We start from the raw sequence: 112,532 nt of genomic DNA, 5'->3' as shown, positions 1-112,532 counted from the left end.
CGATGCCGATCCCGCCAACAACGCGGCAAGCTGGCAATGGGTGGCGGGCTCGGGAGCCGACGCTTCACCCTTCTTCCGCATCTTCAATCCGATGCTGCAGGGCGAGACTTTCGATCCCGACGGCGACTATGTCAGAGCTCATGTGCCGGAACTTCAACGGCTCGGGGTAAAATACATTCACCGGCCGTTCGAGGCGCCGAAGAGCGCGCTCGACGAGGCCGGCATCATCCTCGGGCAGACCTATCCGAAACCGATCGTCGACCATGCCAGCGCCCGCGACCGAGCGCTCGCCGCTTACAAAGCCACAAAGGACGCCGCATGAACGCGCATTTCCGCCCCGCCTCGCGCCGGCTGAAGATCGCCGTCATCGGCTCCGGCATCTCCGGCGCCTCGGCGGCCTGGGCGCTCGACCCCGTGCACGACGTAACGCTCTACGAGAGCCAGGCGCGGGCGGGCGGCCATACGGCGACGGTCGACGTCGATTATGACGGTGTTCGGATTGCGGTCGATACCGGCTTCATCGTCTATAACGAACCGAATTATCCGAACCTGACGGCCCTCTTTGCCGAACTCGGCATCGCCACCCATGCAAGCGACATGAGTTTTTCGCTCTCGCTCGACCGCGGCAGGCTGGAATGGAGCGGCGGCGGGCTGTCCTCGATCTTCGCGCAGAAGCGCAACCTGCTGCGGCCGTCGTTCCTGTGGATGATCCGCGAGATCCTGCGCTTCAACCGCACCTGCCTCGAAGACCGGGCCGCCGGTCACCTCGCCTCGCGCTCGATCGGCAATTATCTCGACTGGCGCGGCTTCTCGCCCGGCTTTACCAACAATTATCTCGTGCCGATGGCGGCGGCGATCTGGTCGACACCGTCGGCCCGCATGCTGCAGTTCCCGGCCGAATATTTCGTCAATTTCTTCGACAATCACCGGCTGATCTATCACCGCCAGCACCAATGGCGGACGGTGACCGGCGGCAGCCGCAGCTATCTCGACCGGCTGCTGCAGCCGCTCGGCGGACGGGTGAAACTGTCCTGCGGCATACGCGGGGTGATCCGTTCGGAGAACGGCGTCACGCTTATCGACGAGACCGGCAGCCAGCGTGCCTTCGACAAGGTGATCCTTGCCTGCCACAGCGATCAGACGGCACGCCTGCTCATCGATGCCACCGACCGGGAACGGCTGCTGCTTGCCGCCATTCCCTACCAGCCGAACCGCGTCGTCCTGCACCGCGACCAAAGGCTGATGCCGCAGCGGCGCAAGGTCTGGGCCTCGTGGAACTATCTGCGCTCCAGCCGGGAGGATGGCAAGGCGGGTGTCGCCGTCACCTATTGGATGAACCGGCTGCAGGGCATCGACGATGGTTTGCCGTTGTTCGTCACGCTCAATCCCGACCGCGAGCCGGATCCCCGCATGGTATTTGCGGAATTCACCTATGAGCATCCGCAATTTTCGGCTGATGCCATGGCGGCGCAGCGGGCGCTCGCCGCCATCCAGGGTGAGAACCATTGCCATTTCGCCGGCGCCTGGATGGGATATGGATTTCATGAGGATGGCCTGGTTTCCGGCCTGGCGGCAGCCGAGGCGCTGGGTGGCATCATTCCCTGGCGAACGGCGCGAAGCCGGCAACCGCAACCGGATGCAGCGGCATGAGCGGACGAGGCAAAAAGCGCGGCGTCAGCATGAGCGGCAACGGCGCTGCGCCGGATGCGGCGGCCGCGCTCTATGTCGGCGACATCATGCATCAACGCCTGAAACCCTTCGGTCATCGTTTCCGCTACCGCGTCTTCTCCCTGCTCGTCGATCTCGATCGGCTTGAAGCAGCCGATCGGCTGTCGGCGCTGTTTTCCGTCAACGGTCGCAATCTCGTCTCGTTTCATGAAAATGACCATGCCGACACGGCGAACACGCCGCTGCGCGCCTATGCCGACCGGCTGCTCGCTGAGGCCGGGCTCGATCGCGCGGCAAGGATATTGCTTGTCTGCTATCCCCGCATTCTCGGCTATGTCTTCAACCCGATCTCCGTCTATCACGCCTATGATGGCGGCGGCGCCCTCGTCGCGATGATCTACGAGGTGCGCAACACTTTCGGCGAGCGACACAGTTACGTCTGTCCCCTCAGTGATGGTGAAATGTCGGACGGCGGGCTCCGTCAGAGCTGCGACAAGCTCTTCCACGTCTCGCCCTTCATCGGCATAGCGGCGCGCTATCACTTCCGCATGCTGCCGCCTGGCGCGGAAATCCGCTGGCGCATCCTCGAAACCGACGGCGAAGGGCCGCTGCTTGCGGCGACATTCTCAGGACGGCGGCTGCAGTTGACAAGCGCCGCGCTGCTTCGGCTGACGGCGCTCATCCCTTTCCTCCCCTTCAAGATCGTGGCCGGCATCCATTGGGAAGCGCTGAAACTGTGGCTGAAGGGCGCGCGTTATATCAGCCGTCCGGCGCCTCCGCCTGCCGTCAGCATTCACCGGCCCCGGCCGCTTGCGGACACCGCGGAATGACCTTGCAGCGCCGGGCGTTCCGACACGACGCGCAAAAGCGCTGCAGCGCTTTGAACGGCTGCATAATTTTTCCTTAATTCGATTTCCGATTGAGGAAATTATGCAGTAGCCTTGCCGAATAATGGCCGGAGGCCGCCCGAACATCGTCACGGATGTATCGTCGTCCCTAACCGGCAAGAAAATGCTGGAGGAGGAAAGATGAGCAAGGCGCAGGATTGGAATGTACTGGCCCGTGACGCGGTGACGCTGACGGCCGAAAATATATCCCGTCTGGTGAAGGGGCTGCCGTTCAAGGCGAAGCTGGCGCTGCGCGGACTTCTGCGCATGCAGCACGGCTCGCTTGCAGTCACCCTGCCCGACGGCCGCAGGCTGCTGATCGAGGGCAAGCAGGCCGGGCCGAAGGCGGCTCTCAGCCTCAACAACTGGAACCTTGCCTATCGGGCCCTGACGAGTGGCACGATCGGGGTTGCCGAAACCTATATGGACGGCGACTGGGACAGCCCCGACATCGCCGCCTTCCTCGAACTTTTCCTCGTCAACGGCGAAGCCGTCTACAGCTATGCCAATGGCAAGGGCGGCATTGGCCGCCTCGTCGAGCGCGTCCGCCATTGGATGAACACCAATACCAAGACGGGATCGAAGCGTAACATTTCCGCCCATTACGATCTCGGCAACGATTTCTACAGGCAGTGGCTCGATCCGAGCATGACCTATTCCTCCGCGCTCTATTCGACAGGGGCCAACGACCTGCAATCGGCGCAGAATGCCAAATACCGCGCGCTTGCCGAGGCGACCGGCATCAGGCCCGGCGATCACGTGCTGGAGATCGGCTGCGGCTGGGGCGGGTTTGCCGAATTTGCAGCAGGCGAACTGAACTGCAAGGTGACCGGGCTGACGATCAGCCGCGAGCAGTTGGCCTTTGCCGAGGAGCGCATCCGCAAGGCCGGTCTCGGCGACCGTGTCGAATTCCGTTTCCAGGATTACCGCGACGAGACCGGGCTTTACGACCGGATCGTCTCGATCGAGATGTTCGAAGCGGTCGGCGAGAAATACTGGCCGTCCTATTTCTCCAAGCTCCGGCAATGTCTGAAGCCGGGCGGCAAGGCCGGCCTGCAGATCATCACGATCCGGCCGGAGGCCTTCGACCAGTATCGCAGCAACCCCGACTTCATACAGAAATATGTCTTTCCCGGCGGCATGCTGCCGACGCGCAACCATCTGGCGGAACTTGCCGGCAAGGTCGACTTGTCACTGGTCAGGGACTTCGGCTTCGGGCTCGACTATGCCCGCACGCTTGCCGAATGGCGCGAACGCTTCTGGTCGGTCTGGGAGCGCATCCGCCCGATGGGCTTCGACGAGCGTTTCAAGCGGCTCTGGGAATTCTATCTGTTCTATTGCGAGGCCGGCTTCCGCGCCCGCAATATCGATGTGCGCCAAGTGGTGTTCTCGCGCAGCTGATCATTCCGCCGGATGCGGTGTCGCCGGATGGTGACCAGCCGATGACGGCCGCTCGCGCCAGCCGGTCACGCGGTTCACCAGCATGAAATAGACGCTGTAGGGAAGCATGCGCGCAAGCTTCAGCATCATGGTGAAGCGCCTGGGGAAGGAGATCTCGAAGGCCTGCGATTTCAGCCCGGCGGCAATCTGCCGGGCGGCTTCGTCGGTCGACACCAGGGACGGCATGGGAAAGGCGTTCTTCCGCGTCGCCGGTGTGTCGACGAAGCCCGGGCAGATGAGCTGGATGCGGATGCCCATCTTGTCGAGATCGAATTTCAGGCTTTCGGCCATATTGATCAGCGCCGCTTTGGTGGCACCGTAGGCAGCGCCCGTCGGCAGGCCGCCATAGCCGGTGACGGAGGAGACGATGGCGATCTGTCCCTGCCCTTTCGCCTTCATATGGCGGACTGCCGGCAACAGACAGTTGACGACGCCGGAGAGATTGACGGCGAAGCTCTTTTCGAAATCGGCGCGGTTCAGGTCCTCAGCATGAACAGGCAGATAGACGCCGGCATTGAGGATCGCCATGCCGAGCGTGCCGTGCTCATATTCGATGGAGGCCATGATATGCTCCATGTCCTCGGCATCGGTGACGTCGCCATCGAGAACGACGATGCTGCCCGCAAGGCCGCTGGCCTCGGCCTGCAGTTCGACCAGCTTTTCATGGCTTCGGGCGGTGACGGCGACCTTGTATCCTTCGTCGGCAAGCTTCAGTGCAAGCGCGCGGCCGATGCCGGAACTCGCACCCGAGATCCAGACGAGTCCATCTTCGGGACGGGCGGTGAAATCACGCATGACATGTTCCTCCGGTTCTGCCTGACCAACCGAAAACAGGTCCGGAAAGTTCCCTTCTCTTCCCGGATTTACGGCTCTATCACACCATTGTGGCTGCTTTCAGCCGATCAGGTCGCCGATCATCTGACGAAGGGATCCGGTGAGCTTCACCGGCCCGTCCGAAACGGCAAAGGCGATGCAGGGCCTATCCTTTTCGGCGACCGGCCGATGGTCGACCGTCTCGTCGGCAATGGAGATGTCGCCGGGGCCGAAACGGCCGCGTTCATCGTTGAAGGCGCCGTCTAGGATGAGGATCAGTTCCATGCCTTTGTGGGTGTGCGCCGGCAAAGCGCGGCCCGGGCGGATCCACATCAGGTTGACCTCGCAGCCGTCGAATTCGAGGGAATATTCCTTGAAACCCGGCAACCGCTTGCGCCACGGCACGTCCTCGACCTCGAAGCCGACGAAATCGCGCAGCGCTTGTGGAAAGAGCGCATTTTCCGGCCGTTTGGCCGCCTGCTGCGCTGCGACCGGAGCGGCAGAGGAAAAGATTGCCTGAAGCTGCCGGTCGCGGTCGGCAATGGCGGTTTCACCAGCGCTTTCCAGCGCCTCCCCAGCCAGCAATTCGAGGCTGTCCACCAGGCTGTGATTGTCGGGCTTCATTTCGAGATGGGATCGTACCAGCACCCGCGCCGGCTCGGGCAAGGAACCGGCGACATAATGCGCCATCAATGCATCGATCGTGTCGATCTGCTCGTGAATCATACCGGTTTCGGTCACGCCCTGTTGCCGCGCTCCGTTTTCGCTTTGTCGTCATCCGTACGGGGAAAGTCAATCTTCGGATCACCCCACGCATGGCGGGATTGCGGGCCATTCATCATTTCGGGGGAGGAAGGCCAAATTTTATCGTGCCCGACAGGGGCGTGGAATAGCATTTCTTGCCAACGCAGCCTTGTGAAGGGAAAAGACCGTTCCTAAAGTAAGAGTTCGAATAGAGGCAGATTCCATGACCTTCCACCCTTCCGTCCTCGAAGCCATCGGCAATACGCCCCTGATCAAACTCAAGGGCGCGTCGGTGGCGACCGGCTGCACCATTCTCGGCAAGGCGGAGTTCCTGAACCCCGGCCAGTCAGTGAAGGATCGTGCCGCGCTCTACATCATCCGCGACGCGGAACGGAAAGGGTTGCTTCGGCCCGGCGGCCTCATCGTCGAAGGCACGGCCGGCAATACCGGCATCGGGCTGACGCTGGTCGCCAAGGCGCTCGGCTACCGCACCGTCATCGTCATTCCGGAAACGCAGAGCCAGGAAAAGAAGGATGCGCTGAAACTGCTCGGCGCTGAACTCGTCGAAGTGCCCGCCGTTCCCTACAAGAACCCGAACAACTACGTGAAGGTCTCGGGGCGGCTCGCCGAGCAGCTGGCGAAAACAGAGCCGAACGGGGCGATCTGGGCGAACCAATTCGACAATGTCGCCAACCGCCAGGCGCATATCGAAACCACCGCTCGGGAAATCTGGAACGATACCGACGGCAAGGTCGACGGCTTCATCTGCTCCGTTGGTTCCGGCGGCACGCTGGCCGGCGTCGCTGCCGGCCTCAAGGCTTTCAATGCGGACGTCAAGATCGGCATTGCCGATCCCGACGGCGCTGCTCTTTATGAGTTCTATCAGAACGGTGCGCTGAAATCCGAGGGCTCTTCGATCACCGAGGGCATCGGCCAGGGCCGCATCACCGCCAATCTCGAAGGCTTCACGCCTGATTTCTCTTATCGGGTCTCCGATGCCGAAGCGCTGCCCTATCTCTTCGACCTCGTCGAAAACGAAGGCCTGTGCCTCGGTGGCTCGACGGCGATCAACATTGCCGGCGCGGTCAAGCTCGCCCGGGATCTCGGACCCGGCCACACGGTGGTGACGATCCTCTGCGACTACGGCAACCGCTACCAGTCGAAGCTCTTCAATCCGGATTTCCTGACCTCGAAGGGACTGCCCGTTCCGGGCTGGATGGCCAACTCGCCCGATATAAACGTTCCCTACGAGCCCGCGTGAGACCCCATGCCCGTCAATGCCCTCTATCGTGACGACTTCTATCTCTCGACATGCGAGGCGGTCGTCACCGCCGTCCACGAAGACGGGGGCATCGAACTCGACCAGACCTGCTTCTATGCGACATCAGGCGGCCAGCCGGGTGATACGGGCGAGCTTGAACGCGCCGACGGCACCAAGATCGTGTTGGGCCAGACGAAGCACGGCCCGAGCAAGGACATCGTCATCCACGTGCCGCTCGAAAACGAGCCGAGGCCTCTGGTTGGCGAGACGCTGGTGCTGCACGTCGACTGGCAGCGCCGTTACAGGCTGATGCGCATGCACACGGCCTGCCATCTGCTGTCCGTCGTCTGCTCGTATCCGATCACCGGCGCTGCCGTCGGCGAGGAGGAAAGCCGTGTCGACTTCGACATGGCCGAGACGATCGACAAGGACGAAGTGACGGCCAAGCTGATGGAACTGGTCGGCGAGAACCATCCGGTCTATCTGCAATGGATTACCGACGAGGAGCTTGCAGCCACTCCCGACATCGTCAAATCGAAGAATGTGCGCCCGCCGATCGGGCTCGGGCGCGTCAGCCTCGTCTGCATCGGCGAGAACTCCTCGATTGACAGCCAGCCCTGCGGCGGCACACATGTTTCGGAAACACAGGAAGTCGGCCAGATCCATATCGCCAAGATCGAAAAGAAGGGCAAAGAAAATCGGCGCTTCCGCATCCGATTCGGCACGCCCGGCGACGAAGCCTGACCATCAAGGGAGAGCATCATGAGTGAGACCAAAAGCCGTTTCGTCGTATCGGCCGACTGGCTGCAGGCCGAACTCGGCAAGCCGGATCTGCGCGTCGTGGACGCCTCCTTCTATCTGCCGGCGCAGAAACGCGATGCCGATGCCGAATATGCGGCCGGCCATATTCCCGGCGCCATCCGCTTCGACCAGGACAAGATCGCCGACCATTCGACGTCACTGCCGCACACGATCCCCTCGGCCGATTATTTTGCCGCCGAAGTCGGCCGGCTCGGCATCAGCGAGAACGATCGCATCGTCGTCTATGACGGCATCGGCCTGTTCGCCTCGCCGCGCGTCTGGTGGCTGTTCCGGGTGATGGGCGCAAAGAACGTCTTCGTGCTCGATGGCGGTCTCGACGGCTGGAAGGCCGAGGGCCGCCCGCTCGAAACCACCCTGCCCAGCTATTCGTCGGCGCGTTTCACGCCCGATTTCGACGAGAGCCGCGTGGTGACGCTCGATACGATGCGCGACATCGTCTCCAGCGGCGCGATGCAGATCGCCGATGCCCGCAGCGCCGGCCGCTTTGCAGCCGCCGAACCCGAACCGCGTGCCGGCATGCGCTCCGGCCATATGCCCGGCGCTCGCAGCCTGCCATCCAGCGTCTTCGCCAACCAGGGCCGGTTAAAGTCGCTGCCCGAACTCAGGCAGACGATCGAGGACGCCGGCATTGATCTTTCAAAGCCTGTCGTCACGTCCTGCGGCTCGGGAATCACCGCCGCCATCATCACGCTGGCGCTGGAATCGCTCGGCCATCACGACAACAAGCTTTATGACGGCTCGTGGAGCGAATGGGGAAGCCGTGACGATACGCCCATCGTCACCGGTCCGCCGACGCCGGTCAAAGTCTGATCGCCATGGGAAAGGCATCCGCTTCGCTGAAAGCTCACATCACCCGGCTCGAAATGACGGCGCCGCCAAAGGCAAGCATGCCGGTGCCCGTCAACATCCAGACGGCGATCATGCGCGCTCCCGAGATCCCATTGCCCTTCTACCGCTATCTCTACCGGCAGGTGGGTGCGCGTTGGCAATGGGTGGACCGGTTGCGCATGAGCGACGAGCAGCTTGCCGAGACGCTGAACGACAAGCGCAACAATATCAGCGTTCTCTATGTGAACGGCGCACCCGCCGGCTTCTACGAATATTTCTGCGAAGACGAGGATATGATCGAGCTCAGCCATTTCGGCCTGATCGAACATGCGCTCGGTCTCGGCATCGGCAAATGGTTCCTGCTGCAGGCGCTCTATGCCATCTGGTCGCTCAATCCGAAGCGGGTCACCACCACCACCAACAATCTCGACCATCCGCGTGCGCTGCAGCTCTACCAGATGTACGGCTTCTCCCCCGTTTCGACCGGTACCGGCATCGTCCGGCCGCTCAGCGACAAGGAGCTTCTGGAGCTTGCGCGGAAAAGCTGACGGATGCTTTCCTGACGTAGGCAGAACTGGTTAACGCTGCGTCAGGCTGTTCGGGCGGCGCGGGTCGTTGCGGCGCTCGAAATCGAGCGTGCGGCCCGACTGTTCCTTCAGTTCCGCCACTTCCCGCCGCAGGGCTCTCAGCTCTTCCAGTATTTCTGCATTCTGTTGCGCCAGCAGCGCCAGATCGACGTCGGCCAAGGCCTTCTCCTTTCGCCTGACAACGTACGTCCAGAAGATACTCCGCTTTTCACTCTCCGGCGATCTCTTATGCAGACGCAGGCAAGAATCGGGTGGCTTGCCCGCTCGTACAGGTGCATTTCATGGCGATCACAAAGGAGATCTGCCATGACCGCCATTCGTTTTGTTGCCATGCCGACGACCGACGCCGAACGCCTCTGGAACGGCGGCCGCGACGCCTATGACAGGCTGCCCGAGACGATCGTCTCCGATGGTCCCGGCCATCCCTGCCGCCATTGCCTTCAGAATATCGATGCGGGCCAGGCGTTGCTGGTCTTTGCCTACCGGCCCTTCCCCGAGCTGCAGCCCTATGCCGAAACCGGCCCTGTCTTCCTGCACAAGCAGCCTTGCGCACGTTATGCCGCCGAAGAGATCATGCCGCCGATGCTGACGACGAGCCGTGACTTCATCGTCCGCGGCTACAGCGAGAACGACCGCATCGTCTACGGTACCGGCGCGGTGACTGAGATCGGCGATATTCCGGCCTATGGCAAAGAGCTGCTGGGACGATCTGATATCGCCTATGTGCATGTGCGTTCCGCGCGCAACAACTGCTTCCAATGCCGGATCGATAAGGTAAAGGCGCCGGTCCTGGCGGAAACCGGCGCCTGATAGGCGGAGGGCGAAGCGCAACAGGAAGTCGTCAACTCGCCCGCGCGCTCCTTCTGCCGTGATCGCCGAGGCGGTTTCTGTTTCCCCTGACGAATGCTGTCGGGATCGCGCACCCTCGAATCCTATTAAACGCCACGCAAGGCAATGATCCGCGAACCTGCGGCCGCCTGCCGTTGGTGTGCGAGCGGCGCATATTCGGGCGATGCAAAGAGACCACGGATGGCATCCATATCGTGAAACTCGATGATCAGCATATTCGTCGCCTGCCAGCCTTCGAGTTCGAGCGGCGCGTCATCGAGCGCAATGAGGCGGCCGCCGGCCTTTGCCACCAGAGGCAGGGCCTTGGAGCGGTAATCGGCAATGGCTTCGGGGTCGTGGATATCGAGATCGACAACGAGATAGGCGGACATGTTCATATCCTTTCAATCAATGTGAAGTTTAGGGATGTTTTTTTGCGTGCAGCGGCGCGCTTTATGGCAAGTGCCGCCACTTGACCATGCGCTTCCGGAGATCGAGTGTGCTGCCATCCACGGTGAAGCTGCCGTCACCGCGATGATGCATGGTCCGTCGTTCCTTGCGGCTCTCGTCAATCCGGATCCTCTTTGCTTCGAGGATGAAGAGATTGTATCGCTCGACGAAGCTCGGATCGGCAACACGGCATTCGATATTGGCAAGGCAGTCCACCAGCAACGGCGCCGCGACATCCTTTGCTGGACGAGTCCTCAGGCTGAACCGCTCGAACTTGTCCACCGTGTCACCGGAGCAATTACCGATGTCCACCACGGTTTCGGCAAGATCGACGGCTGGAATCGCGATCACGCATTCGCCGGTCTTTTTCAAGGTCTGGTGGCTGAAGTCCCAAGGGCCGATGACGCAACCGATCAGCGGCGGTGCATGCTGGATCATCATGTGAAAACCCATCGTCATCACATTGGGCGTTCCCTCAAGGCTCGTCGTCACAAGAACGATCGGACCGGGTTAGAGCAGGCGATAGGTCTGGGAAGCGGAAATCTCATTCATCGTCCGGCTCCTTCGCGAGTCTCTTCCCCGCATGTATGCGGGGAAGCTGAAAGACCTTCTGGTGTGGTTACCAGCCCTGTTCGACCGGCAGAACGAAGAGTTCCGCGACATTCACATGGGCAGGCGCCTGCGCCGCGAAGACGATGGTGTCGCCGATATCTGCGCCCTGCAGGAACGTCATCTGCTTGGCAAGGTCGTCCATCTGCTTGATATAGCCAGGCTCCGTGATGTGATCATACAGCTCGGTCGCCACGGCGCCTGGCTGGATGCAAGTCACCCGAATGTTGTGCTTCTGGCCCACTTCCATGCGCAGGCCATCGGAGAACGCGGCCACCGCATGTTTGGTGGCGCAATAAACCGACAGGCCTTTGAAGACCTTGCGGCCAGCAATCGACGACATGTTGAAGATGTGGCCCGAATGTTGATTGATCATCTGCGGCAGAACTGCAGCAGTGGTGTTCAGCAGGCCTTTCACATTGACGTCGACCATCCGGTGCCATTCGTCGACTTTGAACTGATCCACATCCGAAAGCGGCATCAGGCCAGCATTGTTGACGAGAATGTCGATCGAACCATAGGCACCCACCAGCTTTTTGACGCCGGCTTCGACGGAGGCTGGATCGACCACGTCCATTTCGATGACGAGGGCTTCACCGCCCCCAGAAGCGATCTCCTTTTGGAGGCCTTCAAGTTTGTCGGTGCGACGGGCGGCGATACCGACCTTTGCGCCGGCCTCGGCGAGCTTCAACGCGGTAGCGGCACCGATGCCGCTCGAGGCGCCGGTGACCAGCGCGATTTTTCCATTGATATTCGTCATGGTTTATCTCCTTGACTAGGCGCCCTTCCAACCGAAAGGACGGTCATGTTCGACAAGGAGGAACATAAAGAGGAGTGATCGATCCCTCTCTCGGGACCTTGCGAGACCTGTCGGGATCTTGCTCAAATCCGCAAGGACCAAGCTGAAATGCTAAAGCATGTCGCACAAAAGTGTGCAGCGGTTTTGCGACAACGACATGCGTAGAAACTGAGACCTAAAGCGCAATGAGCGAATCTGAAAAAGATCGCGACGCGCTTTAGCTGCGACGGTAGTCGCTGGGGGAGACGCCAGCCTCCCGGCGGAAAATCTGAGCAAAATGGCTAGGGCTCGAATACCCCACGGACATGCCGATCTCGATGATGCTGGTGCTGGTTTCCTGCAGAAGTTGCTGGGCTTTGGCTATGCGTTGGCGAATGAAATAATGGGATGGAGAGAGGCCGGTGGCCTTCTTGAAGAGGCGGCTGAAGTGAAAAGCGCTCATGCCGGCCGTTTGCGCCAGACGTGCGAGATCAAACGGCTCTTCAAGGTTGGCTTCCATGAATGCGATCGCCCGCCGTAGCTTGGCGCCCGGGAGGGCATTTGACGGCCGTGCCTCTGCGTCGAATGTTGCATATTGTCGGATAAGGTGAACAGCGAGCGTCTGCGCCAATCCCTGCACGAAGAGCCGACTTCCCTGCCCTTCTGCCGTCAGTTCAGCATGGATCAGTTCCAGCATGCTGGAGAGATGTTGGTCGCGGCCACCCGATATGTCGCGCAGGCGCATGGCGCTGGCAGCCTTGCCGAGAACCCCTTCCGCCACCCGGTCAAACAACGGAACGGAGAGATAGAGATGCATTACCTGGAAAGGTTCGTCTCCCTCGGCGTGCCAGCGCATTTCGTATGGCGTAGGCGACCGCGTCAGAAAAAAGTCCCCGACTCTGACTGTATTGGCCTCCCACTCCCCGCCCAGATCGCGTTCCTCGACACATGCCTGACCTGAGATCACCCAAACAACGAGAGGCTCGGCGACCGCTGGGACAAGAAAGGGATGTTGCACCTTCAGGCGGGAAAACACCTGCACGAATATATCAGTCCAGGCTGGTCCATCCCCGCTGACAAGTGTCCTGCCGGCAATATATGTTTCGAGGCCGATAGGTGATGTTCGAAGCGGAACCGGCGATGTTTGCTCTCGACTATCAACCGTCATTGCTGCTCCGTTTGGATGGCGACTGCCCATCGGCATGATACGATGGCAACTGATCGGGCGGGACACAACTCGTCGCGCTGCGTGACGAGGAAAAGCATAGCCCCAACGCCGCCAACGGTCGCGGTTCGATTACAGGTGCGCCGTCATACAAAGAAGGCGGCATCCCTTCGGATACCGCCCTGCCGGCCGAAAATAGCGCAGTAAGTCGTCACCTAGAGTCAGCTAGCTTACGCTACGTTCAGCACGCTCTCCGGCGCAAAGGCTTCGTAGCCAAGTGCGTCGGCGACCGGCTTGTTGGTGATGCGGCCCTTGTGGACGTTGAGGCCGTTCCTCAGATGCTTGTCTTCGGCGACGGCACGCAGGCCGCGATCGGCAAGCGCCAGGCCGTGGACGAGCGTGGCATTGTTCAGCGCATGCGCCGAGGTGACGGGAACAGCACCCGGCATGTTGGCGACGCAATAATGCACCACGCCATCGACCTCATAGGTCGGGTCGGAATGGGTGGTTGCATGTGAGGTCTCGAAGCAGCCGCCCTGGTCGATGGCGACGTCAACAATGACGGAGCCTTTCTTCATGCCGGACAGCATCTCGCGAGTGACGAGCTTCGGCGCAGCCGCACCGGGGATCAGCACGGCGCCGATGATGAGATCGGCCGAGAAGACCTCCTCCTCCAATGCCTGGATGCTGGAATAACGGGTGTGAACGCGGCCTGAGAAGATGTCGTCGAGCTGGCGAAGGCGCGGCAGCGACCTGTCGAGGATGCTGACATCGGCGCCGAGGCCGGCGGCCATCCTGGCGGCATGCAGACCGACGACGCCGCCTCCGATAACCGCGACCTTGCCCGGCAGCACGCCCGGCACGCCGCCGAGCAGGACGCCGAGGCCGCCATTGGCTTTCTGCAGGGCGGTCGCGCCCGCCTGGATCGACAGGCGACCGGCGACCTCCGACATCGGTGCCAGCAGCGGCAGGCCGCCGCGCTCGTCGGTAACCGTTTCATAGGCGATTGCGGTGACGCCGGAGGCGATCAGACCCTTGGTCTGTTCAGGATCGGGCGCCAGATGCAGATAGGTATAGAGAAGCTGACCGTCGCGCAGCTGCGCCCATTCTGAGGGTTGCGGCTCCTTCACCTTGACGATCATGTCGCATTTTTCGAAGATATCCTTGGCGGAGGCGGCAATCTTCGCGCCAGCCGCGGCATAGGCGGCGTCATCGGCGCCGATCCCGGCGCCCGCCTTGGTTTCCACCCAGACCTCGTGGCCATGGGCGACGTATTCGCGCACCGAAGCCGGCGTCAGGCCGACGCGATATTCATGATTCTTGATTTCCTTCGGGCAACCGACACGCATTGGCGTTCCTCTCCTGTCATCCCGCAACCGCGGATCTCCTCGGATGATGAATCCAACCACCAAGGCGATGAAATGTCCTTGCAAAGACGATTTGCCGAAACGCGATTTTTCGGAGATTATTGCGTTGTCATCGTTATTTTTCGAAAGTTCTTCGAATGGCCGATCTCGATACCATCGATCTTGCGATTCTTAAGGTGCTGCAGGCCAATGCACGCATCACCAACGCCGAGCTTGCCGAAAAGATCGGACTGTCGCCTTCGGCCTGTTCGCGCCGGCTCGACATTCTGGAGAGAAGCGGCGTCATCGGCGGCTATCACGCGCGGCTTTCGCATAAGGCGCTCGACTATAAGATGATCGCCATCGTGCATATCTCGCTCTCCGGCCAGTTCGCCAAGACCCTGGCGGAATTCGAGGCGGCGGTGAAGCTCTGCCCCAACGTGCTCGTCTGCTACCTGATGTCGGGCGAATATGATTATATCCTCAGGGTCGCCGCCCGCGATCTCGAGGATTATGAGCGCATCCATCGCGACTGGCTGTCGGCCCTTCCCCATGTGGTCAAAATCAATTCGAGCTTTGCACTCAGAGAAATCATCGACAGGCCGAATGTCGGGCTTTGAGACCTTGCATCTTCGCTGAAAGCCTGACCAGACTCTCGGTGTTTCCCGCTCAACGGCATGTCATGACATCGAAGACCCACGGTTATATTTTCGCTCTGCTGGCGATTACCATCTTCTCTCTCCAGGACGCCATCTCGAAACATCTGGCGTCTGCTTACCCGCCGATCTTCGTGACGATGATCCGCTACTGGGCCTTTGCGCTGTTCACGATCATCCTCGCTTCGAAGATGCGCGGCGGCCTCAAGGCAACGGCCCACACCAAACGCCCGCTTCTTCAGGTGGTGCGCGGCGTGCTGCTTGCGGTCCAGGTGGTTCTGGCCATCACTTGTTTTGCCATAATCGGCCTTGCCCGTTCACAAGCGATCTTCTCAGCGACGCCGATCCTCATCGCGCTGCTGTCAATGCCGATCCTTGGCGAGCGGGTCGGCTGGCGGCGGTGGGTGGCGATCGGCGCCGGACTTTTCGGGGTGCTGCTGATCCTGAAGCCGGAAGGCGAGTTTTTCGATGTGAAACTGCTTCTGGCTATCACTTCCTGCTTCAACTTCGCCTTCTATGTCATCGCGACCCGTCTCGTCAGCCGCGACGATTCGGCGATGACCAGCTTCTTCTATACCGGCGTCATCGGCGGCATCACCATGACCATCATCGGCCCGTTCTACTGGAGCTGGATGTCGCCCGGAGACTGGGGCTGGATGGCGCTCGTCTGCATGACCAGCATTTCCAGCCACTATTTCCTGATCCGCGCCTATGATCTTCTCGATGCCGCTGCCGTCCAGCCGCTGACGTATCTGTCACTGGTCTACGCCTCGATCATCGGCGTGACGATCTATGACGAAACGCTCAGCCTCAACACGATTATCGGCTCGATCGTCGTCGTTGCCGCCGGCATCTTCACCGTCTGGCGCGAGCATGTCGTGGGGCGCAGAGCCGCCATGGCCAACTGAAGTTTCATTGCAATTTTAGCCAAGCCACTAAAACCATTTCAATTTTCGGGCGCTATGCTCCCCTGACGTATCCAAGGGAGACCGTATGACCCGCAACTTGAAAATCACGGCGCGAAAAGCCGACCGGCAAAACTGCCGGGTCTTCGGCAGCGTCAAACATCTGAACAGTGAAGTGGATGCCCGCATTCTCAATCTGTCGGTGACCGGCGCTGCCCTGGAGACGAAGACGCCGCTCCATGCAGCCTCCGGCAGCAAGGTGCGCATCGAAGCTGAAAACCTCGGTCTGCTCGAAGGCATCATCCGCTGGAAGCACAACGGCCGTGTCGGCATCCAGTTCGACGTGAATTCGAATGCGCGGGCACAGGTCTCCTCCTATTTCCGCTTTTTCCATAAGGAAATTCGGCCGGTCCTGGCGGTGCGTCAGCTTAGAGCCGCGACCAACGCCGACCGCCCACCTCACTTGGCAACGTCGACGCCGAAACCGTTACGCTGAACCGCCTTCGCGCCGAAGATCCGGCTGAGATCGTCCAGTCGCAGCGGCCGACGTTGACGTCCAGATTGACCGCGCCCTGGCTGCGGCAGTTGGCTGCGGCAGTCAGGCGCTGAGCCTATAATTGATCCTGTCCCCGTCGGCCCCGTCTGCACCATAAATTGCATTTCAAAACCACATCGCCCTTGCTACTCATTGTTTTGCCGTCCTGTCATTTTTGCAGTGTACTCCTCGCCAAATCGTCCTAATTCTGACGGGCCGGACGATGCATGATCCTTCAAGGAGAGTTTCGATGTCTTCCATTTTCGATGTCGGCGTGATGAGCCGCCGTTCCCTGCTTGGCGGCCTTGCCGCCACCTCCGCCCTGGTGCTGCTGCATCCCTTCAGCGCGCGAGCCAGCGCCAACCAGGCGCATCTCCGGCTGATGGAAACGACGGATATTCACGTCAACGTCTTTCCCTATGATTATTATGCCGACAAGCCGAACGACACGATGGGGCTTTCCCGCACCGGCACGATCATCGACAAGATCCGCGCCGAGGCCGTCAACTCGCTGCTGATCGATAATGGCGACGTGCTGCAGGGCAATCCGATGGGCGATTACATGGCCTATCAGCACGGCATGAAGGACGGCGACGTCCATCCCGTGATCAAGGCGATGAACACGCTCGGCTACACGGTAGGAACGCTCGGCAATCACGAGTTCAATTACGGGCTCGACTTCATGTTCAAAGTGCTGTCAGGCGCGAACTTTCCCTTCGTCTGCGCCAATCTGACCAAAGGCCAGCTCGCCTCGGACCCGAAGCAGGACGATCTGTTCTTCAAGCCCTACATGATCGTGGAAAAACAGATCAAAGACGGCGCCGGCAATGAGAGCCCGGTCAAGATCGGCTTCATCGGCTTCGTGCCGCCGCAGATCATGCTCTGGGACATCAAGAACCTCGAAGGCAAGGCGCAGACGCGTGATATCGTCGAGGCCGCCAAGGCCTGGGTTCCGGCCATGAAGGAAGCCGGCGCCGATATCGTCATCGCGCTTTCCCATTCCGGCATCGACGGAGCCGCGCCGTCCGAAAAGATGGAAAACGCCTCGCTGCATCTCGCCGCCGTCGAGGGGATCGACGCCATCTTCACCGGCCATCAGCATCTCGTCTTCCCCGGGCCGAAGAGCTGGGACGGCATCGCCAATGCCGATCCGGTCAAGGGCACGCTGCATGGCAAACCTGCCGTGATGGCAGGATTCTGGGGCTCGCATCTCGGCCTTATTGACCTGCTCCTCGAAAAGGACGGCAACAGCTGGAAGATCGTTGATTTCACCTCGGAAGCACGGCCGATCTATCATCGCGACGACAAGAAGAAGGTGGTTGCCGATTACGCCGACAAGAAGGACGTGGTCGAAGCCGCCAAGGCCGAACACGAGGCCACCCTTGCCTATGTCCGCACCCCCGTCGGCAAGACGTCGGCACCGCTCTACTCCTACTTCGCGCTCGTCGCCGACGATCCCTCCGTGCAGGTCGTCAGCCAGGCCCAGACCTGGTACATCAAGCAGATGCTGGCCGATACCAAGTACAAGGATCTGCCGGTGCTTTCGGCGGCGGCCCCCTTCAAGGCCGGCGGCCGTGGCGGCGCCGATTACTATACCGACGTCCCGGCCGGCGATATCGCCATCAAGAATGTCGCCGACCTCTATCTCTACCCGAATACGGTGCAGGCCGTTGCCATCACCGGCGCCCAGGTGAAAAACTGGCTGGAAATGTCGGCCGGCATGTTCAATCACATCGACGCCGGCGCGAAGGATGCGCCGCTGCTCAACAACGATTTCCCGTCCTATAATTTCGACGTCATCGACGGCGTGACCTACCAGATCGACCTGTCGCAGCCGCCGAAATATGATTCCTCCGGCAAGGCGATCAATCCGGATGCCAACCGCATCCAGAACCTCGCCTTCGACGGCAAGCCGATCGATCCCGCCCAGAAATTCGTCGTCGTCACCAACAACTACCGCGCCGGCGGCGGCGGCAGTTTCCCGGAGATCGCCACTGATAAGGTGATCTTCCAGGCGCCGGACACCAACCGCGATGTCATTGTCCGCTATGTCCACGACCAGGGCACGATCAATCCGTCGGCCGATGCGAACTGGACCTTCAAGCCGCTGCCGGGCACGACGGCAACCTTCGAGAGCGGCCCGAAGGCAAAGCAGTTCCTCGCTGCGGTCAAGAGCGTCAAGATCGAGGATGCCGGCGACGGTGCGGACGGCTTCTCGAAGTTCAGGCTGGTTCTCTAACCAAAAGAAATACGAAGGCGCGTCGGCTGCGCCTTCCCTATTCGGCCGCGAGCGGGATTGCGGGTTCACGCAGTTCCGCGATCTGGGCGTGGAAATCCGCCTGGCTCGGGCAATGGGTAAGCCGGGTGCGGAACGCGTCGATCATCCAGGTGGCGGCAGGTCCGGGCGGGTTGGCGAGCCGGCGCATCGAATAGATGGGATACTCCCCCTGTTCGTAGGCATCGAGATCGAGATGGATGAGCACGCCGCTCAGGAGATCGTCATGGATGAGCGATGCCGGAAGTCCGCCCCAGCCAAGGCCGGCCTTGATCAGCTGATGCTTCGTCGAAATATCGCTGACGCGCCATGTTTTGTAGGACAAAACGTTGAAATCGCGCCCCTTCGTCAGGCCCGACGCATCGGTGACGACGAGCTGCACCTCATCGCGCACGTCGCCGAGCGTCAGCGGCCGGTCGAGCCCGGCAAGCGGGTGGTTAGGCGCGGCGACAGGCATCATGAAGGAGTGACCGATCCGTTCGGTGACGACCGAATCGTCCTGCTTCAGAACTGCTCCGCCGATGCCGATCGTCGCCTTGCCGCCCATGACCAGATCCATGACCATTCCGAGCTCGCCGACGTTGAGGTTCAGCGAAACCGATGGGAACATCTCGCGGAATTCGTGGAGCACATCAACCACGGCCTTTGAGGGCACCATGACGCTAATGGCAACGGAAACCTCCGCTTCGAGCCCTTCCTTCAGGCTCTTGACGCGCGCCCGCATGACCTGCAGGTCGCCGAGGATACGGCGCGCATCCTCCAGCATCGCCCTGCCCGCCTCCGTCAGCTTTGGCTGGCGGGCGCCGGAGCGCTCGAAAAGCGGCACTTCAAGCTGCGCCTCGAGATTGGCGATCGTATAGCTGACGACCGACTGAGCCCGGTTCAGCGCCCGCGACGCAGCCGAGAAGCTGCCGGTCTCGGCAACGGTCAAAAACACCTGCAATTGGTCCAGGGTCGGGTTCGGAAGCATATCCATCCATTCCATCGATAGTTTCGATCGACATTATCACCGTTTTTTCGATATCAAGCCAGACCTATTTTCCGCTTCGAGACTGCGGCTCACCTCCCAAAACGGGCCGACAAATCCAATTCGAAAGGAAATGCACCATGTCGTCCATCCTTCTTCTGACGTCCAGCCCGCGTGCCGAATCGCTCTCGACGCCGATCGCCGTTGAACTCGCCGAGAAGCTGAAGAACCAGAATCCAGGCAGCGTCCTCGTTCGCCGCGACCTTGCCGCCAGCCCGCTGCCGCATATCGACGACCTCTTCACCGGCGCGATCCGCAAGCCGGCCGAGGCCCGCACTGCCGAGGAAGTCGCCGCCGTCAAGACGTCTGACGAACTCGTCAACGAACTCTTTGCCGCCGACACGATCGTCATCAGCACCGGCCTCATCAACTTCAACATCTACTCCTCGCTGAAGACCTGGATCGACAACGTCGCCCGTGCCGGCCTGACGTTCAAGTACACGGAAAGCGGCCCGGTCGGCCTGCTCACCGGTAAGAAGGTTTACGTGGTGCTTACCTCGGGCGGCGTCTACTCGCAGGGACCGGCTGCCCCCTTGAACCACGCCGTGCCGTATCTGAAGTCGGTTCTCGGCTTCCTCGGCATCACCGACATCGAGACCATCTACGTCGAAGGCCTCGCCTTCGGTCCTGAAGCTGCCGAAAAGGCCATCGACGCTGCCAAGACGCGCGTCCAGGAAATCGCGCTGGCCGCTTAATCGGCTCTTCAACGCTTACCATAGTGCAGCGGCCGGCATTCGCCGGCCGTTTGTCATTTGTCGATAGCAGCGACAAAATCCCGGACCGTCTCGAGAATTTCGGCCGACAGAGCCTCATCGGAGGAAATCCTGGCAAGGCCGACGCCGCCGGCCATCATCGCGAAGGCGATGACCGCCTTGCGCCGTCTTTCCGCGTCGGCTCCCGACGCCTTGCTCGCCAAAGCCTCGAAATTAAGCCGGAGCCGTTCCGTCGCAATCCCCCGCGCCTTGTCGTCGCCACGGGAGATATCGGAGGTCAGGGCGGCGAAGGGGCAGCCCTCGCCGGGATTGTCGCGATGATAGGCGCTCAGATAGCGGTCGGCAACATCGGCGGCCGTCATCTTCGCCGGGTCTATCCCGTCGGCCTCCAGCTTGCGTCCCCATGAATCGAAAGCCGACTGGATCGCCTCGGCGACAAGATCGTCGCGGGAGGCGAAGTGCTTGTAGAAGCCGCCAACGGTCAATCCGGCCTCCTTCATCAGGTCGGCGACGCCGACACCTTCCAGCCCCTCCTCTCGCAGCCGCCTCGACGCAGTCTCCACGATCTTTTCGTGCGTCTTCTGTTTTTCCAGCTGCGAACGACCCATCCGAATCTCCCCGTATCAATTTCGAACGAGCATGATGTCGGTCGAAAACCGCTTATACTTTTCGGCATCATGCTGCTTGACTCATGTAGATTACAATCATAATCCTTGTAGATAACGATCATAATCCAGATCGTTGCCATTTCCAAGAGGAGCATGAATCATGCGTCTAAGAAACAAGGTCGCGCTGATCACCGGCGGCAACAGTGGTATCGGTCTTGCGACCGCCAAGGTCTTCATCGACGAGGGTGCAAAGGTCGTCATCACCGGCCGCAATCCCGAAACGCTCGCCGCCGCCGAAAAGGCGCTTGGGGCCGGCGTCGTCGCGCTGAAGGTCGATGTCACCGATGCCGCCGCCACCGAGAAGGCCTTTGCGGAAGCCGCCGCAAAGGTCGGCAAGTTCGACATCGTCTTCGCCAATGCCGGCATCGGCGGCGCGACACCGCTCGGTGACACGTCGCCGGAGCAATTCAATTAGATCATCAGCACCAATCTCACGGCCGTCTTCTTCACCGTGCAATCGGCGCTGCCGCATCTCAGCGACGGCGGTTCGGTCATTCTCAACGGTTCGGTGCACGCCGTGCTCGGCGCTCCCGGCTGGTCGGCCTATGCGGCGACCAAGGCCGCGGTCCGGGCGATGACGCGCAATATGGCCTCCGAACTCGCGCCGCGCGGCATCCGCGTCAATCAGGTGACACCCGGCGGCACGAAGACGCCGATCTGGTCGCCGATGGCCCAGACGGAAGATGCGATGTCGGCGCTCGAGGCGCGCATCGGCGGCATGAGCCCGCTCGGCCGCATGAGCGAGGCCGACGAAATCGCCAAGGCGGCGCTCTACCTGGCTTCGGATGATTCTGCCAATGTCACCGGCATCGAGATCACCGTCGACGGCGGCATGACGAGTGCCCCCTCCGGCGCCAAGATCTTCCGCGCCGCATGAGCCAGCGAGGGTCGGGCAAATCGGACTTGCCCGCCCTCGATCAGCGGTTCCTTGCGCGGTCGACCACACGAAGCAGGACGATTGCCAGATTGGCGACGGCAAGCAGCAGCAGGACATGGAGCATGGCCTGGATCCCGGAGGAAACGATGAGGTTGCCGGCGATCAGCGGAAAGCCGAAGACGCCGATGAAATAGGACAGCGAGAACAAGAGAAGCGATTGCGGCATGAGACCTGCGGGCGCTTCATTTGCTGCCAGTCCGTTGATGACGGAATAGGTCAGCCCATAGCCCAGGCCCAGCATTGCCGCGGCTCCGAGATAGGCCAGCTGACTTGATGTCACCACCAGGAACAGCAGGATGGATGCCAGCGTCACGCTCGTCAGCACCAGAAGCGAATAGAATGGATCCCTCTTCACCACATATCCCGCCACGAACAGCCGGCTCAGGATGGCGGCGGACATGAAGCCGATGAAGAACAGCGAATAATCGAAACCGTGCGCCTTGGCGTAGCTTGTCTGAAAGCTGGAGAGCCCGCCGAAAATCGCCCCGCCGATGCCGACCATGGCGATGGAATAGATCGCCCGCGAACCTATCACCTGACGCGCTGCGGCAAAGGAGATCTTGTTGACATGCGGCAAAATCTTGCCGGCATTGGTCAGCCTGAGATGCAGCAGGAAATAAAGCGCGCCGCCGGCGAGACTGGAGAGGAAAGCAAAGGCGAAGGCCGTTTCGATCGGAAGGGCCCAGCCGGTGGCAATACGGCCGATGATCGGTCCGGCGCCGATGCCCGACATCATCGATCCCGACAGCAGGGCGAAGAACCTGATCCGGTGCTCGGGTTCGGTGATCGCCGCCACCAGAATAGGCCCGAGCGCATAGAAAGTGCCCCAGCCGATGCCGAGGACGAAACCGACGGTCATCAGGCTAAGCCCGGCTGCCGGGACCGTGGCAAATCCCAACCCGGATGCCGCCAGAAAGAGCGCTGAAACCGCCACCGCCCGCGCCGAGCCGATGGCATCGGCGATGTGGCCGGACAGGATCACGAGAATGACGGTGCTGACGGTCGCGGCCGAAATGATCAGGCCGGCGAGCGCCTCGTTGCCGCCGCGCTGACCGACCAGCACCGGGATCAGAAAGGTCACGCCATAGGCGATCGACAGAAGAAACCCGCCGATGCACAAAACGGCAAATTCGCCGCCATCGACCTTCCTTCGCACAGCTGCATCACTCATATCTCCAAGCCCCTTGCAGGAAAGCTGATCCGTTGCGGCAATGGAGATCACGTTTGCATTGTGCTAACAAGCCGTTTTTATTGTTATTATAACCCATTGAAAAGGCATGATATCGCTGTCAGGCGTTTCGGTTTATGCAACATCACAAACACCGGCAGCGGACGCACTGCGTTTGATCGGGTCAACCGAGTTGCACGACACCGGAACGGCCGACGACACAGTTGCGGCCGCTCTTCTTTGCCGCGTAGAGCCTGCCGTCGGCAGCCGTCAGCACGGCGGTAAAATCGACGCCGTCCTCGTCGGCGGTCGCAACACCGATGCTGACCGTGACCGGCTTGTCATCCGGCGTCTTGACGCTGGTGGCGATCGTCCAGCGCAGGCGTTCGGCAAGCAGCAAAGCTTCCTCGTGATCGGTGCCGGGGCAGACGGCGACGAATTCCTCGCCGCCGAAGCGGAAGATGCGGTCGCTCGAGCGCAGCGTCGTACCGAGGCGGGCGGCGATCGCCTTCAGCACCTCGTCACCCTGGAGATGCCCATAGCCGTCGTTGACATCCTTGAAGTGATCGGCATCGATAATCAGGACCGTGGCGTAGAGACCCTGTCTCAGCGCCTCACGCATCATCAGCGGCGCCTCCACCTCCATGCGCGTCCGGTCATAGACGCCGGTCAGCATGTCGCGACCGGTACGCTCCAGAAGATCGTTGTAGCGCTCGCGGAACGTCAGGTCGCCGAACACGTCGCTGATCGAACGCGCGGAGCCGGCCTTGCCGCCGCGGCGAATACGATATTCATAGATTGCAAACATTGCCGCATAGAGGCAGACGGCAAGCATTTTCGCCTTCCAACCTGCCCAGAATGCGGCGATCGGCACATCCAGGAAATAATTCAGCGCTGCAAAAAAGCCGATCTGGTCGAAGGTCAGCAGCACGAAGCCCGAAATCAGGAAACGCAGGACGACGCGCCGGCGGAAGAAATCGCCGAGTTTTTCGTAAAGCAGAATGATGCCGAGCGAATCGACATAAAGCAGCGCCGTGCCCCAGACCATCAGCCAGCCCATCTCCTGGAGGAAATCGACATCCGGCGTGTGGGCGGGCGACATCTGCAGCGGCAGGTGCAGTTGCAGCACCCAGGCAATGCCGACGGTGAGCAGGTTGCCGAGGAACAGGCCATAGATCGGCTGGCGCACCGTCGCGGCATCTTCCTGTAGGTAAAGCATCAGGATCATCATCAGCTTGCCGGAGAAGAAGACCGACGAGCCCGGCGACACATCCCCGAACGGCAGCGAGACATAGAAGACCGCCGCCAGGTAGGTTTCCATGAAATGCATGACGCCGAGCGCCGTCAGGAAAACCCCGAGACCGAGCCGATGACGGAAGTGCAGAAGCGTCACCATCAGCACGAAATAGGCGACGGCTTCGACGACGAAAAGGGCGAGGTTGAGCGTCTCCATCACCATACCCCGGCTTCAGGCCGGCGCCCTGGACGGAACGCGGGCGCAACGGTCGCGACAGCGGATCCTTTGGTCGATTGTCCGAAAAAGTCAAACACGAGGGCGGCCCTGCACATGCTGCAGGCGACACCTTTGACTGCAACCCTTTAAGATTGCGTGAGCGAGATGCCGATCCGCGACGGTGTCGCCGCGTCACAGGATTGAAAAAGAAGAATAATTGCGGCCACGCATGGATGCGACGGATATCCCGGTCTCAGACCTGACGAAGCTTCTCACCGTCACCAAAGAGTGACGAACCGTGCTGATCGATAATCTGCTGCGCCTTGCGCACCGTGCATTCGAGCGCATCGTCGGAGGACGAGAACAGATCGGCGCGGATAAAATTGCGCACCAGAACCTCGTCGCCGACCTTCTTTTCGATGCGACCGGCAAGGCGATATTGGCTGCCTTCCCTGCGCGGCTCCGCGTAGATCGTGCAATCGTTATAAAGCTGCGGCTCGCCGGAAGGGCCTGCCGCCTCGGAAGCCGGTTTGCCGCCGCCGGAGAACATCGAAAAGAGATTTGAAAGGAACGAAGCCATGATCCGCCTTTAGCACGATGGCATTGCTGTCGCCAAGTCAAATGATCAGGTTGGCGAGGATCTCGTTTTCGGTGATATCCTCGTAACCCATGCCGGCGGCTTCGAAATTTCCGATCAGCCGGGCGAAATTCTCCGGCGCCTTGGTTTCGATGCCGATCAGGATCGAGCCGAAATTGCGCGCCGATTTCTTCAGATATTCGAAGCGGGCAATATCGTCGTCAGGGCCGAGCAGATTGAGGAAATCCCGAAGCGCGCCGGGGCGCTGGGCGAGCCTGAGGATGAAATATTTCTTCAGCCCTGCGTAACGCATGGCTCTTTCCTTCACGTCAGGCAGGCGCTCGAAATCGAAATTGCCGCCGGAGACGACGGCAACGATGGTCTTGCCGCGGATCGCCTGAGCGTCCATCGCAGCGATCGCCGTCAGCGACAGAGCGCCTGCCGGCTCCAGCACGACGCCTTCGACATTCAGCATCTCCTGGATGGTGACGCAGATGGCGTTCTCCGGCATCAGCTGCACTTGGCTTGCCGGGAAATCGCGCAGCGCGGCGAAATTCAGGTCGCCGATGCGGGCGACGGCAGCGCCGTCGACGAAGTTGTCGACCTTGGCAAGCGTCGTCACCTCACCTGCCTCGATGCTGCGCCTCAGACTCGGTGCGCCGGCGGGCTCGGTGAAGACGAAGGCCGATTTCGGCACGATGCCGTCAAGATAACCGGTGATGCCGGCGGCAAGCCCGCCGCCGCCGACCGGCAGCACGACCATATCGGGGACCGTTCCCTCAGGCAGCTGCTGCATGATCTCGGCGGCGACCGTCGCTTGCCCTTCGATAATATCGGCATGGTCGAAGGGCGGCACCATGACGCCGCCGACCGCTTCGACATGGTCGCGCGCGGCCTGGTAGCACTGGTCGAAGAAGTCCCCGAACAGCCGGATGGTAATGAATTCGGCGCCGAACATGCGGGTCTTGTCGATCTTCTGCTGCGGTGTCGTTACCGGCATGAAGACGACGCCCGGCACGCCGAAATGGCGGCAGACGAAGGCGAAGCCCTGGGCGTGATTGCCGGCCGAGGCGCAGACGAAGGTCTTGCCGGCAGCACCCTGCCCGATCGCCTTGCGGAAGAAGTTGAAGGCGCCGCGGATCTTGTAGGAGCGCACCGGCGATAGATCCTCGCGCTTCAGCCAGATATCGGCCCCGTAACGCGCCGAGAGATGATCGTTGAGCTGCAGCGGCGTTGCCGGAAAAAGGCTGCGCATTGCCTCTTCGGCGCTTTCGACATCAAGTCTCGTCACGGGCGTGATCCATTCTCATAATGATACCGCCGCTATGGCACAGGCCGGCCGGCATAGGAAAGGCCGCTTCGGCCGTTTACGGTTCGGTCCAAGCCCTGTTTGCGAAAGCTTTTCTTAAGCCCACCGCGAAATAGCCGGCACATGAACTGATTTTAACTGTCAATGAAAAGACGAGCCACTAAATATGAAGCCATGATCATGTTCAAATTCGCAAGGCCGCTCGCCTGGCTGCTGCTCGCCTTAATCATCTTTGTGACGGTTTCGCCGATCGGGCTGAGGCCGGAGACCGTTACGACTGTCGATACCGACCGCGCGAGCGCCTATATTCTTGTCGGCCTCGCCTTTGCGCTCGCCTATCCGAAACAGTGGAAATTGGTGGCCGTGCTGCTGATCGCTGGTACCGTCGCCATCGAATATCTGCAGTACCTCTCGCCGACGCGCCATCCGCGCCTGCATGATGCCGGCATCAAGGCCATGGGCGCCGCCATCGGACTGCTGGCCGGCTGGGTGATCAACAGGTGGCGCGAGACGCTGATTATCTCCGGTTAAAAACCGCGAAACTCCACGGCCCAGAAGAACAGCGGTATTGCAGCAATCGCGGTTCCCAGAACAAGCGCGATACTGGTCTTGAATATCCGGATGCGCCGAACCCTGGCACCAGTCCAATCGTAAACCATCGCCTTACTCCCACAAGACAACACTTACTCAACCGCCGCGGCGCAATCCTTACACCGAAAACGCTCTTGTCAAGCAATAACACGCTTATATCCACAATATACATGTATATTCAACCGGTATTAAGCAGGTGCGTGGGCAAGCAGAACCGAACCCCGCATTACCAGGGCCGATAGACTGTCGCTGAGATCCGTTACACTTGATCGGCGCTGGGGACGACTATGATCCCATCAGTGCAGCGCCGGATTGGTGCTCGGCGGCGAGGAGGTCAAATGCCCCTCGCCGTCTCTCGCGCCTGTGCACGAATTCCTAAGATCGCAATCCGGAACGCAACGGCGCTATGGCGCCAATCATTCAACCCTAGCCGTCATAATGGCCAGAGAATGCCGCTTCCGCTGACTTGACCGTGACAGCCACATTCACGCCCTTTGTCACCGTCGCGCCGGTGGCGCGAAGATCGGTCACGACTTTCAGGCCGCCCGCCTTCGGGACCGGGAGCGGCAGTACTGTGCCGGCGTCCAGATCAGCGACCCATAGCCCGTCTTGACCATCAACACTAATAACAACAACTGTAGCCATGTTTTTGCCCTCTCTAACGATTGATGTTTAAAATCCAGCTTTCTTCAGGCCTTCACGATAAAGATCTTTATGCCATTGCTCTTTACTTGGTACTGCGGACAACCACTTGTCCACATCGAAGTCCGGATTGCCTTCACGAAACCTTCGTACGAAGATCCGCGCCTTGTCCTGATGACCCAACATGGCCCAATTTGCAGCGGACAACCTATCCGCTAAATGAGGATCGGCCATCTGCCCGATATAGTCCAGCGAAGCTTCGAATTCGCCGAGGGCATAGTTTGCTCCCGCAGCAGTCCAGAAATAGGTGTCGGGACCGAGCGGGTTCAGCTCGATTGCCCGCTCGATCTTTCGCAAGGCCATGGCCGGGAGCGAACAATGAACCAGCGTGTCCGCGTAGTCGGCAATCACGTCGGCGTAGTGCGGGGCGAGGCTTTCCGCCACTTCCATGGCTTCGGCGCTTTCATCGAAGGCACCCTGCAACAACTTGGCGACACCGAGCTCGCGATAGCCATCGGCGAAGTCCGAACGCATCTCGGTGACCTGCTTGGCGAAGGTCTCCGCCAACTGCAAAAGATCGATATCTCCCCGAGCCGTCAGCAACCATTCCTTGGAGTAGGTCCGCGCCATCGAACTTAGCGCCGGTGCGAAATCGGGGCTGACGCTGAGTGCGGCTTTCATCTCCTTGCGGACGCGCCGCAGGTTCGGAAGCGTCAACCGCGCCAGATGCCGCCTGCCGACAAGATATCTGTGGTAGGCAACCGGGTTCAGATCTTCGCGCAACGCCTCATGACGCTCGATTTCGCTGGATACGGAGAGAGCGATCTGCCGGGCAACAACTCGCCTGTCTCTGGCGAGATCCATACGATCGAGGCTGAACCTTTCGGCCCAGACGATCTGATTCTGATCGAAAAAGATCAGTTGGGCAAAGAGCGTCACCTCATCGCCCATATTGCTGATCCGGGTGTCGAGGATATAGTTGACGCAATGGCGTTCGAAGAAAGCCTTCTGCGTCTCCACCTGGTGGCCGATTTGAACCGCCGAATACGGGGCTATGACCTCCAGGCTGTTGAAGACACAAAATCCGATCGTTATATCCTCCACCAAAGACGCAGCTAAAAAACCGGCTTGCGGCCGAGCGGATTGATTTTTAGGGGGAAGCAGCACCAGGCGGGGAATGGAAATCCGGATATCTTCGGGCTCCAGGGGAAGAGAAGCCTCAAGTTTCGCCTTTGACGACGCGGATGGCGGGCGCAGGTATTTCGTGTCACCGTCGTCGGATCCGGTACGCGCGGAACTGCCTCTCGATGTCGCACTGCGCCGCTGTTCGAAATAGCTCCGAAGTAATTCGACTTCCCCTTCCGCCTTGAGGATCTTTATGAGCAGTTGCAGCGTCTCGGGATCCTTCGGCTCGGTCCGAAACAAGATAACCGCCGCCTTCCTCAGGAGTTCGGCGTTCTTTCGCGACGGGGCCAGCTGCGACGCCGTTCTCAAAGTATTGGCGAGAAGCTCGTTATGGTAATTTTCACGTTCGGCGAGCCAATACTGAAACTGGCGGCTCTGGCTGTGAACCGGCTCGAGAAAAGGCTGGTTCATCAGCGTCACCAGCTGTCTCAGCCGGGAGAACGGCTCAACCTCTTCCTCCTTGTCGGCCAGGAGCATGTCAGACGATAGTGCCCCCCGGTCGAGAGTGAGCACGTTGCCCTGAGATGAAAGGATGTTTACCCCAAGATCGATTTGACGGGCCTTAATTCTCGAAATCACCTTCCGCAAAGTCGACAGTGCAACCTCCCGGTCGGCCTCGCCCCAAAGGAAGCGAGCCAAGGTCGTTCGATCCGCCGAACCTTGATCGGTTGTAAACAAATAGGCGAGAAGCAGCAGGCCTTTCTCGGGAAACGCGACAGCGTTCCCCTCCTCGTCGACGAGCTGCAACCTCCCGAAGGTCTTCAGAACAAAAGCCATTTTGCCTTTTAAGTCACCACATGTCCCGGCGCTCACAATGAAAAGTGAAGTGCACGTATTGCAACAGTAAAAATCGCGAACTCTACCCCAGCCAGCACTTTGTCCCAATGTCCTGCGAAATTCAACAAGCTTCTGTCGCAGGGGTTGTGTTAAGTTTTCTACGCTGACTGGCATGAAATTTCGCAATCGACTGTCGCGCCCGGCATGGGGACAGCGTCAATTTAAAACTTCCTAATGTTCAGTTGCTTGTCGGAGCTTTGATCGGCGCACCGGATTGTCGCTTTACTGCCGAATGCAGCCGGACATTCGAGCGACCGGGTATGGAGGGCTTCCAGCGTTTGAAACGGAATCGCACCTCGCCACTGAATATCGGTTGAGAATGCCGCCTCTCTTTGTTAGCAGGGAGAACCACGCGGACGTGGTGGAATCGGTAGACACAAGGGACTTAAAGCAAAATTGAGTGCACTGGCGGAAACGCCTGATGTAGAACTGCTCAAAGTCGGGGAAACCTGTCAGATGGCAATCCCGAGCCAAGCCCCGCAAGGGGAAGGTGTAGAGACTAGACGGGCAGCACCTAAGGCAGACGCTAGGGTGAAGGTATAGTCCAGACCACAAACGCCGGAAGGCGGCGGCGAAAGCCGTAGCGGTAAGAAAATCCCTCGGCCTTAGGCTATGCGGGTTCGACCCCCGCCGTCCGCACCATATGCCATACAAATCAGGCCACCCATGAGAAGATGGGCGTCACCGCAGCCCTGCGGGTTTCATTGCGAGGGAAAACCGTTGAACCGGTACAGTTCCCACCCAAATCCGTCTTTCAGCAACAAAGTCGATTCCGGCAACATTCGCGATATGGTTATTTGCGCCAACCCAAACTTGGCGGCGCCAACGCGTTCGGCCAACAATTCCTGTTTCTCCGTCACCCGGATAAAGTACCGGATGTTGTTACGTTTGACGAAGGCGTCCACATCATTTTCGGAGTCGGGAAATATATAAGGGGGCAGCAACCATCCCCTATCTCTGCCTCCCGTGTAGGCGGCCGCAAATAAAATGCTGCCCGTGTCGAACGGTTGAAATACAGTCCTCAAATCATTTGCCGCAACATAGCGATAAATGATGTAACCTTCACGCTGGGCCCCAAGAAAGCCATCGAGTTTTTGCCGGCCGATCAGGACTTCCATGACTCCCTGCTCCATCCAGGAATAGGGTTGGCGGCTGGGCCGATAAACGAATTTGACTGCAGGAAGACAGAACACCACAAGAGCGATAACCACCACTGCAAGCGTAAACAAATGGCCATTGATGGCCCTACGTCCTGCCAGCAGGCGTGCAGACATGTCGAACACAAAGCCGCCCGGTTGAGCGGTTTTGCTGACTGCAATTTTTTCCACGATCAGACTCGCGCCAATATAAGCGGTCGAAAAATATAGCAAATAGGCCGGCGTCGCCCATCGGATATGGTTGAACATGACGGCGTACCAGATGATGAACATCGCAGCAGTTGTCGCTACAAGCACAAATATCCTTCTGAACGACGCGAGCAATGCGCCGATGATCAGGATGAGAGCGACGATCGCATATCGCCGGCGATCCAGAAACCAATCATGCAAGATAAAGAAGAAGTCGTGCCAACCCTGGCGGGTCGTAAGATCGGTCACGAAAACCCGGTTTGCCGGATCGAAAGCACGGCCGAGCTCAAGTCTGTAGTCCGCCATCCACTGATCCGAAAGTCCGGGATGCCCAAAAATGAAAGGATAGATAGGGTTACCGAGCACGATGAGATTTTTGATGTACCAGTAGCCCGCAAGGGATAGAAACGCGGCCAGGCAGGTCAAAAAAAGCGAAAATGGCATTTTGCCGCGATAGATCGACGGCAAGAGCGCCAAACCGATCAAGCCAACCATCTGAAGCTCGGTGTATTTGCCGCCGACTGCGCCACCCACGAGCAAAGCACAAGAGACGATCTCAGAGGGCCTGCCGGTCTCAAGATAGCGCCAGAGATAAAGGACGGCGGCAACCGAAAAACAGGATCTGGGAAGATCAGTTAAAGGGACTGCCACGCCTGGCGTAAAAAAGGGCTGAAACACGATCAGGAAGAAAACCAGCAACAATCCAGCCGCCCGCCAGCGGTGTGTGAGCAATAACAAAAATCCGAGGAAAATCGCCGCGTTCATCAGGCCCGCCCCGAGCCAGTGATCGACGAATAGCAATGTGCTGGCAAAAAGCACATTGAAGAAAAGCGGTATGTTTCCGTAAAAATTGCTGCCTATCTGCGGCGTGACAAACCCACCATGGGAAACGATGCTTTGCGCGAGCGGAATCTGAAATGCCCAAACATCCGCCGATCCTGCCGGGAAGAGCGCTGTTACCGAAATCACCCCAATCAAGACAATAAATGCGCCCGATGCCAAAAGAGGAAAGGGATTGCCGTTGGCAGTCGCCCGCACGCCCACCCCCGCCAGATTGCGCAAATCAACAAAAGTCGCCAGAACATCATTCCGTCGCCAGATCATCAAAATCGCGGCAAGAGGCAACACGATTTCTATGCGCAACAGATGAATGACTCCGAGGGCCGTTGCCAAACCACCGACGAGAGCAATCCCCGGCAAGATACCGCTCAAGAGCAGATCCGTGCCGTCACGAACAGGCGGATGAAAGCCGCGGTTTAGCCAAAGCACAAGAGCGCGATTGAGGGTCAGGCCAAACAGTAAAATCGCGGCAACGACAAGCCACACCGCAAGGACAGTCATGATCTTATGTTCCTCTCCCCCACTGCGATTGCTTACTGCGAAGACAGCGTAGATTCCGGCGCGCGAACTGCCGGATCGTGTGCAAATCTGGAAGGCAGCGATCCATCGCCAGGTAGGGAAATGCTGAAAAGGTTTGGGGGCTTTGCACTTCGATCTAATTGCCTTGTCGCCGACAGACCCGCCATAGCTTGTAAACCGTTTGCCTGCAATCCGAGAGACGCAGTGATTACCTGGGAACTATAGCTCGTCGGCGTCTAGCGCTTTCGCCACGCCCGCTGGAGGTGCCGTGGAGCGAGCCGCACTTGAATTCTTCGTTGTTTTAGTTTCGGTAAAAGTGACGCATCGGCGAGTGTTTGCAAAGCGGCCGAAGGGCGCTACCTATTCACCAGCCTCACATCACGGAACATCCCATGAGCCACGCCACCGTTGTTACCGCCGCCATGCTCGCCATTGGCGACGAACTTCTTTCCGGCCGCACCAAGGACAAAAATATCGGCCACCTCGCCGATCTGCTCACGCTTTCCGGTATCGATCTCAAGGAGGTGCGCATCGTCGCTGACGATGAGGAGGCGATCGTCGAGGCGTTGAACGCGCTTCGCGGCAAATATGATTACGTCTTCACATCAGGGGGCATCGGGCCGACGCATGACGACATCACCGCCGATGCCATCGCCAAGGCCTTCGGGGTGCCGTGCGAATATGACGAAACGGCGATGACGCTGCTGGCCGATATGTACCGTCGCCGCGAGATGGAATTCACCGAGGCGCGCCAGCGCATGGCGCGCATGCCGCGCGGATCTGTCCATATTGCCAATCCGGTGTCGACGGCGCCGGGTTTCATCATCGGCAACGTCCACGTGATGGCTGGCGTGCCGCAGGTCTTCCAGGCGATGGTCGACAATGTGCTGCCGATGCTTCGAACCGGAACGCCGGTGCTCTCGCTCGCCATCGCTTGCCCTTACGGCGAAGGCGAGATCGGTACGCCCCTGACGGCGATCCAGAAAGCCCATCCGGAAACCAGCATCGGCTCCTACCCCCGCTATATCGGCCAGAAATTCTCGACCGAGATCGTCGTGCGTGGCCGCGCGCAGGCAGCAATCGATGCGGCCGGCGCCGCGGTGCAAGACATGATCGACGTCATCCGCCAGAGGAAGGACATCGCCGATAACCATTCCGCCGAGGCTTGAGGGCATAACCGGAACCGGGGATCAGGCTTAATCCCCGTCAAGGAACGGAAGAACGGTCCGGTGCATTCCTTCCCTCGCGCACGCCATTTCAGCGCAAGGAGAATTGATATGTCTTACAAAACCATTCTCGCCATTCTCGATACAGCAGACAATAGCGCCGCCGTCGCCGATTTCGCCTTTGCCATTGCCGCCGAAAGCGGCGCCCATGTGATCGGCCTGCATGCCGAAAACATCTCCGCCGTACCGCTGGTGGCGCCGATGGAAATCCCCGATCCCGTCGCCGTGCAGGCGCTGCAGGATATGGCGCATGGCGAAACGATCGCGGTAGAGCGGATTTTTCGCGCCAAGGCTGAGGCCTCAGGCGGTTCCTCGGAGTGGCGCAGCTTTGCCACCTCCATCGGCTACGGCTCCGCACCGCTGATCGAAAGCGCCCGCAGCGCCGATCTGCTGATCGCCTCGCAGGCCGATCCGGCCAAATCCTCCGACAGCCATGTCGACGTCGACAGCTTTCTCTTCGAAACCGGCCGGCCGGTGCTGATAATCCCCTACATCATCCGTCAGCCAAAGCCGATCAAGCGCGTGCTGATCGCCTGGAACGGCTCGAAGGAGGCAGCGCGCGCGACCTTCGACGCGCTGCCTATCCTGAAGGCGGCCGACGCGGTGGAGATCTTGTCGGTCGATCCGGCCGACACCGCACTGCAGTCGCCGCTGACGGCAGGCACCGATATCGCCGCCACGCTCGCCCGCCACGGCGTGAAGACGACGCTTTCGACGGCTCGAAGCGTGGATAAAAACACCTCGCACGTCATCGAGAACCGGCTTTCGGACAACAGCATCGATCTTCTCGTGATGGGCGCCTATACCCATTCCTGGCTCTGGCAGATGATCTTCGGCGGCACGACGAGGACCTTGCTGCAATCGATGACGGCGCTGACGCTTCTGTCGCGTTGATCGGCTGCTCTTGCCTTTTGCCGGCAAATTCCGTTAATTGCGCCGACCGATGACGGCTTCGGGCCTCGGCACAACTCGCGCAGTGCAGCGCGCGATCTCGCGCAGTTCCGGCTCGCGCGATTTCTTGTTTTGCCGATCGCCGCCTCAAGCCCCTCCGGTCGCCGGCAAACGGCGTGTTGATTTTTCATGCCGCGGAGCAGCCCGATGTCCCTTCCCGATAAAGCCTTTCCCGTCTCCTGGGATCAGTTCCACCGCGATGCGCGCGCCCTTGCCTGGCGGCTTGCCGGCCTCGATCAAACGTTCAAGGCGATCGTCTGCATCACCCGCGGCGGCCTCGTTCCGGCCGCGATCATCTCGCGCGAACTGAACATCCGGCTGATCGAGACCGTCTGCGTCGCCTCCTATCATGACTACGTCAACCAGGGCGACATGACGCTGCTCAAGGGAATAGCGCCCGAGCTCGCCGAAAACGGCGGCGAAGGCGTGCTCGTCGTCGACGATCTGACGGACACCGGCAAGACCGCCGACCAGGTGCGCACCATGCTGCCGCGGGCGCATTTCGCTTGCGTCTATGCAAAGCCGAAGGGTGTTCCGACGGTCGATACCTTCATCACCGAGGTGAGCCAGGATACGTGGATCTACTTCCCTTGGGACATGGGCTTCACCTACCAGGAGCCGATCGCCAAGGGGCCGCGCTGAGCCCATAGGTCGCAGCGCGCACCCCTCGTATTTACCACTTGAAATTGTTCCAGTTTTTGTCGGCGAGGTTTCCTGAATCCGCTATCGGGATCTGCACATCTATTTTAACTTATTCGCATAAACTCGGCAGCTGCGAATCGTATCAAACTGCGCTTAAAGCGTGCAGCAAACGATGCGGTAGAAGGAAACGACGATGGCGCGGTGGGGACATGTTGCGGTGGTTGCCGTCGGGCTGGCGGCATGTCTGCTTCCCCTCACGCCTGCCCGCGCCGAGCCTGCCTATGTTCCCCTGGTGCGCGACTATGTCGAGACGCGGATCCGGCCGATGGTGGAAACGCCGTTGGTGCTGAAAGCCATCGCCGAGCAGAATGCCAAATTCACCGATGTCAGCGAAATCGACATGCGGGTCCTCGATGAGACCTATCGGTCGGAGGTCGATCGGCACCATCTGCAGATGGTCCAGCTGCTGCTCGACAAATCCGTGTCGAACTACCTGAAAACCAGGCAGGACGCCTCGCAGGGGGCGATCGTCGAATTTTTCGTCACCGACAGTCATGGACTGAATGTGGGGCAAAGCACCATCACCGCCGACTACTGGCAGGGCGACGAGGAGAAATACCTCAGAACCTTCGCCGACGGCTCGCGAGAGATCTTCATCGACCGGGCGGAACGCAACCAATCCACCCAGATGCTCGAAACGCAGGCGAGCTTCGTCGTCATTGACGAAGAGGACAAGGCGATCGGCGTCGCCACCGTCACCATCGCCATCGACGCGCTCTGAAGAGGGCTGAATTCGGCGCCGAATCGGCATGCGCATTTGCACGGGAAATGCCATCACAAGATTTGCCGCAGGACGCTTTTTTGTGGTTCCGGCATTTTCCTTGGCCGGCAGCGCCTGCAAGCCATTGTAATTTCAGGGCTCCCCGGCTTTCCCCAATCTCCACAGGCGCATCCACAAGATGTTGTGGTTAGCAATCAATTAACGGCCAGCCCTTGACGGAATCACCCGTTTCAAACTTACTGTCCCTGATGTTGCGGCGGCGACAGGACCGGAGGTAACGAGCCCGGTTCCCTATTGAAAATTAGGACGCGGAATCAGGGCGACTGGCCGGGAACGGTGTCAGGCCTGACAGGATCTCTGCGCGATTTTCAGCCTCCAAAAAAAGTGACGTCGGGACTGGCGATAATAAGCTGTTAATACTATATTTAGCGTTTGCAGCCACCATCACCACAAGATACAGGAAGGACATCTCCGGATGACACCCCTGTGACAATACGGAAACGAGACTGGCTGCACGACGACAATGTGCCGCCGGATAGGAATTTTGCGCCCCGGTCGTGGGGACTGGGCGCCAACACGAGGTCAAGACCATGCGCATCGAACGTCGTTTCACGAAGGCCGGCCAAGGCGCCTATGCGGATATCGAATTCCGCAAGGCGACCAGCGAGATCAAGAACCCCGATGGTTCGATCGTGTTCCGCCTCGAGAATATCGACGTTCCCGCCCAGTTCTCCCAGGTCGCGACCGATGTTCTGGCGCAGAAGTATTTCCGCAAGGCCGGCGTCCCCACCCGGCTGAAGAAGGTGGAGGAAAACGACGTTCCTTCCTTCCTGTGGCGCTCCGTTCCCGACGATGCGGCGCTGAAGACCCTGTCCAAGGATGAGCAGACCGGCTCCGAGATCGATGCGCGCCAGGTCTTCGACCGCCTTGCCGGCACCTGGACCTATTGGGGTTGGAAGGGCGGCTATTTCTCGTCCGAAGAAGATGCGGCGGCCTTCAAGGACGAGCTTGCCTATATGCTCGCCACCCAGCGCGTTGCGCCGAACTCGCCGCAGTGGTTCAACACCGGCCTGCATTGGGCCTACGGCATTGACGGTCCCGGCCAGGGCCATTTCTATGTCGACCCCTTCACCGGCAAGCTGACCAAGTCCAAGTCGGCCTACGAACATCCGCAGCCCCATGCCTGCTTCATCCAGTCGGTCGAGGACGATCTCGTCAACGAAGGCGGTATCATGGATCTGTGGGTGCGTGAGGCGCGCCTGTTCAAATACGGCTCCGGCACCGGCTCCAACTTCTCGATGCTGCGCGGCGAAGGCGAAAAGCTTTCCGGCGGCGGCCGCTCCTCCGGCCTGATGAGCTTCCTGAAGATCGGCGACCGCGCCGCCGGCGCCATCAAATCGGGCGGCACGACGCGCCGCGCCGCCAAGATGGTGGTCGTCGATATCGACCATCCCGATATCGAGGAATACATCAACTGGAAGGTCAAGGAAGAACAGAAGGTCGCAGCCCTCGTCACCGGCTCGAAGGTCGTCGCCCGGCACCTGAAGACGATCATGAAAGCCTGCTTCAATTGCGAAGGTGGCGACAACGGCGACTGCTTCGATCCGGCCAAGAACCCTGCCCTGAAGCGCGAAATCCGCGCCGCCAAGAAGGACCAGGTTCCGGAGAACTACGTCCAGCGCGTCATCCAGTTCGCCCGCCAGGGCTACAAGGATCTTCAATTCAAGACCTACGACACGGATTGGGATTCGGAAGCCTATCTCACGGTCTCCGGCCAGAACTCCAACAACTCCGTCTCGATCAAGGACGACTTCCTGCGCGCCGTGGAAAATGACGGCGAATGGAAGCTGACCGCCCGCAAGGACGGCCGGGTGATGAAGACGCTGAAGGCGCGCGATCTCTGGGAAACGATTTCCTACGCCGCCTGGGCCTCGGCCGATCCTGGCATCCACTTCAACACGACGATGAACGACTGGCACACCTCGCCCGCCGGCGGCCCGATCCGCGGCTCGAACCCGTGCTCGGAATACATGTTCCTCGACGACACCGCCTGCAACCTTGCCTCGCTGAACCTGCTGCAGTTCAAGGATAAGGCCACCAAGCGCATCAATATCGCCGATTACGAACACGCCGTTCGCCTGTGGACTGTCGTGCTCGAAGTCTCGGTCATGATGGCGCAGTTCCCGTCGAAGCGCATTGCCGAACTCTCCTATGAATACCGCACGCTCGGGCTCGGCTACGCCAATATCGGCGGCCTGCTGATGTCGTCGGGCATTCCCTATGACTCCACTGAGGCCCGCGCCATTGCCGGTTCGCTGACCGCGATCATGACCGGCATATGCTATGCGACCTCGGCCGAAATGGCTGCCGAGCTCGGCCCCTTCCCGAACTTCGCGCCGAACCGCGACAGCATGCTCAGGGTCATTCGCAACCATCGCCGCGCCGCTTACGGCGAAACCTCCGGCTATGAGGCGCTGTCGATCGACCCGGTCGCGCTGATCCATTCGGAAAACCCGGATCAGGATCTTGCCGCCCACGCCAAATCGGCCTGGGACAAGGCGCTCGCGCTCGGCGAACAGCATGGCTACCGCAATGCCCAGGTCTCGGTCATCGCCCCCACAGGCACGATCGGTCTCGTCATGGATTGCGACACGACAGGCATCGAGCCCGACTTCGCCCTCGTCAAGTTCAAGAAGCTCGCCGGCGGCGGCTACTTCAAGATCATCAACCGCGCCGTGCCCGACGCGCTGCGTACGCTCGGCTATTCCGAGAGCCAGATCGCCGAAATCGAGGCCTATGCCGTCGGCCACGGCAACCTGAACCAAGCACCGGCGATCAACCCGTCGACGCTGAAGGCCAAGGGCTTGACCGACGAGAAGGTGGAAGCCGTCAATGCGGCGCTGAAGAGCGCCTTCGACATCAAGTTCGTCTTCAACCAGTGGACGCTCGGCGCCGACTTCCTCAAGGAGAAGCTGAAGGTTTCCGACGAACAGCTCGCCGACATGAGCTTCAACCTGCTCGACCATATGGGCTTCTCGAAGAAGGACATCGAAGCCGCCAACATCCATGTCTGCGGCGCGATGACGCTGGAAGGCGCGCCCTTCCTGAAGGCCGAGCATCTGCCGGTCTTCGATTGCGCCAATCCCTGCGGCAAAATCGGCAAGCGCTACCTCTCGGTGGAAAGCCATATCCGGATGATGGCTGCTGCCCAGCCCTTCATCTCGGGTGCGATTTCCAAGACGATCAACATGCCGAATGAGGCGACCGTCGAGGATTGCAAGAACGCCTATCTGCTCTCCTGGAAACTCGGCCTCAAGGCGAACGCGCTCTATCGCGACGGCTCGAAGCTGTCGCAGCCGCTCAATGCCTCGCTGATCGAGGACGAGGACGACGAGGATGCGCTGGAGGACCTGCTGCAGGCGCCCGTCGCCGCCCAGGCCGTCACCATCACCGAAAAGATCATCGAGCGGGTGATCGAACGCGTTTCGCGTGAACGCGAGAAGCTGCCGAACCGCCGCCAGGGCTATACCCAGAAGGCCGCCGTCGGCGGACACAAGGTCTATCTGCGCACCGGTGAATTCGGCGACGGCCGCCTCGGCGAGATCTTCATCGACATGCACAAGGAAGGCGCTGCCTTCCGGGCGATGATGAACAATTTCGCCATCGCCATCTCGCTCGGCCTGCAATATGGCGTGCCGCTCGAAGAATATGTCGAGGCCTTCACCTTCACCAAGTTCGAGCCGGCCGGCATGGTCATCGGCAACGACGCGATCAAGAACGCTACCTCGATCCTCGACTATGTCTTCCGCGAGCTTGCCGTCTCCTATCTCGGCCGTCATGACCTCGCCCATGTCGATACGTCGGATTTCTCCAACACCGCACTCGGCAAGGGCATCCAGGAAGGCAAGACCAACCTGCTGTCGACCGGCTGGACCCGCGGCTACAAGCCGACGCTGGTGTCCGGCACCGGCGGCGAACGCCAGGCCGGCGAACCCAAGGGTGCTGCCACTGCAGCCCCTGCCCGCGCCGCTTCCACCGGCACGGTCACCGCCTTTGCCGGCAGTGCTGCCCGCAAACTGGAACCGACCGCAGCCATCTCCACTTCCGAAATCGTCGCCTTCAAGCGCGACTACGAGGAGCGCGCCAAGGAATTGGCCGAAGAGATCGCCGAAGAGGTAACTGAGGAAATCACCAGCGACGCCACCGCCCTTTTCTCCGACAAGGCGGCAGCGGACGCGGCAACGGCGAAGACCGAAGCCAAAAAGGTGGAAGCCGAACGCCGCCAGCGCTCGATTATGCAGGGTTATACCGGCAACATGTGCTCGGAGTGCCAGAACTTCACGATGGTGCGGAATGGGACCTGCGAGAAGTGCGACACGTGCGGTGCGACGAGCGGGTGCAGCTGAAGACTCTCGGAGTTCCTCTGGCGCGACAAGCGTTATGACATAGCGCCACTTTTATGACACAGAATCCATCGGTCTAGATTGCGATCTGGACCGATGGATTTTTTACGAGGGCGCAGCGGACGGGACTTTTTTACGAGTGATCTTAGAGGAAGTAGCCCCACAATCTCCTCCCAGACTTCGGTCATTGCCTGAATGAAAGCTGGACTTCCACACATGTCCGGATGACCGAAGAACCTCAAATCCGCCTCAGGCGACTCCGATTCCGCACCTGCTATGGCGATGCGTGATTGCATCCCAAGCAGTTCCTGAAGGGTCATCTCGTGAAGATCGCGATAGATCGGGCTTGCATGCCGCGTTGAAAACACTAGGGACTGTCGGCTTGCCTCGGCGCGTATATAAGCTACGGCAAACATAAGGAGAGCAAGCAGGTTACCGTAGCCTACTGACGGATCCGCGTTTAGCCAGGAACAAATATCCGGGCGAAAGCCGTTCAGAACAGCAATGGCGTGGCAGGCGACATCAGTGTCGACGCGATATCATCGCCGCAACTTCTACCTGGCTCGATCGAATTCCGCGGTCGTATCTTACTGTAACCTACTTCAAGAACGCGGCTGTGGGGGGTAGTTATCCTGATCGGAGATCAGCGGCACGCATCGTTATATGAAACGGCGATACGCTAGCGAGGGTGACGAAAATGATACCTGACCGGCGCGCGGTGGACGACGCGGGATTTCAGGGCCTAGTCTGGGTGGCCGGCCATACCTTCACCATGGGTTCGGACAAGCATTATGTGGAGGAGGCTCCTGCCCATCCGGTGACGGTCGACGGCTTCTGGATCGACGCCACCCCCGTCACCAACCGCCAGTTCGCCTCATTCGTCAAAGCCACCGGACATGTGACCGTCGCCGAAAGGGCGCCCCGTGCCGAGGACTATGCTGGAGCGCTCTCCAAAATGCTGCGAGCCGGATCGCTGGTGTTCACGCCGCCGAAAACCGTCGTCGGTCCCGACATTACGCAGTGGTGGTCGTTCAAGTTCGGAGCGGACTGGCGACACCCCTACGGTGGTCGCACGGACATCCGCGGCAAGCTCGATCATCCCGTCGTTCATATCGCCTATAGCGACGCCAAGGCTTATGCGGCTTGGGCGGGAAAAGATCTGCCGACCGAGGCCGAGTGGGAACTGGCGGCGCGCGGCGGCCTTGATGATGCCGAATTTGCCTGGGGCGACGAGTTGATCCCGGAAGGAAAGCTGATGGCCAACACCTGGCAGGGCACCTTCCCTACGCAGAGCACCAAGCCCGCCGGTGCAGATAGAACGTCCCCTGTCGGATCCTTTCCATCAAACGGCTACGGCATCTACGACATGATCGGCAACGTCTGGGAATGGACCTCTGACTTCTGGTCGGCACGCCATCCCGAGCCTGCCAGCCATTCATGCTGCATCCCCATCAATCCCCGCGGAGGCGACGCCGACGCCAGCTATGATCCGGGGATGCCAGACATCAGGATCCCCCGGCGCGTGCTCAAGGGCGGATCCCACCTCTGCGCGCCGAACTACTGCAGGCGCTATCGTCCCGCCGCCAGACATGCCGAGCCTGAGGACACGTCGACAAGTCATGTCGGATTTCGCTGCGTCAAGCGCACGTGAGGGCCGCGTGATAACCAAAGGGCGCCTCGGCGGAACGAAGCCGCCGATTGCGGGTCCGCAACTCAGTCTGCAATGTGACTGTAGGAGCGAACGCGGATCGACAGTGCATACTGTATGTTACTGGCGCGTGCGCGGTACTGGCCATACCCTCCCCGAATAAAACGGTCAGCATCATGCGGGATCGATTGCCGGGGGACCGAGATGAAAAGCAGTATCCTGACTTTGGCTGCCCTCTTAGGCGGTACGGCGCTTACACTTTTTTCCATCGGCGGGACGAGTGCGCCAGCGCAAGTCATCAATGGAACAGCCGGCGCGCCCAGTGCGACAACCACAATCGACGGCCGACAGATCCCGCCGCCACCAGGCGAGTTCGGCGGCACGACAAATCTCGACGCGCTTCAGTCGACGCCATATTGGCAGCCGCAAGTGGTACCGCCCAAGGGGGCGCCCAACGTCTTGCTGATCTTGACCGATGACGTTGGATTTGCGGCCCCGAGCACCTTCGGTGGCGTCATTCCGACGCCAACGCTCGACCGGATTGCCAACATAGGCCTGCGCTACACCAACTTCCATACGACATCGCTGTGTTCCCCCACACGCGCCGCTCTGATCACGGGCCGGAATCATCATTCAGTGGGATTCGGTGTGATCAGCGAGGCGTCGACCGGTTATCCGGGCTACGACAGTGTCATTACCGCGGACAAGGACACGATCGGCACAATCCTCAAGGCGAATGGTTATGCAACATCTTGGTTCGGCAAGAACCACAACACGCCAGCTTTCCAAACCAGTCAGGCGGGTCCCTTCGATCAATGGCCCATCGGAATGGGATTTGAGTATTTCTATGGTTTTGTCAGCGGCGAGACCAACCAGTGGCAACCGGACCTCTACCGCAATACCACGCGTGTCTATCCCTATCTGAATAACCCAACCTACAACCTGACGACTGATATGGCGGACGACGCCATCAACTATCTCAACCAACTCAACCAGCTCGATCCCAAGAAGCCATTCTTCCTCTACTATGCACCGGGCGGGACGCATGCGCCTCATCACCCGACCCCCGAGTGGATCAAAAAGATCAGCGACTTGCATCTCTTCGACAAGGGATGGAATGCGCTGCGCGACCAAATCTTCGCCAACCAGAAGAGACTTGGCGTTGTTCCGCAGGATGCCCAACTTACGCCTTGGCCCGATAAGCTTATCAAGCCGTGGGACGGCCTTTCTGCTGATGAGAAGAAGCTTTTCATCCGCCAGGCCGACGTCTACGGAGCCTACCTCGCCTATACCGACAACGAAATCGGCCGGGTCGTCAAAGCGGTCGAGGACATGGGCAAGCTCGATGACACGCTGATCATCTTTATCAGCGGCGACAATGGCGCGAGCGCGGAAGGCTCCCCGGCTGGAACGCCAAACGAGATGACTTTCTTCAACGGCGTCGACGTGCCCGTCCAGGACCAGCTCAAATTCTACGACGCCTGGGGGTCGGCAGCGACCTATCCGCACTATTCAGTCGGCTGGGCATGGGCTTTCGATACGCCCTTCAAGTGGACCAAGCAGGTCGCTTCCTATTTCGGCGGCATTCGCAACGGCATGGCCATCGCATGGCCGGGTCACATCAAAGATCCGGGTGGGGTGCGCAACCAGTTCCACCATGTCATCGACATCGTCCCGACGATCTTGGAAGTGACAGGCGTCCGCGCGCCCGAGATGGTCAATGGTATCACCCAGACGCCGATCGAAGGCGTGAGCCTGGCCGACACCTTCGACAAGGCAAACGCCGACGCGCCATCGAAACATTCGACCCAATATTTCGAGATGTTCGGCAATCGCGCGATCTATCACGATGGGTGGATCGCCTCCACATTGCCCTATCGGGAACCTTGGAACGGAACGGCTCCGATCCCGAAAGACATCGTCAACGGCGTGACCTGGGAGTTGTTCGACCTGTCCAAGGATTGGACGCAAAACAATGATCTGGCGGCCGCCAATCCCGGCAAGCTGAAGGAGTTGCAGGATTTGTTCTGGATCGAGGCCGCAAAGTATCAGGTCCTGCCGTTGGATGCCTCGGCCTTGACGCGCTTCATTCTCCCGCGACCGAGCATCGTCGCTGGACGCAATGACTTCATCTATACGAAACCGATCGTCGGCGTCCCCCTCGGGACGGCACCGAGCATCCTCAACAAGTCCTTCACGATCACGGCCGATATCGATGTGCCCGCTGGCGGCGGCAACGGCATGCTTGCGACTGCGGGCGGGCGCTTCGGGGGATGGGGCTTCTACCTGCTCAACGGGAAGCCAATCTTTGTCTATGACCTGTTGGACCTCGCCAGGCCAAGGGTGGAGGGTGCAATGGCATTGACGCCTGGAAAGCACAATCTCGTGTTCTCCTTCAAGTCCGACGGGCCGGGCCTCGGCAAAGGTGGGACGGGGACAATCACCATCGACGGAGCCCAGGCGGCAAGCGGGACCTTCCCTCATACCATTCCCTTTGCTCTCGAAGCGAGTGAAACCTTTGATGTCGGCTCCGACACGGGAACCGGTGTCGACGATAACGACTATCAGGCACCGTTCGCTTTCGACGGAAAGCTGAACAACTTGAAGATAGAACTTCAGCCGCAACCTTGAGGCAGGAGGTCCAGCGCAGAGCGCCCCGTCGCCAAGGCGACACATGCCGAAAGTGGACGCTGACCTGGGCACGGGGATTCTGCGCCATGAACACAGCGCACCGACGCATGCTTCTGACTCTGTTCGCTATCGCCGAAGGTGCGACGGGACTGGGGCTTGTCGTGGCGCCGTCGATCCTCTTCGTTCTGCTGTTTGAGACAAAGCAGGTCGCTTCGGAGGCACCACTGGTTGGGCGGATCTGCGGCGCGGCGCTGCTCGCTCTTGCCGCAGCAAGCTGGGGTGCGGGTGGCGCCGAAGACAGGCAAGGCAGACTGGGGCTCCTCGTCGGAGTGACGCTCTACAATTTCCTGACCATGGCCGTCTTGACCTATTCCGCCCTCGTTCTGCAGATGGTCGGCATCCTGCTGTGGCCGGCGATCCTCTATCACGCGGCGACTTCCCTATGGGGCTTGCTCGCTATTCGGCGGGCGCAGTAGATCGTGTCATCGTGCTTCCTTGGGTGGTCATTTACGGCTTTGGCCGCCTCGGGTCGCGGGCTGCTACGAGGCGACGACGACGCAATGTCCGCTTCTCCGGTTGGACGAGGATCAGTTTCTGCGGTAGGTTACAAAAGAGATAGTTAATAAAATCTCCGGTAGTCACGTCCCTCAAGAGCGGGTGAGGAGCAAGTCGTGCAGGATACATTGCCATCAAGGCGCGATATCGCGCCGGATTCGACGCGGCCACCTCCGACCCACGATGATGTTCGGGCTCAGCTTAATCAAATCGTTACCAGCCCGCAATTTCCGCATATCGGTCGGAGTGCCGCATTTCTTACCTATGCCGTGGAGGAGACGCTTGCAGGCCGCGCAGCCCGGATCAAGGGGTATTCTGTCGCCGTCGAAGTCTTCAAGCGCCCCAACGATTTCACGCAGGATGATCCGGTGGTGCGGATCGAGGCCGGAAGGCTGAGGCAGGTGCTTGAGCGCTACTATCTTACGGCAGGTCGACACGATCCGATCCGAATAGACATTCCGAAAGGCGGTTACGTGCCGACCTTTGCCTGGACTTGTTCGAGTGCTGACAATTCTGATGCTGAAGACCAAAGTTTGCCGTTGGAGCGCGCCGAGTACCCTTTTACCAGCTTAAGACGGCATATGTGGGCAGTGGCCCTTGGATTGATCGTGATCGTGGGCGGCGCTGTAGCCCTGGCTGGATTGACCTCCATTCGATTTGGCTCCATCTGGCCCTTCGCGACTGCCGACATAACCGGAACCGATGGACCGACATTGGTGATCGCTCCATTTGCTAATCTGGGTGACGGTCCTCAGGCGCAACTCTACGCGAAGGGCCTGACTGAGGAGCTTCTCGCTGCCCTTCCCCGCTTCAAGGAGATCAAGGTTTTCGGTCGCGAGACGTCCAGATCCTTGCCTCCAGAGGTGGGGACATCGCAGATTCGCGGGGAACTTGGTGCGCGCTTCCTGCTGGCAGGCGGTGTCCGCGTCTCCGGAAGCCGAGTGCGTGTGACGGCACGTCTGCTCGACACGCAGACCGATGCGATCCTCTGGTCGCAGACCTACGACGACGACATCGGCGTCCGCGACCTGTTCACCATTCAGTCCGACGTCGCCAACAAGGTTGCGAGCGCCGTGGCGCAGCCCTATGGCATCATGGCGCAGGCCGATGTCTCCAAACCGCCGCCTGATGATCTTGGCATCTACGGCTGTACGCTGAGCTTTTATGCTTACCGTGCCGAGTTGAGCATCGAGCGGCACGGAGAGGTTCGTAACTGCCTCGAAAGTGCGGTCGCCCGCTATCCATCCTTTGCGACGGCCTGGGCGATGTTGTCCATCGTCTATCTCGATGAGGATCGCTTCAGGTTCAACCGGAAGCCCATTTCATCCGCGCCGATAGATCGCAGCTTTCAGGCCGCCCGCCGCGCCGTTCAACTGGATCCCGCTAACACCCGCGCCCTTCAGGCGCTGATGACGACGTTGTTTTTCAGCCAGCGGGTTCCGGAGGCACTTCAGATAGGCGAACGGGCACTGGCGACCAATCCGAACGACACCGAATTGCTAGGAGAGTTTGGTACCCGGCTGGCGATGAGCGGGGAGTGGCAGCGGGGGGCAGCACTGTTGGATCGCGCCATTGCTCTCAACCCTGCCGGCGGCGGCTACTATCGCGGAACGCGCGCACTCGCAGCCTACATGTTGCACGACGACAAGACCGCTGTCATCGAGATCAGGCAGGCTGACCTGCAGAAGTTCCCGCTGTTCCATGCGGTGGCTGCCGTCATCTATGTCGACGCAGGAATGGTCGAGGACGCCCGCAGCGAGGCTTCGCAGTTCAACGAAATGAGACCCGACTTCATTGCGAACATCGTGGCCGAACTCAAGATGCGGAATTTCCAACCACAGGACAGGGCGCGGATGATTGCCGATCTGCGAACGGCCGGACTTCCTGCGATGGACGAGGTGCAGGCGACCATGTCGCTGCCGATCGACGGTTCCAATGTCCTTCAGCCACGATAACGCCACGGTCAGGACAACTGGCACAGAACATACCCGATGTTACACGCGCGCGCTGTCGTCACCATGTAGGTTGTGGTCGCTGATAATCGTTTCTTTTGATACTCGAGAGCCAGCTAGCGACCTCAGTCGTCCGACAAACCATTTAGAAGGGATTCGTCGATGACCAAAGCACTCCAGCGAACCTTGCACCCTGCCGTGGCGGCGGTGTCTTCCGCGGCACTCGGCTTGATGATCATCGTGGGATCTGGATCGGCTGCAAGCGCTGCAGACGCAGACGCCAAGAAGCTCGTGAAAACAATGTCCGACTACATGGCCGCAGAAAAGGCGATCTCATTTTCGTATGACACCAACCTGGAGGTCGTCACCGGCGACCATCAGAAGATTCTGCTGGCAAGTTCCGGCAAGATCGAAATGGGCCGGCCGGATAAACTCCGGGTTACCCGGTTTGGTGGGTTCGCCAACGTTGAAGTCACATTCGACGGCAAGACGCTTTCGCTGCTTGGCAAGGACGCCAACCTCTATGCCCAGGCAGAAGTTCCAGGCACCATCAATCACCTAATCGATGAATTGCGGGACAAGCTGCATAGACCCGTTCCGGGTGCCGATCTTCTGCTCCCGGATGCCTATGACGAACTGATGCGCGACGTGGTCGATGTCAAGGACCTCGGCAGCGGTGTGATTGGCGGCGTCGAATGCGACCACCTTGCATTCCGTACCAAGGAAGTCGACTGGCAGATATGGATCGCTCAGGGCGAGCATCCCTATCCGTGTCGATATGTCATTACCGCAAGCCAGGTGGATCAGGGCCCGCAATACAGCATCCAAATCAGTGACTGGAAGACAGGCATCGATGTCGTTGCCGACGACTTCGGGTTCAAGAACATCACGAACGCAAAGAAAGTCGACCTGACGAAGCTTGCCGATATTGATGAGCTTCCTGATCACTTTGCCATGGGAGGCACCAAATGACCGTCGCAAGAAAACTCAAACTCCTGCTGCTCGCTGCGGCGATCGGCATGTCCGGCCTGGAAATCGGAAACGGGTTTGCGATTCCGGGACTGGGCGTCTTCACGCCGGCAGAGGCCAGGGTCGGCCGGCCGATGACGCCTGTGAGTGTCGCTGGAGTTGCGCGCCGCTCGGTCCGGCGCTGCGCCGTCGGCGTCTATAATTGCTAAAAAACAGGCCCGACGAACGCGCATTCGACAAGCGCCAGCATGAGGGAAATCAGTGGGGAGCAAAAACGACGCGGGAATGGGATCGATCGTTGCCGGCTATGTTCAATGGCTTCTGCTGTGTGCATTGATCGTCGCTCTGTCTGGGTGCGGCGGGCATCCGAAGGACGTCATGACGCCCGTTGCAGACACGTCTCCGAAGTCGACCAAGGTCAACTTGCTGATCGCGACGACACGCAGCAGGTCCGCGGTGCCAGGAGAGATGTTCAACGGAGAACGGGCGCTGGCCCCGGCTTTCGCCGATATCACCGTGTCGATCCCGCCGAACACGGTCCGCAAGGAGGGAGAGGTCGCCTGGCCAAAGAGGCTTCCCTCCAATCCGGCGACTGATTTCGCGACCTTGAAGGCCGACGATCTCAATGTCGATGAGGCCAAGCGCTGGCTGAGCGCGAGCGTCCGCAAGAGCCCCGACCACAGTGTCCTGGTGTTCATCCATGGTTTCAACAACCGGTTCGAAGACTCCGTCTACCGCTTCGCCCAGATCGTCCAGGACTCGGGTGTGCACAGCGCTCCCGTGCTGGTGACCTGGCCGTCGCGTGGCAGCCTTCTCGCCTACGGCTATGATCGGGAGAGCACGAACTATACAAGAAATGCTCTGGAGACGCTCTTCCAGTATCTCGCGAAGGATCCGCAGGTGAAGGAGGTGTCCATCCTCGCTCATTCCATGGGGAACTGGCTGGCGTTGGAATCGTTGCGCCAGATGGCCATTCGTAACGGCCGACTTCCGGTGAAGTTCAAGAATGTCATGCTCGCGGCTCCCGACGTCGATGTCGACGTGTTCCGCCAGCAGATCGGCGACATGGGCAAACAGCATCCGCAATTCACCTTGTTCGTATCCCGTGACGACCGTGCACTGGCTTTCTCGCGTCGGGTCTGGGGTGACGTGTCCCGACTAGGAGCCATCGATCCCGAGCAAGCGCCCTACAAGGCGGAATTCGAGGCCAACAAGATCGTGGTGATCGATCTCACCAAGATCAAATCTGGCGACCGAATGAACCACGGAAAATTCGCGGAATCGCCGCAGATCGTTCAGCTCATCGGATCACGCATCTCGGAGGGTCAGACGCTCACCGACAGCAGGGTCGGACTTGGCGACCAGATTCTGGTGGCGACGACCGGAACGGCGGCGGCAGCCGGGAACGTTGCTGGTCTGATCCTTGCCGCCCCCGTCGCTGCGGTCGATCAGAACACGCGGGACAACTATGCGGGCCAGGTCAGTGGTCTGATGGGCACCGCCAAACCGCGGCCGGCAGCGTTGAAAAACTGCGACGAGGTACGGCCAACCCCGAGCTGCAGACCTTAGCTCCGACATCGGCAGGACAAGCGCAGGCAATGCCGAGAGGGACAGATGCTACCGTAACATACTTATCGGCAGGCGGGTCTTGCGCCAGACTTGGGTGGAGATCGATGATTATGATTGATTCGTCGGCGACAGCGATGAAGACCGACAAAGCAGGGGGACTTACATGACGGCATTTCTTCTACGCGCTGCGGTCCTTTGCGCGGGTCTCGTGGCCACCTCGCCCGGCTGGGCGGCCGATCTTACGCCGCTAACACCCGATGCAAAAGTAGTCGAGAGCCCGAGCGGTTGGACCTTCACCGTCGCGCCGTATTTCTGGATGGCAGGGATTTCCGGAGACATTGCACAGTTCGGATTGCCGGAGGTTCATATCGACTCCGATTTCGGCGACATCCTGGAGAACCTCGATTTCGCCTTCATGGCTGCGGGTGAGGCACGGTACGACCGGTTCAGCATCTTCGGCGACATCATCTACACCAAGCTTGGCGCAGACGCGAATACGCCGCTTGGCATTCTCGCCGACAGCGTCGACGTCACTTCAAAGACCTTCGCGGGACTTCTCGGGGTCGGCTACTCGGTGCTGGAAGACCAGTCGGGACACCTCGATGTCGTCGGCGGCGTCCGGGTGTGGTCGGTCGACACCAACATCTCCTTCAATGGCGGGATTCTCGGTGGCGTCGAGCAAGATGACAGCGCGACCTGGGTCGACGGTCTGGTGGGCGTCCGGGGCAATTACTTCTTCACGCCGGAGATCTATCTCACAGGATGGGGTCTCGTCGGTGCCGGCGGCGCGGATCTTGACTGGGATGTGGCGCTCGCGCTCGGCTACAAGTTCACCGACACGATCTCGGCTGTTGCGGGATACCGCGCACTCGGCGTCGACTACGACAACGACGGCTTTGTTTTCGACGTCGTCCAGCAGGGGCCGATCCTCGGCGTCGTCATCCATTTCTAAGAACGACGTCTGGAACAGCAGATCGAAGCGCACCGTGATCGATGTCAACCGAGGTACTCAATGCTTCCCCTCGGCTCTGCTCGTTCCGGCCTCCCCCGGAGCAAGACACCAACCGTGACCGTATCGACGCAGGCGTCCGGCACGCCGCCACAGTTGCGGGCGCAGTTTAATGAAGGATAGCCGCGCGTCGAAGATGTTATGTCGTCGTCGCTACTCTGGGATGGAGCGCTCGGGAGGCGATGACGTCAGGGAAGACGACTTCCGCACGAAAGCCACCTTCAACACGGTTTTCCAACGTGAGCGTCAGATCGTACACCGCTGCAATCTCCGACACTATGGCAAGACCTAGACCAGAGCCGGGTTTGAGACGGTCGAGACGGACACCCCGGCGTGGAAGATCGGGCAATCTCTCTGGCAAGACGCCTGGGCCGTCGTCCTCGATCGTGAGACGGCTCTGCCCATTTTGTCGAATCGCGGTGACATGGATCCTGCTCCTGGCCCACTTGCAGGCGTTCTCAAGCAAGTTGCCCGCAAGTTCGCGGAAGTCGTACGGATCGACGGGAACGCTGAAGTCCTCGGCCACGTCTATTTCCCATGCGAGGCGTTCACCTGCCTCAGTGTGTCGGAGCATTCGAACGGTCTCGCTGATGATCTTCTCGACGTCGGCATCGCCACTTCGCTGATCAGGGCTCGGGGTGATACGGGCTCGGGCGAGCTCGTGCTCGACGTGCGAAAGCATAGTCTCGGCAAGATGGTCGAGTTCATCGGCGATCTCGGCCTCGCCCTTCTCCCTGAGTGAGTACGCGTTGTTTGTGAGAACGGTCAAAGGCGTCTTCAGTCCGTGGGCGAGATCACTGGCCCTACTCCTGGCCTTCTCCATCGCGGCGGCCTGGCTTTGCAGCAGCTTGTTCAGTTGGTTGACGAGCGGTTGGACCTCGCGCGGATAGGCCCCCGCCAGTCGGCTGGCCCTCCGGTCGCGGACGGCTTCAAGATCACGACCGATGCGGTCGAGAGGTCTCAATCCGATCCAAAGCTGACCGATCGACATCAACACGAGTAGCGCAGCAAGAACGGCGACATAGGGCAGAATGTCGAGAGCAAATCCAAGGCGAGCGCTGTCGACCTCGTCGGCATTCACCGCCACCGCGATGCGAATGGGCCTCCTGCCCTCAGGCGCGGCCAACGACAGAACGCGTTCCTGAACAAGGACATCTTTCCCCTCCGGGCCGGAGAGACGATATTGGTGCATGATACCGACAGGATGCGACTCCTCCGGCAGAGGCAGGACATAGTCGAAGAGCGAGGACGATCGGACCTCCGCCTTCCCCACGGGATCGTCGATCTGCCAGTAGAGACCCCCATAGGGTATCAGGAAACGATTGTCCGGAGGGTTCTCGGGCACCTGCAGCCTGCCTCCGGGCAAGAAGCGGATCACAGCCGCCAGACGGTTTATGTGTCCGGTCAGCTCGTTCTGCACGCGCTTGCTGTAGCTGTCCGCAAAGATCTGGACGAGAGCGACGGATGCAGCAGCAAGGCATATCGACACAGCTATCAACGACGTGATGATGAAACGGCCGTGAAGCGACCTCATGTCCCCTCGCCCGATGCTATCTGGTATCCGAAGCCTCGGCGCGTGACGATCGCGTCCCTTCCAAGCTTCTTTCTCAGCCGTCCGATCAGGACCTCCACCGAATTGCTCTCCCGTTCAAAGTCCTGAGTGTAAAGCTGCTCGGTAAGCTCGAGCTGGGAGATCGCGCGACCTCGATTCTGCATCAGCACCAACAGACATTTATACTCCATTGGCGTGACGTCGACAGGCATTCCGTCGACCATGACCGCGCGTCGGCGGGGATCGATAGAAACGGGACCTGACGACAGGACCGCGCTGGCGTGCCCGGAGTACCTGCGCAGGACTGCGTGCAGCCTGGCGAGAAGCTCCGCAATGCGGAATGGCTTGCCAAGGTAGTCGTCGGCGCCAGCATTGATGCCCTCGACGCGTTCCTCCCAGTTGCCGCGCGCCGTCAAGATGATCACCGGCATGTCACGACCGTTCGACCGCCACTTTTTGAGGATCGTTAGGCCGTCGATCTTCGGCAGACCCAGATCAAGGATGACGGCGGCGAACTCGTCATGCTCGCCAGCGAACAGTGTGGCTTCCCCATCGGATTCGTGGACGACGTTGAAACCGGCCTTGGTGAGCTGGGCGGTCACGTCACGGGCGATGAGCGGGTCGTCTTCGGCAAGCAACAGGCGCATCATTCGTTCTCGATTTCGGCGATCCTGCCTGACGCGGCGTCCACTTCCACCTCGGTGACCTGACCGCCGCCCCTCAGAATCCGGAACTCGTAGATTATGCGACCGTCATGCCGATCGACACTGACATCGATCAACTCGCCGGGCAGCTTGGCGAGGACTTTCGCCTTCAGTACGGCAAGAGGCAGAATCTTCCCTTCGTGGACTCGTTTAGGCAGGTCGTCGTGCGACGGCAGGTCATCCGCTTCGCGGGAACGAGCAGGCAAATCGTCGGCATGTGCGCTCCATACCGGAAGCGACGGCCACAGAAGGACAAAGCAGACGAACGCGAGCGTGCGGGGCGGGTACATCGTCGGAGAATATCCTATCGAAGGTGACAATAACCTGACAATCGCGATCAGGTCGCCGTCAGGTCGCGCCCCATAGGTTCGAAGCCGACCAGATGAGCAAAACCGCTCCTGGGATGATGGAGAAAAACCAATGAAGAAGATCATGTTCGCAACCCTCCTGCTCGCTACCGCGTCGATCGGCGTTGCCCGCGCCGAAGAGGGTCAGAATTGCACCCAGGCTCCCAAGGACAAGTGGCTGAGCCAGGACGGCATCAAGGAAAAGGCCAAAGCCGCGGGCCTCGACGTGCGCCGGGTGAAAATGGAGGGCAGTTGCTACGAGGTCTACGCCGTCGATGCGAAGGGCAAAAAGGTGGAAACGCTGTTCAACCCGGAGACCGGCGTAGTGGTCGGCAACGAAAGCGAATGACCATGGGCAGGATGGACATGGATGCGGCGGGCGCTTGCTCGCCGCCAAAGATCAGGGTCTGGGACCCGGTGGTGCGGGTGTTCCACTGGGGTCTGGTGGGTCTGTTCGCCTTTTCCTATCTGACCGGTGACGAGTGGAAGCAGGCGCATATTCTGTCGGGCTACGCCATTGTCGGCCTCCTGCTCGTGCGAATCATCTGGGGCTTCGTCGGCAGTCACCACGCGCGCTTTTCCAATTTCATCTACGATCCGGTCACGACCCTCGGCTTCGTGCGTGACAGCCTGGCCATGCGCGCCAAGCGCTACATCGGCCACAATCCGGCCGGAGGCGCGATGGTGTTCGCGCTGCTCGTCGCGATCTCGGGCATTGCCGCAACCGGGTACATGATGACGACGGACACCTACTGGGGAATGGAATGGGTGGAAAGGGCGCATGAACTGCTGGTCGATGTGACGCTTGGCCTCGTCGGTCTTCACGTTGCAGGCGTCCTCCTGGCAAGCATCGAGCACAGGGAAAACCTTGTCCGAGCGATGGTAACCGGCAGGAAGCGAGCCGATTGACCTGGATCGGCGTCGCAGCCGAGTAGGACCTGAAGCCATGGAAGGCACCTGGGTTAAGGACTTGTTGCTCACTTGACCGAGCTGATCTCGTCCTGGGGTCTACGAACAACCACGGGGCGCGCAGGTGGACATCTTGGCTTCGTCAGCGGCCTGAATGAAAGCCTGACGCGCGGTCTCCTGCGAGACATGCCCGCTTACGGCCGCGGCGCAGATCTCTCTCGCGAATGCGAGTTTTCTTCGCGAGCCCTTCCATCGGTTGGCGAAAAAATCGAGCGCCTCGCTCGCTCCGCCGATAGCCTGAGGGACGCTCATGCCCACCTGGACAAAAACGGTTTCCGACCAGGTTCGTTCTATCTGTTTCTGGGGAGCCATCCTCGATCTCCTGAAAGTTTCGAACCGCGAGCGGGGCATCATCACGAGGGCGGACAAACGATCAGGCGTTGGCTGATGGCGTCAGAATACCCGGTTCGAACGGCGTGGACGTTGATATCGATCAAGCCAGGCACGATCGCACTCTGAAATCACCTTGTTCTCGCCTTAGCCGGCTCAATCCTCCGTGTCGCTTCAGCCGCGATCGTTCCTCGATGACGCAGGTGGCTGGCGTCGCAGTCATGGCGCGGCGCGAAGGCGATCGGTCCGTCCTCGACGACTCGAACCATACAAGTGGTTTGATCCAGCGCAATGTCTGAAACCGGTGTGCATCGTATCCTCAAGGGCGCTCCAACTCGTGGAGGACAATACTCAAAGAGGAGAGTCAGGATGTCCATGTTCAGACTGCCAACGATCACTATGCTGGCCTTGCTCGGTGCCGTCGGCGCCATGGGCAGCGCGTCCGCCCAGACGAAAAGTCCAGACCCGGCCCAGTCTGAGGCTAAACCCGAGGCCGACGGATCGGAAATGATGCCAGGCATGATGGGCCGCAACATGATGCCATCTGGCATGTACCCAGGAATGCGCATGATGGGGCCAATGCGCGGTCATATGGTGAAGATTATGTTTGCCATCGCCGATAGCGATGGGGACGGTGCAGTTTCTTTCGAAGAGTTGACCGCAATCCACAAACGCGTCTTCGACGCGGTCGACGCGAACAATGACGGCAAAGTCACACCTGAAGAAATGCAGGCGTTCATGCAAGACATGTGATTGGACGCTGGCATTGCCGGCCGTTGCATGGGAGCCCGAAGGAGACTTCTCATGACCTATACGCTGGATAGGACCCTCTGGGCGACCAGTTTCGACGATGCGGTCGGCAGGACGAAATCCGCTCTCTCCAAGCACGGTTTCGGAGTTCTGACGGAGATCGATGTCAAGGCAACCATGAAAAAGAAGATCGACGCCGACATCGATGACTACCTCATCCTCGGAGCCTGCAATCCGCGCATGGCGTTCGAGGCCATGAAACTGGAACCGAAGGTGGGGGCCATGCTGCCGTGCAATGTCATCCTGCGCGGGGTCGATGGCGGCAATGTCATGGTGAGCGCCATCGATCCGGTCGCATCCATGCAGGCGATCGACAACGAAACGCTTGCCAGTCTGGCAGGCAGGGTCCGCTCGTTGCTCGCCCAGGCGGTGGCCGAGATCTGACGATTATGAGTTCCGGCCCCCGAGCCTTGAGGAGTCGAAATTGCGTCCGCTCCTCTTTCGTTGCGACCAGAACCGCAACATCCTAGAACTCACCGCGTCCTGAAGCAGGGCGTGCAGGAAGGGGCAGAAAGTTACTCGTCAGACTGCGGTGCCAACCAACGCACCGATCCCCGCCGTCAATGCCATAGCGAAAGCGCCCCAGAAAGTGACGCGAGTGGTGGCCCTCCAGACGTTGGCGCCGCCCGCTTTCGCACCGATAGCGCCCAGCAGCGCGAGGAAGGCCAAAGACGCGGTTGCAACGGTATAGATCAGCAACGAGGCGGGCGAAAGTACGACCATGAGCAGGGGCAATGCGGCCCCCACCGCAAACGTGAGGGCTGACGTCAAAGCTGCCTCAACCGGCCGGGCCGCCATGTGTTCGACGATACCGAGTTCGTCGCGCGAGTGCGCGTCGAGAGCATCATTTGCGGTCAGTTGGATCGCGACTTGCCTGGCCAGTTCGTCGGTGAGACCGCGTTTGACGTAGATCTCCGTCAGCTCCTCGCACTCAGCTTCTGGTTGCGTCTCCAACTCGATCCGTTCTCGCGCGAGATCGGCTTCCTCGGTGTCCGCTTGGGAGCTTACCGACACGTATTCGCCGGCCGCCATGGACATCGCGCCCGCGACCAAACCAGCGACGCCTGCTACCAGGATCTGCGAGGGTCCGGCGGACGCGGTAGCGACGCCCATGATCAAGCTCGCCGTCGAGACGATTCCATCGTTTGCGCCGAGGACGGCAGCCCGTAGCCAACCGATGCGAGAGACCAGGTGATGTTCCGAATGCAGTCTGCTCATGCGCGTCTCCAGGACAAAGTCGATTTTGACGTAGTGAGTGCGAGATTAACCGATGAGCGCAACGTCGATCAGGAGCAACGCGGCACTCGCGATCACACCTGCGACGGGCACCCAGAACGGGCAAAGGTTTCGGCTGCCATCGAGCGGCGGGACCTTACCGGGTTCGAACGGCGCGAACGTTGATATCGATCAAGCCAAGCCCCTTCGACGCAAAATACGAAACTTGACAACCATCAATGACGTCCTCCTGGCGAAGACGATAATCGGCGAAATTACATACGGAGTTCGCCATGGATATCCCCGTTCCTCCTTCTCCTCTACCTTCGTCCACTTTAGAAGTTGCGATCCCTACATACTGGACGAGATCGCCCTCGGAGCTCGGCGCTGCCCTCGCCACGTCCCTGCAGGACGGACTGACGACCGCCGAAGCCGAAGAACGCGTGCGACGGTTCGGACCGAACTCTCTTTCCGACGAAAGCCGTGGAGGCATGCTGGCAGACTTCGCGCGCCAGTTCAAAAGCCCGCTCGTGCTCGTGCTGGTGTTCGCAGCGCTCGTCGCGGGTGGCGTCGGCGAAGTCCACGACGCCATCATCATCGGCATCATCATTCTCGCTAGCTGCTTTCTCGGCTTTCTGCAGGAACATGGCGCGCAACGAGCGATCGAGGCGCTGCGACAGCGAATTTCTCTCACTTCAAAGGTCCGCCGCGACGGCGCCGACAAGGTCGTTGCCGCAATCGGCATCGTACCGGGCGACCTGATCCTGCTCTCGGCCGGGAGCCTCGTGCCCGTCGACGCAGTCGTCATCGTCGCGCAGGATCTCAACGTCAGCGAAGCGACGCTCACCGGAGAGACTTTTCCCGTAGCGAAGGCGCCCGGCGTCTCAACCAAAGACGCCGGTCTTGCGGATCGTTCCAACTGCGTGTTCACGGGAACCTCGGTTCGGAGCGGCACAGCGACTGCCCTTGCCATCGCGACCGGCCCGCGCACGGAATTCGCACGGATCGCCAGCGCCGTTGCGCGTCAGATCCCGGAAACTGAATTTGCGCGAGGTGTTCGGCATTTCGGATTTCTGATGACGCGGATCATGCTCTGCATCGTCGTCGTCGTCCTGGTGGCGAATCTCCTGCTTCACAGACCTATCGTGGACTCTCTGCTTTTCTCGCTCGCGCTTGCCGTCGGCCTGACGCCGGAACTGCTGCCTGCGATCATCAGCGTGACGCTCGCGCGCGGCGCCCGGACGATGTCGAAGTCTGGCGTGATCGTCCGCCGCCTTGATGCAATGGAGAACCTTGGCAGCATGGACGTGCTCTGCACGGACAAGACGGGCACGCTGACCGAGGGCGTCATCCGCCTCGACAGTTGTGTCGACGCGCAGGGCGTCGTCTCACCTGAAGTGAGACGGCTGGCACTTCTCAATTCAGCGCTTCAATCGGGAATGAAGAATCCTCTCGACGACGCCGTGACGGCCACGATCGCGGCCGGAGAGATCTCTTCCGAAGCCCGCAAGCTTGCCGAGATCCCGTACGATTTCTCGCGCAAGCGTCTATCCGTAATCGTCGGTGGAAAGGACGGGCCACCGCTGTTGATCTGCAAAGGAGCGACCACCAACGTGATCGACGTCTGCGCCACCGTCATGACCGAGGGTCGCGAACTGGCATTGGACGACTATGTCCGCAAACAGTTGGACGACGTCTGTCGGCAATGGGGAGAAGCAGGCATGCGCGCGCTCGCAGTCGCCACCCGGCCCATATCCGAAGCAACTTCTAAGATGTCGCGGGAAGACGAATTCGGACTTTGCCTGCAGGGTTTTCTGCTCTTCTCAGATCCGCCGAAGGCCGACATTTCAGCCGTAGTAGCAAGCCTCGTCGAACGAGGAGTGCGGATCAAGGTGATATCGGGAGACAACCGATATGTCGTCCGGCATCTCGCGTCGTCCATCGGCATCGATGGTTCCCGTATGCTCACGGGGAAAGATGTCGGCAGCATGAGCAACGACGCACTGTTCAGCCGTGCGGGAGAAACCGACCTGTTCGTCGAGATCGACCCAAACCAGAAGGAACGGATCGTGGCGGCCCTTCGCAAGGCCGGACACGTCGTCGGATATCTGGGGGACGGGATAAACGACGCGCCGGCCCTTCACGAGGCGGACGTAGGGATTTCGGTGGACGGCGCGGCCGACGTCGCCCGAGAGGCCGCCGACGTCGTCCTGATGCGGCAGGATCTCGCGGTCCTTTCCAAAGGGGTGGACGACGGGCGTAGGACCTTCACCAATACGATGAAGTACATATCGATTGCGACGAGCGCTAACTTCGGCAACATGATCAGCATGGCAGCGGCGTCGCTCGTGTTGCCGTTCCTGCCGCTCCTTGCCAAGCAGATACTGCTAAACAATCTGCTGTCGGACCTGCCGGCGATGGCCATCGCCACGGACAAGGTCGATTCGGCAGACCTTCGGCGTCCGCAGCGTTGGGACATCTCACGCATCAAGAGGTTCATGCTCTGGTTCGGGCCGCTAAGTTCTCTCTTCGATCTGGCGACGTTCGTCGTGCTCCTGGGAGTGTTTTCCGCCGGACAGGACGAGTTCCGGTCCGCGTGGTTCGTGGAATCGCTAATGACGCAGTTGGCGACTATGCTCGTCATCAGAACGCCTGGTCCGATCTGGAGGAGCCGACCCAGTCCGCTGCTATTCGGCACGGCGATTGCCGTCGGTTCCGCGGGAGTGACCATCCCCTACACCCCGATCGGCGGGCTTTTCGGGTTCGTTCCGATCCCCCTCGAAATTCTCGCAGTGCTTTTGGGTATCACCTTGTTCTACGTATCAGCTCTCGAGACCGTGAAGATCTTCTACTTTACGACGCTGTCAACGCAGGACCATTCACAGCCTCGAGCGTCGCGCCGTCGGCCTCGCACTCGAACAAGGCGCCATTCAAAATAGGCGTGGTCGCTCAGCGCGGGAGCGCGGAATCTCAAAATGCACTTATATTTCGTATTTCGTGGTTGCCACCGCCATCGAACTTCGCGGCGTCCCTGATTAGTCGGTACTTCACCTGGGTTACCCTGAGGTCACGATACCAGTCCACGATAGCCCCCCAAGGGTCGACGATCTTCGCCAGTCCCGAGACAAATGCGACCACGGTCCCTATCTCGGTCTTGCCGGTGACAACGTAGTATCCCCCCAGGACGAAAATGCCAACGTAGCCCAATTGCGCCATGAGATTCATGAGAAAGTTCATGGCGTACTTGTATCGGCAGATCCCCATGTTGGCGGAGAAGATCGCTCCGATGCGCGAAGTTTGAGGATCCTCTCCCTGGCCACCTTCGATCGCATGCACCATGCCTTCGCTGACGTCGCGCATGATGGCGACCTTCGCCTCGACCCGGCGGTTGATCGCGGCCTGCATCATTGGGACGAAGGCAATCTGCGGGGCAAAGGTCGCTGCGACGGCCAGCATCATCAGCGGCTGGAGATAGATCAGGTAGCTGCAGACGGTGACAAGGATGCCGACCTGCAGCAGCGGCTCGGAGATGCTGGTTCCAACGAAACCGCCGACCGGCTCGGCTTCCGCAAGAACAATCGACAGTTCGACGCCCTCGAGCATGGATTCTGATGGCGGCGTCTCGGCCTGATGCAGAACACGCGCCCGCAGCCAGAGCGTGCCCCTCTCGCCCACCCAGCTTCTGTAGAGATTGAGGGTGAATTTAATGGCGCCCTCCACCACTGCCACCGCGAGATAGAGCGAAACGAGAAAGAGAAGCGACCCGTACGAAGCTCGCTGGGTCGCCTCGTTGACGATCCGACGCTGGAGTTCGAGAGGCGCCGCGCCGATAGCAAACAGAACCAGGGACAACCCGGCGATCAACGCCTGATGACGCCTTCCCATCAACCAGATGAAACCGAACAGGTCGGAGGGCATCGAATCCGTCGCACTTCCGGTCCTTTGCGAGAAGCGGCCAAGCAATTCAGTCCTGGAGCGCCAAATGTTCATTGCGCACTCACGGGTCAGAAAGAGAGCGCTCGACGCGCCCGCTTCGAGAGTCGTCGGATGGTTTCACCAGCAGGACGCCCACGACCGTCCCGACCATGAGGATCAGGATGACGAGGAGAAGCCTCGACATGACGGCGTCTGCGATGACCCTGACAAACATGACGGAAACTCCAGGCACGATTTCATCGTTCGAGGTGGCTCACCATGCGGAAGCCAGGGTGATCTTGTTCACCACGCCGCCGACGCCGCGGACGCTTTCCGCCGCCACCCTGGCCGCTGAGCGTTCCAGCTCCGTCTCGACCTCTCCCTTCAGGGTGACCACCCCGTTGGAGACGGTCGCAGCGACCATGGGGGGCGTTATTTCAAGCTCGGCGTTCAGGCGGCTACGAACCGCGATCCCGAGGGCCTCGTCGCCGGAAGCGGTGCACTGCCGTGGAACATCGAGAAGCGCTCGCATCAAGTCGCGACGGCTGATCATTCCGGCGAGCCTGCCGTTCTCGACGACGGGCAGGTGTTTGATGTCGTGGGCCTGCAGGAGTTCGGCGAGCTGGCTCGCGGTGGCGGTCGGAGCGGCGCTGATGACAGGCGTCGACATCACGTCCTTGACGCGCCAGCTTCGGGCCTTCACATAGTCCGCCAGTGCATCTTCGCGGTCGCGCGTATGCGGTACCGCCCGTCTCGCCCAAGACGACGCCACCCGGCGCAGCAGGTCTCCCTCGGTGACGATGCCCGTGAGCCGCCCTTCGCCATCGACGACGGGCACCGCGCCGATCTTGCTGGCGTTGACGATCTCGACGGCTTCCTTGATGTTGTGTCCCTCGTCGAGCGTCGTCACGGGGGTCGTCATGATGTCTCTAGCAAGCATCGCACTGTCTCCTTGTTGATCAAACAATTACGGAGCCAACACGCGTTGAGCGCATTGACGTGGATCAAGCCTGACACGAAGCCGCGGGAGGCCGTCTTCGCGCATCGTCGTCTCCGGAGCCTTCCGACGAAGTGCGGCATCAGGCTCGCCGGCATTGCAACCTTTTGCAGGATCAAGACGTTATGGTTCGTTCTCGTCCTCGCGCGGCACACCAAAGTCTTTCCGCGCCGTCGCAAGGAGTCTTATGCAGCATTCCGTCAAGCTGGTATCCGTCGGTACCGCAGTTCCGCCACATGTCATCGAGCAGCGTGACGCGGCGCGAGCGTCGCACACCGCGTTCTCATCACGATTTGACGATTTCGAAAAGCTGGCAAGGGTGTTCGAAACCTCGGGGATTCAACGCCGCTATGGCGTCCGGCCGATCGATTGGTATCTCGAGACGTCGGGATGGCCCGAACGGAACCTTGCTCATATCGAGGGCGCGTGTGCGATGTTCATGTCCGCCGCCAGCAAAGCTCTGGCGTCGGCGGGCCTTACAGCAGGCGACGTCGACACGATCGTAACGGTCTCCTCGACTGGTATTGCGACACCCAGTCTGGAAGCGAGGGTAAGCAGAAAGCTGGGTTTCCGGGACGACGTCGAACGGGTGCCCGTGTTCGGCCTCGGCTGTGCCGGCGGAGTCTCCGGACTTTCAATCGCGTCACGGCTGGCGGCATCCCGGCCAGGCTCGGTCGTGCTGGTGGTCGCGGTCGAGACCTGCACATTGGCATTTCGCATGGACAAGCTTACGAAGGCGAACATCGTGGCGACCGCCCTCTTCGGCGACGGGGCCGCCGCCTGCGTAGTCCGTGCCAGCGAGGCCGGTCTGGCCGAGATCGAATTTGCAGGCCAGCATACGTGGCCCGACACGCTGGACATCATGGGGTGGAGCGTCGATCCGGAAGGTCTGGGCGTGATCTTCGACCGTGCGATACCGCCGTTCGCCGAAACTCACGTGCTGAAGGGCGTAACATCCATACTCGCCCGATCAGATCTCACTCCTGACGACGTTGACCGGTTTGCGTGCCACCCCGGCGGATCCAAGGTCATCACCGCCTTGGAAGCGGCACTCAAACTGAGCCAGGGAACCCTCGACAAGGAACGTGAGGTTCTCTCGGATTATGGGAACATGTCGTCGCCAACCGCGCTGTTCGTACTCGAGAAGCTTCTTGCGCACGGACTACCCAGGAGAACCGTCCTGACGGCGATGGGACCGGGCTTCACGCTTAGCTGCCTCTCGTTGAGGGCTGCAGCATGATCCCCTCTATCATTCTTCTCGCCGCGGTCACGCTAGAGCGGGTGGTGACGCGGTTGAGATGGGCGTAGATGAAGTTGAGGCCGGGCGTCGTTCCCAATGTCCGAGAAGGCGGGGCTTGATTTGTTCCGGCCGATGCGGCTCGCGCAGAAGTTGGCGGTCGATGAGTTCGAGTTCGCGCTCGGTCGGCGGTGGGCTGCTATGTTCAAACATGTTCGACCCTTAAAGCCTGTGCCGGCTGATGACTGCGATCGCTTCTTCGGCGATGACTTGTTCCTCGTTGGTCGGAATGACAAGGGCGACGATTTCGCTTTCCCTCGCGCTGATTACGGTAGCATTCATCTTGTTCGCGGGCTCGCTCAACGAGAGACCCAGCCAACCCAGATGGTGCGCGACGCCACTGCGTATTTCCGATTGATGCTCGCCGACGCCGGCGGTGAAGACGACGGCGTCCACCCCGCCTAGAGAGACGGCAAGCCTTCCTATCTCGCCGGCGATCCTGAAGCAGAAGAGGTCGAGGGCTTCCCTGGACGCCGGATTGAAGTCCTCCAGCAGGACCCGGACGTCACCGCTTTTCCCGGAGACGCCGAGTAGCCCGCAACGGTGGTGAAGGAAATCCTCGAGGCTGTCTGCGTCGTGGAAATTGTTGCGCAGAAGGTGGACGACAGCGCCGGGATCGAGCGACCCCGGCCGGGTCGACATCGGAACTCCGCCCAGCGGGGAGAAGCCCATGCTGGTGTCTATGCTCACGCCGTCGACCATTCCGCAAAGGCTCGCGTCGCTTCCAAGATGCGCGCAGATGATACGGCCGGCGGCCAGGTCTGGATCGTGTTTCCTGAGCTCGCCGGCGACGTACTTATAGGAAAGTCCGTGGAAGCCGTATCTGCGGACCCCGGCGTCGTGCAGCTCTCTGGGAATGGCGAGCCGCGCGGCAAGACTGCTCTGCGACGAATGGAATGCGGTATCGAACGACGCAGTCTGCGGTATGTCCGGATATGCACTCCGGACGGCGCGAACGATCGCAAGCGCCGGAGGAAGGTGCACCGGCGCGAGATGCGTCAGGTGTTCCATTCTGAGGACGACGTCTGGCTCCAGAAGAACGGGGCCATCGAAGACCTGTCCGCCGTGGACGATTCGATGGCCGGCCACCACGGGGTCGAATCCTCTGCGGACAATGCAATCGACGACCTGCAATACCAGCCGCGCGTCGATCTCTGTACTGGACGGAAGATCGACAGCCTCGTCCCCGCCAGAAAATCGCAAGGTGAACCTTGGCTGGTCCCCGAGCGTGGCAATACCACCTCCCAGCCGGAGTGCTCGACCGTCCTTCAGGCTGAAGACGCCGACCTTGAGGCTGGAGGACCCGGCGTTGAAAGTGACGGCAACCCTATCCATGGCCCGAAGCCCTGGAGCGTGCCGTCCCAGCAGACTTCGCAGCCACCTTCGTTGCGCCTTGCCTGGCTGCCTCCTTGCTTGCCTCTTCGAAGAACTCGCATGCGTACTCGAGGACGGACGTCTCGTCTTCCGACGACAGACCGAACGGCGCGCACTGCTCCTTCATGGCCCGCAAGACCTTCTTCTTTAACGCAGCGACCGCAAAGGCATTCTTCGAAGCGAGAACCTCCCTCAGGCAGGTTATAGCGACGACCTCCAGGACGGTAAGCTTGCCTTGCACCTCACCCTGGGTCGGTATCGCGAAGCGTTCTCCGCCGCGCTTGCAGTCACGATCCATGATCAACATTGCCGTCTCTCCTCCCTTCGGCAGCCGAAACTTCGTCCGGGTCCAGTGCGCGTCGAAGCCTGCGCAGCACGACCGCGCGACCCTTCTCGTCGGCGACGGATTTCAGACGATCGGACAGGTCCAGAACGAACCGCTGATAGTCGTTGTTCCAGTCTGGCTTGCCGGGCACGACCGGCTTGATACGTGCGGGCCTCGTGTCTTCGATGAGGCGTGCACCCGCCGGTGAAAGCTCGTAGGCATCATCCAGCGACGGGCAGACGACCTTTGCCGAAACTTGCTTCGAGAGACGCGCGGACATCGCTTCACGAGCGCGCTCCTCTCCATGGACAAGGAAGACTGCGTTCCGGATCGGCTCCCGCTCGGCAACCCACGCATCCAGTTCGCTTGCATCCGCGTGTCCGCTGTAGGCGTCGAGCGTGGCCATCCTGGCGCAGACGTGAATCTCCTCGCCCTGGATGCGGATATCGGTAGCGCCCTCCTGCAGGATACGGCCAAGCGTCCCCGCCGCCTGGAACCCGACGAACAGCACAGTGCACTCCGGCCGCCAGAGCCAGTTCTTCAGGCGGTGGCGAATCCGCCCTGCCTCGCACATTCCGCTTGCCGCAATGATGATGTGAAAGCCCCGGACGAGATCGAGCGCCTTCGACTGCTCGGCAGTCTCCGTGAAGCGCACGTTTTGAGCGTTAAGCGCGCGAAGGAACGCCTTGCCGTGACCGAGGTCCGCCGCATGCTTCTTGAATGCCTCGGTCGCTCTCGACGCGAGCGGCGAGTCTATCATGATAGGGCACCGTGGCACCTCTCCTTCGTCCATGAGGGCCACGAGGTCAGTCAGCACCTCCTGCGTCCTCTCGACGGCGAAGGAGGGAATCAGAAGAACCCCGCTGGGGCTGTTCGAAGTCGCGACTACTTCGCGCAGCCGGTCCCGTCGATCTTTCAGAGCGTATTCTTCCCTTTCACGGTCTCCGTATGTGCTTTCGCAGATGAGGTAATCGACATCTGAAGGTGCCCGAGGGAGGTTTTCGAACAATTTGTTGCTCGCGCCGACGTCGCCGGAGAACAAAGATCTCGTCGCCCCGTCGGCGCCTGGCGCCTCGACTTCGATCGATGCGGAACCCATCAGGTGTCCAGCATTCCAATAACGGAACTTCACGCCGCCAACGGTCTCCCGCCACTCACCGTACTCGACGGCAATGAACTGCGGCAGCATTCTGCGGGCGTCGTCGGCGGTATAGACGGGCTCCACCGTCTCTCGCGCCCTTCTCCGATTCCTTCGATTGAGCTGCCGGACCTCCGACTCCTGGATGTGACCCGAATCCTGCAGCATGATCGTGCAAAGGTCGATGGTTGCTGCCGTTGCAAAGATTGGCCCGGCATATCCCGCGTTCGCAAGCTTCGGAAGCAGCCCCGAGTGGTCGATGTGCGCGTGTGTGAGTAGCACGGCGTCGATCCGCGACGGCTCGAAGGGAAATGGTTTGTAGTTGAGTTCCTTCTCCGACTTCGAGCCCTGGAACATTCCACAGTCGATGAGAATGCGTGTGTCACCGCTCTCTAAAAGGAAGCACGATCCGGTCACCGACCCAGCGGCGCCATGGAAGTGAAGGATCGGATTGGCCATGACAGCTCCTATGTGTTGTCGGGTACTTTAAGGCACTCCGGACGAAACCACGTTGACGAAGGTCAAAGACCCGTTCGCGGCTCGCCTGATCCGCAATTTGGGGGTGATGCAGGCCACCGCCAGGTTCGATTGACCAAGCGCAAAGCCAATAATTTTGGATGGCGCATCATACCCCACGAGGCCAACGCGCTTCGGAACCCAACAGGAGGTAAAAATGACGGACTTGGCAATCCAACAGGACATACTCGACGAGCTGGCGTTCGAACCCAGCATCGACGCCGCCCATATCGGGGTCTCGGTGGAAGATGGCATTGCGACCCTCTCCGGTCATGTGTCGACCTACGCGGAAAAGCTGACAGCGGAAGACGTCGCGGCGCGGATGAAGGGCGTCCGGGCGGTGGCTGTAGAGATCGAGGTGCGGCGCGTCGGTCACAAGCAGCATGCGGACGACCAGATAGCATCGCGGGCGATCGACATCATCGCCTGGAACACGGCGCTCCCGGAGGGATCGGTGCATGTAAAGGTCGAGAGCGGCTGGGTCACGTTGTCGGGCGAAGTGCGCTGGCGGTTTCAGAGGACTGCCGCCGAACATGCCGTCAGGAAGCTCGGCGGCGTGGTCGGCGTCATCAATCTGCTGACGATACGGCCGTGCCCGACGGTGCCGGACGTCCGCCGTCGGATCGAGGACGCCCTGAAACGGAGTGCCGAAGTCGACGCTGGAGGGATCACGGTCAAGGTTCAGGACGACAAGGTCGTTCTCGAAGGGGGCGTGCGCGCCTGGCACGAGCGCGGCGTCGCCGAGCGGACGGCCTGGTCCGTACCAGGCGTTGCCGCCGTCGAGAACCACATCCGCATCAACTGAAAAAGAGGGAGGGGCCCGCCCCTCCCTCTCCGCGCCCCACCGTACGCGCCACCCCCTCGGCGTAGCGGAGGGTTGACCGTCAGGCCGCCTTCACCGTGATCTTCTTGCTGTTTTGCTGCCGCTCGGGTGTCTTCGGCAGCGTCACCTTGAGAACGCCGTTGGAGAACTTTGCCTCGATCTTCTCGCTGTCCACGCCGCGCGGCAATTCCAGGCTTCGGTGGAACGACCCGTAGCGCCGTTCGGAGAGGTAATAGTCCTTTTCCTTCTCTTCCTTGGCCTCGTTCTTCTCGCCCTTGATGGTGAGCACACCGTCGGCGAGCGTGATGTCAAGATCCTTGGCGTCGACGCCTGGAAGCTCGGCCGACAGCTCGAAGGCTTTGTCGGATTCAACGAGATCGACGGCGAGCATGCCGCGCGAGAACGCGGCCGGCATCCTGCTGAAGGCCCGGTCGAAAATCGACGGGCTCCCGAAGTCGTTGAACACGCGGTCGATCTCGGACCGGAGGCTGTCGAGGGGCCACCAGCGGTCGGCGGGGGCCGCCGGCCTTGCTTCGGTCTTAACGGAAAGTTTCGTTGAAGAGTCTGCCATTGTCATTCTCCTTCTCTCAAGAATACCGTCGTTCACAGGCGGCGACGCGTACATAGAACAGTCCATTGCAATCTCAGTCTTTGATCACCATCAAATCACCCTGGCTTTTGTCATTCGAGTTTCCTCGGACTGAGGATTGACCTGGGACAAGGCCCCAATTGCCGGACCATGCGAAGATTTCCTCTCGATCGAGGAGGAAAGCCGCCATGACATCGGGATATTGCGTCCACCTGCTCCACTTGGACGATGCGCTGATCGCCTACAGCCTGATTCAGGTGGCGGCTCCGTGCTTTTCTGCCGACGATTGGGCGCGAGTGGTGGCGAGCGCCGATCGGTGGACGCTCGTCTCGTTAAAGGATCCGGCAGGTTATGTGCGTGGGCTGGCCGTCTACCGGATCGGCACGCATCCGATCGCCGGACGATTGATGGACGTGCCGATCTTCGCGGTGGCGAGCGTCATTGACGACGTGACCATCACGGACCTCCTGTTCACCTCGCTGCGAAGGCGATCGGCGGGATGCGACTACATGCGGTTCTGGGCGCAGTTTCCAGGTGATTTCTCAGAGATGGAAAGCGAAGACCGATTTCGCCGGTGGGATCATGGCCTGATGTTCAGGATCGACCAGAAGCCGTCTCCGGCCTTGCTGTAAAGAGATATCCGACGCCGCGGACGGACTTAATCAGGCTAGGATTGGCCGGATCCGTCTCTATCTTGCGCCGCAGCCTCACGATCAGCGCGTCGATAGTTCGGTCGAAGCCGTCGCGGCCACGCTTGTGCGTCAAGTCCATCAGTATGTCACGGGTCATGACGCGCCCGGCATGGGTGGCGAATACATGCAGCATGTCGAACTCCCCCGTCGACATCGCCACTTCGTCCCCGGCCGGGTTGGTCACCGCTCTCCGTTCTACGTCAAGCCGCCATCCCGCGAAACGGAGCACGCCTTCTTCCGGGGGTGCGGGTTCGGTTGAAACTGTTCGTCTTCGCAGAACCGTCCTCACGCGGGCGAGCACCTCCCGGAGATGGAATGGCTTGCCAATATAGTCGTCCGCGCCGACCTCCAGACCGACGACGCGGTCCATCACATCGTCGCGGCCGGACAGCATGATGATGGGGACGTCCGAACCTGAACGGATTTCCCTTGCGAGTTGGAGTCCGTCACAGTCTCCCGGCAGGACGACGTCGAGCAGGACGGCGTCGAATTTCGCGCCCGCCATTCTCGCGCGCATCTGTGAGCTGCTGCCTGCCACGTCGACGTCGAATCCCTCCTCGCCGAGGTACTGCGCAAGCATTCTCTGAATCCGGACATCGTCGTCCACGACAAGTATGCGGGTCCGCCTGAGAGTTCCGCTCGTCATTCCGGCTTTCTTCGCCTGTTACGGATTGTTACACAATCGCACCAAGTCTTACGCTTCTCGCATTCCGGTGTCATCAGGGTTCGGTCAAATCCAGGCCAAGCAACGGCAGATGGAGGCCACGACATGCAAGCGGTATCAAACATCCATTCACTCGAACGGCCGCGGGCGCATGGAATGATCGACTTCGCGCCCCTGTTCATGCGCCAGACCGTCGAGACTGCCCAGTCGGGAACCACGATCTTCTTCGAGGGCGACGCCGCCCGCCATGTGTTTCGCATCGTCCGCGGGAACGTCCGCATATGCCGGTTCCTTCCCGACGGCCGCCGCCTCATCATCGGTTTCCTTGGCGCGGGCGACCTGGTCGGCTTGTCATTTCGCAACCGCTACATGTTTGCAGGCGAGGCCATCGATGACGTGGCCTTCACCCGGATGAACAAGCGGACGCTGGAAGAGGAACTGCAACTCGTGCCTGATTTCCGGCTTCAGCTTCTGTCGCAACTTCGCGACGAAATCTCGGCGGCACAGGACCACATGCTCCTGCTGTCGCATAAGAACGCCGAGCAGCGTGTCTGCACCTTCCTTCTTCATCAGCTGGAGCGGAACGAGGGGCGGGACGGCCGGACGATCAGTCTGCCAATGGTGCGCGCCGACATCGCCGACCATCTCGGCATGACGATCGAGACCGTGTCGAGGACGCTTACCAAGCTAGTCGCCAAGAGCATACTATTGCCTGCGGACAAGCATCAGTTCAAGGTTGCCAGCCGGTCGTCACTGGCCCGCGCCGCCGACGAAGACCCGGACGACGAGTTCGAAGAGACAGACTCTGGAGCACGCTATGCTGGAATACGCTACCAGTGAAACCGACCTGGACCGGATCGTGCGCATATTCGACGGGGCCAACCTCATCGTCCACGGCTTGGACGGCGTCATCCAGCGCTGGACCTCGGGCTGCGAGCAACTCTACGGATGGTCCGCCACGGAGGCTGTAGGAAAGGTGGTGCACGAGCTCCTGGATACGCAATTTCCGGCAGACGTGGCGGAGATTCGAGCCAATGTGCGTACCAAGGGATCTTGGAGCGGTCAGGTGGGTCACCGACGGAAGGACGGTGTCAGGCTGGCCATTGTGACACGGTGGACCCTCCTCGAACTTGGCGATCCTGACACGCTCATCGTCCAGTCCAACAACGACGTGACACTCATGCAGGAGGTCGAGCACGAACTGCGGGAGCGACAGGCTCACCTCCAGTCCATTCTTGATACGGTCCCAGACGCAATGGTCGTCATAGACGACAGAGGTGTCATCGCTTCTTTCAGCGCTGCGGCGGAGAAACTCTTCGGCTACTCCGCGCACGAGACCACCGGGCGGAACGTCTCCATGCTGATGCCCTCGCCCGACCGGGAGGCGCACGACGGATACTTGGATTCATACATCCGGACCGGGCGCCGCCGGATCATCGGCTATGGGCGCGTGGTCGTCGGTCTCAGAAAGAACGGGACCACCTTTCCGATGGAGCTCTCGGTCGGCGAGGCGATCGTGGGCGGCAAGCGGACCTTCACGGGCTTCGTAAGGGATCTCACGAGCCGCCACCGCATAGAAGCCGAGCTGCGGCAGTCGCAGAAGATGGAGGCGGTCGGCCAGTTGACTGGAGGGCTCGCCCACGACTTCAACAATCTGCTCGCCGTCATCAGCGGCAACCTCGAAATGCTGGAGGCCCGTCTGGCCGAGCCGGGGCAGTTGTCCCTGCTGCGCGAGGCGCAGTCCGCGGCCGACGACGGCGCCAGACTGACCTCGCAGCTTCTGGCGTTCGGAAGGCGGCAAGCTCTCGCACCGAAGGTGCTGGACGTCGGCGCCCTGCTTGGAGAGTTTTCAGACCTCGTCCAGCGAACGCTCGGCGACTCCGTCGAGCTCCGGACGATCATTCCTGGACGGCGGCTGAGCGCAATGGCGGACAAGGCGCAGCTCCAGAGCGCGCTTCTCAACCTTTCGCTCAACGCCAGGGACGCGATGCCTGCCGGCGGCCGCCTGGCGATCGAGATATCCGGCGTCGAGATCGACTCCGACTACGCCGGCATGTACCCGGCGATCCGCCCCGGCAAATACGTCCTCATTTCGGTGACAGACACGGGCACTGGAATGACCTCGGAGGTGATGGAACGTGCTTTCGAACCGTTCTTCACAACAAAGCCGACGGGTTCGGGAACGGGACTTGGGCTCAGCATGGTCTACGGTTTCGCCAAGCAATCCGCAGGACACTTGCAGCTCTATAGCGAACCTGGCGAGGGGACAACGGTACGCCTCTTCCTTCCACGCGCCGACGCCGGAAAAGATTCCCTTCCCGGCGAACAGCGGGCCGAGGACGCCCCGTCTCGAGGCACGGAAACCATCCTGGTGGTCGAGGACGACGCGAGAGTTCGCAGAGTGACGGTCGGCCGTCTGGAGACGCTTGGCTATTCAGTGATCGAAGCTACGAACGGGATCGACGCGTTGAAGGAGCTGGAGGCGGCGCATGACGTAGCGCTTCTGTTCACCGATGTTGCCATGCCTGGGATGAACGGCGACGAACTGGCCCGAAGGGTACGCGAGCGCTGGCCGACGGTGAAAATTCTTCTCACGTCGGGCTTTTCGGAGCCTCATGCTGCGGAGAAGGAGATCGAAGCGGGCGCCGGCTGGCTGAAGAAGCCGTATACGGCTTCGGAGATGTCGGCTCGTCTCAGGCTGCTGCTCGACGCGAGGCATGATCGAGATTCTGCTCGACTGCAGGATTTCAATTTAAAAAAATGAACGCGGCGCGGACGGCGTCGAGGCGCATGTCTGTCTTCGCGGAAGATCCCGCGGGCTACGTCCCCGCCCAAGGCCGTTCTCCAAGAACAACAAAGGTTTCCCTGCACTCGCGACGGAGGCTCTGCATTGGCAAGCACGGAATTTCGGAGACGAGATTTGCGCGCAAGTCGATCTCGGAAATTTGAGGCTATGCAAAGGGCGCTCAGCGGCGCCCTTGCTGCTGAATGTAGGCGGAGCGGCTAACGTCTAGCAGCCCACGATATTCGATCACCCGACCGTCAGCCGATCGTCGAGAGTGCTGATCCCCGGAGCGGACCATGCAGCGCGTTCCGCCGCCTGCCGTTCCGACCAGGTCTTCACCTTGCCTGAGAGGATAACCTTTCTGCCTTTCACATCGATCCTAATTGCATCGGCGTCAAGAGCGGCGTCGCGCTGAAACGCATCCTCTATGCGCTTCTTGACATCCACGGCCGTAACGCGGGGCTTCAGCTCCACGAGATTGGATACCCCCACCACGCCGGCGAGATCGCGCACTGCGTCGTAAGCCGCGTTCTTTTGATATTGCCACTCGACCTCGCCCCGCAGGGTCACCCACCCTGTGAGAACCCGCACCTGCACGGAATCCTTTGGCACGGAAACGTTCCAGTCGAGCATTTTGACAGCTCGCCGGGCGATGTCGTCGTCGTCTGTTTCCTTGGGTCCGAAGATCCGCACTTCAATTTCGGCAGCAATTCCGCGCACGCCCTTGACGCGACGAACTACTCGCTCGGCGGCTTCCTTCTCCGCGTAGGTGCGCACATGACCCGTCAGGGTTACAATCCCGCTGTCGACCGCGACGCCGATATCAGCCGCGTCGATGCTGGGCTCGAATTCCATTTCGTCAAGAATGTTCTGTCTGAGTTGAATGTCGTTCATGACAACCTCCTTCAGGTTTGCGACGTGCCGATCGTGCCCGTGCCGTAGAATTCCGTCTTTGATCTTCATCAAGCAGGTGAGCGACCTTGAGATCTCAGCGGACCGAACATCGTCTGCGAACTCGCTACTGAGTCTGCACGTCGGTGGCCACGAAGAGGCGGTGGCCGTTCCTCACGACGGTGATGAGAGCGCGGGCATGCTCCTTCAAGAGAATTGCGAGAAGTTGCCCGACGTCGGTCACCGGCTGCTGGTCGACAGCGACGATAACGTCGTCCGGCTGCAGGCCGGCCTGTGCAGCGACCGAGCCCTCCGTCGCGACGACGACGCGCGCGCCGAGACCGTCGGGGGAGTTCGCCATCTCGACGTCGGCGAGAGGGCCACGGGAGATATGGATGGTACGAGGAGCGGCCGGTTCGGCGACCGGTGCGGCGGATACCTCAGGAAAGACCTCTATCCTTCGGCTGGCGCGATCGATCTGGAAGGATGGCTTGGACTGCAATGGTAGCGATCCCACAAGCCTGCGTACGTCGGACGCGCCGCGCACTGTCCTTCCGTCGACCATTCGGACGACGTCGCCCGGCTGAATTCCTGCATTCGCAGCCGGCGAACCGGGCCGGACTTCGCTGACGAGCGCCCCCGGCTCTTCATCCACGCCGAACGCTTTTGCAAGACCGGGCGTCAGGTCCTGCGTGACCAGTCCCACCTCGCCGCGTACCAGCTTGCCGGTCAGGATGAGCTGCCGCATCACGATGCCGACGGTCTCGGCGGGCACTGCAAAACCAATGCCGATGCTTCCGCCGGCCGGCCCGATGATCGCGCTGTTGATCCCGACGACGACGCCGTCCTCGTTTACAAGTGCGCCGCCCGAGTTGCCGGGATTTGTCGAAGCGTCCGTCTGAATGAATCCTTCGTACCCCTCCGATCCCACGGCCCGGCGTCCAAGCGCGCTGACGATGCCCATAGTGGCGGTCTGGCCCAGGCCGAAGGGATTTCCGATTGCCACGACGACGTCGCCGACATGGAGCGAGGACGCGCTTCCAAAATCGGCATGAACAAGATGATCGGGTGGAATTTGAACGACGGCGACATCCGTCTCGGGATCGGCGCCGACGAGTTTCGCTTTGAAGCGTCGGCCATCGGAGAGCGCCACCTCGATTTTCGAGGCGCTTGCTATGACATGTTGGTTGGTGACGATGTAGCCGTGGACCTCGTCGATGACGACACCCGAGCCGGCCGATTGGAAGCCGTTCTCTGCCGGCGCGGCGTCGTCAGGTAGTCCGAAAAACTTTCTGTAGAAGGGATCGGCGAGCGTCGCATCCGCGTCGTCGAGTTCCTTGCCCTGCACCGAGATGCTGACGACGCTCGGCACGACACGCTGGAGCATGGGCGCGAGCGACAGGCTGTTTGCAACGGCGGGAGCCGACAACAGGCTCTCACCTGCGATGAAGAGCGCCCCCAGGGCTAGCAACGAACGCGACATCTCTGATCTCCTCGCGGAAGCGCCGCCGGTTGTCGACGGACGTCTTGACGAAGAAGCTTCCGTTTTGCCCGATCGATCCGCATTGATCCTCGTCAACGCGGATGGCGGCTATGGCACGATGATGGCTGCGCCGTTGATGCGGCCTGCCCGCAGGTCGTCGAGAGCCTCGTTTGCATGTTCAAGCGCGTAGACGATGGTCACGCATCTGACCTCGGCCGCCTTCGCGATCGAGAAGAATTCCTCCCCGTCGCCCCGCGTCAGGTTCGCCACCGAAACGACCCGCCGCTCGCCCCAGAGCAGACGGTAGGGCATGCTCGGGATGTCTGACATGTGGATGCCGCCGCAGACCACCGTTCCGCCCTTCCGCACTACGTCGAGCGCCATCGGCACGAGCTCGCCGGCCGGCGCGAAGATGATGGCGGCGTCGAGGGGCACCGGCGGCCTCTCACCGGAGAACCCGGCCCAGACGGCGCCAAGATCAAGCGCGAACTTCCGCCCAGCCTGGTCTCCAGGACGCACGAACGCATAGACGCTCTGGCTCCGATGCTTGCACACCTGCACGAGGATGTGGGCGGCCGCGCCGAACCCGTAGATGCCGATCGTCCTCCCCTCGCCCGCCATCTTCAAGGATCGCCACCCGATGAGGCCAGCGCAGAGAAGAGGCGCGGTCGCCACCGAGTCCGTATCGTTAGGCAGTTCGAACGCGTAGCCCGCCTCGACGACCGCATGCGTCGCGAAGCCGCCGTCGATCGAGTAGCCGGTGAAGCCGGGGGCGTCGCAAAGATTCTCGCGACCCTGTCGGCAATATGGGCAGTGGCCGCAGGTGTGGCCCAGCCAGGGTACCCCGACTTTTCGACCGATAAGACGACGAGGAACGCCCTCGCCCGCTGCGATCACGGTTCCCACAATCTCATGCCCCGGAACGAGGGGAAGCTTTGGCTGGGAGAGGTCTCCGTCGCAGACGTGAAGGTCCGTCCGGCAGACGCCGCAGGCCTCCACCTTGACGACGACGTGGCCGGGCGACGCTGGCGGGTCCGGCCGCTCCACTAGACGGAGCGGCTGCCCCACCTCTTCCAGTACCATGGCCCTCACGTTTCCCTCCATCGGCATGGGCATCGCTATAGTCGTATCACCACCTACCGGGCCCCGGCTTGATCCCGGTCAAACATCCGGATTGATACTCGTCAAAGACCGATTGTCTTAGAGCAGATAGGCTCGTGGACACAGCGCCACGACCTCATCCAAAGGAGACGGACATGCGCGAACAAGAAGAGGCACGCAAGACAGCAACCGACATAGCCACGACCATTCCTCCGGTCGAGCGAACGTGCGCAGACCTTGTTCTCGGACGTCGAGACGAGGATCGCTGGGAGGTGACAGCAGTGACGCCGCGAGGCGAGGCGTGGGCGAGAGACCATTTTTGCTGCGCGCTCCGGCAATCCTTCACTGGCACCATGTGTCTCGACATCATGAGCGCCGATCGGCTTCTCAAGGAAGCGCATGACGATGGCCTGACGACCGAGTTCGTCAGCCTATCTGGAAAGGACATATACTGACATGTTCGCCACCATCGTCTGCGCCATCGGCCGAGGATCCCGGCAACGCATGCTACAGCTCGTCGAAACGGCCCGCGCGCAGCTCGCGCCCAACGGAAGCCTCCACCTCATTCACGCGGTTGAGGGTCTGCCTTTGTCTGCCGCGCCGGACGATTGGGCGGTCGATGTGATGGCCGCCGCCGAGAGCAGACTTTCGGAAGCTTTGCGGTCGACCAACACTCCTGCTTTGATACGCGTCCGCGCGGGCAACCCGTCTCAGGTCATCATCGCCATCGCGAAGGAGATCGCCGCCGATCTCGTTGTGATCGCCTCTCACCGAGACGACGTGCTCGACCGAGTCTTCGGCTCGGTCGTGGACCATGTCGTGCAGCGTGCACCATGCTCCGTGCTCGTCTTGCGAACGACCCGGTAAGCCCCGCGCTTCACACGACAGTCTTCGCTTCAGCCTCGCTAACCTGACAGGAGGCGGCGTCACAATACAGTTCGGCGGCGTGCGACAACGTTCTTGACCCGGCCTCGCATAGCCGCGCCGCCTCCCTGGGATACTGCTCCAGCTCGCTCTCAACGTCGTCCGAAAGGACCTCGACCGCATCACCGTTGTCGATGCTGCCGACAAGTCGAGCCAGGAATTCACAGTATCGTAGCCCCGTCGCGCGGCGGACGCCGTCAAATCCGTAGTGACTTGGATCAGGAACCGCTTGCTAACAATGGGCGGGAGGTCGGCGTTGAGCGTTTCGCTGCGATGCAGGCTGAGGGAATTGGCATGTGGTGCTCCGTTTGCGGGATGTGGAATCAGCGCGAGGATCGTCGGTCATTCCGTCCTGACTGCGCTTCGACCCGACACGGCCGTTACGACGATCCCGTAGAAGACGTGAGGAGAGCCGTCGAGCATGGGGAGCTCGTGGGGCTTCATGGAGCCGATCTCCCACCAGTCCGAATACTTTTGGAGAAGCGACCATGCATGGAGCCTTTCGCTTCGTCGCGCGTCGCTGTCAGGAAACTCCTCGAACCTGCCTTCGACAACGACGCTCGTCCACCCGCCTGCGCTCGAACGCTGCTCGACGTGAAGGCAGACCTTGTCGTTTCCCCGCATCCAGTCGAGCTTCTTGCCGGGCATGGTGAAGCTATAGGCAACCCCGCTGGAAAAGGCGAAATAGATCGCCGCCACGTAAGGCTGCCCATCCTTGCAGCAGGCGAGATGACCGAAGCGCTCGTTCTCAAGGATCCGGTAGCACTCACCGGGGTTGATCTCCGTCAGCTTGATCGTCATGGCCGTGTCCTCCAGCTTTAATGAAGGCAAGATCATAGGAGCTTCGTTGCGCCGCGGCCTTGACAAAGCGCAATGCGAACTCTCTCCGCGGCAGGCATCATGACGGCTGTTTAACCTCAGGAGGCCAGCATGAAGCCGCAGTTCCATCTCCCGTTATCGACCTATCCCGACCCCAGTTCCTTCACCATAGTCGACAATGCTATCGGCCTCGCTCGGCAGAACGACGCCGATCTCGTCGCCAGCATCCCGCAAGTCCGGATCCCCCAGGTCCATCAGCCCTTTCCCACTTTTATCGATGTCGACACATGGCGGGAACAAGCAGAGGGGAATAGCCGGCACAGCGGGACTTTGTTGCGGGAACATCTCGATCACGCTGTTTCGGAGACTGGCGTCGAAGTGCGAATCCATGGATTCGAGGCCACGGAGCCGTTCGTCTACGAACGTTTTTCCGAAATCGCCAGGTGTCACGACCTCTCCATCGTCGAGGCCTCGGAACTGTCCCGCCAGTTTTCCGAGACGCTGCTGTTCGGGAGCGGCCGTCCTATCGTACTGTTTCCCGCCACCAGCGTCTGCTCTCGCGTGGACACGATCGCCGTTGCCTGGGACGGCAGCGCCACCGCAGCACGTGCCCTATCCTGCGCCCGCTTTTTCATCGAACGCGCGACCAAGGTGCAGGTCATCTCGATCACCGACGACAAGGAGATCGACGAGGCGAACCGCTCGCTACTGATCTCTTCTTTGAAGCACTCGGGATTCGAAGTGGAAGACGTATCGATTCAGGCAGGTGGAGAGACCGCGACCGCTGCCATCCAATCGGCCGCGCTGGAACGAAAAGCGGACCTTCTGGTCGCGGGCGGATTTGGCCATTCCCGGCTTCGTGAATTCATCCTCGGCGGCGTCACTCGGGAACTGCTCGTCAAGGCCGAGCTACCAGCGCTTCTCGCCCATTAGAGGGCGCGAAGGGCGTTGAGGATGACCGCCACGTCGATGGCCTCCTGAAGCAACGCGCCGCCAACCGGCGGAAGGTATCCCGCTCCCGCAAACCCCATCGCGATGAGCGAGAGACCTATACCCGTATAGATGCTCTGAAGCGCGATTTTGCGTGAACGACGCGCGATGCCGATCGCCTTCACTATCTGCGTGAGGTCGTCCCGGACGAGCACGATATCCGCAGCCTCCGCAGCCGCCGCAAGGTTTTCGACGCCCACCGCGATTCCGACTTCGGCTGCCGCCAGCGCTGGCGCGTCGTTCACTCCGTCGCCGACCATCAGAACTCTCCCGTGGACGCGCTCCTTCTCGATGACTGCGACTTTGTCTGCGGGATCGAGCCTCGCCGCGACGTCGTCCAGGCCCAGAGAGCGAGCTATGGCTGTCGCGATAGGCAGCTCGTCCCCGGAAGCGAGGACTATTCGAGAAATCCCTGATGCCCTGAGCTGGTTGACGAGCTGGACGGCGTCTTTGCGAAGCCGGTCTTCGAGCGTGATCGTGCCAGCCGACGCGCCGTCAAAGAGCACCTTCACACGCATTGCGCTGCTTGAACCGTTCGGCCCGGACGGCGGAACCTCTCCGAAATAGGTGTCTCCTCCGACGTCGACATGCACGCCATCGACGATTCCGGAGATCCCGGATCCCGCAGTCTCGGTCACCCCCGACGGGCGGGTCAACACTAATCCACGCCTATGCGCCTCGTCCACCAGCGCGCGTCCGACCACATGGCCGGACGCCTGGTCCAGCGAGGCGGCCAGCCGCAGGATTCTGTCTGGATGCTCCGGGCCGTCTATCGCGCCGACTTCGGGCTGTCCTGCGGTGAGCGTCCCCGTCTTGTCGAACACTACTACGGTGGCTTGGGCGAGGGCCTCAAGAGGTCCCGCTCCCTTCACCAGAACGCCCTCCTTGGCGGCTTTTGAAGTGCCGGCCGCAAGTGCGACGGGTACGGCTAAGATCAACGGACATGGCGTGGCGACGACCAGCACGGCCACGATCCGTGACATGTCTCCGGACAAGATTGCCGATAGTCCTGCGACCGCGATCGTAGCGAACAGGAACCAGACCGAGAACCGGTCGGCCAGGCGCATCAGCTTCGCCTTGGATCGCTTCGACGCTTCCACGAGTCTGACTATTCCTGCATAGGTGCTGTCCTCGGCACGGCTTAGAACACGGATTTCAACCGCGTCGCCATCGTTCGTAGCGCCACTCGAAATGCTTCCACCCTTGGCGATGCGCACCGGGAAAGGCTCTCCGGTTAAAACCGCCTGGTCGATCGTTGCGAATTCGCCGACAAGCGCCCCGTCCGCCGGTACGACGTCTCCCTTGCGTATCAGGAGCACGTCGCCGACTGCGACCGTCTCGATCGGAATTTCTTCGAAGCCACTCCCGGCAAGCCGCAGGGCGGTCCGCGGAACTTGCGCCAGCAAAGCCGACATCCCCTCGTCGGCGCGACGATGTGCGTATGCCTCCAGAAACTGACCGCCGGAATACATGAGGCCGACGATCGCTCCGGCGAGATATTCGCCGAACCATAAGGAGGACCCCATGGCCAGGGCCGCGATCAGGTCCAGACCGTATTCCTCTTTCTGCAGCTTCTTGGCGATTTCAACGCAAAGGGACAGCAGACTCAGGCTGGTGCAGCCCACCAGGATTAACCGATATCCAGGGCCGTGACCCGCGAGATAGAAGGCGAATGCGGCCGCAAGCGCAAGCAGCGACGACAGCACCAGAAGGCCCGACCGGGAGTCTCCTTCCCTCAGTCGCGACAGCCCGCCCTCAGGCCACGTCCACCTACCAGCCCACCAAGCCGCCGCTGTAGCCACCTCTCACCCCCCATCAATCCAGAAGCCTCAGCGGAACGATTTTGCGCAATCGATGCAGAACGGTGTATAGGGGACCGCCGCGAGGCGCTCCTTGCCGATCGAGCGGTGGCATTTGACGCATCGCCCGTATGTGCCGTCGTTCAGCCGGTCGATCGCCGCGTCGATGGCCTCGATCTGGTCGCGCCCCTCGGCTTGCATCTCGCGAAGAACCTCATCGTTTTCAACCTGGGTCGCGCGCTCCTCGCTGTCCTTCTCGAGCGCGACGCAGAGGTCCGCATCGATCGCTCCGAGACGACGGACAAGGTCATCCTTCATCGTCTGCAACACGGCCTGTACTGAGCTTTTATTCATTTTAGTGCCTTCCAATCTTGCCTGATCAATGCGGGTCCACACGCGGCATCGTCGGGAACCAATCCAAGCGCAGCGCGTGGCCGCATAAAGCCGCGGTCCATAAATCGGCTCCAGCATATCTCAGTTCGATCGAAGCTCCTTGATCCCGGTCAATGCCTCTTGCGCGGGAGCACATAGGCTGTCGGGGGAGCCTTCGATGAATCGTCGCGACAAGCCCGGAGCCCATGATGAATCTGACGGCGCAGACACCCGCCCCCACGACGCCTGCGGTGATCGGACTGACAAGCATCGAGGCCGAGGAACGCCTCGCCGAGCTTGGACCCAACACGCTGCCCGAGCCTGAGCCCCCATCGCCGCTGCGGGTCTTTCTCATCCAATTTCGCAATCCGATCATCTACATCCTCTTGCTGGCATCGGCGCTCTCGTTTGCGACCGGCAGAATCGAAGACGGCCTGTTCATTCTCGTCGTGCTTCTGATCAATGCCTCCATAGGCACCTACCAGGAGTATTCTGCGGATCGAGCGGCCGCCGCCCTTCGCAAGCTTGAGCAGCCGTCGGCCAGGGTCATACGGGACGGCGTGGCTTGCAGGATCGAGGCCAAGCGGCTGGTCGTGGGCGATCTCGTTCTTCTGGAATCCGGCGACCGAATCCCTGCCGATCTGATGCTTGTCGATGCAAGTGATCTCCGATGCGACGAGTCGCTTCTGACCGGCGAGTCGATGCCGGTTCCCAAGGGGCGAACCGTCGAAGGATCGTCGAATGAAACCGCCAGTTCCATGCTGCTCGCGGGTTCCTTGGTGACGCGCGGGCGAGCCAAGGGCGTCGTGACCGCTACAGGTACCGCGACCATGCTTGGCGGCATCGCCGCCAAGTTGGGAAGAGCCAGTTCGTCGCAGCCCCCGCTTGTTGCCCGTCTGGCGAAGTTCACGAATGCGCTGGCGGTTTTCGTAGGATTGGCAGCTTTGTTGCTGGTCGTCGCGGGCTTCATGCAGGGCCTACCTATGCACGACCTTGTGATGATGTCCGTTGGACTGGCGGTGAGCGCTGTTCCCGAAGGGCTCCCGATCGCGATCTCCGTCGCGCTTGCCGTCAGCATGCGGCGGATGGCCGCCCGCAACGTCATCGTCCGAAGCATGCCGGCCGTTGAGGCCCTGGGTTCGACTACAATCATCGCCACGGACAAAACGGGGACCTTGACCAGCAACGTGCAGACGGTAACCGAAATTCGCCTGCCGGACGGCACGGACATCGCCCTGGACGCCCATGCAGATCTCGACAAGTGCGAGATCAGGGCGAGCGGCCTGGACAGCGACCTTGTCCGCGAGAGGGCGCGCAGGCTGCTACGCGCCGCACTACTCGCAAACGAAGGAACCCTGGCTCGCCGCGACGATCTCTGGGTCGCCGCCGGAGACACGGTCGACGTGGCGCTTCTTGCAGCAGGACGGAAGGCCGGGCTGGGACAGGAAGAGTTGAACGACCGATACCCGCTGGCGGCAAGGATCGCCTACGAGCCCGAGCACAAATACGCTGCATCCTTCCACCACGGCGGTGATCGGATTCATGTCTTCGTCAAGGGGGCGTCGGAGGTGCTCATAGAAATGTCTGATCGCATGGACTCCGCGGGAAACGTAGTCGAAATCGACCGTACGTCGCTTTTGGCGCAGAAGGAAGAAATGGCCGCTCGAGGCCTCAGGGTGCTCGCGTTCGCCGAAGGGGAAATCGGCGCGTCCCTCGCCGGAAGCCTCGGACACGGTCACCTTGTCGATCTCGTGTTCTTGGGGCTGGCCGGACTGCAGGACCCGGTCCGGCCCGAAGTGCCGAACGCTATGAAAGACTGCCACGCGGCGGGCGTGGAGGTCGTGATGGTGACCGGGGACGACCCGCGGACTGCTGCCGCGATTGCCGAACAGGAAAATCAGGCGATCTCCGTCCATCGCTTTGCCGAGACTGGAGCCGCCGAGGGCGCCGACGACGCCGAGTGCAGAGAAGACGGCCGCGCAGCGCCACCAGACGTGGCCCTTGATCGCGTGGCTGGCAAAGTTTGCGAACGCATTCACCGAAACAGCGAGCGCACCCGTTCCGATCGCGATATGCGGCTGCGTCACCCCCACCACATAGAGCAGAAGGGGCGTTGCCAGGATGGACCCGCCGCCGCCGAGCAGGCCGAGCATGAAGCCGACGATTTCGCCGGAGCCAACTGCCGCCCAAATGGAGGTGTTCACGTCCGTCTGCTCCATACTCTGTCATACAAGGTCATCCCGATCAGCATGGCGACGACGAACAAGAACGTTTGCGGAAGGCCGAGCGATAGGGATGCGACTGCCGGACCGGGACAGAAGCCACCGATCCCCCAGCCCAGGCCGAACAAGGCCGAACCAACGACCAGCGGAGCATCGATCCGACGGTTCATCGGCACGTGGAAGCTGTCGTCGAAGGCGGGACGCTTCATCCGTTTCATCACCTGCACTCCGATAAAGGCGACGACGACGGCGCCGCCGAGAACGAAGGCAAGGCTCGGATCCCAGACGCCGAACACGTTGAGGAAGCCTTGGATCCGGACCGGGTTCAGCATGCCGGACAGGGACAGTCCGAAGCCGAAGACGATACCCGAGGCGAGAGCGGCCACGAATTTGTAGATGTTCCGCTTCATAGTCCGAGACCTCGCAGTATTGCGACGGCGACCGCGCCGGCGGTCAGGAACGTGGCGACCGCGACCATCGATCGCGTAGACAGGCGGGCAAGCCCAAGCACGCCGTGTCCGCTGGTGCAGCCCGATCCCATGCGTGAGCCGAAGCCGACAAGCAGTCCGGCCACGATGAGCAGCGGCCCGCCGGTGGTGATCTGCACGACCGGCCAGCCGCCGAACATGAGCAGGTATGCGAGTGGCCCGAGCAGCAGCCCGAGCACGAACGCAAGATTGGTGGTCAGTCCCACGCCTTGGGCGAGACGGCCGACAATTCCGCTGACCCCGGCAATCCGGCCGTTGAGGAGCAGAAGCATGGCAGCCGATGCGCCGATCAGCATGCCCCCGACCAATGAGGGCAGATACGCGTTCATTTGTCATCCTTCACGCAGAAGATGTCATAGAGGGCAGCGACCAGTTGCGCGGCCTTTTCTTCCGTCAGGCGATAGAAGATCTGTTTCCCCTCCCGCCGGGTTTCGACAATCCCGGAGCCACGCAGTACCGTCAGGTGCTGCGACAGATGCGGCTGGTGGACGTCGAGCTTCTCTTCAAGCTCGCCGACCGAATACTCGCCTTCCACGAGCGAGCAGACGATCATCAGGCGCGCCGGATGGGACAGCGTCTTCAGCAGGTTCGCTACCTCTCCGGCCCGGCTGGCCATCTCGGCGGGGGAAAGCCCCGCCCTCATCATCGCCTTTAGATCGGTCGTCATTCCCATGCTGCTCCCTGCAGTGCATCGAGTGGAAACTTGAGGTAACGCCTGCCGTTGGCCTCCGGCTCCGGCAGACGTCCGCCGCGGATGTTCACCTGCAGGGCATGAAGGATGAGCTTCGGCATCGGCAGCGTCTTGTCACGCCTCGTCCTCAGCGTCACGAATTCCTCTTCGGTCACGCCGGAAAGATGCGGGTTGGACTTCATCTGCTCCACCACCGTGCTTTCCCATCGAGGCGCTCGACCGTCCGGCTGGTAGTCGTGGCCCGTGAATATCCGCGTCTCGTACGGGAGCGCGAGGATCTCCTGTATCGACTTCCACAGGACGCGGGCGTCACCGCCGGGGAAATCGGCGCGTGCCGTACCGCTGTCGGGCATGAAGAGCGTGTCGTGCACGAAGGCCGCGTCGCCGATCACATAGGTGATGGAGGCGAGCGTATGTCCCGGAGAGAAAAGCACTTTGGCTTTGATCGAGCCGACCTCGAAGGTCTCGCCATGGGCAAACAGCCGGTCCCATTGGGAGCCGTCGGTGGCAAGCTCAGGCCAGTTGTAGATGCCCTTCCACAGCTTTTGGACGTCCACGACGCGTTCGCCAATCGCTGTCTGCGCGCCAGTCTTCTCCTTCAGATACTCGGCCGCCGAGAAGTGGTCGGCGTGCGGGTGGGTGTCGAGGATCCACTCGACCGTCAGCCCGTTGTCGCGGACGTAGTCGAGGATCGCGTCGGCATTGATGGTCGCCGTCGCACCGGCCCTCTCATCGAAGTCGAGCACCGGGTCAATGATGGCGCACTTACGGGTCGCGGGATCGGACACCACGTACTGGACGCTCCAGGTGCGCTTGTCGAAGAAGCCCTCCACCTGCGGCCTGCGGGCAGCATGTTGCACGAGCCAGGCTGCGGCGGCGCTGGTGTCGAAGCCGCGGCTGCGTCCGAATTCGACGACCTCGTCGGCAGACATGCGGCCGTCAAGGGCCTCGCCGATCAAGTAGAGGCTTAGCGACCGAGTGCCGGTCTTGCAGTGGGCGAATACGGGTCCCTCGGATTTGTCGACCGCGCGCTGGAACGCACGCACATCCGCCTCGGTGATCGTGCCAGCCGTGACCGGCACAAACGCATAGGACAGGTGGCAGTGCTTCGCCTCCTGGCTTTCGGCTTGCGTTCCAGGCTGGGCAAGATCCTCGTCGTCCGGTCGGTTGTTGATGAGTGTCTTGAATCCTTTGTCATGAAGCGACTGGATGTCCTCGATGCTCGGCTGCGGCGAGATCGATAGTTTCTCGGATATTATCGTGACAGGCATGACTAGCTCCGCGTCCAATTCATTATACGATCTAATATAATATATATTGATTTATCTTCAAGGTGAGGCACGGAACTTTGTGCTCACCCAATGGCTCCCGCGAAGAGGAGATAGCAACCATGGCCACGACGACGAACCGGGTGAGAACCCAGACATCCGACGAGATCAACCGGCGCCTGCGCTGGCAGATGGAGGAGAGGGGGAGATCTCTACGATCTCGTGGCAGCGGGTACGACAAGCCGCCAGTCCGACGACCAGATCACCGTCTTCAAGAATGGCGGCGACGCGCATCTCGATCTGATGATGGCGAGCTACGTCGTCGATGCGGTCAGTGCCTAGGTCGACAGCGAGACCGGCGGTTCAAAAGGGCAGGAAACCGAAGAGGCGCTTGCTTGCGCGTGCCGCCCAGGAGGGCTTCACCGTCCCGGCCGCCAAGGGCGGGCCGGAGGATGGCGCCAGCGGCGATTGATAGAAGCGATTGAGCATCGCGTCGCAGACATAGTGTCCCCAATTCGTCAGATACTCCGTTTCCCTGGCGCCGAGGAAATGAAGATAGGTGCCGACCTCGGAGGGAACGACCGACGATGGCGGCAGCGTGTAGGAAGCATAGGGCGCGAGTTCGGCATCCCTGCTGTCGATCGACCAATAGACGCCGCGCGTTCTTGCGCGCAGAGCCGATTTCGAGGGAGCATCGAGGCCGAGCAGATCAGCCTTTTTGGCCGCCTTGAAGCCGCCGATCAGGTCTCGCCGCCTCAGCGCCCTCACCTGATTGTCGGTCGTGTGGAGCACGCGCTTGAGCTGGCTGAGATAGTTCCAGTATCCGCGGGTGGAGGAACGCCAGGGCGCGCCGGCATCGCTGACGAGCAGGCAGTCGCAGCGCTTCAGCGCCGGCTCGATGCCGTGATTGTCGTAAACACCGCCGTCGCTCAAGATTGCCCGGCCCGGAGCGACAGCTTCGCCAACCGTATCATCGAGTTTTTCCCGCCTCCACGAAAACTGTGACAGGTCCACACGCAGCGGTGACAACACGGGCGGGAATGCGGCGGAGGCAGCAACCGCGGTCGCGAGCGACAATGCCGGATGAAACGACACGCCGATCCGGTAATCCGCGATATAGCGGTTGGACATGCGGAAGAGCGAGCCGGTGCTGAGATTGCTGGCGCAGAAGACGAACCAGGGCGATCCCGGCAGGTCTTTCAGGCTTGGCGACTTTCCGTCGAACAGATGTCGGTCGTAGAGTTTGGCGGCTTCCTCCGCCGCACTCGAGAAAGGGTTGAACACGCCCTTCAGGAAGCTTGGCCCATCCGCAAAGACCTGGCTGAAGGCCAGGATGCGATCGACATATTCCGTCTTGAAGTTGACGGCGACGTCATTCTCAAAGATTAGCCGCGGCCACACATAGGCGAGCAGGCCGGAGGCGATCGATCCGCCGGAGACCGAGGAGATCATGTCGAGCTTCGCCAGAAGACCGGCCTCGTTCAGCCTTACCAGCGATCCCGCATGGAAAAGCATGGCTCGATAACCGCCGCCGGAAAGGCAGAGGCCGAGTTGGTAGCGTTCGGCCGGCTTCTCGGGTTCGTCGGATGCCGGCAGCACGGAGTTCGATTGGGAATGCTCGTTTTCTGACATGCTCGGCCTCGCTCAGGAATGTGAGTTTCCCAACATCTCTTCCTCCGGGCAACGACCGGTCGCGCTACTTGCTCGTATATCGGCGGGAATTGGCATCGCATTTGTGCCACTCCCAGTTTATTCCGGCTTCGCCTTCATGGCCGTAGCACCATTCGACACGATTGAGCATCGGACCGAGCTCGTCGCGCCGTTTGCACGCCCGCTGCGTCTCGGGGCCCTCGACACTCGTGCGGCAGAAGTCGTCCAGTCCTGTCCACTGATGGATCAACCGGTCCGGCGCCTTGGCTCCCTTGTCGGTGGCGAGCACCTTTCCGGTCTCGGACTCGATCTGCAGAGAGGCCGTGTTCCAAACAAAGGAGAATTCCGCCATGCCGGAGGACGTCTTACCCGTGTCCCTGTTTCCGGCAAACCACTCGACAACTCCCGACATTTCGCATTTTCCCGCACAACTGGCAGTGACGGAGCCCGGCTTGACGCTGTAGATGCGCTGCGGCCAGCGTTGGGCGAAGGTCGCCTTGTCCTTTAGCACGACGTCTTTATCGACCGGGTTTCCGAAGAAGGAGACCTCGTCGGCATAGATGCTCTTCATGAAATCAACAGCCGAGGCGTTGTCTTTCGACCATTCGTCATTGTATTGGTTGACGAAATCAACCGCTTCCGTGGTCAGGTCGCCGGGTTCGGATGCGGCCGCCTCCTCGGAAGCGCTTGAGTCCGACGGCGTGACGGCGGGTGTTGCGCTCACCTCAGGCGCCGCGTCCTCAGGTGGCGACGCGCTTTCTTGCGGCGCGGGCATGTCCTCGGGCGTGTTGATGTTCCAGTTCCGCATTTCCGCAGCAGTGAGATACCTTATATCGGTGCTGTCGATCGACAGGCTGAGCTGCAGCAGATTGGGGCTTACCCCCATGTCGGTGAGATAGCCGATGATCTCCCCGGTCATCACTTGAACGGTCGAGACTGCCAATTTGTTGTCCATGGGAACATCGTCGGATAGGGAAACGCGATGTACGCCGATGGAGCCCGGCTCGGCAAACCGTTCGACGCCACCGACGAAGGCGAAGGCGCAGGCCGACGCACATTCCAGGGCTCTGATCTGCAGCGTTTTTGCATTCAACGCGCGGATGGCGCGGCCGAACCTGATCGCAGCGACCACGTTTCCGCCGGGCGAGTCAAAGCTGATGTAGTCCGGACGGTACTGCGTATATTCGTCGACAAGCGTCATCGGATCGTCGAAGAATTCAAACACACCCTTTATCACCAGACCACGCTCTCCCGGGGCGCCGTCCAGACGTTGGTAGGAAATGGCTGCATGCCCCTCTCCGGCCATGGCGACGAACGCCAGCAGCATCGATATGAATGAGACGGATCTGCGCATTATTCCCCAGCCCTCGAGCACCTCTACCTCTCCTGTCGTCATTCGCAGCATAGCTTGCCAGGGTGTGGCCGGATGACGAAATCACCTGCCCCGTGAATCCCGGCGTCCGCGCTCAGCCGACGCCGATTGCGTCTGCAGAACAATAGCTTCGCAGAGAATGTTGATAGCGACCCCAGCAGCTTACGATCAATGCACAACGGGCGATCTTCTGGCAAGTGTCACAATCAGAAGTGTTGAGACAAGGTAAATGCCGGTCCTCGCCGGAAAGGATCACGGTTCGCCAGACATCATAGACCTATGCAATGAATATCGGCTATGTCGCCTGCACCGAAGCAGTTGACCAACGAGGCACTTCGTGACTTCTATTTATGGCAATCACGCCCTTGACCTGAGGAGCGATCCCGATTTCTTCTCCCTCCTCACCGGCAGCCACCTGCGCATTATAGGTCGCCCTCTTGTTCAGGAGGGGCAAGGGCCGGACTGGCTCTACAACCTCGCGCCTTTCGTGGTCCTCGCGCACAATGCCCTGCCCGACCCGCGCTTCATTTATGCGAACCGCATCGCGCAGACCTGCTTCGAATATAGCTGGGATGAATTCATTACGCTGCCCTCGCGGCTTTCGGCCGAGCAGCCGGATCGCGCCGAGCGTCAGCGGCTGCTGGACAGCGTGACCCGCGATGGTTTTGTCGAGAATGGCCGCGGCCTCCGGATCGCGAAATCGGGGCGGCGTTTCTGGATCGAGAACGTGACCGTCTGGCAGCTTATCGACGAAAGCGGAACGCGACTGGGCCAGGCGGCGACGTTCCCTTCGTGGCGGGACGCGTAGTCTCTCCGCCCAATCGCCGAGCCTCAGCCTAATGCCTTGTACCAAGACGGTGACGTTACGGCTTTACGCAGTCGGGATGCGCCGCCTGGAAGGCCGGCAGTTCGGCGCACCGGGTATCGATATCGACGATGCGTTTGAGATGCGTGAGATCAACGCCCCAGCGACGGGCGTTATAGACTTGCGGGACAAGGCAGAGGTCGGCCATCGTTGGCTGATCGCCGAAGCTGAAGGTTCCGCCGGCGTCATCGATCATCGCCTCCAGTTTGCCAAGCCCGTCTGCGATGAAATGCTTCATCCACTCCTCGCGCGCGCCAGCCTTCTCGGTCACCTCAATCAGATGCGCCACGACATGCAGGTTGCAGATCGGATGGATGTCCATGGCGACCGCATAGGCCAACGCGCGGACATGCTGACGGTCGGTGATGTCCGATGGTAGCAATCGACATTCCGGGCGTAGCTCGGCCAGGTATTCGATGATGGCCAGCGACTGGGTCAGAACTTGCCCGTCGATCACCAGGGTCGGCACCAGCCCCTGCGGGTTCAGCGCGAGATAGTCCGGCTTCCTGTGGGCTGCCTCCAGAAGGTTGACTGGCACCGTCCTGTAGTCGATCTCCAGCAGGTTGAGCGCGATGCGGACGCGATAACTCGCCGACGATCGCCAGTAGTCGTAGAGAACGACCTCGCTCATTCCGCCCTCACTCCGCCATAGCGTTCGACCGTCTGCTCGATCGCCCCGAAGATCGAATGGCCGGCACGGTCCTTCATCTCGATGCGGACCTGATCGCCGAACCGCATGAAGGGCGTAGTCGGCGCGCCGGTTTCGATCGTCTCGATCATCCGGATTTCGGCGATGCAGGAATAACCGTCGCCGCCGTCTTCGACCGGCCGGCCCGGGCCGCCGTCCCGCTTGTTGGACACCGTTCCCGAGCCGATGATCGTTCCGGCCGCGAGATGGCGGGTCTTGGCGGCATGGGCAATCAGCTGGCCGAAATCGAAGGTCATGTCGATGCCGGCATTGGCCTTGCCGAAGGGTTTGCCGTTCAGGCTGACGAGCAGCGGCAGATGCAGCTTGCCGCCATCCCACGCCTCCCCCAGCTCGTCCGGCGTCACCGCAACAGGCGAAAAGGCCGAGGCCGGCTTGGACTGGAAGAAACCGAATCCCTTGGCCAGTTCCTCGGGGATCAGGCCGCGCAGCGACACGTCGTTGACGAGCATCACCAGGCGGATGGCGTCGCGGGCGGCCTCAGAGCTTGCCCCCATGCCGACGTCGCCGGTGATGACGGCGACCTCGCCCTCCATATCAATGCCATGAGCCTCGTCGGCCGCGACGATCGGATCGCGCGGCGCGAGGAAGACATCCGAGCCGCCCTGGTACATCAGCGGGTCGGTCCAGAAGCTTGCCGGCATCTCGGCTCCGCGGGCCTTGCGCACCAGTTCGACATGGTTGACGTAGGCGGAACCGTCGGCCCATTGATAGGCCCGCGGAAGAGGTGACGTAGCGTCATGCTCGTGAAAACGGAGCGTCGGCTGGGCGCCGGTCTCGATGCCTTCGGCAATCAGCCGGAGTCTCGGCGCCACATGCTCCCAGTCGTCGAGGGCTGCCTGCAGCGTGCGGGCGATGTGGCCGACTTCCGAGCAGCGGGTCAGGTCGCGGGACACGACGACGAGGCGGCCGTCCCTGGTGGAGTCCTTCAAGGTCGCAAGTTTCATGTGTCGATTCCGATGCTATCACTTGATACCGGGGGTTCCGTCGAACTTGCGTTCCAACCCGTCCCAGCACTCGAGATAATCGTCCTGCAGCGTTTCCAGCTCGGCGGCGTATTTCGTCAGTTGCTGCGGGTATCGGGTCTCGAACATGAAGGCCATGGTGTGATCGAGCTTCACCGGTTTGAGCTCGGCATTGGCTGCCTTTTCGAAGGCGAGCGCATCCGGCCCGTGCGGCAGCATCATATTGTGCAGGCTGATGCCGCCGGGCACGAAGCCCTCCTCCTTGGCGTCATACTGGCCATGGATCAGCCCCATGAACTCGCTCATGATGTTGCGATGATACCAGGGCGGACGGAAGGTATGCTCGGCCACCAGCCAGCGCGGCGGAAAGATCACGAAATCGACATTCGCCGTGCCGGCATCTTCGGTCGGCGCGGTCAGCACCGAAAAGATCGACGGATCGGGATGATCGAAGAGGATGGCGCCGACCGGAGAAAATGTCCTGAGATCGTATTTGAACGGGGCATAATTGCCGTGCCAGGCCACGACATCGAGCGGCGAATGGCCGATCTCGGTGACATAGAATTTTCCGCACCACTTCACATGCACGCGGCAAGGCTTCTCCTTGTCCTCGTAGGTGGCGACAGGCGTCTTGAAATCGCGCGGGTTCGCCAGGCAGTTGGCGCCGATCGGGCCACGTTCCGGCAGCGTGAATTTGGCGCCGTAGTTTTCACAGATGTAACCGCGCCAGACCGGCTGCTCGCCGATCCTGAGGACCTTGAACATCATGCCGCGGGGGATGAGGCATATTTCCAGCGGCTCCACATCCATGATGCCCATTTCGGTGAACACCCTGAGGGCGCCGAGCTGCGGCACGATCAGCAGTTCGCCATCGGCGTTGAAGAAGTAATCGTCGACCATGTCCTCATTGAAGACATAGGCATGGGCCGACATGCCGACCTGGGTCACGGCATCGCCTGCCGTCGTGATCGTCCGTACTCCTTCCAGAAAATTCAGTCTTTCGGTCGGCGCGGGGATAGGGTCCCAGCGAAGCTGGCCGAGAGGGAGCGAATGCTCGTCGAGGCAGGGCGCGGTCTTCCAGAGCGGATAGGAAGCGTTGGAGAAGCGGCGGGTGTGACGCACGCTCGGGCGGATGCGGTAAAGCCAGGACCTCTCGTTCGTGCCGCGCGGGGCGGTGAACGGCGAGCCGGAAAGCTGCTCGGCATAGAGGCCGTAATTGCATTTCTGCGGGCTGTTCTGGCCCTGCGGCAAGGCGCCGGGAAGCGACTCGGTTTCGAAGTCGTTGCCGAAACCCGGCATATATTTCAGTGTGTCCGTCGCCGCGGCTTCACCGCCGGACGTCTGGATCGATGTCTGGTCCATGCTCAACTCCTCCCATCACTCTCGCTGCGCCGCGCGTCTTTTCAGACGTGCGAGAGAGTTTACTCCGCCGCCGTCCCGATGACACCACGCTTGATCTGATCGGCCTCGATCGACTCGAACAGCGCCCGGAAATTGCCTTCGCCGAAGCCTTCGTCGCCCTTGCGCTGGATGAATTCGAAGAAGATCGGGCCGATCACGGTTTTCGAGAAGATCTGCAGCAGGATTTTCGTCATGCCGCCATTCACCACGCCCTCCCCGTCGATCAGGATGCCGTGCTTCTTCATGCGCTCGATCGGTTCGCTATGGCCGTTCACCCGTTCATAGGACATGTCGTAATAGGTCTCCGGCGGACCCGGCATGAAGCGCAGGCCGTTGTCGGCAAGCCGGTCGGTGGCGCCGTAAATATCCTCGGTGCCGACGGCGATGTGCTGGATGCCCTCGCCCCGGTACTTCTTCAGATATTCCTCGATCTGGCTGGTGTCGTCCTTCGATTCATTCAGCGGAATGCGAATCTTGCCGCAGGGCGAGGTGATGGCGCGGCTGACCAGACCGGTGATGCGACCGTCAATGTCGAAGAAGTGGATCTGCTTGAAATTGAACAGCTCGCGGTAGAAATCCCACCACTTGTCCATATTGCCGCGGAAGACATTGTGCGTGAGATGGTCGAGATAATAGAAGCCGATCCCCTCAGGACGCGGATTGCGCTCACCAAGCCAATCGAACTCGACATCGTAGGCCGATCCCTTGGCGCCATAGGTCTCGACGAAATAGAGCAGCGAGCCGCCAATGCCGACAATTGCCGGAACATCAAGCATCTTGTCGTCACCTTCATAGGGAACGGCGCCTTTCGACACGGCATGGTCGAAAGCATGTTTGGCGTCGACGACCCGCCAGGCCATCGATGCGGCGCAGGGACCGTGCTTATCGACAAAGTGAGCGGCATGGCTGCCGGGCTCGGCATTGACGACATAGTTGATGTCGCCCTGGCGCCAGACGGTGATGTCTTTCGTCTTGTGCCTGGCAACGGCTACATAGCCCATGCGCGTGAAAAGTTCGCTGAGCTTCTCGGGTTCGGGATGCGCGAACTCAACGAATTCGAAGCCGTCGGTGCCGGCCGGGTTGTCGGCGGTGATTTCGGATGGCGGCGCATCATGCGGGAAAGGACCCATTTTCTCCTCCTGACGAGATGGAGTTTAACTGTGCAAAGTGTGGCGCAAAACACGTGCAAAATCCTTGCATTCTTCATATCAAGAGAAGATATTATGCACGGTTCGTGAGCAATGTGGAGATTTCTTGCAATGGATGAACAGCTCGACAAATTGGATTTGCGCCTGCTCGAGGAACTGCAAAAGGACGGCAGGTTGACGAATAACGAACTGGGGGATCGTATCGCGCTTTCACCGTCGCAATGCTCGCGCCGGCGCACGCGGCTGGAAGCCGAGGGCTATATTCGCAGCTACCGGGCCTATCTCGATCGGGAGAAGCTGGGCCTGGATATGCTGGTGGTCATTTCCGTGACGCTTGCGACCCACAATAGAGACAATGCCCGCCGATTTTCGCAGTTGATCAACGGGCTGCCGGAGGTTCTCGAAGCCTATGCCTTGACGGGTGAAATGGACTACCACCTGAAGGTGGCGGCCCGCGGCCTCGCCGACCTTTCAAAATTCGTCAACGACGTTCTCTTGCCGCACGAGTCGGTCCAGCACGTGAAGACCTCGATCGTGCTCGACACGCTGAAGACATTCGAGGGCTTTCCTGTGCACATGCCGGGCGGCCGGCATGGCGACAGCATGCGATAAGTTTGAAAACATCCCCGCCCCGCCGGCGGCAGGCGTCAGAGCGGCAATTCGGTCGAGAATTTCAGTTCGCGCAGCACGAAGCTCGAGACCACGGTGCGCACGTGCGGGTTGCGCATAAGGTAGCGCGTCATGAAGGCTTCGTAGCTTTCCACGTCCCTCGCCCGGATCTTGAGCATATAGTCGAAGGCGCCCGACAAGGCATAACACTCCATGATCTCCGGCCGCTCCAGCACCACCGTAGCGAAAGAGGCGACTGCCTCTTCATGGTGATCTTCCAGCGTCACATGCGCGATCACGCAGAGCTTGAGATCGAGTTTGCCGGGATCGAGCAGCGTCACCCGCTTGCGGATAACACCGTCGGCTTCAAGTTCCTGGATCTTCCGCCAGGCGGAGCTCTGCGACATGCCGGCCTTCTCAGCAAGATCTGCCAGCGACAGGCTGCCGTCGGCCTGGATGAGCTGCAGAAGGGTGCGGCGAAAATTCCCAGTTTCTTTCATTTCTAGCCCCAGGCTCGGGAAAATTTGCCACCATTATTGCAAGACCCAAGATGAAAGAAAAGAAAATCCGCCGAAGCTGGAGGATAATGGCAACCATATCGTCGTGTTCCGGGAGGATCAGCCTATGACCAAGGAAAGCAGCTACACCGCTAAATTGCCCGGCCCGGACGGCCTTTATGACTACACACCCGAGGAAGACGCGATCTGGGGCGAACTCTACCGGCGCCAGATGAAGATGCTGGCCGATACTGCCTGCCGCGAATATCTAGACGGCGTCACATTGCTGGGGCTCAAGCCGGAGAAAGTGCCGCAGCTTCTCGATGTGAACAGGCGCCTGAACGAGACCACCGGCTTCGGCGTCGAAGGCGTGCCGGCGCTCATCCCGCCCTCGCGCTTTTACGAGCTTCTGTCGCAAGGCAAATTCCCGCTGGCAACCTTCCTGCGCCGCCGCGAGCATATCGACTATATCGAGGAACCTGACCTCTTTCACGAGGTGTTCGGCCATTGCCCGCTGCTGACCAACCAGAGCTATACCAATTTCGTGCGCCATTTCGGCGAAACCGCCGTCCGTCTCGGCAAAGGTTATTCCTGGCACCTGTTCCGCATCTTCTGGTTCACCGTCGAATTCGGGCTGATCAACACGCCGCAGGGCCGCCGCTGCTTCGGCGCAGGCATTGTCTCGTCGCCAAGCGAAGCGAAAGCGGCAACCGAAGGCACGACCTGCGAGTTTCGGCCGTTCGATCTGCTGAGTGTGCTGAGGACGCCCTACCGCATCGATATTCTCCAGCCGATCTACTACGTCATCGACAGCTTTGCCGATCTGGAGGCGATCGTGGAGCAGGATATCGAGGGCACGATTCTCAAGGCGAAATCGCTCGGTGATTTCGCTCCCGCTTTCGAAGCCAAGGCTTCGTAAACGCCGACGGAGCGAAACGAGGGCGGGGATTTGGCGATCTCTTCCCTCTCACTTCGGAGCGGCTGAACTTCGATCGACGAAATCGACCAGGATGCCCGGCTTGACCATGCCGGCCAGTTCTTCAACGTCCCAGTTCGTCAGCCGCACGCAGCCATGCGAGCCAACCTTGTCGATCAGCTTTGGCTCAGGTGTCCCATGTATGCCATAGGTCGGCTCGGTCAGATCGATCCAGACGGTGCCGACCGGGCCGTTCGGCCCTTTCGGAATGGTCAGGACCTTGTCGTTCTTTCCCTGCTTGAAGTTGCGCTTCGGGTCATAGCGGTAGACCGGCATTCTCGCGACGCCCTTGACCTTGTGTTTGCCCGACGGCGCCGGGTTGTCTTCGCTGCCGATCGTCGCGGGATAGACTGCAAGCAGCGCTCCGTCCTCAGCATAGGCGAGCACCTGGCCCGTCTTCCTGTCGGCCTCGATCCTCTTGACCTTGCCTTTCCTCGGGGGACCGGGATTCACCACCCAAACCGTGTCGCCAGGCGCAAATTGCGAAGCCGGGTTGAGCGCATTGACGAGATCGATACCCATGTGGAACCGCTCGGACAGCTTTTCCGCAACGCTGGTATATCCCAGGCTCTGCATCTTGGCCTTCTCGCCATAATCCTCGGGTATCCGATCGACGAGGCCCTTGGCATCGTCCGCCGAGACGACATAGCTTTCAACGATCGGGATCAGGGCATCCTCTTCCAACCGGGAAACGACGTTCGGATCCGGCCTGCCATCGACGGGCAGGTTGTTCATGGCCTCGAAACCGGCCACCGCCTTGTTGACGTTCTCGCCGGCGAGCCCGTCAATGACGCCAGGAGATGCGCCTGCCCGGTCGAGAAGGACCTGGAGGCGGACGATTGCCGGGTCCGGATCTTCGGACGAGCGCTTTTCTGTTTTGATTGATGCAATCGAAGCGGCGTTGATCGCATCGGGTTTGAGTTCCGCCGCGACACCATCGCCAACGGAGATGATCAAAGCGAGCAGCGACATCGACAGGGCTGTTTTCATAGACGACAAATGGCCATCGCCGAAACTTGTTCCATCGAGCAAAGATCCTCGGACTTTAGGCTTAGCCGCTTATGTCCTCCTTCAAATCACAGGTGCGTCCCACGCCTCCTGGCTTCCCGCGATCTTGCCGCGCGCCGCGCCGGCCTCAGTTCCGCAATCGTCGGCAGCCACCACTCGGCGCCTTGAACGGCAGGCGTTTTCGCAGGCCAGGTGCGGAGGAGTTCTTCGAGCGTGGGCGCCCGCCAATATCCCCAGACGTGATCCTCGGTCACGCCGGGATAGAAATCCGCGACGATATCCGGGTCGGCCAGTTCGCCGGTGATCTCAGTAAAGATGACAATGCCGTAGGAGATGGCGACCGGTCTTCCCAGCGGCGGCAGGTCGTTGCCGGGAAGCGGGTAGCGATGACGCTTTCGTTCCGCAGAGCGCAGCTTGCTGCGCTTTTCCAATTCCGTCCCTTTCCGCTCCTCGGCCCGGCGCCGTCTCTCTTCCGGCTCGTTTCTGCGAGCCGCCGCCTCGATATCGGGCCATCTGCGCCTGAGGTCCTCATAGGATCGGAAAGGAACGTGCCATATTCTGAGATCGCCGTCCCAGCGAGAGAACGGCACCTCGCGCAGTTCGTCGACGACGGTTTTCGAGTATGGCGTGCGGATTCGAAAACCTGCCTTGCCGAGTTGAAGATATGGGCTGTCGATCGGATCGAAGGAAAAAGAGTCGCGCCCCTTGGCATCCGCATGGGCGTCGGCTTCGGCCTCCAGCTCCGCAAGCCATCGGCCGATGCGGCGGGGCGCCGTCCGGCCGGGGACGAACCAGGCCTTGCGAGCGTCGCTCCAGCGGGCACGGGGGAAACGCTTTCGGAACTGCTCGATGGTCATCCTGTCGTAGGGGAAGGACACGTCGGCACCGGACTTGGGATCATCTCCGCCGGCCGGCACCTCGTCACGATCTGCCGGGGATTTTGTTTCGGTCATGGACAGAGAACGTTTGCACGAAGGGATCGGTTTCCAGTGGACGGCCGGAAGCGACCAAATTTGCACTTGGAAAAACGAGGCCGCGAAAAGACTGAGGCCAATTCCTCTTCAGTGAATTGTCTTCAATCGCGTTTCCGCTTGTGAACCATCCTGCAGTGTCGCCATTAGCTTTTCAAATTCGTTCAGGACACGATTGAATTCGGCGTCGGGCATGCCGGTGATCTCCGCTATCGTCGAGGAAACGGAGGCAATGAGCCTGTCGATCCAGATGCAGCGATCGGCCGGTACATGGCCGAGAACCTCACGCCGATGGGTCTGCAGTTCGCGCAGAATGCGGACGATAAGGGCGCCTCGGTCCGTCCTGCTCAGGAACCGGAGCCTTGCCTGCGCCCTCTGAATTTCCGTTATTAGCGTCGTCGCCATCCCCTGATCTCCGACCCTCAATGCAACCGATATCACAACCGTAGCGTTTGAAACACGGACTTAGGTCCGACATTGACGCGGCATGGCGATGATCAATTGCTCGCCGCCACGATGACCGGCGCGTCGCAGTTGCGCCGCGGCCCGCCCCACGGCTGATATGTATTGTCCTCAGGCCGATACGACCTGTAGCGAGCGGCGCACCAGGCCGCCGCCTGCGGGTTCACTTGCGGGCTCGCGCTTTCATCGGCCGCTGCGACATCAAGCTGGTGCGGCGAAGAGCAGGCGCGGATCTCACCGCTATAGGATCGATAGCTGTTGGTCGCAGGATCGAAGGAGCGGTAGCGTTGCGCGCACCAGGCAAGGTGCTCGGCCGAAAATTTTGGTTGCGGCGGCGGGGGTTCGGTTGACGGGCTGGTGGGATCCGGCTTCGCCCTTGCCGTCATGACGGCCGGCGCCTCGGTGACATAGCTGGAATAGACGGGCGCAATCCGTTCATAGCGCTGCCGATGGGGCTCGACTTTCACCGGCCCTGTCGTCCAAAGATCGGGCTCGGCGAGGTTCTGCAAGGCATGCGGTTGGGAATCCGCCACGACGTGGGAGGCAACGGATGCGGCGGCTATGCAGGCCCCGACCGAGCTGACAATGCCGAAAGCGACGGATGCGAGGCCGTTCATTGTCCTGTTCCCTGCTGTTGAACCTGTGGAACCCAGACGCGGCCAGCCGTGCTGCCTTGTCGGCCGCCGGTGACGACAAGTATGGCGAGGATACCGGCGATCGCCAGCAGAATGGCGATCAGCGGCAGAGCCAGGCCAGCGGATTTCTCTTCGGAATAGATCATGTTCCTCTCCTCATCCCGGCTGCGCAAGGCCGCCGGGTGCCGGCTGCTATGCCGAGATGATGTAGACGATCGTCAACGCAGAGGGATCGACGATGACGATCCGGCCGTCGGCGAGGATGAAGAAACGATAGGCCTTGTACTGCGGAACGATTTCCACGATCCGCGGCGGCAGCGGCTCGAGCCTGATCTTCTTCGGGATGGCCGTGCCGACCGAAACCGTGAAATCCGTCTCACGAACCGGCTCGACATGAACGTCCTTCACGACAGTCCGGATTTCCGTCTGCTGCTCGACCGAGATGTTGACGTTGGTCGTGTTGTTCGCCTCGGTCTTGGCGGTGTTCTTGGTGTTGCTGTCGACGGACGTGTTGTTGTTCTCGACGTTCGTCTTGCTGTTGGACTGGGTCTCGGTCGAACTGCCGGAAGACTTCGCGGCATCGCCGGATTTTTGGGTTTCGCCACCGATCGAGGTGCCGGTGGATGTCTGGGAGTCCTGGCTGCCGGCGGGCTTCTGGCTTTCCGTCGAGGACTCTTTCGACTTGGGCGTCTTCGAGCTGTCAGAGCTTCTGGACTGCATCTTTGCGCCCGGCTCGGTTGCCGTCTGACCGGAGGATCCATCGGTGGCGGCCCCAGAGGATGCGCCCGACGAGCTTCCGTCGGAGCCTGAAGGTTGCCGCGTGCCCTGGCTTGTCGATGTGCCCGCACCGCCCGCTTCCGGCTGCTGCGCGGCACCACCGCTGGACTGGTCGTTCTGAGCCGCACCCTTCTTAGGCAGGATCGGCGCATCCTGCGCCGAGGCGGATATGATGCCGATTGGCGAGACGCCGATCGAGAGTGCCGTCATCAGGACGGCGGGTATCCTGGTCTTCATAACAATCTCACTGATTTTGTCCGCACGACGTCGCTACTGCGCGCCGTGCGGCCGTTCTAAACGATGATTTCGGGAGTGAGCCGCGGAACGGGGCCGCGGAGAGGATCAAGTCACTTGATAACCTGGATCACCTTGCGGGATGACGGTTCGACAATGACACGTTCATCATTGACCACCGCGTAGGCATATGTCGGATCATCCGGAATGGGCGTCACGACGACCGTTTCCGGCAGCGGTTGTCCGACGACAACCTTCTCCTTGACAACCACGCGCGCCGATGGGGCCGGAGCCTCGCGGACATAGGTGACAACCTTCTGCGGCGGCGGATCGATCGCGGTGCCCACGACCGCGCCGGCAACCCCGCCGACAGCAGCGCCGACGGGACCGCCGACGATTGCCCCAGTGACCGCACCGCCGGCCGCGCCATTGACGGTCGAGGACTGGGCGAATGCAACGCCTGACATAAGAGCCGCGGCGGTTGCCGCGCCGACAATAAGCTTGGAGAGCATATTTTCCTCCTTCTGTTTTGAAGCGGCCTTGGTGACCGCTGCCAAACCAACCAGTTGGAAGCGGGGTCGTTCCACGCCCCGGACCTCAGTCCGATCGATCCCGGCCTTTGGTCCTAAACGCATTTCAATGTTCGTTGCGGGCGCTACTTTCAGATCAAAAGGCGTTGTCGTTCCGGGCCTAAGCAGGAGAAAGAACGAGATGGCACGATCCAACCGCAGGGAGGCGGGACGCAGACGCCTGGCGATGCGGCTGCCGGAGATGCGGAAGCCGATCATGGAAACGCGCGACCCACGGCTGCTCCAGCTTTTCGAGGCGTACCAGATGGCCGTCGAAGCGCGCGACGCCATTCGCAAGCGGCGGTTCGATTGGAAACTGGTGCGGGAGTACGACGAGACCTGTTTCGAGATCGAAAAACATGTCATCCGCGCCATACACGAACCTCCCCTTGCGAACAGACAGAAGGCCGGCGAGCCGTCATAGCGTGCCGGATAGGCCTTTGAACATAGCGTGTGGAGGGTGATTGGTGCGCAGCCCCCAGGGAACTACGAAACGCTGCCGGCGACGACCAAGGCGCTCATGCCGCCGCTAGGACGAGCTCCGTGACGCGCTTCCACGCGCTCGGCCACCTCATCGACGATCTCGGACATGCGTTCCGGCGCCCGCCATTCGATCTCGCCCCGCAGAAGCGTGCCCTGGCAGAATGCGGCTGCGACGTCCTGGGCGCTGGCCGCGACGGAGGTCAATTCGAGCCGGTTGCAGGTCACTGCCTTAAATCCTGCCGACGACATCTGCGCCTTGATGGCGCCGGGGTCGAAGTAGGAGTACGGCAAGCGCCGGAGAAAATCCGGAGGGTCGGATGGGAAGAGACCTGCCAGACATTCGTCGACACAGCTCGCGAAGTCATTGGCCGAAAGTGAATCCCACGTCGAAAACAGAAAGCGGCCTTTGCTGCGCAACACTCTTTCAGCCTCGCTATAGGCCTTCACCTTGTCGGGAAAGAACATTGCGCCGAACTGGCAGATGACCAGATCGAACATCTCAGGCGCGAAGGGAAGATTTTGCGCATCGGCGTGCATCCAGTGGGTCCGCGACATCGTCACCGTTGGCGCGCCGATATCGATCATCGCCTGGCTGAGGTCGGTGGCAACGATTTCCGTGGGCGGATCAAGCGTTGCGCGCAGAGCGCGCGTCAAGGCGCCCGTCCCCGCAGCGAGTTCGAGAACGCTTCCAGGTTTCGACTGGTCGGCGGCGATCGCCATCTCCGCCGCATAGGGCTCGAAGAGGATGGGCACCAGGAGGGTCTGATATAGCTCGGCCATACCTTCATCGAATGGTGGGGCAGAAGTGGCAAATGCGGCGGCAGCGCCGTTCTCGATGTCAGCAGAAATTGTCACTCGCAAATCTCCAGAACCCCGAACCTTTCAGTGCTGAAATATGACTGAATCTGGTGACGTCCACGGGGGCCGGACCTAGGTCCGAGGCCTGTCAGACCGAAGTCCCGGGGGTGGAACGCGGACAGGACCGCGCCGTTTCGAAGGGGTGAAGGAGATCCTGAAATGGCTCAGACTAACAGATCCCGCGTCAATGACGCCTGCAACGTGTGCGTCGTCGCCCTTGTCGTCGTCATGGCGGCTCTTCTCTACGTTTTCGGTGCAGCCATGTCCGGCGATACGCTCCAGCTGACGAAAAGTATAAGAGGTGCCGAAATCTTCGATACCAGGGATGTCCCCTGACGCCGTCTGGAAAAATTTCGAGGAAGCGATAGGTTAGTCGGCAAGTCTCTTACCGGTATCACAATGAATTGGCTTCGCCGCTGGAATGCCCGCTCACTCGCCTCCCAGTTCTTCATCGCAGGTGGGTTGATCTCGATTGCCGCCATGTTCCTGGTGGGCATTCTCGTTACCCATCTCATCGAGGAGGCGGTCATCCACAATTCCGGTGCGGCAACGGCCCTCTATGTCGACAGCGTAGTCGCGCCGCTGCTTCCAGACATGCAAACGGCATCATTTCTGGATGAAGGCAGCGCGCAGGCTCTGGACGAAACACTTGGTCAGGGCGCGCTCGGCAGGCGGCTTGTTTCGTTCAAGCTGTGGCGAAGCGACGGCACCATCCTCTACTCGAACGAAAAGGAACTGGTCGGCAAGACCTTTGCGGTCAACGACAAGCTCCGAAATGCCTTCGCAGGGTCTCTCGTTGCGCGCTACGAAATCGCCGACGATCCGGAAAGCGAGAAAGAGCGCGCACTCGGCAAGCCGCTGATGGAAATTTACAACCCTGTGCTCCAGCCATGGTCCGGACAGGCCGTCGCCGTCATCGAATTCTACGAGACCGCGGAAGGACTGGGCGACAGTCTGGCAAATGCCAGGCTTCGGAGCTGGGCCGCCGTCGCCGCTCTGACAGCAATCTTTTTCCTGGTTCTCGCCGTCCTGGTGTTTCGGGTCAGCCGCACGATCGAAGCGCAAAGGAAAGATCTCAAGGAACGGGTCAACGACCTGTCTGCGCTGCTGGCGGAAAACCGTGGGCTGCAGCGGCGGCTGCAGCGCGCCTCCCAGCGCGTGGCGGCGCTGAACGAAACATATCTGCGCAGCATCGGCGCCGATCTGCACGACGGCCCGGCCCAGCACATTGCCTATGCCTCACTGCGGCTGGACAGCGATATGTTGATCAATGCCTCGACACCGCCCGAAGCGCGGGAAAAGGAGCTCGCATGGATACGTTCGAGCCTTGCCGAGGCGATGACCGAGATTCGTAATATCTGCAGCGGGCTGGTGCTCCCGCAGATCGAAAAATCCTCGATCAGCGAGATCGTCACCCGGGTGGTCGAAGCGCATCAGCACAAGACCGAGACTCGTGTCGAAACAATTATCGACGACGATGGACCCGAACCCGCACCTGCCGTAAAGATCTGTATCTATCGCTTCGTTCAGGAAGCCTTGAACAATGCCTATCGCCACGGCGGCGGTATTCAGCAGACTGTAAGCGCCGCCTCGCACAATGGACATGTTCATGTCGAGGTCAGCGACCGCGGCGATGGGTTCGACCCGATGGAGGTGAGGCCGACGAGCCTCGGCCTGGTGGGGCTGCGCGAACGGATCGACAGCCTGGGAGGATCCTTCGACGTCAAGACGGGCGAAGGAGGGACGACGGTCACCATGACCTTCGAGCCTATGGAAGTGGGAGATTAGACATGACATCCATCACGATCGGCGTCGTGGACGACCATCCGCTTTTTCGCGAGGGCGTAACCCGGAGCCTATCCGAGATCAGCGACTTTGCCGTCGTTGGGGAAGGCGCCAGCAGCGATGACGCTGCGATGATCGCTGCGAACAACCATCCCGACATCATGCTCCTCGATGTCTCGATGCCCGGCGGCGGGCTGTCGGCGATCAGCGATGTGCTGACGCGGAGTCCGGCAACGAAAGTGCTGATGTTGACGGTATCCGAAGAGGTGGACACGCTGATGGCAGCCCTGCAACGGGGCGCAATGGGCTATGTTCTCAAAGGTGTCGGTTCGCGTGGTCTCGCTGAAGCCATCCAGACTGTCCTGAGCGGATCACGATATATCTCGCCGACGATGTCGACAAAGGTCATGGAGAATTCGCTGAATGGCAGCGCGACCGAGAAGAACGGTCTGACGCCACGGGAACGCGAGGTGATGGATCTCGTCGCTCAAGGCTTGTCAAACAAGCATATCGGCCTGCGTCTCAGCCTGCAGGAAAAGACGGTGAAGCATCATATGACACAGATTCTGAGCAAGCTCGGCGTTTCGAACAGGACTGAAGCGGCTCTACAATGGCGCCAGCAGCGCTAGACCAGATGTCCGCATCCCCGCTTTGGGCTTTTTAGCGAACGTAGCGGCCGAGCCGCCGGGCATCGTTTGCGGTCGCTTGCCGGCTTATGATCGTCCTGCCCTTTCCGTCCTTCATCACGTAGCGGCCACGCCTCAGGGTTTCAGTAATGCCGTTCGCGTGGCGGACGTCGATTGAGCCATCGGACGCTTCGGTCGCTGTTGCCCCCGATTCCTGCGAGGCGCTCGCGGAGGAAGAGGCAGAGGATCCGGCACCATTGCTGGAGCTTCCACCGGCACTATTGCCCGAACCGCTATTGCCGTTGCTGCCACTGTTGCCGCTACCGTTGCCTCCGCCGTTGCCGTTGCCGCCGCCGTTTCCTCCGCCGTTGCCGTTTCCATTGCCATTCCCGTTATTGCCGTCCTTTGCCCGGGCGCTTTCTACCGCCAGAACAGGAAGGAAGCCGTCAAGGTTGAATGTGGCCGGCGATGCGGCTGCGACGAGAGCAATGGCCGCGCTGCCGCCCAATCTCAGAAAATCACGTTTCGAGAACGTCATACCATAGCCTCGTCCGCTCTTCGCCGTCTTACGCAATATAGACGCTGGCCAATTTTCGCCGTTCCGGCGGATAAATGCAACCGGACCTAGGTACTAGATCGGGCCGGACTTTGGTCCCGCCCGCCGGATTGCCGGGGCTATCAGCGAGGAAAAGTCCGAACGACTGTCGCTGGTGCTGGATTGCCCAGCGCGCCATCGGCGATATTCGCCTCCTCGTCAATACATGGCCGCATCAGGCGAATGCATTTTTCTGGAACTTCTTTCCTCGTCACCGATTTGATTGTCGAAGAGCAACAGAGGAAACAGTGATGGCAAACCCGAACGAATCCCCCGCAGTCCAATCCCTGCGAAAAGAGCAGGCAGAGCAGCAAAGAAGGGCTCGAAAGGGTGAGCTCGACAGAGGCATCGAGGGCACCTTCCCGGCCTCCGACCCAGTGTCGGCCACCCATACCTCGATCCCTGCCGGCCGCAGCGATATCGAGGCGGCTGAGCGGGTAAAGCGGGAGCCCGATCCGACCAGGCTCGACGAGGCGTATCCGCTCGTCGACCAAGCGCTGCGCTCGACCGGCGAAACCGGCGGCTTCGCCGAAGCCTCCGATTTCGATCGCGGCGAAAGGCGCACGCTTCAGAGAGAAGCCGGCCGCGTGGCGGAAACCGCTTCGGAGGTGGCTTCCGGGACGGCTCGTCTGGCAAAGGCGGAAGCGCGAAGCTTTGTCCAGGACGTCGAAGATCGGATACGCCAGCAGCCGTTGACGGCGGTCGCGATTGTTGCCGGCATTGCCTTCGTCTTCGGAGCGACGCGTTGAGCGATTAGCGTGAAAATTGCAACCTATAACGTCAACGGGATCAATGGACGGCTGGCCATCCTATTGCGCTGGCTCAAGGAGGATGCGCCTGATGCGGTCTGCCTGCAGGAACTGAAGACAGACGACGCCGGGTTTCCGCGAAAAGAGATCGAACGATCCGGCTACGGCGCCGTCTGGCACGGGCAGAGATCCTGGAACGGGGTTGCCATATTGGCGAAGGGCAAGACGCCGATCCTGACGCGGCGCGGTCTTCCCGGCGATCCCGACGACACCCACAGCCGCTATATCGAAGCCGTCATCGGCGGCACCGTGATCGGATGCCTCTATCTGCCGAACGGCAATCCCTTCCCAGGCGCCAAGTTCGACTACAAGCTTCGCTGGTTCCGTCGCCTGCACGACTACGCCGCCGAACTCCTGGAACTCGGCGTGCCGTCGATCCTGGCCGGCGACTTCAACGTCATGCCGACGGAGATCGACGTCTACAAGCCGGAACGGTGGCTCGACGACGCGCTTTTCAGGCCGGAGGTTCGCAAGGCCTATGCCAATCTCGTCGGCCAGGGCTGGACCGACGCCGTCAGGCATCTGCATCCAGACGAGCGCATTTACACCTTCTGGAAATACTGGCGCAACAGCTTTGAACGCGACGCGGGGCTACGGATCGACCACTTCCTGCTCAGCCCGGCCGTCGCGCCATGGCTTCGATCGGCGACTGTCCGCAGAAAGCCGCGAGGCTGGGAGCATACCAGCGATCATGCGCCCGTCATGATCGAACTCGACGTTCCCAGCGCTGCAGCCATTTGAGCCGCTATGCCGGCTCATTCATCCGCGCCGAGATCATAGATGCGGCCTGTCAGCCAGGCTGGCCAGTCTCGCTCGAAGAAGGATTTGGCATTTTCATCCAAAGTGCGGTTTGCACGCTTGGAAAGCCTGACCTCATCGCCCTCGAGTCGAACGACGATCTGCTCGTGCCTATGCGCGTCGCTTTCCTTCCGGAAGCGATATTCCTCCAACGGGCCTGCCTTCGCATGCGGAAGGGATTCGCCCTCGCCATCGCATACCGCCCGCGCTCCGCGGCTGCCGCCGCCATCGCGGATGAAGAAGTCGAGCGCGGTGAGCACCGCTTCCGAGGCGAGCGCCATATGCCGCCATTGCACGCCCCGGACCGCCTCGGCGGCGCGGCCGTAGGCGATACCTTCCGCGCGAATGTCGGCATTCAGCTTACGCGCTTCGATCAAGGCCCGGCTGACGCTCTCCTGATCACAGATGATGCCGGCCTTCTCGCTCATCCGCGCCTGCACCTCCGAGCGGATCGATTTGACGGTGAGCGGGCTCTCTGAGCGAAGAGCGGCCAGCAGTTTTGTGATGCCTGCTTCTGCTATAGCTGAGATCTCACCCGCGGCGGCCCGCTTCGCTCTTCCGCTTGCGCTGATATGCTCGGCCGCCCGGGTGCCGAAGACTTGCCCCGCATTCAGCGCCGCTCCACCGGGCCTTGTTACCCCATGTGTGCCCGCCGCTTCGCCGACCGCGTAACAGCCTGCAAGATTGCTGCGGCCCCAGGTGTCGACCATGATGCCGCCGTTCATGTGCTGGTTGTTGACGGCGAATTCCAGCGGCTCGGCGGCAATGTCGATTTTGTAGCGGCGGTAGAGCTCGATCGCGAGCGGGTTCATGTGCTTCAGTCGATCGATCGGCATGTCCTGGCCGGCGCCGGCTTTGCCGAGATAGAGGCGGACGTCTTCGTCAACTCTTTCCAAACTGAACGGCAAGTCGCCCGGCACCGGCGGCGGATTGCGGTTGAAGTCCATGAAGACACGCCGTCCCGCGGCCGTCTCGCAGTGGATGGCGAGGTCTACCAAGCTCGAGCCGAAATCGAGCATGCGCGTTGCATGAAACGGCCATTGATAGCCCTTGCGGAAGACGTTCGACGCCAATTCCTGCGTGCTGCGGTAATATTGCGCCAGGAAATGATGTTCGACGCCTTCGGCATCGACCGAGTAGAGATGCGGGATTGCCTGGACGTAAGTGCCCGACAGATTCCACGGGAAGCCTTCTCTGCGCGTTCCGATGCCGAACTGGCTTTCGGTCAGGTTAACGAGCTCGACGCCTGCCTCGAGCGCCAGCCCGAGCGAACCGAAGCAGCCATTGGGATAGACGCTGTCGCGGTAAAGCTCGCCCGGCCCGCCCGCTGCAAGCACGATCACGTCGCTGACGAACAAGGCGATGCCCAGCGGGTTTTCTTCCGTGCGGTCGCCGGCGCGCATGGCGAGTATGCCGACGCCATGGCGGCCCGCTCCCTCACCCTCGGTGAGGATTTTGACTGCGGTGGTCTGGTTGTAGAAGGGCACATTGAGACGGAGCGCCTCCTCGGCCAGCACTTTGACCATCAGGCGCGAGGTGCGCGGGCCGCAGCTGGTGGCGCGGCCGACCTCGTCATGGTCGGTCTGATATCGCAGCGTTCCGCCAAGCGGATCCTGCGGCAGCGGCAGGCCCAGGAACTGCAGCGATGCCATCATCCGCGACGAGCCGATCGCTTCGACATAGGCCGTGTCCTCGTCCATGGCACCGCCGCTGCGGATGGCGCGGGCCATCGCCTTGTAATTGTCGCCCTGATCCGCCGTGTTGGCCGTGTGCAGGGTCTGCTTGTCCGAACCGGAGCAGGCCGAGGTTCCGCCCCAGGCGCTTTGACTGACGATGACGACATCATCGCCGCGCCGCTTCATTTCCACGGCCGCACGCAGACCTGCCGCACCGGATCCAACGACGACACAGCCGGCTCGATAGATCGGCACGTCGACACCGGCGAGCCGAGCCATTGCCGGGGGACCGGCTTCAAGCGGAAGCCTGGGCATATCGACATCGGTCAGCGCGTCGAGAATTTCCTGCGGGACGTCTATGGTCATCGGCATTTATCCGAGCGGGATGTCGACCCAGCGCTTCTGCCGGGAGGACTCCATGCATGCGTCGACGATCTGGCAGATGTGGTGGCCCGTATCGAAGGTCGGCCACATCGGCTTGTCTGCAACGATCGAGCGGATCACCTCGGCCACCTCGATGATCTTGCTTTCGTTATAGCCGATGCCGAAATTCGGCAGCGGCAGGAAAGCGCGGAAGGTGGCATTTTCCGGGCCGACGTCGATCTCCCGGAAGCCACGCCGCCCCGTGCGGTCGTCGTTGGAGTAGAAGAGCAGCCGGTTTATCTCGTCATAGGTATAGGCGATGCTGCCTTTGGTTCCGTAGACCTCGTAGGTCTGCATGAATTTGCGCCCGGTCGCGACACGGCTGAAATCGACGATGCCGCCGGCGCCGTTGGCAAACCGGCACAAGAGGTTCGTCGCGTCCGGGTTGGTGATATCGGCCCAGGATTCGTTGCCTGTCAGTTTCACCTGCTCGCCATAGGCAAGGCCCTCGACGACGGGCCGGCGCGGCGTGACGATCAGATTGTCGGCAATCAGCGAACTGACGCGGCCGACCAGGAAATCCATGAAGCTGAAGATATGCGAGCCCGTGTCTCCAACGATCCCGGTCGGCGCCAGCTTGCCGTCGGCGCGCCACATGAAGGGGGCCAGGGGATCGCCGTACATGTCGACGTGCTGGCAGCCGCGGAACAGCTTGATCTCGCCGATTTCGCCGGATTCTATGATGTCTTTTGCCAGGTCATGGACGGGATTGCGGGGAAAGGCGTGTCCGACACGGGTGATTACACCCTTCTCTCTGGCGATGTCGGCAAGTTCCCGCGCCTCATCGGCGCTGTTGGCCAATGGCTTCTCGCAATAGACATGTTTGCCGGCGAGCAGAGCCGCCTTCGCCACCTGATAGTGCAGGTGATCGGGCAGGCAGATATCGATCAGATCGACCTCGGAATCGGCGACCGCCAGCTTCCAATCCTGATAGATCCTGGCGCCCGGCGCCCTGTTGCCAATATCCTGCGCTACGTCAGGGTTGCTGTCGACCAGCGCCACGATCCGCGCCGTTCCCTCCGAGACGCCGAAGAAATGCGGAAAGGTCTGATAGGCCATCGTGTGGACCTTACCCATCCAGCCCGAGGCGCCAAGCACTGCAACTCTCACTTCAGACATCGTCATTCTCCTTAGCGGATTTCTGCGCGGGCTCGAGGCCTGATATCGTTGCGCTCATACGCGAAGATCGCCGACGGCAGCGCAGGCAAGCCCTTGATAATATCCGATCCCTTTTCGCCGACCATGATCGTTGGCGCGTTGGTATTGCAGGACGGCACGCGGGGCATGACCGAGGAATCGCAGACCCTCAGGCCATCAAGGCCGTGGACCTTGAGATCCAGCCCGACGACCGCGTCCGGCCCCGTTCCCATCTTGCAGGTGCCCACGGGATGATGGTCGGTCTTTGCGTTGGCGCAGCCATAGTCGAACAGCTGCTCGTCGGTCATGACTTTCGGCCCGGGAAGCCGTTCGGCCATGACAAAGGGCTTCAGCGCCGCCTGCTGCATGATCTCGCGCGCAATCTTCAACCCCTCCAGCGACATCTTCCGGTCGTGCGGATCGGACCAGTAGTTGGGATCGATCAAGGGCGCGGCACCTGGGTCGGCGGATGACAGACGCACCGTCCCGCGCGAGCGCGGATGCAGGTAGGCGGAGTTCAGCGTCACGCCCGCATTTTTCAGCCGCTCGACGCCGGCTTCGATGCCCGATCCCAAGCCGAGATGAAACTGGATATCGGGAGAGCGGGCATCGGGATCGGCATACCAGAAGCCGCCGGTCTCGAAGAGCGACGAGGCGACCGGACCGGTGCGGAACAGGACATATTGAACCCCGGCCCAGAGTGTGCGGTGAAACTTCGCGACGCCGTCATAGGTGTGATCGCCGGTGCATTCGGCGATGACGAAAAGATCCAGGTGATCCTGCAGATTGCCGCCGACGCCGGGCAGATCGTGGTTCACCTTGACGCCCGCCGATTTCAGATGATCGGCCGGCCCGATGCCGGACTGCAGAAGAAGCTTCGGCGATCCGATCGCACCTGACGACACCAGGACCTCGCGTTCGGCGCGCACGATCTCCAAGCCACCGGCGGTTGTGATCTCGACGCCTGTTGCTCGGCCTCCTTCGACGATGATCCGCGTAACGCGCGCGCCTGTTCTGACCGTCAGGTTCTTCCGGTCCCTGATCGGCGAGAGATAGGCGAGCGACGCCGAAGACCGGCGGCGATTGCGCTGCGTCAGCTGATAGAATCCAACGCCCGCCTGCTGGCGGCCATTGAAATCGTGATTATAGGGAATGCCGAGCTCCTGCCCTGCCCGGATGTAGGCATCGCAGATCGGCAGGGATGCTGCCGGCATCGAGACACCCAGCGGGCCGCCATAGGCGTGATAGTCGTCGGCGAAGCGCTGATTGTCCTCGGCGCGTTTGAAATAGGGCAGGATCGAGCGATAGTCCCAGCCCTCACAGCCGTCTTCGCTGGCCCAGAGATCGTAGTCGGCCGCGTTTCCGCGCGTATAGAGCTGGGCGTTGATCGACGAGCCGCCGCCGATGACCTTCGCCTGGGTGTAACGGAGCACCCTGCCCTTCATGTGCTTCTGGGGGACGGTTTCCCATCCCCAGCTGGCCACGCCCTTGGTCATTTTGGCAAAGCCGGCCGGCATGTGGAAAAGCGGATTCCAGTCGCCGCCGCCCGCTTCGAGAAGCAGTACTTTGACATCCGGGTCTTCGCTGAGCCGGCTTGCCAGGACGCAGCCTGCAGGACCGGCACCGGTGATGATATAATCGAATCCCATCTTACTGTCCTATTTGAGAGCCGGAACGCGCCAGCGGATCTGCATTTGCCTGCAGGTCCTTCGATGCGATGTGATCTGCAACTCTCAGCGCTTGGCTGGCGACGGTCAGCGCGGGATTGACCGCAGCCGAGGTGGGCAGAAAGCCGGCGTCGACGACGAAGAGGTTTTCGTGATCGTAGGACCGGCAGTAGGGATCGAGCGGTGCCATCGCAGGGTCGTTGCCGATCCGAACCGTTCCGCACTGATGGGACGGCGTGCGCTTGTCGAAAGGCCGCGACAGCACGACGGGAAATCCGATCGACCGCAGGATCGACTTCAGCTTGGCGACGAGCGCCAGATGAGCGTCCCAGTTGGTCCTCTGCCATTGAAGAATGATCCGATCGCCATCGACCATGACTCGGCTTTCGGGATTGGGCACGTCTTCGCTCATTGCGTAGAAGTCGATGGCATGGCCGGTGATGAAACGGAGAAGCCATTCCGGAGCCTGCGGCAGAGAGCCCTTCAGAACCTTTTCGGAGATACGACCCAGGAGCTGGACGTTGCCGAGCGGCGGTCCCCCCTCTCCGTCGGAAAGGTAGAAATCGTTGAAGGCAAAGGTCTTCTGGTAGACGGCGGTGTTCCTGAACCGTGGCGAAACGCCGATCACGGCTGAGGCGTTGTGGTTCATGAAGTTGCGCCCCACCTGATCGGAAGAGTTGGCGAGGCCCCTGGGGAAGCGATCGTTCTTCGACCGCAGCAACAGCGCCGACGATTGGACCGCCCCGGCCGAAAGGATCACGATGTCAGGCGAGACAGTCAGCGTCTCACCGTCCTTGATATAGGTGACCAGGTCGATCCGGCGGCCTGATCCGGTGTCGAGCCGCGCCACGCGCGCATTGGTTTCGAGCCGGACGTTCTTATGTCTCAACGCCACCGCAAGTGCGGCGGTTTCGGCGTCCATCTTGCCGTCTCTTGCATTCGGATGGGCATCCCATGGCGTGCGCGCCTTGGACAGCCACGCGTCGAGATCCAACCCGAGCGGCAGGGAAGACGGATGCAGGCCTTTCGCCTTGAGGCGGGCCCTGACATCGGCGACCGGCGCCTCGTCGGGCACGGGCGGGAATTCGTAGGCAGTCGAGTGATACGGTTCGGTTGGATCGTCGCCGAGACTGCCGCGGACCTGATACATCCGCTCCGCCTTGGAGTACCAGGGCTCCAACTCCTCATAAGGAAAGGGCCAGGCCGGCGACACGCCTTCCCGGTGCTCGATCACACCGAAGTCTTCTTTGCGGTAGCGCGACAAGACGGCGCCGTAGAATTTCGAATTGCCGCCGACATTGTAGTAGTTGCCGGGGTTGAAACCCTTGCCGCTCGCCTCGTACCAGATTTCCCTAGGGCGGAAATGACCTCGCTGGAAGATAGCGCGCTGGTCGCGATTGACCGGAAGATCGGCGATCTGATCGCCGGCTTCGAGGATCAATATGTCAGCGCCGGTCGCGGCCAGGCCGGCGGCGACAGTGGCGCCGCCGACGCCTGAGCCGATGATGACGATGTCTGGTGAACTGCTCATCTTAGCCTCTGACCATCAGGCGATCCGCATCTGGCTGTCGGGATCGAAGAACACGGCCTTGTCGAGATTGAAGGCAAGGCGGGTGTTTTGTCCGGGCGCGATGCCGGCATCGGCGCGCAGGCGGGCGACGACGGATTTGCCGCCGAGCTTGGTGACGGCAAAGGTGTCGGAGCCGGCCGGCTCGACGACCTCGATCAGGCAATCGTCCTCGGTCAGCGAGCGCGCCTTGCGGTCGGCGCCGTCGGGATCGGTCAGCGCCTCGGGGCGGATGCCGAAGATCACTTGGCGGCCGGCATAGGAAGACAGGCCGTGATTGCCGGAAACAACTGGCAGTCTTAGCGGCGCGCCATTCGGCCGCTCCAGTGCGACGGCAAGGCCGCCGGCGCCGTTCTCGACGGTGGCGGTCAGCAGGTTCATCGCCGGCGATCCCATGAAGTCGGCGACGAAGAGATTGGCCGGGCTGT

111 protein-coding genes and 4 pseudogenes (1 of these 115 running past the window's edge) are annotated in these 112,532 nt (G+C 60.8%); 52 read left to right on the top strand and 63 right to left on the bottom strand.

The window, feature by feature from the left end:
• The 4 genes from K6N12_RS07605 to K6N12_RS07590 form a co-directional block, all read left to right on the top strand.
• On the top strand, positions 1–322 hold the 3' end of the coding sequence (locus K6N12_RS07605) for a cryptochrome/photolyase family protein (RefSeq protein WP_097625457.1). The gene continues 1,130 nt to the left of window position 1, outside the view; the window shows 322 of its 1,452 coding nt (coding positions 1,131–1,452); the start codon falls outside the window, past its left edge; it ends in the stop codon at positions 320–322.
• Positions 319–1,650: an NAD(P)/FAD-dependent oxidoreductase gene (locus K6N12_RS07600; protein ID WP_097625248.1), complete on the top strand. Its 1,332-nt coding sequence runs from the start codon at positions 319–321 to the stop codon at positions 1,648–1,650. The genes K6N12_RS07605 and K6N12_RS07600 overlap by 4 nt, the downstream gene beginning before the upstream one ends.
• Complete coding sequence (locus tag K6N12_RS07595; RefSeq protein ID WP_097625247.1) at positions 1,647–2,498, top strand: DUF1365 domain-containing protein; 852 nt, start codon at positions 1,647–1,649, stop codon at positions 2,496–2,498. The genes K6N12_RS07600 and K6N12_RS07595 overlap by 4 nt, the downstream gene beginning before the upstream one ends.
• 198 nt (positions 2,499–2,696) lie before the next feature.
• Positions 2,697–3,956, top strand: coding sequence for an SAM-dependent methyltransferase (locus K6N12_RS07590; RefSeq protein ID WP_003587031.1), 1,260 nt, complete (start codon positions 2,697–2,699; stop codon positions 3,954–3,956).
• Here K6N12_RS07590 and K6N12_RS07585 read toward each other — a convergent pair whose 3' ends face one another.
• Both K6N12_RS07585 and K6N12_RS07580 read right to left on the bottom strand, forming a co-directional pair.
• Complete coding sequence (locus K6N12_RS07585) at positions 3,957–4,790, bottom strand: SDR family NAD(P)-dependent oxidoreductase (RefSeq protein ID WP_097625246.1); 834 nt, start codon at positions 4,788–4,790, stop codon at positions 3,957–3,959.
• A gap of 99 nt (positions 4,791–4,889) precedes the next feature.
• Positions 4,890–5,549, bottom strand: a complete 660-nt coding sequence (locus tag K6N12_RS07580) for a ChrR family anti-sigma-E factor (RefSeq protein ID WP_179867100.1) — start codon at positions 5,547–5,549, stop codon at positions 4,890–4,892.
• 226 nt (positions 5,550–5,775) lie between these two features.
• On the opposite strand from K6N12_RS07580, the gene K6N12_RS07575 reads away from it, so the two are divergent.
• From K6N12_RS07575 to K6N12_RS07560, 4 genes are read left to right on the top strand one after another with little or no spacing between them, the layout of a single operon-like run.
• Positions 5,776–6,813 (top strand): cysteine synthase A, encoded by a 1,038-nt coding sequence (locus tag K6N12_RS07575; protein WP_097625244.1) that lies wholly within the window; start codon positions 5,776–5,778, stop codon positions 6,811–6,813.
• Between the two features lie 6 nt (positions 6,814–6,819).
• Entirely contained in the window at positions 6,820–7,557 is a 738-nt protein-coding gene (locus tag K6N12_RS07570; RefSeq protein ID WP_097625243.1) for an alanyl-tRNA editing protein, read from the top strand.
• Between the two features lie 18 nt (positions 7,558–7,575).
• On the top strand, positions 7,576–8,445 hold the full coding sequence (gene sseA / locus K6N12_RS07565; RefSeq protein ID WP_097625242.1) for a 3-mercaptopyruvate sulfurtransferase: 870 nt from the start codon (positions 7,576–7,578) through the stop codon (positions 8,443–8,445).
• Between the two features lie 5 nt (positions 8,446–8,450).
• Positions 8,451–9,011: a GNAT family N-acetyltransferase gene (locus K6N12_RS07560; RefSeq protein ID WP_131711709.1), complete on the top strand. Its 561-nt coding sequence runs from the start codon at positions 8,451–8,453 to the stop codon at positions 9,009–9,011.
• A 30-nt stretch (positions 9,012–9,041) separates the two neighbouring features.
• Here the strand turns inward: K6N12_RS07560 and K6N12_RS07555 are convergent, their stop codons facing one another.
• Entirely contained in the window at positions 9,042–9,248 is a 207-nt protein-coding gene (locus K6N12_RS07555) for a hypothetical protein (RefSeq protein WP_343228872.1), read from the bottom strand.
• 108 nt (positions 9,249–9,356) lie between these two features.
• On the opposite strand from K6N12_RS07555, the gene K6N12_RS07550 reads away from it, so the two are divergent.
• Positions 9,357–9,860 (top strand): DUF1203 domain-containing protein, encoded by a 504-nt coding sequence (locus K6N12_RS07550; protein ID WP_097625240.1) that lies wholly within the window; start codon positions 9,357–9,359, stop codon positions 9,858–9,860.
• A gap of 125 nt (positions 9,861–9,985) precedes the next feature.
• Here the strand turns inward: K6N12_RS07550 and K6N12_RS07545 are convergent, their stop codons facing one another.
• From K6N12_RS07545 to ald, 5 genes are all read right to left on the bottom strand, one after another.
• Positions 9,986–10,270 (bottom strand): DUF1330 domain-containing protein, encoded by a 285-nt coding sequence (locus K6N12_RS07545; protein ID WP_027684966.1) that lies wholly within the window; start codon positions 10,268–10,270, stop codon positions 9,986–9,988.
• A 61-nt stretch (positions 10,271–10,331) separates the two neighbouring features.
• Complete coding sequence (locus tag K6N12_RS07540) at positions 10,332–10,829, bottom strand: flavin reductase family protein (RefSeq protein WP_239620416.1); 498 nt, start codon at positions 10,827–10,829, stop codon at positions 10,332–10,334.
• Between the two features lie 118 nt (positions 10,830–10,947).
• The gene (locus tag K6N12_RS07535; protein ID WP_097625239.1) at positions 10,948–11,697 is read right to left on the bottom strand and encodes an SDR family oxidoreductase; all 750 of its coding nucleotides are present in this window, start codon (positions 11,695–11,697) and stop codon (positions 10,948–10,950) included.
• Between the two features lie 256 nt (positions 11,698–11,953).
• Positions 11,954–12,883 (bottom strand): helix-turn-helix domain-containing protein, encoded by a 930-nt coding sequence (locus K6N12_RS07530; RefSeq protein ID WP_097625238.1) that lies wholly within the window; start codon positions 12,881–12,883, stop codon positions 11,954–11,956.
• Positions 12,884–13,110: 227 nt separating this feature from the next.
• A complete protein-coding gene (gene ald, locus K6N12_RS07525) occupies positions 13,111–14,229 on the bottom strand; it encodes an alanine dehydrogenase (protein ID WP_097625237.1) in 1,119 nt (372 codons plus the stop codon).
• A 155-nt stretch (positions 14,230–14,384) separates the two neighbouring features.
• Here ald and K6N12_RS07520 point away from each other — a divergent pair, with 155 nt between their 5' ends.
• The 4 genes from K6N12_RS07520 to K6N12_RS07505 all read left to right on the top strand — a co-directional run bounded on the left by K6N12_RS07520 (position 14,385) and on the right by K6N12_RS07505 (position 18,561).
• Positions 14,385–14,846 carry an Lrp/AsnC family transcriptional regulator gene (locus K6N12_RS07520; RefSeq protein WP_003587050.1) on the top strand — a complete coding sequence of 154 codons (462 nt, stop codon included), beginning with the start codon at positions 14,385–14,387 and terminating at the stop codon, positions 14,844–14,846.
• A gap of 62 nt (positions 14,847–14,908) precedes the next feature.
• The gene (locus K6N12_RS07515) at positions 14,909–15,790 is read left to right on the top strand and encodes a DMT family transporter (protein ID WP_097625236.1); all 882 of its coding nucleotides are present in this window, start codon (positions 14,909–14,911) and stop codon (positions 15,788–15,790) included.
• Positions 15,791–15,875: 85 nt separating this feature from the next.
• The gene (locus K6N12_RS07510) at positions 15,876–16,283 is read left to right on the top strand and encodes a PilZ domain-containing protein (protein ID WP_097625235.1); all 408 of its coding nucleotides are present in this window, start codon (positions 15,876–15,878) and stop codon (positions 16,281–16,283) included.
• 289 nt (positions 16,284–16,572) lie between these two features.
• Positions 16,573–18,561, top strand: coding sequence for a bifunctional 2',3'-cyclic-nucleotide 2'-phosphodiesterase/3'-nucleotidase (locus K6N12_RS07505; RefSeq protein WP_097625234.1), 1,989 nt, complete (start codon positions 16,573–16,575; stop codon positions 18,559–18,561).
• 37 nt (positions 18,562–18,598) lie between these two features.
• On the opposite strand, the gene K6N12_RS07500 is transcribed toward K6N12_RS07505, so the two are convergent.
• Positions 18,599–19,567: a LysR family transcriptional regulator gene (locus K6N12_RS07500; protein WP_097625456.1), complete on the bottom strand. Its 969-nt coding sequence runs from the start codon at positions 19,565–19,567 to the stop codon at positions 18,599–18,601.
• A 137-nt stretch (positions 19,568–19,704) separates the two neighbouring features.
• Here K6N12_RS07500 and K6N12_RS07495 point away from each other — a divergent pair, with 137 nt between their 5' ends.
• Complete coding sequence (locus tag K6N12_RS07495) at positions 19,705–20,319, top strand: FMN-dependent NADH-azoreductase (protein WP_097625233.1); 615 nt, start codon at positions 19,705–19,707, stop codon at positions 20,317–20,319.
• Positions 20,320–20,372: 53 nt separating this feature from the next.
• Here K6N12_RS07495 and K6N12_RS07490 read toward each other — a convergent pair whose 3' ends face one another.
• Positions 20,373–20,945 carry a TetR/AcrR family transcriptional regulator gene (locus tag K6N12_RS07490; protein ID WP_097625232.1) on the bottom strand — a complete coding sequence of 191 codons (573 nt, stop codon included), beginning with the start codon at positions 20,943–20,945 and terminating at the stop codon, positions 20,373–20,375.
• 160 nt (positions 20,946–21,105) lie between these two features.
• Here K6N12_RS07490 and K6N12_RS07485 point away from each other — a divergent pair.
• Positions 21,106–21,882, top strand: a pseudogene (locus K6N12_RS07485) (SDR family oxidoreductase).
• A 40-nt stretch (positions 21,883–21,922) separates the two neighbouring features.
• Here the strand turns inward: K6N12_RS07485 and K6N12_RS07480 are convergent.
• The 4 genes from K6N12_RS07480 to ilvA form a co-directional block, all read right to left on the bottom strand.
• Positions 21,923–23,113 carry an MFS transporter gene (locus tag K6N12_RS07480; protein ID WP_097625231.1) on the bottom strand — a complete coding sequence of 397 codons (1,191 nt, stop codon included), beginning with the start codon at positions 23,111–23,113 and terminating at the stop codon, positions 21,923–21,925.
• 181 nt (positions 23,114–23,294) lie between these two features.
• Positions 23,295–24,566 (bottom strand): GGDEF domain-containing protein, encoded by a 1,272-nt coding sequence (locus tag K6N12_RS07475; RefSeq protein ID WP_097625455.1) that lies wholly within the window; start codon positions 24,564–24,566, stop codon positions 23,295–23,297.
• A 250-nt stretch (positions 24,567–24,816) separates the two neighbouring features.
• Positions 24,817–25,143 carry an HlyU family transcriptional regulator gene (locus tag K6N12_RS07470; protein WP_003587069.1) on the bottom strand — a complete coding sequence of 109 codons (327 nt, stop codon included), beginning with the start codon at positions 25,141–25,143 and terminating at the stop codon, positions 24,817–24,819.
• Positions 25,144–25,180: 37 nt separating this feature from the next.
• On the bottom strand, positions 25,181–26,431 hold the full coding sequence (gene ilvA, locus K6N12_RS07465) for a threonine ammonia-lyase (protein ID WP_097625230.1): 1,251 nt from the start codon (positions 26,429–26,431) through the stop codon (positions 25,181–25,183).
• A 192-nt stretch (positions 26,432–26,623) separates the two neighbouring features.
• On the opposite strand from ilvA, the gene K6N12_RS07460 reads away from it, so the two are divergent.
• A complete protein-coding gene (locus K6N12_RS07460; protein WP_097625229.1) occupies positions 26,624–26,980 on the top strand; it encodes a VanZ family protein in 357 nt (118 codons plus the stop codon).
• 486 nt (positions 26,981–27,466) lie between these two features.
• Here the strand turns inward: K6N12_RS07460 and K6N12_RS07455 are convergent, their stop codons facing one another.
• The 3 genes from K6N12_RS07455 to K6N12_RS07445 form a co-directional block, all read right to left on the bottom strand.
• Positions 27,467–27,685, bottom strand: coding sequence for a hypothetical protein (locus tag K6N12_RS07455; RefSeq protein WP_097625228.1), 219 nt, complete (start codon positions 27,683–27,685; stop codon positions 27,467–27,469).
• A gap of 27 nt (positions 27,686–27,712) precedes the next feature.
• A complete protein-coding gene (locus tag K6N12_RS07450; protein ID WP_097625227.1) occupies positions 27,713–29,644 on the bottom strand; it encodes a hypothetical protein in 1,932 nt (643 codons plus the stop codon).
• A gap of 761 nt (positions 29,645–30,405) precedes the next feature.
• Positions 30,406–32,391, bottom strand: coding sequence for a hypothetical protein (locus tag K6N12_RS07445; protein WP_222148791.1), 1,986 nt, complete (start codon positions 32,389–32,391; stop codon positions 30,406–30,408).
• Positions 32,392–32,801: 410 nt separating this feature from the next.
• On the opposite strand from K6N12_RS07445, the gene K6N12_RS07440 reads away from it, so the two are divergent.
• The 13 genes from K6N12_RS07440 (at position 32,802) to K6N12_RS07380 (ending at position 50,688) form a co-directional block, all read left to right on the top strand.
• A complete protein-coding gene (locus K6N12_RS07440; RefSeq protein WP_097625225.1) occupies positions 32,802–33,578 on the top strand; it encodes a competence/damage-inducible protein A in 777 nt (258 codons plus the stop codon).
• Between the two features lie 108 nt (positions 33,579–33,686).
• On the top strand, positions 33,687–34,529 hold the full coding sequence (locus K6N12_RS07435; RefSeq protein ID WP_097625224.1) for a universal stress protein: 843 nt from the start codon (positions 33,687–33,689) through the stop codon (positions 34,527–34,529).
• Positions 34,530–34,733: 204 nt separating this feature from the next.
• Positions 34,734–35,228, top strand: a complete 495-nt coding sequence (gpt, locus tag K6N12_RS07430; protein WP_097625223.1) for a xanthine phosphoribosyltransferase — start codon at positions 34,734–34,736, stop codon at positions 35,226–35,228.
• A 193-nt stretch (positions 35,229–35,421) separates the two neighbouring features.
• Positions 35,422–36,009 (top strand): hypothetical protein, encoded by a 588-nt coding sequence (locus K6N12_RS07425; RefSeq protein WP_097625222.1) that lies wholly within the window; start codon positions 35,422–35,424, stop codon positions 36,007–36,009.
• 590 nt (positions 36,010–36,599) lie between these two features.
• Positions 36,600–40,415 (top strand): vitamin B12-dependent ribonucleotide reductase, encoded by a 3,816-nt coding sequence (locus tag K6N12_RS07420; RefSeq protein ID WP_097625221.1) that lies wholly within the window; start codon positions 36,600–36,602, stop codon positions 40,413–40,415.
• A gap of 694 nt (positions 40,416–41,109) precedes the next feature.
• Complete coding sequence (locus K6N12_RS07415; RefSeq protein WP_097625220.1) at positions 41,110–42,063, top strand: formylglycine-generating enzyme family protein; 954 nt, start codon at positions 41,110–41,112, stop codon at positions 42,061–42,063.
• Positions 42,064–42,264: 201 nt separating this feature from the next.
• Positions 42,265–44,691 carry an arylsulfatase gene (locus K6N12_RS07410; RefSeq protein ID WP_097625219.1) on the top strand — a complete coding sequence of 809 codons (2,427 nt, stop codon included), beginning with the start codon at positions 42,265–42,267 and terminating at the stop codon, positions 44,689–44,691.
• Between the two features lie 86 nt (positions 44,692–44,777).
• Positions 44,778–45,167, top strand: a complete 390-nt coding sequence (locus tag K6N12_RS07405; RefSeq protein ID WP_097625218.1) for a hypothetical protein — start codon at positions 44,778–44,780, stop codon at positions 45,165–45,167.
• Positions 45,168–45,362: 195 nt separating this feature from the next.
• Complete coding sequence (locus K6N12_RS07400) at positions 45,363–47,201, top strand: adenylate cyclase (RefSeq protein ID WP_097625217.1); 1,839 nt, start codon at positions 45,363–45,365, stop codon at positions 47,199–47,201.
• A gap of 159 nt (positions 47,202–47,360) precedes the next feature.
• Positions 47,361–48,170, top strand: coding sequence for a DUF2092 domain-containing protein (locus K6N12_RS07395; protein WP_222148790.1), 810 nt, complete (start codon positions 47,361–47,363; stop codon positions 48,168–48,170).
• Positions 48,167–48,376, top strand: a complete 210-nt coding sequence (locus tag K6N12_RS07390) for a hypothetical protein (RefSeq protein WP_097625215.1) — start codon at positions 48,167–48,169, stop codon at positions 48,374–48,376. Before K6N12_RS07395 ends, K6N12_RS07390 begins: the two co-directional genes overlap by 4 nt.
• A 76-nt stretch (positions 48,377–48,452) precedes the next feature.
• A complete protein-coding gene (locus K6N12_RS07385; RefSeq protein WP_097625214.1) occupies positions 48,453–49,736 on the top strand; it encodes an alpha/beta hydrolase in 1,284 nt (427 codons plus the stop codon).
• Positions 49,737–49,899: 163 nt separating this feature from the next.
• Positions 49,900–50,688, top strand: coding sequence for a DUF481 domain-containing protein (locus K6N12_RS07380; protein ID WP_097625213.1), 789 nt, complete (start codon positions 49,900–49,902; stop codon positions 50,686–50,688).
• A 196-nt stretch (positions 50,689–50,884) separates the two neighbouring features.
• On the opposite strand, the gene K6N12_RS07375 is transcribed toward K6N12_RS07380, so the two are convergent.
• The 3 genes from K6N12_RS07375 to K6N12_RS07365 are packed head-to-tail and all read right to left on the bottom strand — an operon-like array spanning position 50,885 to position 53,435.
• Entirely contained in the window at positions 50,885–52,279 is a 1,395-nt protein-coding gene (locus tag K6N12_RS07375; RefSeq protein WP_097625212.1) for a sensor histidine kinase, read from the bottom strand.
• On the bottom strand, positions 52,276–52,947 hold the full coding sequence (locus K6N12_RS07370; RefSeq protein ID WP_097625211.1) for a response regulator transcription factor: 672 nt from the start codon (positions 52,945–52,947) through the stop codon (positions 52,276–52,278). Before K6N12_RS07370 ends, K6N12_RS07375 begins: the two co-directional genes overlap by 4 nt.
• Positions 52,944–53,435 carry a PepSY domain-containing protein gene (locus K6N12_RS07365; RefSeq protein WP_245426775.1) on the bottom strand — a complete coding sequence of 164 codons (492 nt, stop codon included), beginning with the start codon at positions 53,433–53,435 and terminating at the stop codon, positions 52,944–52,946. The genes K6N12_RS07370 and K6N12_RS07365 overlap by 4 nt, the downstream gene beginning before the upstream one ends.
• Here K6N12_RS07365 and K6N12_RS07360 point away from each other — a divergent pair.
• Complete coding sequence (locus tag K6N12_RS07360) at positions 53,422–53,697, top strand: PepSY domain-containing protein (RefSeq protein ID WP_097625209.1); 276 nt, start codon at positions 53,422–53,424, stop codon at positions 53,695–53,697. The two genes, K6N12_RS07365 and K6N12_RS07360, sit on opposite strands and share 14 nt — an antisense overlap.
• Complete coding sequence (locus K6N12_RS07355) at positions 53,694–54,257, top strand: cytochrome b/b6 domain-containing protein (protein WP_097625208.1); 564 nt, start codon at positions 53,694–53,696, stop codon at positions 54,255–54,257. Before K6N12_RS07360 ends, K6N12_RS07355 begins: the two co-directional genes overlap by 4 nt.
• A 99-nt stretch (positions 54,258–54,356) precedes the next feature.
• Here K6N12_RS07355 and K6N12_RS07350 read toward each other — a convergent pair whose 3' ends face one another.
• On the bottom strand, positions 54,357–54,629 hold the full coding sequence (locus tag K6N12_RS07350) for a DUF982 domain-containing protein (protein ID WP_097625207.1): 273 nt from the start codon (positions 54,627–54,629) through the stop codon (positions 54,357–54,359).
• A gap of 387 nt (positions 54,630–55,016) precedes the next feature.
• Between K6N12_RS07350 and K6N12_RS07345 the strand changes: the two genes are divergently transcribed.
• Positions 55,017–55,400: an EF-hand domain-containing protein gene (locus K6N12_RS07345; protein WP_097625206.1), complete on the top strand. Its 384-nt coding sequence runs from the start codon at positions 55,017–55,019 to the stop codon at positions 55,398–55,400.
• A gap of 51 nt (positions 55,401–55,451) precedes the next feature.
• Positions 55,452–55,841 (top strand): DUF302 domain-containing protein, encoded by a 390-nt coding sequence (locus K6N12_RS07340; RefSeq protein WP_097625205.1) that lies wholly within the window; start codon positions 55,452–55,454, stop codon positions 55,839–55,841.
• 138 nt (positions 55,842–55,979) lie between these two features.
• Here the strand turns inward: K6N12_RS07340 and K6N12_RS07335 are convergent, their stop codons facing one another.
• Complete coding sequence (locus K6N12_RS07335) at positions 55,980–56,675, bottom strand: VIT1/CCC1 transporter family protein (RefSeq protein WP_097625204.1); 696 nt, start codon at positions 56,673–56,675, stop codon at positions 55,980–55,982.
• A 290-nt stretch (positions 56,676–56,965) separates the two neighbouring features.
• Here K6N12_RS07335 and mgtA point away from each other — a divergent pair, with 290 nt between their 5' ends.
• Positions 56,966–59,611, top strand: a complete 2,646-nt coding sequence (gene mgtA / locus K6N12_RS07330) for a magnesium-translocating P-type ATPase (protein ID WP_131711711.1) — start codon at positions 56,966–56,968, stop codon at positions 59,609–59,611.
• Between the two features lie 31 nt (positions 59,612–59,642).
• Here the strand turns inward: mgtA and K6N12_RS07325 are convergent, their stop codons facing one another.
• The 3 genes from K6N12_RS07325 to K6N12_RS07315 form a co-directional block, all read right to left on the bottom strand.
• Complete coding sequence (locus K6N12_RS07325; RefSeq protein ID WP_239620356.1) at positions 59,643–60,590, bottom strand: ABC transporter ATP-binding protein; 948 nt, start codon at positions 60,588–60,590, stop codon at positions 59,643–59,645.
• A gap of 79 nt (positions 60,591–60,669) precedes the next feature.
• Positions 60,670–60,822 carry a hypothetical protein gene (locus K6N12_RS07320; RefSeq protein WP_018073256.1) on the bottom strand — a complete coding sequence of 51 codons (153 nt, stop codon included), beginning with the start codon at positions 60,820–60,822 and terminating at the stop codon, positions 60,670–60,672.
• A 39-nt stretch (positions 60,823–60,861) separates the two neighbouring features.
• Positions 60,862–61,527: a CBS domain-containing protein gene (locus tag K6N12_RS07315; protein ID WP_183777772.1), complete on the bottom strand. Its 666-nt coding sequence runs from the start codon at positions 61,525–61,527 to the stop codon at positions 60,862–60,864.
• Positions 61,528–61,771: 244 nt separating this feature from the next.
• Between K6N12_RS07315 and K6N12_RS07310 the strand changes: the two genes are divergently transcribed.
• Positions 61,772–62,824: a type III polyketide synthase gene (locus K6N12_RS07310; protein WP_097625203.1), complete on the top strand. Its 1,053-nt coding sequence runs from the start codon at positions 61,772–61,774 to the stop codon at positions 62,822–62,824.
• A gap of 46 nt (positions 62,825–62,870) precedes the next feature.
• Here the strand turns inward: K6N12_RS07310 and K6N12_RS35175 are convergent.
• The 4 genes and pseudogenes from K6N12_RS35175 to K6N12_RS07295 all read right to left on the bottom strand — a co-directional run.
• A pseudogene (locus K6N12_RS35175) lies at positions 62,871–63,034 on the bottom strand (phosphoketolase family protein); the annotation flags it as partial.
• A 9-nt stretch (positions 63,035–63,043) separates the two neighbouring features.
• Complete coding sequence (locus tag K6N12_RS07305) at positions 63,044–64,216, bottom strand: acetate/propionate family kinase (protein ID WP_097625202.1); 1,173 nt, start codon at positions 64,214–64,216, stop codon at positions 63,044–63,046.
• The gene (locus K6N12_RS07300; RefSeq protein ID WP_097625201.1) at positions 64,209–64,562 is read right to left on the bottom strand and encodes a hypothetical protein; all 354 of its coding nucleotides are present in this window, start codon (positions 64,560–64,562) and stop codon (positions 64,209–64,211) included. Before K6N12_RS07300 ends, K6N12_RS07305 begins: the two co-directional genes overlap by 8 nt.
• Positions 64,543–66,177: an MBL fold metallo-hydrolase gene (locus K6N12_RS07295; protein WP_097625200.1), complete on the bottom strand. Its 1,635-nt coding sequence runs from the start codon at positions 66,175–66,177 to the stop codon at positions 64,543–64,545. Before K6N12_RS07295 ends, K6N12_RS07300 begins: the two co-directional genes overlap by 20 nt.
• 214 nt (positions 66,178–66,391) lie before the next feature.
• Here K6N12_RS07295 and K6N12_RS07290 point away from each other — a divergent pair, with 214 nt between their 5' ends.
• The gene (locus K6N12_RS07290; RefSeq protein WP_097625199.1) at positions 66,392–67,039 is read left to right on the top strand and encodes a BON domain-containing protein; all 648 of its coding nucleotides are present in this window, start codon (positions 66,392–66,394) and stop codon (positions 67,037–67,039) included.
• 79 nt (positions 67,040–67,118) lie between these two features.
• Here K6N12_RS07290 and K6N12_RS07285 read toward each other — a convergent pair whose 3' ends face one another.
• The gene (locus tag K6N12_RS07285) at positions 67,119–67,628 is read right to left on the bottom strand and encodes an Hsp20/alpha crystallin family protein (RefSeq protein ID WP_165503981.1); all 510 of its coding nucleotides are present in this window, start codon (positions 67,626–67,628) and stop codon (positions 67,119–67,121) included.
• A 206-nt stretch (positions 67,629–67,834) separates the two neighbouring features.
• Between K6N12_RS07285 and K6N12_RS07280 the strand changes: the two genes are divergently transcribed.
• The gene (locus tag K6N12_RS07280) at positions 67,835–68,278 is read left to right on the top strand and encodes a hypothetical protein (RefSeq protein ID WP_097625197.1); all 444 of its coding nucleotides are present in this window, start codon (positions 67,835–67,837) and stop codon (positions 68,276–68,278) included.
• Here the strand turns inward: K6N12_RS07280 and K6N12_RS07275 are convergent.
• Positions 68,241–68,984: a response regulator gene (locus tag K6N12_RS07275; RefSeq protein WP_097625196.1), complete on the bottom strand. Its 744-nt coding sequence runs from the start codon at positions 68,982–68,984 to the stop codon at positions 68,241–68,243. The two genes, K6N12_RS07280 and K6N12_RS07275, sit on opposite strands and share 38 nt — an antisense overlap.
• A gap of 123 nt (positions 68,985–69,107) precedes the next feature.
• Here K6N12_RS07275 and K6N12_RS07270 point away from each other — a divergent pair, with 123 nt between their 5' ends.
• Together K6N12_RS07270 and K6N12_RS07265 are read left to right on the top strand one after the other, a co-directional pair.
• On the top strand, positions 69,108–69,842 hold the full coding sequence (locus K6N12_RS07270; protein ID WP_097625195.1) for a helix-turn-helix domain-containing protein: 735 nt from the start codon (positions 69,108–69,110) through the stop codon (positions 69,840–69,842).
• Positions 69,820–71,766: a hybrid sensor histidine kinase/response regulator gene (locus K6N12_RS07265; protein WP_097625194.1), complete on the top strand. Its 1,947-nt coding sequence runs from the start codon at positions 69,820–69,822 to the stop codon at positions 71,764–71,766. The genes K6N12_RS07270 and K6N12_RS07265 overlap by 23 nt, the downstream gene beginning before the upstream one ends.
• Positions 71,767–72,033: 267 nt before the next feature.
• Here K6N12_RS07265 and K6N12_RS07260 read toward each other — a convergent pair whose 3' ends face one another.
• From K6N12_RS07260 to K6N12_RS07250, 3 genes are all read right to left on the bottom strand, one after another.
• Positions 72,034–72,681, bottom strand: coding sequence for a BON domain-containing protein (locus K6N12_RS07260; RefSeq protein ID WP_097625451.1), 648 nt, complete (start codon positions 72,679–72,681; stop codon positions 72,034–72,036).
• A 124-nt stretch (positions 72,682–72,805) separates the two neighbouring features.
• A complete protein-coding gene (locus tag K6N12_RS07255; protein WP_097625193.1) occupies positions 72,806–74,161 on the bottom strand; it encodes a trypsin-like peptidase domain-containing protein in 1,356 nt (451 codons plus the stop codon).
• Between the two features lie 108 nt (positions 74,162–74,269).
• On the bottom strand, positions 74,270–75,253 hold the full coding sequence (locus K6N12_RS07250) for a zinc-dependent alcohol dehydrogenase family protein (RefSeq protein WP_179867105.1): 984 nt from the start codon (positions 75,251–75,253) through the stop codon (positions 74,270–74,272).
• A 164-nt stretch (positions 75,254–75,417) separates the two neighbouring features.
• Between K6N12_RS07250 and K6N12_RS07245 the strand changes: the two genes are divergently transcribed.
• Together K6N12_RS07245 and K6N12_RS07240 are read left to right on the top strand one after the other, a co-directional pair.
• Positions 75,418–75,717, top strand: coding sequence for a hypothetical protein (locus K6N12_RS07245; RefSeq protein ID WP_097625192.1), 300 nt, complete (start codon positions 75,418–75,420; stop codon positions 75,715–75,717).
• 1 nt (position 75,718) lies between these two features.
• On the top strand, positions 75,719–76,129 hold the full coding sequence (locus tag K6N12_RS07240; protein WP_097625191.1) for a universal stress protein: 411 nt from the start codon (positions 75,719–75,721) through the stop codon (positions 76,127–76,129).
• A 399-nt stretch (positions 76,130–76,528) separates the two neighbouring features.
• On the opposite strand, the gene K6N12_RS07235 is transcribed toward K6N12_RS07240, so the two are convergent.
• Entirely contained in the window at positions 76,529–76,987 is a 459-nt protein-coding gene (locus K6N12_RS07235) for a pyridoxamine 5'-phosphate oxidase family protein (protein ID WP_165503982.1), read from the bottom strand.
• Positions 76,988–77,116: 129 nt separating this feature from the next.
• Here K6N12_RS07235 and K6N12_RS07230 point away from each other — a divergent pair, with 129 nt between their 5' ends.
• Positions 77,117–77,938, top strand: a complete 822-nt coding sequence (locus K6N12_RS07230; RefSeq protein WP_131711839.1) for a universal stress protein — start codon at positions 77,117–77,119, stop codon at positions 77,936–77,938.
• On the opposite strand, the gene K6N12_RS07225 is transcribed toward K6N12_RS07230, so the two are convergent.
• Positions 77,935–79,797, bottom strand: a complete 1,863-nt coding sequence (locus tag K6N12_RS07225; RefSeq protein ID WP_097625188.1) for a heavy metal translocating P-type ATPase — start codon at positions 79,795–79,797, stop codon at positions 77,935–77,937. The two genes, K6N12_RS07230 and K6N12_RS07225, sit on opposite strands and share 4 nt — an antisense overlap.
• 27 nt (positions 79,798–79,824) lie before the next feature.
• A complete protein-coding gene (locus K6N12_RS07220) occupies positions 79,825–80,148 on the bottom strand; it encodes a TraR/DksA family transcriptional regulator (protein ID WP_097625187.1) in 324 nt (107 codons plus the stop codon).
• A gap of 224 nt (positions 80,149–80,372) precedes the next feature.
• Between K6N12_RS07220 and K6N12_RS07215 the strand changes: the two are divergent.
• Positions 80,373–82,055: pseudogene (locus K6N12_RS07215) on the top strand (cation-translocating P-type ATPase); the annotation flags it as partial.
• A gap of 54 nt (positions 82,056–82,109) precedes the next feature.
• On the opposite strand, the pseudogene K6N12_RS34040 reads toward K6N12_RS07215, so the two are convergent.
• From K6N12_RS34040 to K6N12_RS07185, 7 genes and pseudogenes are all read right to left on the bottom strand, one after another.
• Positions 82,110–82,319: pseudogene (locus tag K6N12_RS34040) on the bottom strand (TSUP family transporter); the annotation flags it as partial.
• Positions 82,320–82,366: 47 nt separating this feature from the next.
• Positions 82,367–82,798, bottom strand: a complete 432-nt coding sequence (locus tag K6N12_RS34035) for a YeeE/YedE family protein (RefSeq protein WP_097625183.1) — start codon at positions 82,796–82,798, stop codon at positions 82,367–82,369.
• Positions 82,795–83,205: a YeeE/YedE family protein gene (locus tag K6N12_RS07205; RefSeq protein WP_097625182.1), complete on the bottom strand. Its 411-nt coding sequence runs from the start codon at positions 83,203–83,205 to the stop codon at positions 82,795–82,797. The genes K6N12_RS34035 and K6N12_RS07205 overlap by 4 nt, the downstream gene beginning before the upstream one ends.
• The gene (gene bigR / locus K6N12_RS07200; RefSeq protein ID WP_097625181.1) at positions 83,202–83,549 is read right to left on the bottom strand and encodes a sulfite-sensing transcriptional repressor BigR; all 348 of its coding nucleotides are present in this window, start codon (positions 83,547–83,549) and stop codon (positions 83,202–83,204) included. The genes K6N12_RS07205 and bigR overlap by 4 nt, the downstream gene beginning before the upstream one ends.
• On the bottom strand, positions 83,540–84,838 hold the full coding sequence (gene blh, locus K6N12_RS07195) for a bifunctional sulfur transferase/dioxygenase Blh (protein ID WP_097625180.1): 1,299 nt from the start codon (positions 84,836–84,838) through the stop codon (positions 83,540–83,542). The genes bigR and blh overlap by 10 nt, the downstream gene beginning before the upstream one ends.
• A gap of 360 nt (positions 84,839–85,198) precedes the next feature.
• Entirely contained in the window at positions 85,199–86,467 is a 1,269-nt protein-coding gene (locus K6N12_RS07190) for a patatin-like phospholipase family protein (RefSeq protein WP_097625179.1), read from the bottom strand.
• A 64-nt stretch (positions 86,468–86,531) separates the two neighbouring features.
• Entirely contained in the window at positions 86,532–87,860 is a 1,329-nt protein-coding gene (locus tag K6N12_RS07185; RefSeq protein ID WP_097625178.1) for a COG3904 family protein, read from the bottom strand.
• Between the two features lie 334 nt (positions 87,861–88,194).
• Between K6N12_RS07185 and K6N12_RS07180 the strand changes: the two genes are divergently transcribed.
• Positions 88,195–88,665: an MEKHLA domain-containing protein gene (locus K6N12_RS07180; RefSeq protein WP_097625177.1), complete on the top strand. Its 471-nt coding sequence runs from the start codon at positions 88,195–88,197 to the stop codon at positions 88,663–88,665.
• 55 nt (positions 88,666–88,720) lie between these two features.
• Here K6N12_RS07180 and maiA read toward each other — a convergent pair whose 3' ends face one another.
• Genes maiA through hppD form a run of 4 tightly spaced genes read right to left on the bottom strand, consistent with a single transcriptional unit; the run spans position 88,721 to position 92,924 of the window.
• On the bottom strand, positions 88,721–89,353 hold the full coding sequence (gene maiA / locus K6N12_RS07175; protein WP_097625176.1) for a maleylacetoacetate isomerase: 633 nt from the start codon (positions 89,351–89,353) through the stop codon (positions 88,721–88,723).
• Positions 89,350–90,375 carry a fumarylacetoacetate hydrolase family protein gene (locus tag K6N12_RS07170; RefSeq protein ID WP_097625175.1) on the bottom strand — a complete coding sequence of 342 codons (1,026 nt, stop codon included), beginning with the start codon at positions 90,373–90,375 and terminating at the stop codon, positions 89,350–89,352. Before K6N12_RS07170 ends, maiA begins: the two co-directional genes overlap by 4 nt.
• A gap of 18 nt (positions 90,376–90,393) precedes the next feature.
• A complete protein-coding gene (gene hmgA, locus K6N12_RS07165; RefSeq protein ID WP_097625174.1) occupies positions 90,394–91,755 on the bottom strand; it encodes a homogentisate 1,2-dioxygenase in 1,362 nt (453 codons plus the stop codon).
• A gap of 59 nt (positions 91,756–91,814) precedes the next feature.
• On the bottom strand, positions 91,815–92,924 hold the full coding sequence (gene hppD, locus K6N12_RS07160) for a 4-hydroxyphenylpyruvate dioxygenase (RefSeq protein ID WP_097625173.1): 1,110 nt from the start codon (positions 92,922–92,924) through the stop codon (positions 91,815–91,817).
• A 129-nt stretch (positions 92,925–93,053) separates the two neighbouring features.
• Here hppD and K6N12_RS07155 point away from each other — a divergent pair, with 129 nt between their 5' ends.
• Positions 93,054–93,554: an Lrp/AsnC family transcriptional regulator gene (locus tag K6N12_RS07155; RefSeq protein ID WP_097625172.1), complete on the top strand. Its 501-nt coding sequence runs from the start codon at positions 93,054–93,056 to the stop codon at positions 93,552–93,554.
• 35 nt (positions 93,555–93,589) lie between these two features.
• Here the strand turns inward: K6N12_RS07155 and K6N12_RS07150 are convergent, their stop codons facing one another.
• Positions 93,590–94,051: an Lrp/AsnC family transcriptional regulator gene (locus K6N12_RS07150; protein ID WP_097625171.1), complete on the bottom strand. Its 462-nt coding sequence runs from the start codon at positions 94,049–94,051 to the stop codon at positions 93,590–93,592.
• A 124-nt stretch (positions 94,052–94,175) separates the two neighbouring features.
• Here K6N12_RS07150 and K6N12_RS07145 point away from each other — a divergent pair, with 124 nt between their 5' ends.
• A complete protein-coding gene (locus tag K6N12_RS07145; protein WP_222148789.1) occupies positions 94,176–94,967 on the top strand; it encodes a phenylalanine 4-monooxygenase in 792 nt (263 codons plus the stop codon).
• A gap of 48 nt (positions 94,968–95,015) precedes the next feature.
• On the opposite strand, the gene K6N12_RS07140 is transcribed toward K6N12_RS07145, so the two are convergent.
• The 7 genes from K6N12_RS07140 to K6N12_RS07110 all read right to left on the bottom strand — a co-directional run bounded on the left by K6N12_RS07140 (position 95,016) and on the right by K6N12_RS07110 (position 99,623).
• Positions 95,016–96,023, bottom strand: coding sequence for a L,D-transpeptidase family protein (locus K6N12_RS07140; protein ID WP_179867098.1), 1,008 nt, complete (start codon positions 96,021–96,023; stop codon positions 95,016–95,018).
• Between the two features lie 77 nt (positions 96,024–96,100).
• Positions 96,101–96,985 (bottom strand): hypothetical protein, encoded by an 885-nt coding sequence (locus K6N12_RS07135; RefSeq protein WP_097625168.1) that lies wholly within the window; start codon positions 96,983–96,985, stop codon positions 96,101–96,103.
• Between the two features lie 108 nt (positions 96,986–97,093).
• Positions 97,094–97,408 carry a hypothetical protein gene (locus K6N12_RS07130; RefSeq protein WP_097625167.1) on the bottom strand — a complete coding sequence of 105 codons (315 nt, stop codon included), beginning with the start codon at positions 97,406–97,408 and terminating at the stop codon, positions 97,094–97,096.
• Positions 97,409–97,500: 92 nt separating this feature from the next.
• On the bottom strand, positions 97,501–98,082 hold the full coding sequence (locus tag K6N12_RS07125) for a BA14K family protein (protein ID WP_097625166.1): 582 nt from the start codon (positions 98,080–98,082) through the stop codon (positions 97,501–97,503).
• The gene (locus K6N12_RS07120) at positions 98,079–98,246 is read right to left on the bottom strand and encodes a hypothetical protein (RefSeq protein ID WP_165503983.1); all 168 of its coding nucleotides are present in this window, start codon (positions 98,244–98,246) and stop codon (positions 98,079–98,081) included. The genes K6N12_RS07125 and K6N12_RS07120 overlap by 4 nt, the downstream gene beginning before the upstream one ends.
• Before the next feature lie 46 nt (positions 98,247–98,292).
• Positions 98,293–99,114 carry a DUF1236 domain-containing protein gene (locus tag K6N12_RS07115; protein WP_097625165.1) on the bottom strand — a complete coding sequence of 274 codons (822 nt, stop codon included), beginning with the start codon at positions 99,112–99,114 and terminating at the stop codon, positions 98,293–98,295.
• A 110-nt stretch (positions 99,115–99,224) separates the two neighbouring features.
• Complete coding sequence (locus K6N12_RS07110) at positions 99,225–99,623, bottom strand: DUF1236 domain-containing protein (RefSeq protein ID WP_097625449.1); 399 nt, start codon at positions 99,621–99,623, stop codon at positions 99,225–99,227.
• 199 nt (positions 99,624–99,822) lie between these two features.
• On the opposite strand from K6N12_RS07110, the gene K6N12_RS07105 reads away from it, so the two are divergent.
• Complete coding sequence (locus tag K6N12_RS07105; protein ID WP_097625164.1) at positions 99,823–100,104, top strand: hypothetical protein; 282 nt, start codon at positions 99,823–99,825, stop codon at positions 100,102–100,104.
• Between the two features lie 62 nt (positions 100,105–100,166).
• On the opposite strand, the gene K6N12_RS07100 is transcribed toward K6N12_RS07105, so the two are convergent.
• Complete coding sequence (locus tag K6N12_RS07100) at positions 100,167–101,018, bottom strand: class I SAM-dependent methyltransferase (protein ID WP_097625163.1); 852 nt, start codon at positions 101,016–101,018, stop codon at positions 100,167–100,169.
• A gap of 162 nt (positions 101,019–101,180) precedes the next feature.
• Here K6N12_RS07100 and K6N12_RS07095 point away from each other — a divergent pair, with 162 nt between their 5' ends.
• From K6N12_RS07095 to K6N12_RS07085, 3 genes are all read left to right on the top strand, one after another.
• Positions 101,181–101,357, top strand: coding sequence for a hypothetical protein (locus K6N12_RS07095; protein ID WP_165503984.1), 177 nt, complete (start codon positions 101,181–101,183; stop codon positions 101,355–101,357).
• Positions 101,358–101,420: 63 nt separating this feature from the next.
• Entirely contained in the window at positions 101,421–102,809 is a 1,389-nt protein-coding gene (locus K6N12_RS07090) for a sensor histidine kinase (protein ID WP_097625162.1), read from the top strand.
• Between the two features lie 2 nt (positions 102,810–102,811).
• A complete protein-coding gene (locus K6N12_RS07085) occupies positions 102,812–103,435 on the top strand; it encodes a response regulator (protein WP_097625161.1) in 624 nt (207 codons plus the stop codon).
• 31 nt (positions 103,436–103,466) lie between these two features.
• On the opposite strand, the gene K6N12_RS07080 is transcribed toward K6N12_RS07085, so the two are convergent.
• Positions 103,467–103,970 carry a hypothetical protein gene (locus K6N12_RS07080; RefSeq protein ID WP_097625160.1) on the bottom strand — a complete coding sequence of 168 codons (504 nt, stop codon included), beginning with the start codon at positions 103,968–103,970 and terminating at the stop codon, positions 103,467–103,469.
• 308 nt (positions 103,971–104,278) lie between these two features.
• Between K6N12_RS07080 and K6N12_RS07075 the strand changes: the two genes are divergently transcribed.
• Complete coding sequence (locus K6N12_RS07075) at positions 104,279–104,776, top strand: hypothetical protein (protein ID WP_097625159.1); 498 nt, start codon at positions 104,279–104,281, stop codon at positions 104,774–104,776.
• A gap of 9 nt (positions 104,777–104,785) precedes the next feature.
• On the top strand, positions 104,786–105,577 hold the full coding sequence (gene xth / locus K6N12_RS07070; RefSeq protein ID WP_097625158.1) for an exodeoxyribonuclease III: 792 nt from the start codon (positions 104,786–104,788) through the stop codon (positions 105,575–105,577).
• 14 nt (positions 105,578–105,591) lie between these two features.
• Here the strand turns inward: xth and K6N12_RS07065 are convergent, their stop codons facing one another.
• The 5 genes from K6N12_RS07065 to K6N12_RS07045 all read right to left on the bottom strand — a co-directional run.
• Positions 105,592–107,676 carry an FAD-dependent oxidoreductase gene (locus K6N12_RS07065; RefSeq protein ID WP_097625448.1) on the bottom strand — a complete coding sequence of 695 codons (2,085 nt, stop codon included), beginning with the start codon at positions 107,674–107,676 and terminating at the stop codon, positions 105,592–105,594.
• Between the two features lie 6 nt (positions 107,677–107,682).
• On the bottom strand, positions 107,683–108,852 hold the full coding sequence (locus K6N12_RS07060; protein WP_097625157.1) for a Gfo/Idh/MocA family protein: 1,170 nt from the start codon (positions 108,850–108,852) through the stop codon (positions 107,683–107,685).
• A gap of 11 nt (positions 108,853–108,863) precedes the next feature.
• Positions 108,864–110,519 (bottom strand): GMC family oxidoreductase, encoded by a 1,656-nt coding sequence (locus tag K6N12_RS07055; RefSeq protein WP_131711841.1) that lies wholly within the window; start codon positions 110,517–110,519, stop codon positions 108,864–108,866.
• Between the two features lies 1 nt (position 110,520).
• Positions 110,521–112,068 (bottom strand): GMC oxidoreductase, encoded by a 1,548-nt coding sequence (locus K6N12_RS07050; RefSeq protein ID WP_097625155.1) that lies wholly within the window; start codon positions 112,066–112,068, stop codon positions 110,521–110,523.
• Between the two features lie 15 nt (positions 112,069–112,083).
• The coding region (locus K6N12_RS07045) for an ATP-binding cassette domain-containing protein (protein ID WP_485064269.1) at positions 112,084–112,532 on the bottom strand (449 nt) is incomplete at its 5' end.

Origin of the sequence: Rhizobium redzepovicii, from assembly GCF_019793435.1 — a bacterium.
GTDB lineage: Bacteria > Pseudomonadota > Alphaproteobacteria > Rhizobiales > Rhizobiaceae > Rhizobium > Rhizobium redzepovicii.
The sequence above is the reverse complement of the archived record's forward strand: the minus strand, read 5'-3'. Positions and strand labels throughout refer to the sequence as shown.

Excerpts from the sequence above, each read along its gene's own strand:
- gpt (WP_097625223.1), top strand. The coding sequence starts at position 34,734 with ATGTCCCTTCCCGATAAAGCCTTTCCCGTCTCCTGGGATCAGTTCCAC.
- K6N12_RS07115 (WP_097625165.1), bottom strand. The coding sequence starts at position 99,114 with ATGAAGACCAGGATACCCGCCGTCCTGATGACGGCACTCTCGATCGGC.
- K6N12_RS07080 (WP_097625160.1), bottom strand. The coding sequence starts at position 103,970 with ATGACGTTCTCGAAACGTGATTTTCTGAGATTGGGCGGCAGCGCGGCC.
- K6N12_RS07310 (WP_097625203.1), top strand. The coding sequence starts at position 61,772 with ATGCAGCATTCCGTCAAGCTGGTATCCGTCGGTACCGCAGTTCCGCCA.
- K6N12_RS07355 (WP_097625208.1), top strand. The coding sequence starts at position 53,694 with ATGACCATGGGCAGGATGGACATGGATGCGGCGGGCGCTTGCTCGCCG.
- K6N12_RS07535 (WP_097625239.1), bottom strand. The coding sequence starts at position 11,697 with ATGACGAATATCAATGGAAAAATCGCGCTGGTCACCGGCGCCTCGAGC.
- K6N12_RS07105 (WP_097625164.1), top strand. The coding sequence starts at position 99,823 with ATGGCACGATCCAACCGCAGGGAGGCGGGACGCAGACGCCTGGCGATG.
- K6N12_RS07300 (WP_097625201.1), bottom strand. The coding sequence starts at position 64,562 with ATGTTGATCATGGATCGTGACTGCAAGCGCGGCGGAGAACGCTTCGCG.
- bigR (WP_097625181.1), bottom strand. The coding sequence starts at position 83,549 with ATGGGAATGACGACCGATCTAAAGGCGATGATGAGGGCGGGGCTTTCC.
- K6N12_RS07420 (WP_097625221.1), top strand. The coding sequence starts at position 36,600 with ATGCGCATCGAACGTCGTTTCACGAAGGCCGGCCAAGGCGCCTATGCG.
- hppD (WP_097625173.1), bottom strand. The coding sequence starts at position 92,924 with ATGGGTCCTTTCCCGCATGATGCGCCGCCATCCGAAATCACCGCCGAC.
- K6N12_RS07235 (WP_165503982.1), bottom strand. The coding sequence starts at position 76,987 with ATGACGATCAAGCTGACGGAGATCAACCCCGGTGAGTGCTACCGGATC.
- K6N12_RS07545 (WP_027684966.1), bottom strand. The coding sequence starts at position 10,270 with ATGTCCGCCTATCTCGTTGTCGATCTCGATATCCACGACCCCGAAGCC.
- K6N12_RS07240 (WP_097625191.1), top strand. The coding sequence starts at position 75,719 with ATGTTCGCCACCATCGTCTGCGCCATCGGCCGAGGATCCCGGCAACGC.
- K6N12_RS07155 (WP_097625172.1), top strand. The coding sequence starts at position 93,054 with ATGGATGAACAGCTCGACAAATTGGATTTGCGCCTGCTCGAGGAACTG.
- K6N12_RS07530 (WP_097625238.1), bottom strand. The coding sequence starts at position 12,883 with ATGACGGTTGATAGTCGAGAGCAAACATCGCCGGTTCCGCTTCGAACA.
- K6N12_RS07390 (WP_097625215.1), top strand. The coding sequence starts at position 48,167 with ATGACCGTCGCAAGAAAACTCAAACTCCTGCTGCTCGCTGCGGCGATC.
- K6N12_RS07305 (WP_097625202.1), bottom strand. The coding sequence starts at position 64,216 with ATGGATAGGGTTGCCGTCACTTTCAACGCCGGGTCCTCCAGCCTCAAG.
- K6N12_RS07405 (WP_097625218.1), top strand. The coding sequence starts at position 44,778 with ATGAACACAGCGCACCGACGCATGCTTCTGACTCTGTTCGCTATCGCC.
- K6N12_RS07150 (WP_097625171.1), bottom strand. The coding sequence starts at position 94,051 with ATGAAAGAAACTGGGAATTTTCGCCGCACCCTTCTGCAGCTCATCCAG.
- K6N12_RS07455 (WP_097625228.1), bottom strand. The coding sequence starts at position 27,685 with ATGGCTACAGTTGTTGTTATTAGTGTTGATGGTCAAGACGGGCTATGG.
- K6N12_RS07345 (WP_097625206.1), top strand. The coding sequence starts at position 55,017 with ATGTCCATGTTCAGACTGCCAACGATCACTATGCTGGCCTTGCTCGGT.
- K6N12_RS07260 (WP_097625451.1), bottom strand. The coding sequence starts at position 72,681 with ATGAACGACATTCAACTCAGACAGAACATTCTTGACGAAATGGAATTC.
- K6N12_RS07480 (WP_097625231.1), bottom strand. The coding sequence starts at position 23,113 with ATGAGTGATGCAGCTGTGCGAAGGAAGGTCGATGGCGGCGAATTTGCC.
- maiA (WP_097625176.1), bottom strand. The coding sequence starts at position 89,353 with ATGAGCGAGGTCGTTCTCTACGACTACTGGCGATCGTCGGCGAGTTAT.
- K6N12_RS07230 (WP_131711839.1), top strand. The coding sequence starts at position 77,117 with ATGAAGCCGCAGTTCCATCTCCCGTTATCGACCTATCCCGACCCCAGT.
- K6N12_RS07495 (WP_097625233.1), top strand. The coding sequence starts at position 19,705 with ATGTCGTCCATCCTTCTTCTGACGTCCAGCCCGCGTGCCGAATCGCTC.
- K6N12_RS07325 (WP_239620356.1), bottom strand. The coding sequence starts at position 60,590 with ATGCCCTCCGACCTGTTCGGTTTCATCTGGTTGATGGGAAGGCGTCAT.
- K6N12_RS07295 (WP_097625200.1), bottom strand. The coding sequence starts at position 66,177 with ATGGCCAATCCGATCCTTCACTTCCATGGCGCCGCTGGGTCGGTGACC.
- K6N12_RS07585 (WP_097625246.1), bottom strand. The coding sequence starts at position 4,790 with ATGCGTGATTTCACCGCCCGTCCCGAAGATGGACTCGTCTGGATCTCG.
- K6N12_RS07090 (WP_097625162.1), top strand. The coding sequence starts at position 101,421 with ATGAATTGGCTTCGCCGCTGGAATGCCCGCTCACTCGCCTCCCAGTTC.
- K6N12_RS07085 (WP_097625161.1), top strand. The coding sequence starts at position 102,812 with ATGACATCCATCACGATCGGCGTCGTGGACGACCATCCGCTTTTTCGC.
- K6N12_RS07505 (WP_097625234.1), top strand. The coding sequence starts at position 16,573 with ATGTCTTCCATTTTCGATGTCGGCGTGATGAGCCGCCGTTCCCTGCTT.
- K6N12_RS07060 (WP_097625157.1), bottom strand. The coding sequence starts at position 108,852 with ATGTCTGAAGTGAGAGTTGCAGTGCTTGGCGCCTCGGGCTGGATGGGT.
- K6N12_RS07290 (WP_097625199.1), top strand. The coding sequence starts at position 66,392 with ATGACGGACTTGGCAATCCAACAGGACATACTCGACGAGCTGGCGTTC.
- K6N12_RS07055 (WP_131711841.1), bottom strand. The coding sequence starts at position 110,519 with ATGGGATTCGATTATATCATCACCGGTGCCGGTCCTGCAGGCTGCGTC.
- K6N12_RS07130 (WP_097625167.1), bottom strand. The coding sequence starts at position 97,408 with ATGGCGACGACGCTAATAACGGAAATTCAGAGGGCGCAGGCAAGGCTC.
- K6N12_RS07415 (WP_097625220.1), top strand. The coding sequence starts at position 41,110 with ATGATACCTGACCGGCGCGCGGTGGACGACGCGGGATTTCAGGGCCTA.
- K6N12_RS07470 (WP_003587069.1), bottom strand. The coding sequence starts at position 25,143 with ATGGCTTCGTTCCTTTCAAATCTCTTTTCGATGTTCTCCGGCGGCGGC.
- K6N12_RS07440 (WP_097625225.1), top strand. The coding sequence starts at position 32,802 with ATGAGCCACGCCACCGTTGTTACCGCCGCCATGCTCGCCATTGGCGAC.
- blh (WP_097625180.1), bottom strand. The coding sequence starts at position 84,838 with ATGCCTGTCACGATAATATCCGAGAAACTATCGATCTCGCCGCAGCCG.
- K6N12_RS07560 (WP_131711709.1), top strand. The coding sequence starts at position 8,451 with ATGGGAAAGGCATCCGCTTCGCTGAAAGCTCACATCACCCGGCTCGAA.
- sseA (WP_097625242.1), top strand. The coding sequence starts at position 7,576 with ATGAGTGAGACCAAAAGCCGTTTCGTCGTATCGGCCGACTGGCTGCAG.
- K6N12_RS07285 (WP_165503981.1), bottom strand. The coding sequence starts at position 67,628 with ATGGCAGACTCTTCAACGAAACTTTCCGTTAAGACCGAAGCAAGGCCG.
- K6N12_RS07205 (WP_097625182.1), bottom strand. The coding sequence starts at position 83,205 with ATGAACGCGTATCTGCCCTCATTGGTCGGGGGCATGCTGATCGGCGCA.
- K6N12_RS07050 (WP_097625155.1), bottom strand. The coding sequence starts at position 112,068 with ATGAGCAGTTCACCAGACATCGTCATCATCGGCTCAGGCGTCGGCGGC.
- K6N12_RS07595 (WP_097625247.1), top strand. The coding sequence starts at position 1,647 with ATGAGCGGACGAGGCAAAAAGCGCGGCGTCAGCATGAGCGGCAACGGC.
- K6N12_RS07460 (WP_097625229.1), top strand. The coding sequence starts at position 26,624 with ATGATCATGTTCAAATTCGCAAGGCCGCTCGCCTGGCTGCTGCTCGCC.
- K6N12_RS07360 (WP_097625209.1), top strand. The coding sequence starts at position 53,422 with ATGAAGAAGATCATGTTCGCAACCCTCCTGCTCGCTACCGCGTCGATC.
- K6N12_RS07075 (WP_097625159.1), top strand. The coding sequence starts at position 104,279 with ATGGCAAACCCGAACGAATCCCCCGCAGTCCAATCCCTGCGAAAAGAG.
- K6N12_RS07220 (WP_097625187.1), bottom strand. The coding sequence starts at position 80,148 with ATGAATAAAAGCTCAGTACAGGCCGTGTTGCAGACGATGAAGGATGAC.
- K6N12_RS07510 (WP_097625235.1), top strand. The coding sequence starts at position 15,876 with ATGACCCGCAACTTGAAAATCACGGCGCGAAAAGCCGACCGGCAAAAC.
- K6N12_RS07320 (WP_018073256.1), bottom strand. The coding sequence starts at position 60,822 with ATGTTTGTCAGGGTCATCGCAGACGCCGTCATGTCGAGGCTTCTCCTC.
- K6N12_RS07135 (WP_097625168.1), bottom strand. The coding sequence starts at position 96,985 with ATGACCGAAACAAAATCCCCGGCAGATCGTGACGAGGTGCCGGCCGGC.
- K6N12_RS07270 (WP_097625195.1), top strand. The coding sequence starts at position 69,108 with ATGCAAGCGGTATCAAACATCCATTCACTCGAACGGCCGCGGGCGCAT.
- K6N12_RS07380 (WP_097625213.1), top strand. The coding sequence starts at position 49,900 with ATGACGGCATTTCTTCTACGCGCTGCGGTCCTTTGCGCGGGTCTCGTG.
- ald (WP_097625237.1), bottom strand. The coding sequence starts at position 14,229 with ATGCGTGTCGGTTGCCCGAAGGAAATCAAGAATCATGAATATCGCGTC.
- K6N12_RS07600 (WP_097625248.1), top strand. The coding sequence starts at position 319 with ATGAACGCGCATTTCCGCCCCGCCTCGCGCCGGCTGAAGATCGCCGTC.
- K6N12_RS07265 (WP_097625194.1), top strand. The coding sequence starts at position 69,820 with ATGCTGGAATACGCTACCAGTGAAACCGACCTGGACCGGATCGTGCGC.
- K6N12_RS07340 (WP_097625205.1), top strand. The coding sequence starts at position 55,452 with ATGACCTATACGCTGGATAGGACCCTCTGGGCGACCAGTTTCGACGAT.
- K6N12_RS07490 (WP_097625232.1), bottom strand. The coding sequence starts at position 20,945 with ATGGGTCGTTCGCAGCTGGAAAAACAGAAGACGCACGAAAAGATCGTG.
- K6N12_RS07245 (WP_097625192.1), top strand. The coding sequence starts at position 75,418 with ATGCGCGAACAAGAAGAGGCACGCAAGACAGCAACCGACATAGCCACG.
- K6N12_RS07170 (WP_097625175.1), bottom strand. The coding sequence starts at position 90,375 with ATGAAACTTGCGACCTTGAAGGACTCCACCAGGGACGGCCGCCTCGTC.
- K6N12_RS07515 (WP_097625236.1), top strand. The coding sequence starts at position 14,909 with ATGACATCGAAGACCCACGGTTATATTTTCGCTCTGCTGGCGATTACC.
- K6N12_RS07065 (WP_097625448.1), bottom strand. The coding sequence starts at position 107,676 with ATGACCATAGACGTCCCGCAGGAAATTCTCGACGCGCTGACCGATGTC.
- K6N12_RS07095 (WP_165503984.1), top strand. The coding sequence starts at position 101,181 with ATGGCTCAGACTAACAGATCCCGCGTCAATGACGCCTGCAACGTGTGC.
- K6N12_RS07410 (WP_097625219.1), top strand. The coding sequence starts at position 42,265 with ATGAAAAGCAGTATCCTGACTTTGGCTGCCCTCTTAGGCGGTACGGCG.
- K6N12_RS07590 (WP_003587031.1), top strand. The coding sequence starts at position 2,697 with ATGAGCAAGGCGCAGGATTGGAATGTACTGGCCCGTGACGCGGTGACG.
- K6N12_RS07280 (WP_097625197.1), top strand. The coding sequence starts at position 67,835 with ATGACATCGGGATATTGCGTCCACCTGCTCCACTTGGACGATGCGCTG.
- K6N12_RS07550 (WP_097625240.1), top strand. The coding sequence starts at position 9,357 with ATGACCGCCATTCGTTTTGTTGCCATGCCGACGACCGACGCCGAACGC.
- K6N12_RS07570 (WP_097625243.1), top strand. The coding sequence starts at position 6,820 with ATGCCCGTCAATGCCCTCTATCGTGACGACTTCTATCTCTCGACATGC.
- hmgA (WP_097625174.1), bottom strand. The coding sequence starts at position 91,755 with ATGGACCAGACATCGATCCAGACGTCCGGCGGTGAAGCCGCGGCGACG.
- K6N12_RS07120 (WP_165503983.1), bottom strand. The coding sequence starts at position 98,246 with ATGATCTATTCCGAAGAGAAATCCGCTGGCCTGGCTCTGCCGCTGATC.
- K6N12_RS07370 (WP_097625211.1), bottom strand. The coding sequence starts at position 52,947 with ATGATGCGCCTGTTGCTTGCCGAAGACGACCCGCTCATCGCCCGTGAC.
- K6N12_RS07395 (WP_222148790.1), top strand. The coding sequence starts at position 47,361 with ATGACCAAAGCACTCCAGCGAACCTTGCACCCTGCCGTGGCGGCGGTG.
- mgtA (WP_131711711.1), top strand. The coding sequence starts at position 56,966 with ATGGATATCCCCGTTCCTCCTTCTCCTCTACCTTCGTCCACTTTAGAA.
- K6N12_RS07375 (WP_097625212.1), bottom strand. The coding sequence starts at position 52,279 with ATGAGGTCGCTTCACGGCCGTTTCATCATCACGTCGTTGATAGCTGTG.
- K6N12_RS07335 (WP_097625204.1), bottom strand. The coding sequence starts at position 56,675 with ATGAGCAGACTGCATTCGGAACATCACCTGGTCTCTCGCATCGGTTGG.
- K6N12_RS07315 (WP_183777772.1), bottom strand. The coding sequence starts at position 61,527 with ATGCTTGCTAGAGACATCATGACGACCCCCGTGACGACGCTCGACGAG.
- K6N12_RS07145 (WP_222148789.1), top strand. The coding sequence starts at position 94,176 with ATGACCAAGGAAAGCAGCTACACCGCTAAATTGCCCGGCCCGGACGGC.
- K6N12_RS07425 (WP_097625222.1), top strand. The coding sequence starts at position 35,422 with ATGGCGCGGTGGGGACATGTTGCGGTGGTTGCCGTCGGGCTGGCGGCA.
- K6N12_RS07190 (WP_097625179.1), bottom strand. The coding sequence starts at position 86,467 with ATGTCAGAAAACGAGCATTCCCAATCGAACTCCGTGCTGCCGGCATCC.
- K6N12_RS07255 (WP_097625193.1), bottom strand. The coding sequence starts at position 74,161 with ATGTCGCGTTCGTTGCTAGCCCTGGGGGCGCTCTTCATCGCAGGTGAG.
- K6N12_RS34035 (WP_097625183.1), bottom strand. The coding sequence starts at position 82,798 with ATGAAGCGGAACATCTACAAATTCGTGGCCGCTCTCGCCTCGGGTATC.
- K6N12_RS07450 (WP_097625227.1), bottom strand. The coding sequence starts at position 29,644 with ATGGCTTTTGTTCTGAAGACCTTCGGGAGGTTGCAGCTCGTCGACGAG.
- K6N12_RS07520 (WP_003587050.1), top strand. The coding sequence starts at position 14,385 with ATGGCCGATCTCGATACCATCGATCTTGCGATTCTTAAGGTGCTGCAG.
- K6N12_RS07385 (WP_097625214.1), top strand. The coding sequence starts at position 48,453 with ATGGGATCGATCGTTGCCGGCTATGTTCAATGGCTTCTGCTGTGTGCA.
- K6N12_RS07275 (WP_097625196.1), bottom strand. The coding sequence starts at position 68,984 with ATGACGAGCGGAACTCTCAGGCGGACCCGCATACTTGTCGTGGACGAC.
- K6N12_RS07435 (WP_097625224.1), top strand. The coding sequence starts at position 33,687 with ATGTCTTACAAAACCATTCTCGCCATTCTCGATACAGCAGACAATAGC.
- K6N12_RS07110 (WP_097625449.1), bottom strand. The coding sequence starts at position 99,623 with ATGCTCTCCAAGCTTATTGTCGGCGCGGCAACCGCCGCGGCTCTTATG.
- K6N12_RS07500 (WP_097625456.1), bottom strand. The coding sequence starts at position 19,567 with ATGCTTCCGAACCCGACCCTGGACCAATTGCAGGTGTTTTTGACCGTT.
- K6N12_RS07125 (WP_097625166.1), bottom strand. The coding sequence starts at position 98,082 with ATGAACGGCCTCGCATCCGTCGCTTTCGGCATTGTCAGCTCGGTCGGG.
- K6N12_RS07445 (WP_222148791.1), bottom strand. The coding sequence starts at position 32,391 with ATGACTGTCCTTGCGGTGTGGCTTGTCGTTGCCGCGATTTTACTGTTT.
- K6N12_RS07350 (WP_097625207.1), bottom strand. The coding sequence starts at position 54,629 with ATGGCTCCCCAGAAACAGATAGAACGAACCTGGTCGGAAACCGTTTTT.
- K6N12_RS07575 (WP_097625244.1), top strand. The coding sequence starts at position 5,776 with ATGACCTTCCACCCTTCCGTCCTCGAAGCCATCGGCAATACGCCCCTG.
- K6N12_RS07365 (WP_245426775.1), bottom strand. The coding sequence starts at position 53,435 with ATGATCTTCTTCATTGGTTTTTCTCCATCATCCCAGGAGCGGTTTTGC.